This is a genomic window from Micromonospora sp. NPDC005163, from assembly GCF_053599835.1.
Genome location: NZ_JBSFYP010000001.1, coordinates 1 through 113,246, shown reverse-complemented (window position 1 = coordinate 113,246; position 113,246 = coordinate 1). Strand labels below are relative to the sequence as shown.

The 113,246-nt window shown below is 72.3% G+C and carries 102 protein-coding genes, 2 tRNA genes and 1 pseudogene (1 of these 105 running past the window's edge); 43 read left to right on the top strand and 62 right to left on the bottom strand.

The window, feature by feature from the left end:
* The 3 genes from ACWD6N_RS00525 to ACWD6N_RS00515 all read right to left on the bottom strand — a co-directional run.
* Positions 1-459: the 5' portion of an ABC transporter permease gene (locus ACWD6N_RS00525; protein WP_354962655.1), read on the bottom strand. The gene continues 297 nt to the left of window position 1, outside the view; the window shows 459 of its 756 coding nt (coding positions 1-459); its start codon is at positions 457-459; its stop codon lies beyond the left edge, outside the window.
* Positions 460-476: 17 nt separating this feature from the next.
* Positions 477-1,436 carry an ATP-binding cassette domain-containing protein gene (locus ACWD6N_RS00520; RefSeq protein ID WP_354962654.1) on the bottom strand — a complete coding sequence of 320 codons (960 nt, stop codon included), beginning with the start codon at positions 1,434-1,436 and terminating at the stop codon, positions 477-479.
* Between the two features lie 121 nt (positions 1,437-1,557).
* Entirely contained in the window at positions 1,558-2,169 is a 612-nt protein-coding gene (locus ACWD6N_RS00515) for a PadR family transcriptional regulator (protein WP_449937052.1), read from the bottom strand.
* Positions 2,170-2,317: 148 nt separating this feature from the next.
* Between ACWD6N_RS00515 and ACWD6N_RS00510 the strand changes: the two genes are divergently transcribed.
* Together ACWD6N_RS00510 and ACWD6N_RS00505 are read left to right on the top strand one after the other, a co-directional pair.
* Positions 2,318-4,066 carry an acetyl/propionyl/methylcrotonyl-CoA carboxylase subunit alpha gene (locus ACWD6N_RS00510; RefSeq protein ID WP_450004267.1) on the top strand — a complete coding sequence of 583 codons (1,749 nt, stop codon included), beginning with the start codon at positions 2,318-2,320 and terminating at the stop codon, positions 4,064-4,066.
* A gap of 136 nt (positions 4,067-4,202) precedes the next feature.
* Positions 4,203-5,642: a GuaB1 family IMP dehydrogenase-related protein gene (locus tag ACWD6N_RS00505; protein WP_450004266.1), complete on the top strand. Its 1,440-nt coding sequence runs from the start codon at positions 4,203-4,205 to the stop codon at positions 5,640-5,642.
* A gap of 112 nt (positions 5,643-5,754) precedes the next feature.
* On the opposite strand, the gene ACWD6N_RS00500 is transcribed toward ACWD6N_RS00505, so the two are convergent.
* On the bottom strand, positions 5,755-6,315 hold the full coding sequence (locus ACWD6N_RS00500) for a TetR/AcrR family transcriptional regulator (RefSeq protein ID WP_354962651.1): 561 nt from the start codon (positions 6,313-6,315) through the stop codon (positions 5,755-5,757).
* Positions 6,316-6,396: 81 nt separating this feature from the next.
* On the opposite strand from ACWD6N_RS00500, the gene ACWD6N_RS00495 reads away from it, so the two are divergent.
* Genes ACWD6N_RS00495 through ACWD6N_RS00480 form a run of 4 tightly spaced genes read left to right on the top strand, consistent with a single transcriptional unit; the run spans position 6,397 to position 11,129 of the window.
* On the top strand, positions 6,397-6,843 hold the full coding sequence (locus ACWD6N_RS00495) for a DoxX family protein (protein WP_354962650.1): 447 nt from the start codon (positions 6,397-6,399) through the stop codon (positions 6,841-6,843).
* Between the two features lie 25 nt (positions 6,844-6,868).
* Positions 6,869-7,351 (top strand): MarR family winged helix-turn-helix transcriptional regulator, encoded by a 483-nt coding sequence (locus tag ACWD6N_RS00490; protein ID WP_354962649.1) that lies wholly within the window; start codon positions 6,869-6,871, stop codon positions 7,349-7,351.
* Positions 7,345-9,078 carry an ABC transporter ATP-binding protein gene (locus tag ACWD6N_RS00485; RefSeq protein ID WP_450004265.1) on the top strand — a complete coding sequence of 578 codons (1,734 nt, stop codon included), beginning with the start codon at positions 7,345-7,347 and terminating at the stop codon, positions 9,076-9,078. Before ACWD6N_RS00490 ends, ACWD6N_RS00485 begins: the two co-directional genes overlap by 7 nt.
* On the top strand, positions 9,075-11,129 hold the full coding sequence (locus tag ACWD6N_RS00480; RefSeq protein WP_450004264.1) for an ABC transporter ATP-binding protein: 2,055 nt from the start codon (positions 9,075-9,077) through the stop codon (positions 11,127-11,129). The genes ACWD6N_RS00485 and ACWD6N_RS00480 overlap by 4 nt, the downstream gene beginning before the upstream one ends.
* 59 nt (positions 11,130-11,188) lie before the next feature.
* Here ACWD6N_RS00480 and thrS read toward each other — a convergent pair whose 3' ends face one another.
* Positions 11,189-12,406 (bottom strand): threonine--tRNA ligase, encoded by a 1,218-nt coding sequence (gene thrS / locus ACWD6N_RS00475; RefSeq protein WP_450004263.1) that lies wholly within the window; start codon positions 12,404-12,406, stop codon positions 11,189-11,191.
* Positions 12,407-12,923: 517 nt separating this feature from the next.
* Here thrS and ACWD6N_RS00470 point away from each other — a divergent pair.
* Both ACWD6N_RS00470 and ACWD6N_RS00465 read left to right on the top strand, forming a co-directional pair.
* Positions 12,924-13,544 (top strand): DedA family protein, encoded by a 621-nt coding sequence (locus tag ACWD6N_RS00470; protein WP_354962645.1) that lies wholly within the window; start codon positions 12,924-12,926, stop codon positions 13,542-13,544.
* Between the two features lie 104 nt (positions 13,545-13,648).
* Positions 13,649-14,329 carry a DUF998 domain-containing protein gene (locus ACWD6N_RS00465; protein ID WP_354962644.1) on the top strand — a complete coding sequence of 227 codons (681 nt, stop codon included), beginning with the start codon at positions 13,649-13,651 and terminating at the stop codon, positions 14,327-14,329.
* On the opposite strand, the gene ACWD6N_RS00460 is transcribed toward ACWD6N_RS00465, so the two are convergent.
* Positions 14,286-15,689 carry an NAD(P)H-quinone dehydrogenase gene (locus tag ACWD6N_RS00460; RefSeq protein WP_354962643.1) on the bottom strand — a complete coding sequence of 468 codons (1,404 nt, stop codon included), beginning with the start codon at positions 15,687-15,689 and terminating at the stop codon, positions 14,286-14,288. The genes ACWD6N_RS00465 and ACWD6N_RS00460 overlap by 44 nt on opposite strands.
* A 106-nt stretch (positions 15,690-15,795) precedes the next feature.
* Between ACWD6N_RS00460 and ACWD6N_RS00455 the strand changes: the two genes are divergently transcribed.
* Positions 15,796-16,251: a gamma-glutamylcyclotransferase gene (locus ACWD6N_RS00455; RefSeq protein WP_354962642.1), complete on the top strand. Its 456-nt coding sequence runs from the start codon at positions 15,796-15,798 to the stop codon at positions 16,249-16,251.
* 93 nt (positions 16,252-16,344) lie between these two features.
* Here ACWD6N_RS00455 and ACWD6N_RS00450 read toward each other — a convergent pair whose 3' ends face one another.
* The 4 genes from ACWD6N_RS00450 to ACWD6N_RS00435 all read right to left on the bottom strand — a co-directional run bounded on the left by ACWD6N_RS00450 (position 16,345) and on the right by ACWD6N_RS00435 (position 19,803).
* Complete coding sequence (locus ACWD6N_RS00450) at positions 16,345-17,304, bottom strand: GNAT family N-acetyltransferase (RefSeq protein WP_354962641.1); 960 nt, start codon at positions 17,302-17,304, stop codon at positions 16,345-16,347.
* 45 nt (positions 17,305-17,349) lie between these two features.
* Positions 17,350-18,090, bottom strand: coding sequence for an SCO6745 family protein (locus ACWD6N_RS00445; protein ID WP_354962640.1), 741 nt, complete (start codon positions 18,088-18,090; stop codon positions 17,350-17,352).
* Positions 18,091-18,194: 104 nt separating this feature from the next.
* Positions 18,195-19,169, bottom strand: a complete 975-nt coding sequence (locus tag ACWD6N_RS00440) for a hypothetical protein (protein ID WP_354962639.1) — start codon at positions 19,167-19,169, stop codon at positions 18,195-18,197.
* Positions 19,170-19,173: 4 nt separating this feature from the next.
* The gene (locus ACWD6N_RS00435; protein WP_354962638.1) at positions 19,174-19,803 is read right to left on the bottom strand and encodes an MBL fold metallo-hydrolase; all 630 of its coding nucleotides are present in this window, start codon (positions 19,801-19,803) and stop codon (positions 19,174-19,176) included.
* 93 nt (positions 19,804-19,896) lie between these two features.
* On the opposite strand from ACWD6N_RS00435, the gene ACWD6N_RS00430 reads away from it, so the two are divergent.
* The gene (locus ACWD6N_RS00430; protein ID WP_354962938.1) at positions 19,897-20,859 is read left to right on the top strand and encodes a DUF4349 domain-containing protein; all 963 of its coding nucleotides are present in this window, start codon (positions 19,897-19,899) and stop codon (positions 20,857-20,859) included.
* Here ACWD6N_RS00430 and ACWD6N_RS00425 read toward each other — a convergent pair.
* Together ACWD6N_RS00425 and ACWD6N_RS00420 are read right to left on the bottom strand one after the other, a co-directional pair.
* Positions 20,816-22,075: an amidohydrolase gene (locus ACWD6N_RS00425; RefSeq protein ID WP_354962637.1), complete on the bottom strand. Its 1,260-nt coding sequence runs from the start codon at positions 22,073-22,075 to the stop codon at positions 20,816-20,818. The genes ACWD6N_RS00430 and ACWD6N_RS00425 overlap by 44 nt on opposite strands.
* A gap of 544 nt (positions 22,076-22,619) precedes the next feature.
* Positions 22,620-24,203: an acyl-CoA mutase large subunit family protein gene (locus ACWD6N_RS00420; protein ID WP_354962636.1), complete on the bottom strand. Its 1,584-nt coding sequence runs from the start codon at positions 24,201-24,203 to the stop codon at positions 22,620-22,622.
* A 206-nt stretch (positions 24,204-24,409) separates the two neighbouring features.
* Between ACWD6N_RS00420 and ACWD6N_RS00415 the strand changes: the two genes are divergently transcribed.
* Both ACWD6N_RS00415 and ACWD6N_RS00410 read left to right on the top strand, forming a co-directional pair.
* Positions 24,410-26,470 (top strand): serine/threonine-protein kinase, encoded by a 2,061-nt coding sequence (locus tag ACWD6N_RS00415; protein WP_354962635.1) that lies wholly within the window; start codon positions 24,410-24,412, stop codon positions 26,468-26,470.
* Positions 26,471-26,517: 47 nt separating this feature from the next.
* Positions 26,518-28,185 (top strand): phospho-sugar mutase, encoded by a 1,668-nt coding sequence (locus tag ACWD6N_RS00410; RefSeq protein ID WP_354962634.1) that lies wholly within the window; start codon positions 26,518-26,520, stop codon positions 28,183-28,185.
* A gap of 58 nt (positions 28,186-28,243) precedes the next feature.
* Here the strand turns inward: ACWD6N_RS00410 and ACWD6N_RS00405 are convergent, their stop codons facing one another.
* Both ACWD6N_RS00405 and upp read right to left on the bottom strand, forming a co-directional pair.
* A complete protein-coding gene (locus ACWD6N_RS00405; protein ID WP_354962633.1) occupies positions 28,244-28,921 on the bottom strand; it encodes a GOLPH3/VPS74 family protein in 678 nt (225 codons plus the stop codon).
* A 75-nt stretch (positions 28,922-28,996) separates the two neighbouring features.
* Positions 28,997-29,629, bottom strand: a complete 633-nt coding sequence (gene upp / locus ACWD6N_RS00400) for a uracil phosphoribosyltransferase (RefSeq protein ID WP_354962632.1) — start codon at positions 29,627-29,629, stop codon at positions 28,997-28,999.
* 136 nt (positions 29,630-29,765) lie between these two features.
* On the opposite strand from upp, the gene deoC reads away from it, so the two are divergent.
* From deoC to ACWD6N_RS00350, 10 genes are all read left to right on the top strand, one after another.
* Entirely contained in the window at positions 29,766-30,725 is a 960-nt protein-coding gene (gene deoC, locus ACWD6N_RS00395; RefSeq protein ID WP_387323247.1) for a deoxyribose-phosphate aldolase, read from the top strand.
* Positions 30,726-30,729: 4 nt separating this feature from the next.
* Entirely contained in the window at positions 30,730-32,160 is a 1,431-nt protein-coding gene (locus tag ACWD6N_RS00390; protein ID WP_354962630.1) for an aldehyde dehydrogenase family protein, read from the top strand.
* A complete protein-coding gene (locus ACWD6N_RS00385) occupies positions 32,153-32,977 on the top strand; it encodes an aldehyde dehydrogenase family protein (RefSeq protein WP_354962629.1) in 825 nt (274 codons plus the stop codon). Before ACWD6N_RS00390 ends, ACWD6N_RS00385 begins: the two co-directional genes overlap by 8 nt.
* A 250-nt stretch (positions 32,978-33,227) precedes the next feature.
* Positions 33,228-33,689 carry a BlaI/MecI/CopY family transcriptional regulator gene (locus ACWD6N_RS00380; RefSeq protein ID WP_354962628.1) on the top strand — a complete coding sequence of 154 codons (462 nt, stop codon included), beginning with the start codon at positions 33,228-33,230 and terminating at the stop codon, positions 33,687-33,689.
* 10 nt (positions 33,690-33,699) lie between these two features.
* Positions 33,700-34,605, top strand: a complete 906-nt coding sequence (locus ACWD6N_RS00375) for a M56 family metallopeptidase (protein ID WP_387323244.1) — start codon at positions 33,700-33,702, stop codon at positions 34,603-34,605.
* Positions 34,606-34,788: 183 nt separating this feature from the next.
* Positions 34,789-36,039 (top strand): cytochrome ubiquinol oxidase subunit I, encoded by a 1,251-nt coding sequence (locus ACWD6N_RS00370; RefSeq protein ID WP_354962626.1) that lies wholly within the window; start codon positions 34,789-34,791, stop codon positions 36,037-36,039.
* A 10-nt stretch (positions 36,040-36,049) separates the two neighbouring features.
* Positions 36,050-37,057: a cytochrome d ubiquinol oxidase subunit II gene (locus ACWD6N_RS00365; RefSeq protein WP_354962625.1), complete on the top strand. Its 1,008-nt coding sequence runs from the start codon at positions 36,050-36,052 to the stop codon at positions 37,055-37,057.
* A complete protein-coding gene (gene cydD / locus ACWD6N_RS00360; RefSeq protein ID WP_387323241.1) occupies positions 37,054-38,730 on the top strand; it encodes a thiol reductant ABC exporter subunit CydD in 1,677 nt (558 codons plus the stop codon). Before ACWD6N_RS00365 ends, cydD begins: the two co-directional genes overlap by 4 nt.
* Positions 38,727-40,565 carry a thiol reductant ABC exporter subunit CydC gene (gene cydC / locus ACWD6N_RS00355; protein WP_354962623.1) on the top strand — a complete coding sequence of 613 codons (1,839 nt, stop codon included), beginning with the start codon at positions 38,727-38,729 and terminating at the stop codon, positions 40,563-40,565. Before cydD ends, cydC begins: the two co-directional genes overlap by 4 nt.
* Before the next feature lie 68 nt (positions 40,566-40,633).
* On the top strand, positions 40,634-41,308 hold the full coding sequence (locus tag ACWD6N_RS00350) for a permease prefix domain 1-containing protein (RefSeq protein ID WP_450004262.1): 675 nt from the start codon (positions 40,634-40,636) through the stop codon (positions 41,306-41,308).
* A gap of 5 nt (positions 41,309-41,313) precedes the next feature.
* Here ACWD6N_RS00350 and ACWD6N_RS00345 read toward each other — a convergent pair whose 3' ends face one another.
* Positions 41,314-41,655 (bottom strand): PadR family transcriptional regulator, encoded by a 342-nt coding sequence (locus ACWD6N_RS00345; RefSeq protein ID WP_354962621.1) that lies wholly within the window; start codon positions 41,653-41,655, stop codon positions 41,314-41,316.
* 171 nt (positions 41,656-41,826) lie between these two features.
* Here ACWD6N_RS00345 and ACWD6N_RS00340 point away from each other — a divergent pair, with 171 nt between their 5' ends.
* Together ACWD6N_RS00340 and ACWD6N_RS00335 are read left to right on the top strand one after the other, a co-directional pair.
* Positions 41,827-42,789 carry a DNA primase gene (locus ACWD6N_RS00340; protein ID WP_354962620.1) on the top strand — a complete coding sequence of 321 codons (963 nt, stop codon included), beginning with the start codon at positions 41,827-41,829 and terminating at the stop codon, positions 42,787-42,789.
* A gap of 39 nt (positions 42,790-42,828) precedes the next feature.
* Positions 42,829-45,225, top strand: coding sequence for a transposase (locus ACWD6N_RS00335; RefSeq protein WP_354962937.1), 2,397 nt, complete (start codon positions 42,829-42,831; stop codon positions 45,223-45,225).
* Between the two features lie 268 nt (positions 45,226-45,493).
* Here the strand turns inward: ACWD6N_RS00335 and ACWD6N_RS00330 are convergent, their stop codons facing one another.
* The 4 genes from ACWD6N_RS00330 to ACWD6N_RS00315 form a co-directional block, all read right to left on the bottom strand.
* A complete protein-coding gene (locus ACWD6N_RS00330; protein WP_007455465.1) occupies positions 45,494-46,087 on the bottom strand; it encodes a GTP-binding protein in 594 nt (197 codons plus the stop codon).
* A gap of 1 nt (position 46,088) precedes the next feature.
* Entirely contained in the window at positions 46,089-46,460 is a 372-nt protein-coding gene (locus ACWD6N_RS00325) for a DUF742 domain-containing protein (protein ID WP_354962936.1), read from the bottom strand.
* A 98-nt stretch (positions 46,461-46,558) separates the two neighbouring features.
* Positions 46,559-46,963 (bottom strand): roadblock/LC7 domain-containing protein, encoded by a 405-nt coding sequence (locus ACWD6N_RS00320; RefSeq protein ID WP_354962619.1) that lies wholly within the window; start codon positions 46,961-46,963, stop codon positions 46,559-46,561.
* Positions 46,960-50,604: a nitrate- and nitrite sensing domain-containing protein gene (locus ACWD6N_RS00315; protein WP_450004261.1), complete on the bottom strand. Its 3,645-nt coding sequence runs from the start codon at positions 50,602-50,604 to the stop codon at positions 46,960-46,962. The genes ACWD6N_RS00320 and ACWD6N_RS00315 overlap by 4 nt, the downstream gene beginning before the upstream one ends.
* A gap of 503 nt (positions 50,605-51,107) precedes the next feature.
* On the opposite strand from ACWD6N_RS00315, the gene ACWD6N_RS00310 reads away from it, so the two are divergent.
* Positions 51,108-51,401 carry a hypothetical protein gene (locus ACWD6N_RS00310; protein WP_354962617.1) on the top strand — a complete coding sequence of 98 codons (294 nt, stop codon included), beginning with the start codon at positions 51,108-51,110 and terminating at the stop codon, positions 51,399-51,401.
* Positions 51,402-51,405: 4 nt separating this feature from the next.
* Here ACWD6N_RS00310 and ACWD6N_RS00305 read toward each other — a convergent pair whose 3' ends face one another.
* Genes ACWD6N_RS00305 through ACWD6N_RS00295 form a run of 3 tightly spaced genes read right to left on the bottom strand, consistent with a single transcriptional unit; the run spans position 51,406 to position 53,550 of the window.
* Positions 51,406-52,485 (bottom strand): adenosine deaminase, encoded by a 1,080-nt coding sequence (locus ACWD6N_RS00305; RefSeq protein WP_387323237.1) that lies wholly within the window; start codon positions 52,483-52,485, stop codon positions 51,406-51,408.
* Between the two features lie 52 nt (positions 52,486-52,537).
* Entirely contained in the window at positions 52,538-52,951 is a 414-nt protein-coding gene (locus ACWD6N_RS00300; RefSeq protein WP_354962615.1) for a PPOX class F420-dependent oxidoreductase, read from the bottom strand.
* Positions 52,948-53,550: an NADPH-dependent FMN reductase gene (locus ACWD6N_RS00295; protein WP_354962614.1), complete on the bottom strand. Its 603-nt coding sequence runs from the start codon at positions 53,548-53,550 to the stop codon at positions 52,948-52,950. Before ACWD6N_RS00295 ends, ACWD6N_RS00300 begins: the two co-directional genes overlap by 4 nt.
* Before the next feature lie 57 nt (positions 53,551-53,607).
* On the opposite strand from ACWD6N_RS00295, the gene ACWD6N_RS00290 reads away from it, so the two are divergent.
* Together ACWD6N_RS00290 and ACWD6N_RS00285 are read left to right on the top strand one after the other, a co-directional pair.
* Positions 53,608-54,105, top strand: coding sequence for a MarR family winged helix-turn-helix transcriptional regulator (locus ACWD6N_RS00290; protein ID WP_354962613.1), 498 nt, complete (start codon positions 53,608-53,610; stop codon positions 54,103-54,105).
* 1 nt (position 54,106) lies between these two features.
* A complete protein-coding gene (locus ACWD6N_RS00285; RefSeq protein ID WP_354962612.1) occupies positions 54,107-55,117 on the top strand; it encodes a putative RNA methyltransferase in 1,011 nt (336 codons plus the stop codon).
* A 2-nt stretch (positions 55,118-55,119) separates the two neighbouring features.
* Here ACWD6N_RS00285 and ACWD6N_RS00280 read toward each other — a convergent pair whose 3' ends face one another.
* The 12 genes from ACWD6N_RS00280 to ACWD6N_RS00225 form a co-directional block, all read right to left on the bottom strand.
* Positions 55,120-55,800 (bottom strand): DUF4272 domain-containing protein, encoded by a 681-nt coding sequence (locus ACWD6N_RS00280; protein WP_354962611.1) that lies wholly within the window; start codon positions 55,798-55,800, stop codon positions 55,120-55,122.
* 111 nt (positions 55,801-55,911) lie between these two features.
* Positions 55,912-57,195, bottom strand: coding sequence for a thymidine phosphorylase (locus tag ACWD6N_RS00275; RefSeq protein ID WP_387323233.1), 1,284 nt, complete (start codon positions 57,193-57,195; stop codon positions 55,912-55,914).
* A gap of 137 nt (positions 57,196-57,332) precedes the next feature.
* Entirely contained in the window at positions 57,333-58,067 is a 735-nt protein-coding gene (locus ACWD6N_RS00270; protein ID WP_387323231.1) for a cytidine deaminase, read from the bottom strand.
* Positions 58,068-58,116: 49 nt separating this feature from the next.
* Positions 58,117-59,397: an ABC transporter permease gene (locus ACWD6N_RS00265; RefSeq protein ID WP_354962608.1), complete on the bottom strand. Its 1,281-nt coding sequence runs from the start codon at positions 59,395-59,397 to the stop codon at positions 58,117-58,119.
* 3 nt (positions 59,398-59,400) lie between these two features.
* The gene (locus tag ACWD6N_RS00260; RefSeq protein WP_387323229.1) at positions 59,401-60,756 is read right to left on the bottom strand and encodes an ABC transporter permease; all 1,356 of its coding nucleotides are present in this window, start codon (positions 60,754-60,756) and stop codon (positions 59,401-59,403) included.
* Positions 60,753-62,300: an ABC transporter ATP-binding protein gene (locus ACWD6N_RS00255; RefSeq protein ID WP_354962935.1), complete on the bottom strand. Its 1,548-nt coding sequence runs from the start codon at positions 62,298-62,300 to the stop codon at positions 60,753-60,755. The genes ACWD6N_RS00260 and ACWD6N_RS00255 overlap by 4 nt, the downstream gene beginning before the upstream one ends.
* Positions 62,301-62,552: 252 nt before the next feature.
* Positions 62,553-63,620, bottom strand: coding sequence for a BMP family lipoprotein (locus ACWD6N_RS00250; RefSeq protein WP_354962934.1), 1,068 nt, complete (start codon positions 63,618-63,620; stop codon positions 62,553-62,555).
* Between the two features lie 277 nt (positions 63,621-63,897).
* Positions 63,898-64,239: a hypothetical protein gene (locus tag ACWD6N_RS00245; RefSeq protein ID WP_354962606.1), complete on the bottom strand. Its 342-nt coding sequence runs from the start codon at positions 64,237-64,239 to the stop codon at positions 63,898-63,900.
* Positions 64,240-64,318: 79 nt separating this feature from the next.
* Positions 64,319-66,124 carry a glycoside hydrolase family 13 protein gene (locus ACWD6N_RS00240; protein WP_450004260.1) on the bottom strand — a complete coding sequence of 602 codons (1,806 nt, stop codon included), beginning with the start codon at positions 66,122-66,124 and terminating at the stop codon, positions 64,319-64,321.
* A 221-nt stretch (positions 66,125-66,345) separates the two neighbouring features.
* Complete coding sequence (locus ACWD6N_RS00235) at positions 66,346-67,260, bottom strand: sugar ABC transporter permease (protein WP_387323602.1); 915 nt, start codon at positions 67,258-67,260, stop codon at positions 66,346-66,348.
* A 17-nt stretch (positions 67,261-67,277) separates the two neighbouring features.
* Positions 67,278-68,915 (bottom strand): ABC transporter permease subunit, encoded by a 1,638-nt coding sequence (locus tag ACWD6N_RS00230; RefSeq protein ID WP_449938229.1) that lies wholly within the window; start codon positions 68,913-68,915, stop codon positions 67,278-67,280.
* Positions 68,915-70,162: a sugar ABC transporter substrate-binding protein gene (locus ACWD6N_RS00225; protein WP_450004259.1), complete on the bottom strand. Its 1,248-nt coding sequence runs from the start codon at positions 70,160-70,162 to the stop codon at positions 68,915-68,917. Before ACWD6N_RS00225 ends, ACWD6N_RS00230 begins: the two co-directional genes overlap by 1 nt.
* A gap of 199 nt (positions 70,163-70,361) precedes the next feature.
* Between ACWD6N_RS00225 and ACWD6N_RS00220 the strand changes: the two genes are divergently transcribed.
* The 3 genes from ACWD6N_RS00220 to ACWD6N_RS00210 all read left to right on the top strand — a co-directional run bounded on the left by ACWD6N_RS00220 (position 70,362) and on the right by ACWD6N_RS00210 (position 73,838).
* Positions 70,362-71,441: a LacI family DNA-binding transcriptional regulator gene (locus tag ACWD6N_RS00220; RefSeq protein WP_449938222.1), complete on the top strand. Its 1,080-nt coding sequence runs from the start codon at positions 70,362-70,364 to the stop codon at positions 71,439-71,441.
* Positions 71,442-71,644: 203 nt separating this feature from the next.
* Positions 71,645-73,285 (top strand): glycoside hydrolase family 13 protein, encoded by a 1,641-nt coding sequence (locus ACWD6N_RS00215; RefSeq protein ID WP_449938220.1) that lies wholly within the window; start codon positions 71,645-71,647, stop codon positions 73,283-73,285.
* Between the two features lie 181 nt (positions 73,286-73,466).
* The gene (locus ACWD6N_RS00210; protein ID WP_449938217.1) at positions 73,467-73,838 is read left to right on the top strand and encodes a VOC family protein; all 372 of its coding nucleotides are present in this window, start codon (positions 73,467-73,469) and stop codon (positions 73,836-73,838) included.
* Between the two features lie 25 nt (positions 73,839-73,863).
* Here ACWD6N_RS00210 and ACWD6N_RS00205 read toward each other — a convergent pair whose 3' ends face one another.
* The 6 genes from ACWD6N_RS00205 to ACWD6N_RS00180 form a co-directional block, all read right to left on the bottom strand.
* Positions 73,864-74,301 carry a hypothetical protein gene (locus tag ACWD6N_RS00205; RefSeq protein WP_089017805.1) on the bottom strand — a complete coding sequence of 146 codons (438 nt, stop codon included), beginning with the start codon at positions 74,299-74,301 and terminating at the stop codon, positions 73,864-73,866.
* A gap of 81 nt (positions 74,302-74,382) precedes the next feature.
* Positions 74,383-74,751, bottom strand: a complete 369-nt coding sequence (locus ACWD6N_RS00200) for a GntR family transcriptional regulator (RefSeq protein WP_387323219.1) — start codon at positions 74,749-74,751, stop codon at positions 74,383-74,385.
* A gap of 17 nt (positions 74,752-74,768) precedes the next feature.
* The gene (locus ACWD6N_RS00195) at positions 74,769-75,692 is read right to left on the bottom strand and encodes a YhjD/YihY/BrkB family envelope integrity protein (RefSeq protein ID WP_449938213.1); all 924 of its coding nucleotides are present in this window, start codon (positions 75,690-75,692) and stop codon (positions 74,769-74,771) included.
* A gap of 80 nt (positions 75,693-75,772) precedes the next feature.
* Positions 75,773-76,354, bottom strand: a complete 582-nt coding sequence (locus ACWD6N_RS00190; RefSeq protein ID WP_387323217.1) for a 2'-5' RNA ligase family protein — start codon at positions 76,352-76,354, stop codon at positions 75,773-75,775.
* A 13-nt stretch (positions 76,355-76,367) separates the two neighbouring features.
* On the bottom strand, positions 76,368-77,393 hold the full coding sequence (trpS, locus tag ACWD6N_RS00185) for a tryptophan--tRNA ligase (RefSeq protein ID WP_074316652.1): 1,026 nt from the start codon (positions 77,391-77,393) through the stop codon (positions 76,368-76,370).
* Positions 77,394-77,426: 33 nt separating this feature from the next.
* Complete coding sequence (locus ACWD6N_RS00180; protein ID WP_387323213.1) at positions 77,427-78,572, bottom strand: hemolysin family protein; 1,146 nt, start codon at positions 78,570-78,572, stop codon at positions 77,427-77,429.
* 246 nt (positions 78,573-78,818) lie between these two features.
* Here ACWD6N_RS00180 and galE point away from each other — a divergent pair, with 246 nt between their 5' ends.
* Positions 78,819-79,748 carry a UDP-glucose 4-epimerase GalE gene (gene galE / locus ACWD6N_RS00175; RefSeq protein ID WP_354962932.1) on the top strand — a complete coding sequence of 310 codons (930 nt, stop codon included), beginning with the start codon at positions 78,819-78,821 and terminating at the stop codon, positions 79,746-79,748.
* Positions 79,745-80,914: a galactokinase gene (galK, locus tag ACWD6N_RS00170; protein ID WP_449938209.1), complete on the top strand. Its 1,170-nt coding sequence runs from the start codon at positions 79,745-79,747 to the stop codon at positions 80,912-80,914. Before galE ends, galK begins: the two co-directional genes overlap by 4 nt.
* 134 nt (positions 80,915-81,048) lie before the next feature.
* On the opposite strand, the gene ACWD6N_RS00165 is transcribed toward galK, so the two are convergent.
* The 8 genes from ACWD6N_RS00165 to ACWD6N_RS00130 all read right to left on the bottom strand — a co-directional run bounded on the left by ACWD6N_RS00165 (position 81,049) and on the right by ACWD6N_RS00130 (position 88,751).
* Positions 81,049-82,344 carry a sulfate adenylyltransferase subunit 1 gene (locus ACWD6N_RS00165; RefSeq protein ID WP_450004258.1) on the bottom strand — a complete coding sequence of 432 codons (1,296 nt, stop codon included), beginning with the start codon at positions 82,342-82,344 and terminating at the stop codon, positions 81,049-81,051.
* Positions 82,344-83,255: a sulfate adenylyltransferase subunit CysD gene (gene cysD / locus ACWD6N_RS00160; protein WP_354964619.1), complete on the bottom strand. Its 912-nt coding sequence runs from the start codon at positions 83,253-83,255 to the stop codon at positions 82,344-82,346. Before cysD ends, ACWD6N_RS00165 begins: the two co-directional genes overlap by 1 nt.
* 73 nt (positions 83,256-83,328) lie before the next feature.
* On the bottom strand, positions 83,329-84,159 hold the full coding sequence (locus ACWD6N_RS00155) for an inositol monophosphatase family protein (RefSeq protein WP_450004257.1): 831 nt from the start codon (positions 84,157-84,159) through the stop codon (positions 83,329-83,331).
* 134 nt (positions 84,160-84,293) lie between these two features.
* On the bottom strand, positions 84,294-84,884 hold the full coding sequence (gene pth / locus ACWD6N_RS00150) for an aminoacyl-tRNA hydrolase (RefSeq protein WP_354964617.1): 591 nt from the start codon (positions 84,882-84,884) through the stop codon (positions 84,294-84,296).
* A 94-nt stretch (positions 84,885-84,978) separates the two neighbouring features.
* Positions 84,979-85,677 (bottom strand): 50S ribosomal protein L25/general stress protein Ctc, encoded by a 699-nt coding sequence (locus ACWD6N_RS00145; protein WP_354964616.1) that lies wholly within the window; start codon positions 85,675-85,677, stop codon positions 84,979-84,981.
* A gap of 320 nt (positions 85,678-85,997) precedes the next feature.
* Positions 85,998-86,978, bottom strand: coding sequence for a ribose-phosphate diphosphokinase (locus ACWD6N_RS00140; protein WP_354964615.1), 981 nt, complete (start codon positions 86,976-86,978; stop codon positions 85,998-86,000).
* A gap of 57 nt (positions 86,979-87,035) precedes the next feature.
* Entirely contained in the window at positions 87,036-88,574 is a 1,539-nt protein-coding gene (gene glmU, locus ACWD6N_RS00135) for a bifunctional UDP-N-acetylglucosamine diphosphorylase/glucosamine-1-phosphate N-acetyltransferase GlmU (RefSeq protein WP_449938233.1), read from the bottom strand.
* Positions 88,575-88,679: 105 nt separating this feature from the next.
* A tRNA-Gln gene (locus ACWD6N_RS00130) sits at positions 88,680-88,751 on the bottom strand.
* A 382-nt stretch (positions 88,752-89,133) separates the two neighbouring features.
* Here ACWD6N_RS00130 and ACWD6N_RS00125 point away from each other — a divergent pair.
* Together ACWD6N_RS00125 and ACWD6N_RS00120 are read left to right on the top strand one after the other, a co-directional pair.
* On the top strand, positions 89,134-90,099 hold the full coding sequence (locus ACWD6N_RS00125; RefSeq protein WP_354964614.1) for an acyl-CoA desaturase: 966 nt from the start codon (positions 89,134-89,136) through the stop codon (positions 90,097-90,099).
* A 224-nt stretch (positions 90,100-90,323) separates the two neighbouring features.
* Positions 90,324-91,004: a TetR family transcriptional regulator gene (locus ACWD6N_RS00120; protein ID WP_387323209.1), complete on the top strand. Its 681-nt coding sequence runs from the start codon at positions 90,324-90,326 to the stop codon at positions 91,002-91,004.
* Positions 91,005-91,010: 6 nt separating this feature from the next.
* Here ACWD6N_RS00120 and ACWD6N_RS00115 read toward each other — a convergent pair whose 3' ends face one another.
* The 6 genes from ACWD6N_RS00115 to ACWD6N_RS00090 all read right to left on the bottom strand — a co-directional run bounded on the left by ACWD6N_RS00115 (position 91,011) and on the right by ACWD6N_RS00090 (position 97,137).
* On the bottom strand, positions 91,011-91,490 hold the full coding sequence (locus ACWD6N_RS00115; protein WP_354964613.1) for a DUF4383 domain-containing protein: 480 nt from the start codon (positions 91,488-91,490) through the stop codon (positions 91,011-91,013).
* A gap of 211 nt (positions 91,491-91,701) precedes the next feature.
* On the bottom strand, positions 91,702-92,157 hold the full coding sequence (locus ACWD6N_RS00110) for a DUF4383 domain-containing protein (protein WP_354964612.1): 456 nt from the start codon (positions 92,155-92,157) through the stop codon (positions 91,702-91,704).
* 100 nt (positions 92,158-92,257) lie between these two features.
* The gene (locus ACWD6N_RS00105) at positions 92,258-94,075 is read right to left on the bottom strand and encodes an ABC-F family ATP-binding cassette domain-containing protein (RefSeq protein WP_354964611.1); all 1,818 of its coding nucleotides are present in this window, start codon (positions 94,073-94,075) and stop codon (positions 92,258-92,260) included.
* Positions 94,076-94,195: 120 nt separating this feature from the next.
* On the bottom strand, positions 94,196-95,146 hold the full coding sequence (locus tag ACWD6N_RS00100; RefSeq protein WP_354964610.1) for a 4-(cytidine 5'-diphospho)-2-C-methyl-D-erythritol kinase: 951 nt from the start codon (positions 95,144-95,146) through the stop codon (positions 94,196-94,198).
* Between the two features lie 109 nt (positions 95,147-95,255).
* A complete protein-coding gene (gene rsmA, locus ACWD6N_RS00095) occupies positions 95,256-96,125 on the bottom strand; it encodes a 16S rRNA (adenine(1518)-N(6)/adenine(1519)-N(6))-dimethyltransferase RsmA (RefSeq protein WP_354964609.1) in 870 nt (289 codons plus the stop codon).
* Positions 96,126-96,237: 112 nt separating this feature from the next.
* A complete protein-coding gene (locus ACWD6N_RS00090) occupies positions 96,238-97,137 on the bottom strand; it encodes a TatD family hydrolase (RefSeq protein ID WP_387323206.1) in 900 nt (299 codons plus the stop codon).
* Positions 97,138-97,291: 154 nt separating this feature from the next.
* Here ACWD6N_RS00090 and ACWD6N_RS00085 point away from each other — a divergent pair, with 154 nt between their 5' ends.
* On the top strand, positions 97,292-98,539 hold the full coding sequence (locus tag ACWD6N_RS00085) for a hypothetical protein (RefSeq protein ID WP_449938199.1): 1,248 nt from the start codon (positions 97,292-97,294) through the stop codon (positions 98,537-98,539).
* Positions 98,540-98,600: 61 nt separating this feature from the next.
* On the opposite strand, the gene metG is transcribed toward ACWD6N_RS00085, so the two are convergent.
* Complete coding sequence (gene metG, locus ACWD6N_RS00080) at positions 98,601-100,403, bottom strand: methionine--tRNA ligase (protein ID WP_354964606.1); 1,803 nt, start codon at positions 100,401-100,403, stop codon at positions 98,601-98,603.
* Between the two features lie 157 nt (positions 100,404-100,560).
* Between metG and ACWD6N_RS00075 the strand changes: the two genes are divergently transcribed.
* Entirely contained in the window at positions 100,561-101,652 is a 1,092-nt protein-coding gene (locus ACWD6N_RS00075; RefSeq protein WP_449938196.1) for a hypothetical protein, read from the top strand.
* Between the two features lie 75 nt (positions 101,653-101,727).
* On the opposite strand, the gene rsmI is transcribed toward ACWD6N_RS00075, so the two are convergent.
* Positions 101,728-102,567: a 16S rRNA (cytidine(1402)-2'-O)-methyltransferase gene (gene rsmI, locus ACWD6N_RS00070; protein ID WP_387323201.1), complete on the bottom strand. Its 840-nt coding sequence runs from the start codon at positions 102,565-102,567 to the stop codon at positions 101,728-101,730.
* A 141-nt stretch (positions 102,568-102,708) separates the two neighbouring features.
* Here rsmI and ACWD6N_RS00065 point away from each other — a divergent pair, with 141 nt between their 5' ends.
* From ACWD6N_RS00065 to ACWD6N_RS00055, 3 genes are all read left to right on the top strand, one after another.
* Positions 102,709-104,370 (top strand): dolichyl-phosphate-mannose--protein mannosyltransferase, encoded by a 1,662-nt coding sequence (locus tag ACWD6N_RS00065; protein WP_450004371.1) that lies wholly within the window; start codon positions 102,709-102,711, stop codon positions 104,368-104,370.
* 391 nt (positions 104,371-104,761) lie between these two features.
* Positions 104,762-106,045 (top strand): VWA domain-containing protein, encoded by a 1,284-nt coding sequence (locus tag ACWD6N_RS00060; protein WP_387323199.1) that lies wholly within the window; start codon positions 104,762-104,764, stop codon positions 106,043-106,045.
* Complete coding sequence (locus ACWD6N_RS00055; RefSeq protein ID WP_387323197.1) at positions 106,045-106,827, top strand: peptidase; 783 nt, start codon at positions 106,045-106,047, stop codon at positions 106,825-106,827. The genes ACWD6N_RS00060 and ACWD6N_RS00055 overlap by 1 nt, the downstream gene beginning before the upstream one ends.
* Positions 106,828-106,877: 50 nt before the next feature.
* Here the strand turns inward: ACWD6N_RS00055 and ACWD6N_RS00050 are convergent, their stop codons facing one another.
* On the bottom strand, positions 106,878-107,147 hold the full coding sequence (locus ACWD6N_RS00050) for a hypothetical protein (RefSeq protein WP_354964600.1): 270 nt from the start codon (positions 107,145-107,147) through the stop codon (positions 106,878-106,880).
* A 210-nt stretch (positions 107,148-107,357) separates the two neighbouring features.
* Between ACWD6N_RS00050 and ACWD6N_RS00045 the strand changes: the two genes are divergently transcribed.
* The 3 genes from ACWD6N_RS00045 to ACWD6N_RS00035 all read left to right on the top strand — a co-directional run bounded on the left by ACWD6N_RS00045 (position 107,358) and on the right by ACWD6N_RS00035 (position 109,362).
* Positions 107,358-108,014, top strand: a complete 657-nt coding sequence (locus ACWD6N_RS00045) for a 4'-phosphopantetheinyl transferase family protein (protein ID WP_449937302.1) — start codon at positions 107,358-107,360, stop codon at positions 108,012-108,014.
* A gap of 139 nt (positions 108,015-108,153) precedes the next feature.
* The gene (locus tag ACWD6N_RS00040) at positions 108,154-109,101 is read left to right on the top strand and encodes a DUF4352 domain-containing protein (protein ID WP_387323191.1); all 948 of its coding nucleotides are present in this window, start codon (positions 108,154-108,156) and stop codon (positions 109,099-109,101) included.
* 69 nt (positions 109,102-109,170) lie between these two features.
* Positions 109,171-109,362, top strand: coding sequence for a general stress protein CsbD (locus ACWD6N_RS00035; RefSeq protein WP_387323189.1), 192 nt, complete (start codon positions 109,171-109,173; stop codon positions 109,360-109,362).
* A gap of 106 nt (positions 109,363-109,468) precedes the next feature.
* On the opposite strand, the gene ACWD6N_RS00030 is transcribed toward ACWD6N_RS00035, so the two are convergent.
* Together ACWD6N_RS00030 and ACWD6N_RS00025 are read right to left on the bottom strand one after the other, a co-directional pair.
* The gene (locus ACWD6N_RS00030) at positions 109,469-109,927 is read right to left on the bottom strand and encodes an Rv0361 family membrane protein (protein WP_449937304.1); all 459 of its coding nucleotides are present in this window, start codon (positions 109,925-109,927) and stop codon (positions 109,469-109,471) included.
* A gap of 69 nt (positions 109,928-109,996) precedes the next feature.
* The gene (locus tag ACWD6N_RS00025; RefSeq protein ID WP_450004256.1) at positions 109,997-111,082 is read right to left on the bottom strand and encodes a Gfo/Idh/MocA family protein; all 1,086 of its coding nucleotides are present in this window, start codon (positions 111,080-111,082) and stop codon (positions 109,997-109,999) included.
* Between the two features lie 83 nt (positions 111,083-111,165).
* Between ACWD6N_RS00025 and ACWD6N_RS00020 the strand changes: the two genes are divergently transcribed.
* Positions 111,166-111,852: a hypothetical protein gene (locus ACWD6N_RS00020; protein WP_449937309.1), complete on the top strand. Its 687-nt coding sequence runs from the start codon at positions 111,166-111,168 to the stop codon at positions 111,850-111,852.
* A 52-nt stretch (positions 111,853-111,904) separates the two neighbouring features.
* Here ACWD6N_RS00020 and ACWD6N_RS00015 read toward each other — a convergent pair whose 3' ends face one another.
* From ACWD6N_RS00015 to ACWD6N_RS00005, 3 genes and pseudogenes are all read right to left on the bottom strand, one after another.
* Positions 111,905-112,519 (bottom strand): TetR/AcrR family transcriptional regulator, encoded by a 615-nt coding sequence (locus ACWD6N_RS00015; RefSeq protein WP_387323181.1) that lies wholly within the window; start codon positions 112,517-112,519, stop codon positions 111,905-111,907.
* A gap of 160 nt (positions 112,520-112,679) precedes the next feature.
* A tRNA-Ala gene (locus tag ACWD6N_RS00010) sits at positions 112,680-112,753 on the bottom strand.
* A 287-nt stretch (positions 112,754-113,040) separates the two neighbouring features.
* Positions 113,041-113,246, bottom strand: a pseudogene (locus ACWD6N_RS00005) (hypothetical protein); the annotation flags it as partial.

Genomic DNA, 113,246 nt, shown 5'->3' with positions numbered 1-113,246 from the left:
GACGGCCGAGGTCATCAGCGCGATCAGGGCGAGCATCAGGTACGCGAGCAGCAGGTCCCCGATGAACACCCGCAGGTCGAACAGGAGCGCCAGCAGGGTGATGATGACCGCCTGCACGAGCAGCGAGACCACGTCGCGCAGCGAGCGGCCGAGCAGCAGAGCGAGCCGGCTGATCGGGGTGACCCGGGAGCGTTCGATGACCCCGGCGCGCAGCTCGGCGATCAGGCCGAAGCCCTGGAACAGGCCACCGAAGATGGCCAGCAGCACCAGCAGACCGGGTACGAAGATCTTGTAGGCGGCGGCCTGGGTGGGCGCGTTCAGCGCCGGCTTGAGCAGTGGGGCGAAGAGCAGCAGGTACATCACCGGCTGGAAGACGCCGACGAAGACCCAGACCGGGTTACGCAGCAGGAGTTGGATCTGCCGCTGGAAGATCAGCCACGTGTCACGGGCGAATTTCATGAGTCGTCTCCGGGTGGTCAGGACTCGCGCAGCGAGCGGCCGGTCTTGGTCAGGAAGACGTCGTCCAGGCTGGGCCGGTGCAGCTCGATCGAGCGCAGCTCCAGCCCGGCGTTGTCGAGTCGGCGCAGCACCTGCGGGATGGCGGTGGCGCCCTCGTCGACGTAGAGGCGCAGGCCGCCCTCGTCGGCGGTTTCCAGCTTGTTGACGTACGGCTCGCCGTCGAGCGCCTGGGCGGCCTGCGGGGTGGCGGCCAGGTCGAGGCCGACCAGCACCACGTCGCCGGAGATCTCCCGCTTGAGCTCGGCCGGGGTGCCCTCGGCCACCACCTCGCCGTTGTCCATGATCGCGATCCGGTCGCAGAGCGCGTCGGCCTCGTCGAGGTAGTGGGTGGTGATGAAGACGGTCATCCCGTCCCGGCGCAGCCGCCGGATCTCGTCCCACATGTGCGCGCGGCTCTGCGGGTCGAGGCCGGTGGTCGGCTCGTCCAGGAAGACGATCTTCGGCTCGTGGATGATGCCGAGCGCGATCTCCACCCGCCGGCGCTGGCCGCCGGAGTAGGTCTTGCACTTGCGGTCGGCGTACTCGGTGAGCTGAAAGGCGTCCAGCGCGCGGGCTGCGCGGCGCTGCGCGTCGGCCTTGCCGATGCCGTACATCCGGGCGTGCAGCACCAGCTCCTCGCGGGCGGTGGACTCGTCCCAGGTGCTACCGCCCTGCGGGACGTAGCCGATCCGGCGGCGCACCTCGGCCGGGTCCTTGCGCAGGTCCGCGCCAGCGATGGTGGCCTCGCCGCCGTCCGGCTCGATCAGCGTGGCGAGCATCCGCAGCGTGGTGGTCTTGCCGGCGCCGTTCGGGCCGAGGAAGCCGAAGATCTCGCCCTCGGCGACCTCGAGGTTGACACCCCGCACGGCGTCCACCGTCTTCGTCTCTCGACCCGCGCGGGAGCGGAACGACTTCCGCAGCCCCCTGGTCTCGATCATTTCTGCTCCTGGTCGTCCGGGCCGGTCGCGCCGGCCGTCGAAGGGGACGACGCCGGACGGCGCACTCCCCCGCTGTGCCGTCAGCAGGCTAACGCGATATAGCTCTTATGGTCAACGTTGATTATTCCGCGTTGGGAGCGGCCGGCTCGGTCCCGTCCGTCCACTGCGGCCAACCCTCGGCGCTCTCCAGCTCAGCAGGTAGGTACGACACTCCGGAATCGATTTTCTCGGCGATCCGCTCGCACCAGGCCATCTCGGCCTCGGCCCGCGCCGACCACAGCTCGAACATCCAACCGACGTGGACCGGCTTGGTGTTGCGCACCCAGTCCGACTCAAGCGAGGCGCGCATCGACTCGATGCCGGCGCGCAGCAGGTTGGCCCGGTTGCGCAGAGCCGCCGCCGCCTCGGGCCGCGGCATCGCGGGGAGGAAGGAGAAGGCCGCCGCGAACGGGTCCACCGGCTCGGAGAAGTTCCACCAGAGGCCCCGCAGCAACGTCTCGAACTCGTCCTCACCCTTGGGAGTCACCTCGTACGTGGTCCGCGCCGGACGGGCACCGACCTGCTCGGTCGCGACGGCGCGGAGCAGCCCTTCCTCGGTGAGCTTTCGCAGCGCGTGGTAGATCGAGCCGGGCTGCACGTTGGCCCACTTGTCGGCGCTCCAGCTCAGCAGCTCGCGGCGCACGTCATAGCCGTGCACGGGCTGCATCCACCGCACCAGACCGAGAATCATCATCCGAGTCGCAGACACCGGACAAGCGTAATAGGCAAGTTTGACTAGAGCGCGGCACGCACAGTGCGGCATCCCACACTGAGCGATCGTTAGGGCCACCAGGGCGGCCGATACACTCCCCGTCAGTAACCTGCCGGGAGGAGCCACGAAGGTGCGCAAGGTACTCATCGCCAACCGCGGCGAGATCGCCGTCCGGGTGATCCGCGCCTGCCGCGACGCTGGAATCGGCAGCGTCGCCGTGTACGCGGACTCCGACCGCGACGCCCTGCACGCCACGCTCGCGGACGAGGCGTACGCGCTCGGCGGGGACAGCGCGACCGACACGTACCTGCGCATCGACAAGCTGCTCGACGTGGCCGCCCGGGCCGGCGCCGACGCCGTGCACCCCGGCTACGGCTTCCTGTCCGAGAACGCCGACTTCGCCCAGGCGGTCATCGACGCCGGGCTGACCTGGATCGGCCCCACCCCGCAGGCGATCCGCGACCTGGGTGACAAGGTCACCGCCCGGCACATCGCCCAGCGCGCCGGCGCGCCGCTGGTCCCCGGCACCCCCGACCCGGTCGCCAGCCCGGACGAGGTGATGGCGTTCGCCATCGACCACGGCCTGCCGGTCGCCATCAAGGCCGCCTTCGGTGGTGGCGGGCGCGGGCTCAAGGTGGCCCGGACCATGGAGGAGATCCCCCAGCTGTTCGAGTCGGCCACCCGGGAGGCCGTCGCGGCGTTCGGCCGGGGCGAGTGCTTCGTCGAGCGCTACCTGGACCAGCCGCGGCACGTCGAGGCGCAGGTCCTCGCCGACCAGCACGGCAACGTGATCGTGGTCGGCACCCGGGACTGCTCGTTGCAGCGGCGACACCAGAAGCTGGTTGAGGAGGCCCCCGCGCCGTTCCTCAGCGACGCCCAGCGGGCCCAGATTCACGAGAGCGCCAAGGCAATCTGCCGCGAGGCCGGCTACCACGGCGCCGGCACGGTGGAATACCTGGTCGGCGTGGACGGCACCATCTCCTTCCTGGAGGTCAACACCCGGCTCCAGGTCGAGCACCCGGTGACCGAGGAGACCGCCGGCATCGACCTGGTCCGCGAGCAGTTCCGGATCGCCGACGGCGAGAAGCTGCGCATCACGGAGGACCCGACGCCGCGCGGGCACTCGATCGAGTTCCGGATCAACGGCGAGGACCCGGGCCGCAACTTCCTGCCCGCCCCCGGCACCGTCACCGCCCTGCGGCTGCCCACCGGCCCCGGTGTCCGGGTGGACACCGGCATCTCGGCCGGCGACGTGATCGGCGGCAACTTCGACTCCCTGCTGGCCAAGGTGATCATCACCGGCGAGACGCGCACCGAGGCGCTGGAGCGGGCCCGCCGCGCGCTGGACGAGATGGTGCTCGAGGGGATGGCCACCGCGCTGCCGTTCCACCGGCTGGTGGTGCGGGACGAGGCGTTCACCGCCGAGCCGTTCACCGTGCACACCCGGTGGATCGAGACGGAGTTCCACAACACCGTGCCGCCGTTCGCCGCCGCCGCCAGCGCCGCCGAGGCGCCGGTCGAGCGCGAGACCGTGGTGGTCGAGGTGGGCGGCAAGCGGTTGGAGGTCAGCCTCCCCGCAGGCTTCGGCGGGGGTACGACCACCGCCGCACCGGCCGCGCGCAAGTCGACCCGGCGCGGCGGCGCCAAGGCCGGTGCCCCGGTCGGCGGCGACACCCTCGCCTCGCCGATGCAGGGCACCATCGTCAAGATCGCAGTGGCGGACGGCGACACCGTCGCCGAGGGCGACCTGGTGGTGGTGCTGGAGGCGATGAAGATGGAGCAGCCGCTGCACGCCCACAAGGCCGGCACGGTCAGCGGACTCTCCGCCGAGGTCGGCGCCGTGATCACCGCCGGCGCCGCGATCTGCACCATCGCCTGAAGGAAGGGCACCTTATTAACGCCTGGTGCATAAGAAGGGGCCCTTCCTAACACTTTGTCCGTGGTGGCGCTCGGCGCGGGGGTGGTTTGCGGCACCGACGTGGGCGCGGACGGTCGGGGGCAGGAATGATGGCCAGGTGCAGTTCCTTCACGGCGCGGCCCCCGCGCACGACCTGACCTACACCGACGTCTTCATGGCGCCGGCCCGCTCCGACCTGGGCTCCCGGCTCGATGTCGACCTGTCCACGGGCGACGGCACGGGCACCACCATTCCGCTGGTGGTGTCGAACATGACCGCCGTCGCCGGTCGGCGGATGGCCGAGACGGTGGCCCGGCGGGGCGCGATCGCCGTGATTCCGCAGGACATCCCGATCGAGGTGGTGGCGAACGTCGTCGCCTGGGTGAAGCAACGGCACCTGGTCTACGACACGCCGATCACGCTCGGTCCGACCGAGACCGTGGGTGACGCCATCCACCTGCTGCCGAAGCGCTCACACGGCGCGGTGATCGTGGTCGACGAGGCCGGCCGGCCAATGGGCGTGGTCACCGAGGCGGACACCATGGGCGTGGACCGGTTCGCCCAGTTGCGGCACGTGATGTCCACCGAGCTGCACACCGTCCCGGCGGACGCGGACCCGCGTACCGGCTTCGACCTGCTCTCCGCGGGGCGACGCCGGCTCGCCCCGGTGGTGGACGCCGACGGCCGACTGGTCGGGGTGTTGACCCGCCAGGGCGCGTTGCGGGCCACGCTCTACACGCCGGCGGTGGACGACCGGGGTCGGCTGCGCATCGCGGCCGCGGTCGGGATCAACGGGGACGTCACCGGCAAGGCCGCCGCGCTGCTGGAGGCGGGGGTGGACACGCTGGTCGTGGACACCGCTCACGGCCACCAGGCGCGGATGATGTCGGCGCTGCGGGCGGTCCGCAAGCTGAACCCGGGGGTGCCGGTGGCGGCCGGCAACGTGGTGACCGCCGAGGGGGTACGTGACCTGGTCGAGGCGGGCGCCGACATCATCAAGGTCGGCGTCGGCCCGGGGGCGATGTGCACCACCCGGATGATGACCGGCGTGGGCCGACCCCAGTTCTCCGCCGTGCTCGACTGCTCGGTGGCGGCCCGCGAGCTCGGCCGGCACGTCTGGGCCGACGGCGGCGTGCGGCACCCCCGTGACGTGGCGCTCGCGCTCGCCGCCGGCGCCTCGAACGTGATGATCGGTTCGTGGTTCGCCGGCACCTACGAGTCCCCCGGCGATCTGTACACCGACGCCGACGGTCGGCGGTACAAGGAGAGCTTCGGGATGGCTTCGGCGCGGGCGGTCAGCGCCCGTACCGCCGACGACAGCCCCTACGACCGCGCCCGTAAGGCGGTGTTCGAGGAGGGCATCTCCTCGGCCCGGATGCACCTGGACCCGGCCCGGCCCGGCGTCGAGGACCTGATCGACGAGATCATCGCCGGGGTCCGCAGCGCCTTCACCTATGCCGGCGCGCGGGACCTGGCGCAGTTCCACGAGCGGGCGGTCGTCGGTGTGCAGAGCGCCGCCGGCTTCACCGAGGGGATGCCGCTGCCCACGAGCTGGTGATCCCGCATCCCACGGACGTGTCGATCATGAAGTTGTGGTGCCTCACACAAGGGGCACCAATGGGCGAGCCCCCACCACAACTCCATGATCGACGCCGTGGAGGGGTGGGTGGTTACCGGGTCAGGCGCTTGAGGACTTCGCGGGCTGCGTCGCTGGGGTTGTCGCCGACCCGGTCCGGCAGTGCGCCGGCCAGCCAGAGGGTCGCGAAGCCGTGCGCGATCGACCAGGCGGCGAGCGCGTCGCTGTCGGCGTCGACGGGCGCGCCACGGGCGGGCAGTGCGGCCACCCCCGACCGGAGCGCGGCACCGGCGCGCTCCTGTGCGGCGACCAGTTCGGCGTCGTCGGCCCGGTAGAGCTCGGTCCGGAACATCACCTCGAAGTGCGCGCGGTGCCGGACGGCGAAGTCGACGTACGCGACACCGGCGTCCAACAGGTCGTCGGCCGTCGCGGTCAGCGCCTGCGCCAACAGGTCGAAGCCCTGGGCGGCCAGCGCGGTGAGCAGCCCGGCCTTGTCGCCGAAGTGGTGGGCGGGCGCGGCGTGCGAGACGCCGGCCCGGCGGGCCAGGTCGCGCAGGCTCAGCGCGACGGGCCCCACCTCCTCGATCGCTTCGACCGCGGCGGCGAGCAGGGCACGGCGCAGATCGCCGTGGTGGTAGGCGCGCGTTCCGGTCATACCCGAATCCTATCTTGCCATTGACAAGATGCCACTCGCCCAGGCAATCTTGTCACTGACAAGTTCACGAGGAGGATTCCAATGGCACCCCTGATCGCCCTGCTGGTCGGCACCGCACTGGCCCGGTTGACCGGCTTCGCCGGCGTCGACGCGGTGGACGGCTGGCACCCCGCACTACGGGTCGGACTGGCCCTGATGTTCACGCTGACCGCCGTGGCGCACTTCGCCGGCCAGCGCCGCACCGACCTGATCGCAATGGTCCCGCCCGGCATGCCCCGCCCTGGGCTGCTGGTCACCGTCACCGGCGTGTTGGAGCTGGTCGGCGCGGTCGGCCTGCTGATTCCGGCAACCGCCCGCCTGGCCGCCGCCGGGCTCGGCCTCTTGATGCTCGCGATGTTCCCGGCCAACGTCTCGGCCGCCCGCCGGGGGCTGACCCTGGCCGGGCAACCGGTCACCCCGCTCGGCCAGCGCACCGTTCTGCAGATCATGTTCGTAGCCACCGCGGCGGCTATTTCGTTTGGCCCCTGACTATCAGGGGACTAACCTGCTTGCCGTGGACATCGTCACTCTCCAGGACGTGCCGCTCGGCCGGCTGCTGGTCGTGGCCGGGCACCTCGTCGGGCAGCGGTGGAACCGCTACCTCGCCGAGGAGCACGGTCTCACCCAGGCCGGCATGGTGACCCTGATGACGCTCGCCCGGCACGGCGAGCTGCCCCACCGCCAGGTCGCCGAGAAGGGCTTCGTGCGCCCGGCGACCCTGACCGGCATCGTGGACACGCTGGCCCGCGAGGGGCTGGTCGAGCGGCAGCGCGACGACAGCGACCGACGCAGCGTCCGGCTCGCCATCACCCCCGCCGGCCGGGAGCGGGTGGCGGCCCTCACCACCCTGATGCACTCCGGAAGTCCGCTCACCTCGGTCGACGCCGACCCGGCGAAGGCGCAGGTGATCCGGGACTTCCTGCTCGAGGTCATCGGCAGCGGGGACGACCCGCGGATGACCGGACGCCCCACCGACGCGAAGGACCCGGCGTGCTGATCCGACTGTTGCGCAACCAGTTGCGCACCTACCAGCGACCGTTGACGGCAGTGGTGCTGCTCCAGTTCGTGGGCACCATGGCGTCGCTCTACCTGCCCAGCCTCAACGCCGACATCATCGACCGGGGCGTGGCCCGGGGCGACACCGACTACATCGTGCGCATCGGCGGCTGGATGCTGCTGGTCAGCCTGATCCAGATCATCTGTTCGATCGCCGCGGTCTACCTGGGCGCACGGATCGCGATGGGCTTCGGCCGGGACGTCCGGGCGACCCTGTTCGGGCACGTCAACCGCTTCTCCGCCCGCGAGGTGGCCCGGTTCGGCGCACCGTCGCTGATCACCCGCAACACGAACGACGTGCAGCAGGTGCAGATGCTCGTGCTGATGAGCTGCACCATGCTGGTCGCCGCACCGATCATGAGCGTTGGCGGTGTGGTGATGGCGCTCCGGGAGGATCTCGGGCTCTCCTGGCTGATGCTGGTCAGCGTGCCGGTCCTGGCCGTCGCGCTCAGCATGATCATCCGTCGGATGGTGCCAGGCTTCCGGCTGATGCAGACCCGGATCGACACCGTCAACCGGGTGCTGCGCGAGCAGATCACCGGCATCCGGGTGGTCCGCGCCTTCGTCCGCGAGCCGTACGAGACGGACCGCTTCGCCGTCGCCAACACCGACCTGACCGCCACCGCGCTGCGTACCGGCCGACTGCTGGCACTGATCTTCCCGGTGGTCATGCTGGTGCTGAACGTCTCCAGCGTGGCGGTGCTCTGGTTCGGCGCCCAGCGGGTCGACTCCGGCGCGATCCAGGTCGGCGCGCTCACCGCCTTCCTCCAGTACCTGATGCAGATCCTGATGGCCGTCATGATGGCCACCTTCATGCTGATGATGGTGCCCCGGGCCGCGGTCTGCGCCGAGCGGATCGTCGAGGTGCTGGACACCGACTCCTCGGTGGTTCCCGCCGCCGAGCCCATCGCTGAGCCGCCCACCAGGGCCGAGCTGGAGCTGCGCGGGGTGCGCTTCCAGTACCCGGGCGCGGTCGAGCCGGTGTTGCGGGACATCTCCTTCCGAGCGACCCCCGGCACCACCACAGCGATCATCGGCAGCACCGGCGCGGGCAAGACCACCCTGCTGTCACTCATTCCCCGCCTGGTCGACGTCAGCGCCGGCGCGGTGCTGGTCGACGGCGTGGACGTGCGGGAGCTGGCGCCCGACGAGCTGTGGCGGCGCATCGGCCTGGTGCCGCAGCGGCCGTACCTGTTCACCGGCACGGTCGCCAGCAACCTGCGCTACGGAAACCCGGACGCCACCGACGACGAGCTGTGGCGGGCCCTGGAGCTCGCCCAGGCCCGGGACTTCGTGGCCCAGATGCCCGGCGGGCTGGATGCTCCGATCGCCCAGGGTGGCAGCACCGTCTCCGGCGGGCAGCGCCAACGCCTGGCCATCGCCCGGGCCCTGGTCAAACAGCCGGAGATCTACCTTTTCGACGACTCGTTCTCCGCGCTCGACCTCGGCACCGACGCGCGGCTGCGGGCGGCGCTACGTCCGGTCACCGCGCAGTCCGCGGTGGTGATCGTGGCCCAGCGGGTCTCCACGATCGTCGACGCCGATCAGATCATCGTGCTTGAGGACGGGGGGGTCGTCGGAGTGGGACGACACGAGGAGTTGCTGGAGAGCTGCCCGACGTACGCCGAGATCGTGGCCTCCCAGCAGACGGCGGAGGTGCCGGCATGAGCGAGCCCGACGAGCCGCGGACCGCGGCCGTACCCACGCAGAAGCCGGCCGGCGACGGGCCGACGCCGAAGCGGCTGCCCCCCGGCCGGCAGGGCGGTGGGCCGCCGTGGGCGGGCGCGGGGATGCCCGCCGAGAAGTCGATGAACTTCGGGCCGTCCGCCCGGCGGCTGCTCGGCCGGCTGCGCCCGCACCGGCTGCACCTGGCCGCCATCATCACCCTGGCCGTGGTGAGCGTCGGGTTCAGCGTGGCCGGACCGAAGATCCTCGGCCACGCCACGGACCTGATCTTCAACGGGGTGATCGGTCGGCAACTGTCGGCGGGCACCAGCACCGAGCAGGCCGTCGCGGCGGCCCGGGCCGGCGGCAACGACAGCTTCGCCGACATGCTGGGCCGAATGGACGTGGTGCCCGGCGTGGGCATCGACTTCAGCGCCCTGAGCCGGGTGCTGCTGCTGGCGCTCGGGCTCTACCTCGCCGCGAGCGTGCTGTCCTGGTGGCAGGGCTGGCTGCTCAACGGGGTGGTCCAGCGCACCGTGCTGCGGCTGCGCGCCGAGGTGGAGGAGAAGCTCAACCGGCTGCCGCTGCCGTACTTCGACCGGCAACCCCGCGGCGAGCTGCTCAGCCGGGTCACCAACGACATCGACAACATCTCGACCAGCCTCCAGCAGACGCTCAGCCAGCTGCTCACCTCGCTGCTGACCGTGGTCGGCGTGCTGGCCGTGATGTTCTGGATCTCGCCGCTGCTGGCCCTGGTGGCCCTGGTCGCGGTGCCGCTGTCGGTGCTGGTCACCCAGCGCATCGCCAAGCGCTCCCAGCAGCAGTTCATCGCGCAGTGGAAGCACACCGGCGAGCTGAACGGCCAGATCGAGGAGGCCTACACCGGTCACGAGCTGGTGAAGGTCTTCGGCCGGCAACGCGAGGTGGAGGCCGCGTTCAACGCCAAGAACGAGGAGCTGTTCCGGGCCAGCTTCGGCGCCCAGTTCATCTCCGGGATCATCATGCCGTCGATGATGTTCATCGGAAACCTCAGCTACGTGGCGATCGCGGTGGTCGGTGGGCTGCGGGTGGCGTCCGGGACGATGAGCCTCGGCGATGTGCAGGCGTTCATCCAGTACTCCCGCCAGTTCACCCAGCCGCTCACCCAGCTCGCCTCGATGGCCAACCTGCTCCAGTCCGGAGTGGCCTCGGCCGAGCGGGTCTTCGCGGTCCTCGACGCCGACGAGCAGAGCCCCGACCCGGTTCAGCCCGCCCGGGTCACCGACCCGCACGGTCGCGTCGAGTTCGAGCACGTCTCGTTCCGGTACGAGCCGGACAAGCCGCTGATCGACGACCTGTCGCTGGTCGCCGAGCCAGGCCACACGGTGGCCATCGTCGGCCCGACCGGCGCCGGCAAGACCACCCTGGTCAACCTGGTCATGCGGTTCTACGAGCTGGACGCCGGCCGGATCACCCTGGACGGGGTGGACATCACCACCATGCGCCGCGACGACCTGCGGGGTCGGATCGGCATGGTGCTCCAGGACACCTGGCTCTTCGGCGGCACCATCCGCGACAACATCGCGTACGGCCGGCCGGACGCCACCGAGGAGGAGATCCTCGCCGCGGCCCGGGCCACCTTCGTCGACCGGTTCGTGCGCAGCCTGCCGGACGGCTACGACACGGTCATCGACGAGGAGGGCAGCAACGTCAGCGCCGGCGAGAAGCAGCTCATCACCATCGCCCGGGCGTTCCTCGCCGAGCCGTCCCTGCTGATCCTGGACGAGGCGACCAGCTCGGTGGACACCCGCACCGAGGTGCTGCTCCAGCGCGCGATGGCCGCGCTGCGCTCGGATCGGACCAGCTTCGTCATCGCGCACCGGCTCTCCACCATTCGCGACGCCGACCTGATCCTGATGATGGAGAACGGCCGCATCGTCGAGCAGGGCACCCACGAACAGCTGCTGGCCGCCCACGGCCCCTACCACCAGCTCTACCGCTCCCAGTTCACCGCCGCCGTGGTCGAGGAAGACCCCGCCGCACCCGCCAAGTCCCCCCAGCCCGCGTCGATCTAGGGCGGATCATCATGAACGGAGATCCACTCACAACGACCCACCCCGGATCGACGGGTGGGTCAGTCGGGGGGCACAAGGTCGGCCGAGCGGGCGGCGACCTGGCGGGTGATCAGGGTCAGTGCGGCCGCGGCGGGCATCGGATCCAGGGTGCGGCCGTCGCGGAGGCGCAGCGCGAGGTGCCCGTCAGCCTCCTCCCGGGAGCCCAGCACCCCGAGGTACGGGACACGGCGGCGGGTCGCGTCCCGGATCCGGGCGCCCAACGAGCCGGAGGCGGCGACCTCGACCCGCAGCCCGGCAGCGAGGGCCCGCCGCGCCAGCTCGGCCGCCGCCTCGGCCTGCCCGTCGTCCACCGGCAGCAGCACCAGCTGGACCGGGGCGTACCAGGCCGGAAAAGCGCCCTGGTGCACCTCGATGAGGTACGCGAACAACCGCTCCATGCTGCCGACCAGGCTGCGGTGCACCATCACCGGCCGGCGCCGGCCGCCGTCGGAGTCGGTGTACGACAGGTCGAACCGTTCCGGCTTGTCGAAGTCCAGCTGGATGGTGGAGATGGTCGACTCCCGACCGGCAGCGTCGACGATCTGAATGTCGATCTTCGGACCGTAGAACGCGGCCTCCCCCGGCGCCTCGACATACGCCACCCCGGCCAGCGCACCCCGGAGCAGTTCCTCGGCGCGGGCCCACTGCGCGTCGTCGCCGACGTACTTCTCGCCCAGCCCGCGCAGCGACAGCCGGAAACCGGCCGGGCGGACGCCGAGCGCGGCGTGCGCGGCACGGATCAGCCCGAGGATCTCCGCGACCTCCGCGCCCACCTGGTCCGGCGCGCAGAAGGTGTGCGCGTCGTTGAGCGAGATAGCTCGCACCCGGGACAGCCCGCCGAGCACCCCGGAGCGCTCCGAGCGGTACATCCCACCCAGCTCCGCGATCCGCAGCGGCAACTCCCGGTAGGAGCGGCCCCGGGCTCGGAAGACCAGCGCGTGGTGCGGGCAGAGCGCCGGCCGGAGCACGAACTCGTCGTCGGCGCTCAGCCGCATCGGCGGGAACATGTCGTCGGCGAAGTAGCCGAGGTGCCCGGAGAGTTCGAAGAGTTCGCGCTTGCCCAGCGGCGGCGAGTAGACGTGCTGGTGGCCGGACCGGCGCTCCAGCTCACGGACGTACTCCTCGACGGCGTGCCGGGCGGCGGCGCCGGCCGGCAGCCAGATCGGCAGGCCGGCGCCGGCCAACGGGTCGGAGACGAAGAGGTCCAGCTCCCGGCCGAGCTTGCGGTGGTCGATCATGTCGCGCTCCTGGATCGGGTACGACCCGGAGGCGACCCGGACTCCGAACGCCGCGCGGCCCTCGGGGCGGATCGCCCCGAGGCCTGGTCGACGGTGGTTACGTCAGAGCGGCACGCCGGGGACACCCGGCGTCGTGGTCACCACTACCGCGCTGCGCATGCGGCGACCGTACCCGTCGGGCGATCGGGAACGCACCCGGATTTGGCGTGGCGGAGGGGAGGGCGGGCCGCCGGCGCGGGACCCGCCGGCGGCCCTGGGCGACCCGGATCGTCAGGAACGGGGGACCCGACGGTGCTGGGGCCGCGCGGACAACGGTACGCCGACGAACGCCGATCCGCCGACCGGCGCGGGGCGGGCGGACGGCCACCGGACCGTCACCCGAGGACGGCTCGCCTCGTTGTACCTGGGTGGCCCAGTCGTGTCGACGGTCACGGCGGGGTGGGGCTGTCCACGGTGACGCCGGACACGCCGTCAGGCTCGAGACACCCAATCGGCCGCATCCGGCGAGGTGGCACGCGTGCCCGAACTACTGACTGACGTCGCATCGCCGACCTGGGCGTACCTCGTGCTGCTCAGCCTGCTGATCGCGGACGCCTTCGTCCCGGTGATTCCCACCCAGATCGTCATGATCACCAGCGGTGCGCTCACCGTCTACGGCGGGCTCAGCCTGCCGGTCACCATCATCGTCGGCGCGCTCGGCGTCTTCGCCGGTGACCTGGCCTGCTACCTGCTCGGTCGCGGCGCACCGGACCGGCGGGCACCCCGGCACGCCGAGCCGAGCCGGGCACGACGGGTCGCCAGCCGGGTCACCCAGGGGTTGCGACAGCCCGGGCCGCTGGTCATCCTGCTCTGCCGGTTCGTGCCCGGCGGGCGAATGGCGGCCTGCTTCTCAGCCGGCCGCAGCCGTTACCCGTACCGGCTGTTCGTGCTCTACGAGACGGTGGCGGCGCTGGGCTGGGCCACCTACGGTGCGCTGGTCGGGCACCTCGGCGGCACCGCGCTGACCGAGTCGGCCTGGCGGCTGGCCATCATCGCCACCGCCGCAGCGGCCGGCTTCGCCGCCGCCGGGTGGGCCATGACCCTGGTCAGCGCACGGCACGCCCGGGCCGCAGCGGCAGCCGACATCCCCATCGACTGAGTGTCGGGCGCGGCACACCCGGGTGCCTCTAGGGGTAGTCCCCCGGGACGATTTCGGTGGCCGTCCCGGATCCGGCTCGGGCCTCCGGAGCGACAGGCTGAGGCATGCCTGGAACCCGGAGCACCGGCCTGTTCGCCCTCGGCGGGATCGCCCTGGCGGCGCTGCTGACCGTGATCGGCCACCTCGAAGTCAACGACGACCTCAACCCGTGGGCGCTGACCATCAGCGACTTCGCGGTCTCCGACCGCGGCGGCGTCATCGACATCGCGATGGTGGTTCTCGCGCTCGCCACCGTGGCGCTGCTGTACGGGCTGCGCCGCGCCGGCCCACCCCAACCGGCCCCGGGTCGGCCGGCCGAGCTGCTGCTCGGCGCGTGGGCGGCCGGGCTGCTGCTGGCCGCGGTGGTGCCGACGAACGAGCCGGGCACCGCCATGACCACCGCCGCCTACCTGCACCGGTACGCCTCGGTGGTCGCCTTCCTGGCGCTGCCGGCCGCCGGCTGGCTGCTCGCCCGCCGGCCCGACCTGGCGCCCACCGCCCGGACGCTGCGCACCCTCGTCGTGCTCAGCCTGGCCCTGGCCGCGGCGATGATCTGGTCCGCCTACCCCGGCGACCGTGTGCTGATCGGCCTGGCCGAGCGCCTGCTCATCCTCACCGAGGTCGCCGTACTCGGCACCGTCGCGGTGGCCCTGACCCGGACGTCCGTCGCCCGCCCGCTAACCGCGACGCGGAGGGTGGGTCCTACTCCAACTCGTGGAGCATTAGTTGGCGGGCCGCCTCGGTGATCGAGCCGGAGAGGCTCGGGTAGATGGTGATGGTCTGCGCCAACTCGTTGACGGTCAGGTTGTTCTCCACCGCCATCGTGATCGGCAGGATCAGCTCGCTGGCCTTCGGCGCGACCACCACCCCGCCGACGACCTGGCCGCTCGCCGGCCGGCAGAACAGCTTCACGAAGCCGTCGGAGAGGTCGTCCATCTTGGCCCGGGCGTTGCCCGACAGCGGCAGCATCACCTGCCGGGCCGGCACCTTGCCGGCGTCCACCTCGTCCTGGGAGACGCCCACGGTGGCCAGCTCCGGGTCGGTGAAGACGTTCGCCGCGACGGTCCGCAGCCGCAGCGGGCGGACCGCCTCGCCGAGGGCGTGCCACATGGCGATCCGGCCCTGCATGGCGGCGACGCTGGCCAGCAGCAGGACGCCGGTGCAGTCACCAGCGGCGTAGATGCCGGGCACGTTGGTCCGGGACACCCGGTCGACCGTGACGTAGCCGCCCCGGCCCAGCTCCACGCCGTACTCGGTCAGGCCCAGGTTGGCGGTGTTCGGGATCGAACCGACCGCGATCAGGGCGTGCGAGCCGGAGACCTTACGGCCGTCGGAGAGCTCCACCTCGACGCCGTCGGCCGTACGCCGGACCGCGTCGGCGCGGGAGTTGTTGAGGATGCTCATGCCCCGGTTGCGGAACACCCGCTCGATGGCCGACGCCGCGTCGGCGTCCTCGTGCGGCATCACCCGGTCGCGGCTGGAGACCAGGGTGACCTGGACCCCCATCGCCAGGTACGCGCTGGCGAACTCGGCGCCGGTCACGCCGGAGCCGACCACGATCAGATGCTCGGGCAGCTCCGGCAGGTCGTACACCTGGCGCCAGGTCAGGATCCGCTCACCGTCCGGTACGGCGGTGGGCAGTTGGCGGGGCGTCGAGCCGGTGGCCACCAGCACGGTGGACGCGGCGATCGAGTATTCCTCGCCACCGTCGGCGGGGGTGACGATGACCCGGTGGGTGTGGCCCAGCGTGTCCTCACCCAGCCGGGCGGTGCCGGCCACGAAGGCGACCCCCGCCTTGAGCAGCTTGGCGTGGATGTCGGCGGACTGCGCCAGCGCCAGCCGCTTGACCCGCTCGTGCACCGCCCGCGCGTCGACGGTCACCGCCTCCAGGCCGTCCGAGTGCACCCCGAACTCTTCCGTGTCCCGATAGCCGGTGACCACCTCCGAGCTGGCGATGAAGGTCTTCGACGGAACGCAGTCGGAGAGCACGCACGCCCCGCCCGCGCCGTCGGCCTCCACCACGGTGACATCGGCGTCCAGCTGGGCGGCGACCAGCGCCGCCTCGTACCCGGCCGGCCCCCCACCGATGATCACGATCCGGCTCACAGCGTCTGCCCTTCGTCGATGCTCACAGTGACTTTCTTCTCCCGAACGCACCCGACACGCACAGTCGTATTCTCCCCCACCCGCCTGTCCGGCTATCGTCATCGCCGTGGGTCTTCACGCCGCCTACGGCTCAAACCTGGATCCCGCCCGGATGCGCGCCTACTGCCCGCATTCGCCGATGGTGGGCGTCGGCTGGCTGGAGGGGTGGCGGCTGACCTTCGCCGGGGCGGACGTGATCGGCTGGGAGGGCGCGGTGAGCACCCTGGTCGAGTCCCCCGGTGACCGGGTCTTCGTGGCGCTCTACGACATCCACCCGTACGACGCGGCCCAGCTCGACGAGCTTGAGGGGGTCGCCGCCGGCACGTACCGCAAGCTGCACGTTCGGGTCTCCACCCTCGACGGCGACGTGACCGCGTGGATCTACGTCTTCGACGGGTACGAGGGCGGCCTGCCGACGTCGTGGTATCTCTCCGAGATCGCGAACGCCGCCGAGAAGGCGGGCGCGCCGGACGACTACGTCACCGAGCTGCGGGCCCGCCCCACCGGCACCGCGTCGGCCTAGGGGCTGTCGCAGTCGGCCTGGAGGCTGTCGCACGCTGCCAGTCTGCTACCGACGCCGGCCGGACCGTCCGTCGGGCTCGACCGGCGTCGTCAATCACACACCGGCAACCGGGACGAGCAGCTGGTACATGTCCGTCCACCGGGTCTCCCGCAGGCCCACGGTCCGGTAGAGCGACAGCGGGGCGGTCGGGTTTGTGAGGTCCACCCCCAGGCCGGCCGCCTGCCGGCCCTTCTCGGCGTAGCGGGCGAAGGCGCGGCGCAACAGCGCGGCGCCCACCCCCCGCCGGCGGTACGCGGGCAGCACCGCCAGGCTCCGCACGAAGCCCTCCTGCTGGTCGAGCGCCTGATCCGAGGACTGCAACGCGCCCGCCACCGCCCCGTCGACCTCGGCGACGAACCATTCGTCCCAGGCGGTCATGTCACCGATCCGGGCCCGCCACCGCTCGTACGACAGCGGCTCGTGGTCCGGGGTGTCGCGGAAGGCGGCGTCCTGGATGCGGTGGAACTCCCGGAGTTCGGCCTCGTCGTCGGAGCGGACCGGCCGCACCGTCATCCCGGGCGGCGGGGGCGGTTCGGCGGGCAGGTCGGCCAGCGGGCGGCGCATCCGGACGTATCTCTTGGCCAGGGTGAAGCCGACCGTCCGCAGGTCGCGTTCCCAGTCACGTTCCGGCGCGAAGACCGCGCAGCGGACGGTGAGTGCGGGCAGCCCCCGCTCGGCCGCCCGCTCGGCGACCCGGTCCAGTTGCCGGGCCAGCAGCGGCGCCCGGACCGCAGCGCCCCGCTCCGGATCGACGTAGACCTCGACGAACTCCCTGCCCACCCCGGTCGGGTTGTCGACGGTCGCCCAGCCCACCACGGTGTCGTCCGGGTCCAGTGCCAGCCAGGAGTCACGAGCCGGGTCGAAGAACGGGCCGGTCAGCGACTCGGCAACGTCCTCGGCGTCGAAGTCGGGATGACCGATGGCGAAGGTGTCGGCGGCGTGCACCACCGCGAGGATCGCCGGCACGTCGTCGAGGGTGGGCCGGCGCACGGTCCAGCCAGCAGGAAGGGTCACGGCAGGTGATCCTGACAGCCGAGGCCCGCGAGCGCCGCCGATTTTTCACCGGGCGGCGAGGTCGGCCCGGGTCTGGTGCAGCAGTTCCACCAGCTCGATGCCGTCGGCGGGGCCGAGCGCCGCGAACGCCGGTGCGGCCAGCCGGTCGGTGACGGCCTCCGCCCAGAGCCGCCGGCGCACCAGCGGCCCGACCGGCGGGTACGGCGGCGACCAGCCACAGGCGACCGCACCGGCCTCCCCCTCCGGCCCGGCCAGCACGGCCTCCAGCGGGGTCATCCCGGCGGCGCGTACCGCCAACAGGTAGGCGCCGGCGAAGTGTTCGCGGAGCAGCCGCAGCCCGGCGGCGCTCCGGGCGCCCGGGGAGAGATCCGGCAGTGGCATGGCCCGCCACGCGGCGAAGAGTGGCATGCCGCTGGCGTCCGCCGCCGCCACCGCCCGCTCGACCAGCCCGGCCAGGCGCTCGACGGTGGGCAGGGCGCCCAACCGCTGCGCCCCCCACCGGCAGCACTCGGCGAGGCTCGCGGCGGCGACCTCGGCCGGCCGGAGGACCCGGGCCGCCGCGTCCCAGCCGTCGGCGACCGCGTCCGGGGCGACGAAGCCGAGTGCCGCGGCCGCCGTCTCGGCCCGTACGTCGCCGAGAGCACCGGCCCGCCCGCTGATGTAGAAGGCCCAGCCGGAGATGCCGAGCAGCCGTGCCCGGCGCAGTGTGGTCGGGCACCGGCTGTATCGGTCGCCCAGGTCGAGCGCGACGGGCTTGCTGGCGGCGGCGACCTGCTCCGGTGTCATCCGGACGCCAACGTCGGGTGCCTCGACCCGCCGGCCACGGCGGCTTCCGGATCCGGGATCGCCGGCCCGGGACGGTCCGGCCACTCGTCGTCGTCCATCGATGGTCAGTCTGCCGGGCCACCGCCCGAGTCCGCATCCCCCTCTTCGGCCGCCAGCGCCTCGACCGCCGCCTCCACCTCGCCGGCGCGCCGCCGGGCCACGGTGACGGCCCGCTCGGCCGCACGCCGGGCCAGCTTGGCCCGGCTGAGGTCCTGCTCCGCCACCGCCCGCCGCCGCTCCAGCTCGGCCAGCTCGGTCTCTATCCCGTCGAGCACGGCGACGCCGTCCCGTTCCTGCCCGGTCGCCTCGGTCAACTCGGCCTCGGCCCGCTCCTGATCGGTCCGGGCCCTGGCCAGTTCCCGGTCCAGCGCCCGGCGCTGCCGCGCCCGCTCGGCCTGGGCCGCCCGCTGCGCCGCCCGCTCGGCGCGTTCCGCGGCCCGGTCGGTACGGGGGGCCGCCTCGGGACCCGTCCGCTGGGTGCCGGGTCGGCGGGCCGGGCGTTCCTCGGCCCGATCCTCCTCATCGCCGGTGACCAGCCGCAGCTGCGGGCGGGGCACCTCGCCGAAGCCGGCGTAGCTGGCCGATCGCAGCAGACGCCCGGACCGGACCTGCTCGGCGACCTCGGCGTCGGAGAGCGCCGCGTTCAGGGTCGCCTCCACCTCGGCCAACGGCAGCTTGCCGGCCGACGGCGCGTCCGGCTCCGCCGCGGCGAGCTTGCGGACCTCGGCGACCAGCGCGCCGACCACCGCCCGGCGTTGCGCGGACAGCTCCCGGAGCCGCGGCCCACGCAGCTCCCGCTGGGCGGCCCGCAGCGCGTCGGCGAGCTGGACCAGGTCGGCGACCAGCTCGGGACGGTCGATGGCGAGCAGGTTCACCAGCCAGGCGGCCACCGTGGGGCGGCGCAACCGGGCCAACTGCCGGGCCGTGGTCGGGTCGCCGGCGCGGCGGGCCTCGGCCACGGCGGCGTCCCGGGCGGCCACGAACCGCTCCGGTGGGGTGCGGTAGAGCTGCTGCACCAGCTCCGGGGAGGGGCCGGGCATGGCCTCAGACGTCCACCCGGCTACCGGGCTCCAGGCGCTGGTACTCGGTGCCGGACAGCGCCGAGTACTGACGGTCGAGCACGCCCAGCCCGGTGTCGTTGAGCAACCCGTCGTGCAACGCGTACGCGCGGCGCGGGGCGACCGCCCGGATGAAGTCGACCACCTCGGAGAACTTCGACCAGGGGGCGTGGATCGGCGCGAAGAGCGTGTCGACCGGCGTCTCCTCCGGCACCACCAGGGCGTCGCCCGGGTGGTAGACCACGTCGTTGATCAGGAACCCGAGGTTGTCCACCACCGGGATGTCCGGATGGATCACCGCGTGTCTCCCGCCGTAGGCGCGGACGGCCACCCCGGCGGCGGTGAAGGACTCACCGGCCGCGACCGGATGCAACGCCTCGGCCGTGTCGCCCAGGGTGCCGGCGAGCGAGGCGGGCCCGTGGATCGGAAACGGTCGCCGGTCGAGTTGCAGGCGCACCGCCGCCAGATCGAGGTGGTCGGGGTGTTCGTGGGTGATCAGCACCGCGTCCGCACCGTCCAACGCCGCAGGGTCGCTGAACACCCCGGGGTCGACGACGAGCACTCCCCCGTCGTGTTCCACCCGGATACAGGAGTGGGCGTACTTGGTGAGCCGCATCGTGACTCCTCGATTATCGAATCGTGACGTCCTCAGCGCAGTCTGCCGGAACCAGCCGACGAGCGCGCCGCGTCCGAGGTATCGCCACACCGGCTGACGACGATGGGAGCGGGGATGGACGGACGGGCGGGACGACGCCGCGGCGCACTGCTGGCGGCGACGGCGCTGGCGGCGGTGCTCGGGTTGACCGGGTGCGGTGCCGGCGACAGCGGTGCACGGGACACGGCGGGCGCGGCGGCCGAGGCACCGGCGGCGAACGGCGGCGCGGCGGACAAGGACAGCGCCGCCGGGGCGCCGGGGGCTGCCGGAGCCGGCGCTCCGGACCTGCGGGTGGACCAGCGGGCGATCATCTACACCGGAGCCATGCGGGTCCAGGTGGACGATGTGGACGGCGCCGCCCGCGAGGTCGCCGCCGCGGTCACCCGAGCGGGTGGCTTCATCGGCGGTGACCAGCGGCGCAGCGCCGAGGCCGACGCGGTCGCGGAGTTGCAGCTGCGGGTGCCGGCGGCGAAGTTCGCCGGCGTGGTGGAGGAGATCGCGCAGCTCGGCAAGCAGCAGAGCCGGGAGATCAGCACCCAGGACGTCACCGAGGAGACCGTCGACCTGGACGCCCGGATCACCAGTCAACGGGCCCGGGTCGACAGCGCACGCCGGCTCCTCGGCCGAGCCACCTCGATCACCGACCTGGTGTCGCTGGAGAACGAGCTGGGTCGCCGCGAGGCCGACCTGGCGTCGCTGGAGGCCAAGAAGCGGCGGCTGTCCGACCTGACCGCCCTCTCCACGATCACCGTGTCGCTGGCCGGGCCGGCTGCCAAGACCCCCGAGGAGAAGACCGAGACCGGCTTCCTGGTCGGGCTGAAGGGCGGCTGGAAGGCGTTCGTCGCCTCGCTGACCGTCCTGCTCACCGTGCTGGGCGCGCTGCTGCCCTGGCTGGTGGCGCTCGGCGTACCGCTGGCGGTGCTGCTGCTGGTGCTGCGCCGGCGGAAGAAGGAGCCGGCCCTGGTCGCTCCGGTCAGCGCACCGCCGCCAGTGCCCGCAGCGCGGTCTGCACCATGACGCGTACGCCGGCCGGGATGGCCCCCTCGTCGACGTCGAAGGACGCGCGGTGCAGGTCGACGTTGGGGCCGGAGCGGCCCACGCCGAGCCGGGCGAGGGCGCCGGGGACGTACTCCAGGTACCAGGAGAAGTCCTCGCCGCCCATGCTCTGCGGCGTCTCGGCGATGCCGTCCGGGCCGAGCGCGGCGGCGGTGGCGGCGGTCAGCACCTGGATCGCCCGCGCGTCGTTGCACACCGGTGGCCGGCCGCGCAGGTATTCCAGATCGACGGTCGCACCGGTCGGCGCGATCACGTCCCGGACGACCTGAGCCACGATCTTGGGAGCCTGTTCCCAGGTGTCGCGGTCCATCACCCGCAGGGTGCCGGAGGCGGACGCCTCGGAGGGGATGACGTTGTAGCGGGTGCCGGCCGAGGCGTGGCCGAAGACCAGCAGCAGCCCGCTGTTGGCCGGCACCCGGCGGCTGACCAGGGCGGGCACCTCGGTGATCAGCCGGCCGAGCGCGTCCACCAGGTCGACGGTCAGGTGCGGGCGGGCGGTGTGCCCGCCCGGGCCGCTGAGCCGGACGGTGACGTTGTCGGCGGCCGCGGTGATCGGACCGACCCGCAGGCCGACCTGACCCACCGGCAGGTTCGGGTCGCAGTGCAGCGCGAAGATCTGCGCCACGTCGTCCAGGCCGCCGGCCTCGATGACCTCCAGCGAGCCGCAGGGCAGGATCTCCTCGGCCGGCTGGAAGATGAGCCGGACCCGGCCGTCCAGCTCGCCGAGGTCGGCGAGCTGGGCCAGCAGCATGCCGACGCCGAGCAGGATCGTGGTGTGCACGTCGTGCCCGCAGGCGTGGCAGACGCCCTGCACCGTGGACCGGTAGGGCACGTCCTTGGGGTCGTCCAGCGGCAGTGCGTCGATGTCGGCGCGCAGCGCGATGACCGGGCCGTCCGGGCGGCCGTTGACGTCGCAGATCACGCCGTTGCCCTTGGGCAGCAGTCGCGGCTTCAACCCGGCCAGTGAGAGCTCCCTGGCGATCAGTGCGGCCGTCTCGAACTCGGTGCCGGAGAGCTCTGGGTGCGAGTGGATGTGACGGCGGGTAGCGATCAGCCCGGGTACCCGGAGCGCGAGGAGGTGGTCCAGGTCGCGGGGCAGGGGCTGGGACCCGGGCGGCAGCTCCGGCCAGGACGACGCCAGCTGGCTGCCGGTGGGCAGCGTCAACGCACTCGTCACGTCGAATTCTCGATCACTAGAGATGGATGGATCATCGGGAACAGCAGACAGCCTAGACCTCCGGCGGTGACGCTGCGCAACCTCGTTACGGTGATGATCAGACCGCACAGCGTCACGTATGCCCTGCTGAGGGCGCTCGGAGATGCGCGGGACAGCAGGTAGATCGCGGTCGAACGCCGTCATCTCCCCCTCACCTCCTACAACGCGTAACCGATGTCGGCGGTCACGAATCCGGCGCCACTCGCGGGCCCACGTTGCGAATTGTCGCATTAGTCGGGGTGATGAACTGACACTCCGACAATAAGCCGACCACGCTCCGCAGCGAGCCGGAAAAGACGCTCACACGCGCCGGCCCGCCATGACCGCACACGGTGTGCGTCCCCGATCACCCGGTCGGGGTACCCCCAAACCTGATGGACACACCCCGGACGCCGTCGGGGGCCACGCCGCCCTCGGCCCGGCCGGTGGAGGATCCGCTTCCGACTGTAGCTCTGCCAGGACCGAATAAACCCGCCCTGACCTGCGAGAACGGCCGGTCAGCCGATCAGAACCGATCGGTGGGCCGGTACAGACCCCACGCCTCGCGCAGCGTCCCGCAGACCTCACCCACCGTGGCGCGGGCCCGCAGCGCCTCCCTCATCGGGTACAGCACGTTCTCCGTGCCGTCGGCGGCGGCCCGCAGCTCGGCCAGGGCCCGCGCCACCGCGTCGGAGTCCCGCTCGGCGCGCAGCCGGGCCAGCCGGTCAGCTTGGGCCGCCTCGATCGTCGGGTCGACCCGCAGCGGCTCGTACGGCTCCTCCTCGTCGACCGCGAACCGGTTGAGACCCACCACCACCCGGTCACCCGAGTCGATCTCCTGGGCGATCCGGTACGCGGACTGCTCGATCTCGCGCTTCTGGAACCCGGCCTCAATCGCGTCCACCGCCGAGCCGTGGTCGGCCACCCGCTCCATCAGCTCGACGGCCGCGGCCTCGATCTCGTCGGTCATCGCCTCCACCACGTACGAGCCGGCGAACGGGTCGACGGTAGCGGTCAGGTCGGTCTCGTACGCCAACACCTGCTGGGTACGCAGCGCCAGCCGGGCGGCCTTCTCGGTGGGCAGCGCGATCGCCTCGTCGAAGCTGTTGGTGTGCAGCGACTGGGTGCCGCCGAGCACCGCACCGAGCCCCTGCACCGCGACCCGGACCAGGTTCACCTCCGGCTGCTGGGCGGTGAGCTGCACGCCGGCGGTCTGGGTGTGGAAGCGCAGCATCATCGACTTCGGGTCCTTGGCGCCGAATTCGTCACGCATCAGCCGGGCCCAGATCTTGCGGGCCGCGCGGAACTTCGCCACCTCCTCCAGCAGCGTCGTGCGGGCCACGAAGAAGAACGACAGCCGGGGCGCGAAGTCGTCCACCGCGAGCCCGGCGGCCAGCGCCGCCCGGACGTACTCCACACCGTTGGCCAGGGTGAACGCGATCTCCTGCGCGGGCGTCGCACCAGCCTCGGCCATGTGGTAGCCGGAGATGGAGATGGTGTTCCACTTCGGCACCTCCTTGCGGCAGTACGCGAACGTGTCGGCCACCAGGCGCAGCGAGGGCTTGGGCGGGAAGATGTACGTCCCCCGGGCGATGTACTCCTTGAGGATGTCGTTCTGGATGGTGCCGTTGAGCGCCGAGCCGGGCACCCCGTTCTCCTCGGCGACGAGCTGGTAGAGCAGCAGCAGCACGGATCCGGGAGCGTTGATGGTCATCGACGTGGACACCTTGTCCAGCGGGATGTCGGCGAAGAGCAGCCGCATGTCCTCGATGGAGTCGATGGCCACGCCCACCTTGCCGACCTCGCCGTGCGCGATCGGCTCGTCCGAGTCGTAGCCCATCTGGGTCGGCAGGTCGAAGGCGACGGAGAGGCCCATCGTGCCGGCCCGCAACAGTTGGTGGTATCGCGCGTTGGACTCGGTGGCGGTGCCGAAGCCGGCGTACTGGCGCATGGTCCACGGACGGGAGGTGTACATCGTGGGGTAGACCCCCCGGGTGTACGGGAACTCGCCCGGGGCGCCCTGCCGGGAGTCGAGGTCCTCCGGAAGGTCGGCCGCCGTGTAGACGCCCTTGATCGGGAAACCGGACTCGCTTGACCGCCGTTCACTCATCCCCGGATGGTAGGACGCCCGCGCGTGTCGTCGGGTGAGGGATACCGCACAGTGCGTCCCGACCCGTCGACAGGAGGTGAACGACAGGGCACGTTCCGTCGACTTCGATAAACGCCCGACGCGTCGGCTTTCGCATCGGGCGTCGGAACCAGCAAGATAGGGGGGTTGTGTCCCAGCCCCCCTCGATTTCCCCCGGTGGCTTTTCTGTGACTCAGATCCCGACGTGGAGCGGCGGACAGCTAAGTCCCGCCAACGGACGAGCAGCGCCCGGCACCACCATTGGTGGCCGGTACTCGCTGCGGTCCTCGGTGGGCAACGGCGGCATGGGTACGGTGTGGCGCGCCACAGACACACTGCTGCGCCGCGACGTGGCGGTGAAGGAGGTCGTCCTGCCCCCGGGGCTGGCCCCCAGCGACCGCGACGCCATGTACGAGCGCACGCTGCGCGAGGCCCGCGCCGCCGCCGCCATCCAGCACCCCGCGGTGGTGCAGGTGTACGACGTGGTCACCGAGGCCGGCCGGCCCTGGATCGTGATGGAGCTGCTGGACGCCCGCAGCCTCGCCGACATGGTGATCGAGGACGGGCCGGTCGCGCCCCGCGCGGTCGCCAAGATCGGCATCGCGCTGCTCGGCGCGCTGGAGGTCGCGCACGCGATCGGCGTACTGCACCGCGACGTCAAACCGGCCAACGTGCTCATCTGCACCGACGGGCGCTGCGTGCTGACCGACTTCGGGGTCGCCCGGATGCCCACCGACGTGCAGCTCACCACCCCCGGCATGGTGCTCGGCTCGCCGCACTTCATTTCGCCCGAGCGGGCCATGGGTCAGGAGTTCGGCCCGCCGAGCGACCTGTTCTCGCTGGGCGTGACGCTCTACACGGCCGTCGAGGGGCGGCCTCCGTTCGACAAGGGTGACCCGATCGAGACCATGCACGCCGTGGTCGAGGACCCACCCGCCCCACCGCAGCGCAGTGGCCCCCTGACCCGGGTGCTGATGGGCCTGCTGGAGAAGGACCCGGCCCGGCGGCTGGACGTGCACACGTCCCGGGCCATGCTGCGCGAGCTGCTCGCCGGCCCGCTGGGCAGCACCGCCACCGCCGTGCACTCGGTGACCGACCCGTACGCCGTGGTCCCGGTGCAGCAGCGCCCGGCGCCCGTCGCCCCGCCGGCCCGGCCCGAGCCGAAGCCGGACAACCAGATCGGCGGCCGGGCGATGCTCGCCCCGGACGAGTCCCTGACCGACCGCCTGGCGTCGCTGCGCCGGGGCGAACGCCCGCAGCCCGGCGACGCGGGCGGCACCACGGGGCTCGACGAGACCAGCGCCGACGCGCTGGCCGGCCCACTGCACACGCCCACCGGCGCGATGTCCGTCTCCGGCCGACCCACCACCGGGCGCACCTACGGCGGCGCCGCGGACGCCACCCAGCGGGTGGACGCCGGCGGGCACCCGGACGCCACCCAGCGGGTCAGCTACGGCAACCGGCCCGACGCCACCCAGCAGGTCGGCTACGGCGGTGCGCCGGAGGCCACCCAACACATCGGCGGCACCTACGGTGGCGGCAACCAGTGGTCGGTGCCGGGCACCGGGCAGCCCTGGGCCACGCCTGCGACGGCGGGCGGCGGCGCTCTGGGCAAGATCCGCGCCACCGGTGGTCAGCTGGTCACCACGGTCAAGGGCTGGCCGCGCAAGGTGCAGCTCGCCGCGGCCGGCGGGCTGGCCGTGGTGCTGCTGCTCAGCATCGTGGCGCTGTCCAGTGGCGGCGACGAGACCCCGCCGAGCACCCCGCAGGCACAGCCCACCGCGTCCGCCCCGACCGGTGCCGGGGTGGAGATGCAGGAGCACTCCGCCCGGGGCATCCAGGTGTTGGTCCCGAAGGGCTGGAAGAAGGCCACCGGCGGCTCGTACACCGACTACATCGACCCGGAGGACAGCGGCCGCAAGGTCCGCATCATCACCGAGAAGTGGTCGAGCAGCTCCACCCGGTGGGCGGAGACGGCCGAGAACGGCCTCAAGACCAGGAGCAAGTCCTGCGTCAAGCCGTACAGCCAGGTCGCCTCGCAAGAGACCGAGCTGGCCAGCCAGCCGGCCGCCGAGTTCGAGTACACCTGCGGTGAGGGCGACGCCAAACGGCACGGCATCTGGCGTGGCGTGGCGCAGGACGGCAAGGCGTTCTCGTTCTACCTCACCTCGACGGACGTCAAGTTCGCCGAGAGCAAGGCGATCTTCGACGAGATGGTGCGGACGTTCCAGCTCACCGGGGACAGCTGAGCGGGAGGGAACCGACAGCGGTGATCGCCGCCGTGCTATCAAGAGGCATGGCGGCGGACACCACTGACATCGACGACATTCGCGAGCAAGCCCGGCGCTGGCTCGCCGACGACCCCGACCCGGCCAGCCGGGACGAGCTGACGGCGGTGCTGGACAGGCTGCCGACGAGCGCCCCCGAGCTGGCGGACCGGTTCGCCGGGCCGTTGACCTTCGGCACCGCGGGCCTGCGCGGCCCGCTGCGCGCCGGCCCGAACGGCATGAACCTCGCCGTCGTCACCCAGGCCGCCGCCGGTCTGGTCGGCTGGCTCGCCGCCCAGGGCGGCACCGGCCCCCTGGTGATCGGGTACGACGCCCGGCACGGCTCCCGCCAGTTCGCCGAGCGGACCGCCCAGGTGGCCACCGGGGCCGGTCGGCCGGCGTTGCTGCTGCCCCGCCCGCTGCCCACCCCGGTGCTGGCCTACGCGGTGCGTCGGCTCGGCGCGGTGGCCGGAGTGATGGTCACGGCCAGCCACAACCCGCCGCAGGACAACGGCTACAAGGTCTACCTCGGTGCGGAGCTGGGCGGGGAGCTCGGCGCCGGAGCGCAGATCGTGCCACCGGCCGACGCCGGCATCGAGGCCGCCATCCGGGCGGTCGGCCCGCTGACCGAGGTGCCGCTGGGCCGCCCCGGTGAGGTGCTGGGTGACGACCTGGTCGCCTCGTACGTCGAGCGGGCCACCGCGGTGATCGCGCCGGACGGGTCGCGGGACCTGACGGTGGCGTACACGCCGCTGCACGGGGTGGGTGCCGCGGTGCTCACCGCCGCCTTCGCCCGGGCCGGCTTCCCGGTGCCCGGGGTAGTACCCGGGCAGGCCGAGCCGGACCCGGAGTTCCCGACCGTGTCGTTCCCCAACCCAGAGGAGCCGGGGGCGGTGGACCTGCTGATCGCGCTGGCCGACTCCACCGGCGCGGACCTCGCCATCGCCAACGACCCGGACGCGGACCGCTGCGCGGTGGTGGTCCGCGACGGCGACACGGGCTGGCGGATGCTGCGCGGCGACGAGGTGGGCGCGCTGCTCGCCGACCACCTGATGCGCCGCGGGGTGACCGGGCTCTACGCCACCACCATCGTCTCGTCGTCACTGCTACGGGCGATGTGCGCGGCCCGGGGCCTGCCCTACGACGAGACGCTGACCGGCTTCAAGTGGATCGTCCGGGCGGGCGGCGGGAGCGCGCCGCTGGTCTACGGCTACGAGGAGGCGCTCGGCTACTGCGTCGCCCCGGACCACGTCCGGGACAAGGACGGCATCACCGCCGCGCTGACCGTCGCCGAGCTGGCCGCCGGCCTCAAGGCGCAGGGCCGCACGCTGACCGACCGGCTGGACGAGCTGGCCGCCGAGTTCGGCGTGCACCACACCGACCAGCTCTCCGTCCGGGTGGACGACCTGCGGGAGATCGCCGACGCGATGGCCCGGATCCGGGCGGCCACCCCGACCACGCTGCTCGGGCACCCGGTCGACAGCACCCGGGATCTGCTCCCCGAGGCGGACGTGGTGATCCTGCGCACCGGGGCCGCCCGGGTGGTGATCCGCCCGTCCGGGACCGAGCCGAAGCTCAAGGCGTACCTGGAGGTGGTGGAGCTGGTGCCCGACGGCGACGTCGGAGCCGCCCGCGCCCGCGCCGCCGCAGCGATCGCGCAGCTCCGCACGGAAATCGCCACCGCCCTCGGCGTGTAGTGCAAGGAAGGGCCCCTTATTACCGCCTCGTGTAGAGGAAGGGGCCCTTCCTAACAGGTCAGTGGCGTTTGCCGAGGGCCTGGTCGACGGCCTTCGCCAGCGCGGCGACGACCAGGCCGACCGAGGGGCGGACCACCGAGTCGTCGATGCTCACCTCTCCGGAGAACCCGGCGCCGGTGGCGATCTCCTCCAGCCGGCGGCGGGCGTCGGCGGCAGTCTCGCCGCTCACCCCGAGCGCGGATTCCATCCGCAGCACCACGACGAGGGTGGCCAGCGCTGCGGTCCGCTCGTCCGGCGCTGCCGTGCCGGTCAGCGCCTCGGCCAGCCGCTGCCGGGTGTCCGCCTCCACCGAGGTGTCCACCACCGGGTAGCGGTGCACGTGGATGAAGCCCAGTTCGGTCTCGTCGATGTCCCGGACCACACCCTGCTGGCACAGGTCACCGAGGATCCGGTCGCGCAGGCCGTGCCGCAGGCGCTGCACCCACGACGCCGGGGTGTGCGGGGTGTCGGCGGCGATCCGGCCGAGCACCTCGTCGGCGACCGGCTCGCCGGTGGGCGTCGGGTCGACCACCGTCAGGGAACCGTCCGCGTACGCGATCCGGCCGGCCAGGGCCAGCTCGACCAGCACCGCGGCGGCCATGCCCAGGTCCAGGCTGATCCGCGGCATGGTCGCCTTGCCGGTCGTGTCGTCGTAGGCGAGGAGCAGCAGTTCCTCGGCGAGCGCAACACCAGTCATGGCCGGAGACGGTAGCGGGTCCGCGCACCACCGCGCGCGGACCCGCCGGACCCGGGCACCGACCGGGGTGACGACTCAGAACCGGGGCATGCCGCCGAACTGGCGGTCGCCGGCGTCGCCGAGGCCGGGAACGATGAACATCCGCTCGTTGAGGCCCTCGTCGATCGAGGCGGTGACCAGGCGCAACGGCAGGCCGGAGCGCTCCAGGCGCTCGATGCCGGCCGGTGCGGCGAGCACGCAGAGCACGGTGATGTCGGTGCAGCCCCGGTCGGCCAGCAGCCGGCAGCCGTGTTCCAGCGAACCACCGGTGGCCAGCATCGGGTCGAGCACCAGCACCGGCAGGCCGGCCAGTTCCCGAGGCAGCGACTCCATGTACGCGCGCGGCTCGTACGTCTCCTCGTCCCGGGCCAGGCCGACGAAGCCCATCGAGGACTCGGGCAGCAGGCCGAGTGCGGCGTCCGCCATGCCCAGGCCGGCCCGCAGCACCGGCACCAGCAGCGGCGGGTTGGCCAGCCGGGTGCCTTCGGTGCCGGTGATCGGCGTCTGCACCGGGTACCGCTCGACGGGGAAGGAGCGTGCCGCCTCGTACACCAGCATGGTGGTCAGTTCGTGCAGCGCCGCCCGGAACGTCGAGGAATCGGTGCGCGCGTCCCGCATGGCGGTCAGCCGTGACTGTGCCAGCGGGTGGTCAATGACGTGTACATCCACGATCGCTCAACCTACCGGTCCGTCGCGTGGGACGGTGCGGGTGCGGTCGGACCAGCGACGCCGCTCACGCCGGACCGGTCACAGCGGGACCGCGTGAGCAAGATCACACAGCGGTCCGGTGCGTAGACTTCGGGGCATGACGGCGACAACGACGTCGGCCCGGTCGGAGCTCTCCGAGCTGGGACGATCCGAGACCGCTCTGCGGACCTTCCTGCACGGCCTTCCCGGCGTGGACCAGGTCGGCGCGGAGCAGCGGGCGGCGCAGCTCGGCACCCGCTCCATCAAGACCACCGCCAAGGCACAGGCGATCGACCTGGCGATCCGGATGGTGGACCTGACCACCCTCGAAGGGGCGGACACCCCGGGCAAGGTGCGCGCGCTGGCCGCGAAGGCCGTTCGCCCGGACCCGGCCGACCCGTCCTGCCCGCACGTCGGCGCCGTCTGCGTCTACCCCGCGATGGTCCCGTACGTGGCGGAGGTGCTGCGCGGCAGCGGCGTGCACCTGGCCAGCGTGGCGACCGCCTTCCCGTCGGGCCAGGTGGCGCTGGAGATCAAGCTCGCCGACACCCGGGCCGCCGTCGCGGCCGGCGCCGACGAGATCGACATGGTGATCAACCGGAGCGCGTTCCTGGCCGGCCGCTACAAGGAGGTCTACGACGAGATCGTGGCCACCAAGGAAGCCTCCGGGGACGCCCACCTCAAGGTGATCCTGGAGACCGGCGAGCTGGCCACCTACGACAACGTGCGCCGGGCCTCCTGGCTGGCGATGTTGGCCGGCGGCGACTTCATCAAGACCTCCACCGGCAAGGTCCCGGTCGCCGCGACGCTGCCGGTGAGCCTGGTGATGCTGGAGGCGGTCCGCGACTTCCGGGCCGCCACCGGGCGGCAGGTCGGCGTGAAGCCGGCCGGCGGCATCAAGACCACCAAGGACGCGATCAAGTACCTGGTGATGGTCAACGAGACCGTCGGCGCGGACTGGCTCGACCCGGACTGGTTCCGCTTCGGCGCGTCCAGCCTGCTCAACGACCTGCTGATGCAGCGCACCAAGCTGACGACCGGCACCTACTCCGGTCCCGACTACTTCACCCTGGACTGAGCCGATGTTCGAGTACGCACCCGCCCCCGAGTCCCGCTCGGTGGTGGACCTCAAACCCACCTACGGGCTGTTCATCGACGGCACGTTCGTCGACCCGACCGATGGCGGCAGCTTCAAGTCGATCAACCCCGCCTCGGAGGAGGTGCTGGCCGAGATCGCTGAGGCCGGCGCGCAGGACGTGGAGCGCGCGGTGCGCGCCGCCCGGAAGGCGTACGAGAAGGTCTGGGGTCCGATGCCGGGCCGGGACCGGGCCAAGTACCTGTTCCGGATCGCCCGGCTCATCCAGGAGCGGTCCCGCGAGCTGGCCGTGCTGGAGTCGCTGGACAACGGCAAGCCGATCAAGGAGGCGCGCGACGTCGACCTGCCGCTGGTCGCCGCGCACTTCTTCTACTACGCGGGCTGGGCCGACAAGCTGGAGCACGCGGGCTTCGGCGCCGACCCGAAGCCCATCGGGGTCGCCGCGCAGGTCATCCCGTGGAACTTCCCGCTGCTGATGCTGGCCTGGAAGATCGCCCCCGCCCTCGCGGCGGGCAACACGGTGGTGCTGAAGCCGGCCGAGACCACCCCGCTGACCGCGCTGCTCTTCGCCGAGATCTGCCAGCAGGCCGAGCTGCCGGCCGGCGTGGTCAACATCATCACCGGGGCCGGCGACACCGGCCGGGCACTGGTCGAGCACCCCGGCGTGGACAAGGTCGCCTTCACCGGCTCCACCGACGTCGGACGGGCCATCGCCCGGTCCGTCGCCGGCACCCGCAAGAAGCTCACGCTGGAGCTCGGCGGCAAGGCCGCCAACATCGTCTTCGACGACGCACCGATCGACCAGGCGGTCGAGGGGATCGTCAACGGCATCTTCTTCAACCAGGGGCACGTCTGCTGCGCCGGCTCCCGCCTGCTGGTCCAGGAGAACGTGGCCGACCGGGTGCTGGAGTCCCTGAAGCGGCGGATGGCCCAGCTTCGGGTCGGCGACCCGCTGGACAAGAACACCGACATCGGCGCGATCAACTCCGCCGCCCAGTTGGAGCGGATCCGCGAGCTGTCCGACGCCGGCTCGGCCGAGGGCGCCGAACGCTGGTCGCCACCGTGCGAACTGCCCGACCGCGGCTTCTGGTTCGCGCCGACCATCTTCACCGGCGTCACCCAGGCGCACCGCATCGCCCGCGAGGAGATCTTCGGCCCGGTGCTGTCGGTGCTCACCTTCCGCACCCCGGCCGAGGCCGTGGAGAAGGCCAACAACACGCCGTACGGGCTCTCGGCGGGAATCTGGACCGACAAGGGTTCCCGGATCCTATGGACGGCCGACCGGCTGCGCGCCGGGGTCGTCTGGGCCAACACGTTCAACAAGTTCGACCCCACCTCGCCGTTCGGCGGCTACAAGGAGTCGGGCTACGGTCGCGAGGGCGGCCGGCACGGGCTGGAGGGGTACCTCAATGTCTGAGCGGGTCGCGGTACGCAAGACGTACAAGCTCTTCATCGGCGGGAAGTTCCCGCGCAGCGAGTCGGGACGGTCGTATCTCGTGCAGTCCTCGAATGTGTCACTGGCCTCCCGCAAGGACGCCCGGGACGCGGTGGTCGCCGCCCGCGCCGCCGTGAAGGGCTGGGCCGGAGCGACCGCGTACAACCGGGGTCAGATCCTCTACCGGGCCGCCGAGATGCTGGAGGGCCGCCGCGAGCAGTTCGTCGCCCTCGGCGTGCCGGGCGACGAGGTGGACGCCGCGGTGGACCGCTGGGTCTGGTACGCGGGCTGGGCCGACAAGCTCGCCCAGGTGCACGGCGGGGCAAACCCGGTCGCCGGGCCGTACTTCAACATCTCCGCGCCCGAGCCGACCGGCGTGGTCGCGGTCGTCGCACCGGAGCGCCCGGCGCTGCTCGGCCTGGTCAGCGTGATCGCCCCGGCGATCGTCACCGGCAACACGGTGGTGGTGGCGGCCTCCCCGACCGAGCCGCTGGCGGCGGTGACGCTGGCCGAGGTGCTGGCCACCTCCGACCTGCCCGGCGGGGTGGTGAACATCCTCACCGGCCGGATCACCGAGACCGCGCCGACGCTGGCCGCGCACATGGACGTCAACGCGATCGACCTCAGCGGGGTGACCGACGCCGATCTGGCGGCCGACCTGGAGGTCAAGGCGGCGGAGAACCTGAAGCGGGTGCTCCGTCCGGCCCCGGCCGACCACGACTGGTCCGCCGACCCCGGCGTCGCGCGGATGACCAACCTGTTGGAGACGAAGACGGTGTGGCACCCCAAGGGGGTGTGATTGTTCGGGTCCCGGCCGTGGGGTTTCGGGGGGAGCCCACCCGCTCCGGGCGGTCAGGCTTGATCCCTCCGCGGGCGGGCTCCCCCCGAAACCCTGACGTGGGCCGGGTCCGCCCGGGTGTCTCGTCTTGCCGGCCGGCGCCCTGGGTTGGGTCACCGGCCAGCGACTCGCCGGCGGGATGGGGGCGGGGGTGAGGGCCGTCGGGTGGGCTTGTGGGGTGGGGGTCTACTACCGGGGGTAGGATTGGGGCGTGACTCGGTTGGGCGATCTTGAGCGTGCGGTTATGGACGTGCTGTGGGACGTGGTCCCGGGCACGTCGGATGGGGTGACCGTGCGCGAGGTGGCCGACGCGCTCGACGGCCGCGAGCTGGCGTACACCACGGTGATGACCGTGCTGGACCGGCTCGCCGGCAAGGGGATGGTGCAGCGGGAGCGAGAGGGCCGGGCCTGGCGCTACCGGCCGGCGGCCAGCCGTGAGGCGCACATCGCCCAGCTCATGCTCGACGCGCTCGACCTCGGCGGCAGCCGCGACGCCGCGCTGGTGCGCTTCGCCCGCTCGGTGACCGGCACCGAGGCCGAGGTGCTGCGCGCGGCCCTGGGCAGCGAGGCCGGGCTGACCGGGCCGGGCACGGCCGAGGCCGGCGCCGAGTTGACCGACCGCGTGGACGGGCCGGCGGGCCGACGGCCGGCCGGCGAGGCAGCGGAGCGGTAGGGCGCGCGCCATGGCCTACGCCGCGCACTTCGCCGCCACCATGCTGGCCTGCTATCTGACCGCTCAGGTGCTGGCCAGCTCCACCTGGACGTGGCGCAGCCCTCGGGTGGCGATCGTGTGCTGGCAGGCGGTCGGGTTGGCGCTGGGCCTCTCGGCGATGGGCCTGCCGATGGCGCTCGGGGTGACCGCCTACGACCTGCCGACCGGGAGCGCACTGTTCGCCCTGGCCACCGACCTCGCCCACGGCACGCTGCCGGTCGGGGTGACCGCCTTCCACCTGGCCGGTGTGGGGGTTGGCTTCGGCATCGGCGCGGTGCTGGTCACCACGACCGTGCGCAGCATCCACGGCACGTTGCGCGCCCAGCGTCGGCACCGGGACCTGCTCACCCTGGTCGCCCGGAACGACCCGGCCGCGCCCGGCGCGCTTGTGCTGGACCATCCGAGCGCGGCCGCGTACTGCCTGCCGGGGGTGAAGCCGCAGGTGGTGGTCAGCGCGGGCACGCTGAGCCTGCTGGACCGGGCCGAGCTCGCCGCGGTGCTCAGCCACGAGCGCGCGCACGCCAACGAGCGGCACGACCTGGTGCTGTTGCCCTTCACCGCGCTCTGCCGCGCGTTGCCGTGGTTCCGTTGGGTCCGGGACGCGCACGAGCGGGTCGCCCTGCTGGTCGAGATGCGAGCCGACGACAAGGCGCGCGAGCTGCACGCCGAGGCGCCGCTGGCGGGCGCGCTGCGTCGGTTCGCCGCCGCGGGTCACCGGATCACCCCGGCCGGCGCGCTGGGCATGGGCGACCGCGACCTGGACGTACGCGTACAGCGGTTGCTGGTCAGCGACCGGCCGCCGCGGGTGCTGGGCGCCACCGCTCTCGCGGTCGCCACCATGCTGGTCGCCCTCCCGATCACCCTCTTCCTGAGCTGACCCGCGCTGGCCCGCCGAGTTCGGCGCGCGCTCCTGATCCCACGTCCAGGCTGAGGAGCAGGCTCCCCACAATTACTACGTCTTGTCGTAGAATTGTCTACGACAAGACGTAGTAATCAACGTGTAGCCAAGCTACGTGTAGGGTGGCTACGACAAGGCAGCCAACGCTTTGGAGAGCCGGTCATGGACACCCTGCTCCTCGCCCGTCTGCAGTTCGCCACCACCACGTCGATCCACTTCCTGTTCGTGGTCGTCACGCTCGGGCTGGTCACCCTGCTGGTCGGGATGCAGACCGCGTGGGTGCTCACGGGCAACCCGAAGTGGGAGCGGCTCACCCGATACTGGGGCCAGCTCTACGTGATCAACTACGTGCTCGGCATCGCCACCGGCATCGTGATGGAGTTCCAGTTCGGGCTGAACTGGAGCGGCCTGTCGCGCTACGTCGGCAACGTCTTCGGCGCGCCGCTGGCCATCGAGACGCTGGTGGCGTTCTTCCTGGAGTCCACGTTCCTCGGGATGTGGATCTTCGGCTGGCACCGGCTCCGCAAGGGCGTCCACCTCGCGCTGCTGTGGGGCGTGGCGCTCACCGCGTACGCCTCGGCGTTCTGGATCATGGTGGCGAACTCCTGGCTGCAGCACCCCGTCGGGTACGAGGTGCGCGACGGCATCGCCCACCTCACCGACTTCGGCGCGCTGCTCACCAATCCCAGCCTCGGCATGGCGTTCGGGCACGTGGTCTCGGCCGCGCTGCTGGTCGGCGGGATGCTGATGGCGGCCGTCAGCGCCTGGCACCTGATCCGGCGTACCCCCGACTTCGCGATCTTCCGCACCTCGCTGCGGATCGGCCTGGTCACCTCGGCGCTGGCGATCACGCTGGTGCAGGGCTTCGGTTTCGCCCAGTTCGGCCCGGTGGGCGCGGTGCAGCCGACCAAGTTCGGCCAGGGCCCGGAAGCCCAGGCGCTGATCACCGAGTGGACGGCGCGGTTCGGCCCCGGCGACTACACCCCGCCCGTGCTGGCCAACGTCGGGCTGGGCTTCATGATCCTGATCGGCTTCACGCTCGGCTGCGTCTGGCTGCTGCTCCCCCTGCTCTTCCGGGACTGGATCATCCGGCTGCGCTTCCCGCTCTGGCTGGTCCTGCTGGCCCTGCCGCTGCCGTTCGTGGCGGTGATCCTCGGCTGGATCGCCCGGGAGGTCGGCCGCCAGCCCTGGGTGGCGTACGGCCTGCTCCCCACCGAGCAGGCGGTCTCCCCCGTCGGCGCACCGGTGATGCTCGCCTCGCTGATCGGGTTCAGCCTGCTGCTGGGCACCCTCGCCGTCACCAACTGGGTGCTGCTCGCCCGGCACGCGGCGCGCGGCGCGGGTGACCCGCCGCTCGGCCGCCCGCCGGCACCGGCGAACGAACCGGCTCACCCCGAACCCGCCCTGGCCTGAGGAGATCACCGTGGACCTCGCCTGGTACGCCCTGCTCGGCCTCTTCTTCGGCGCCTACCTGGTGCTCGCCGGCTACGACTACGGCGTCGGGCTGCTGCTCGCGCGCCGCGGTGGCCCGGCCGGACGACGGGCCGCGCTCACCGCGCTCGGCCCGTTCTTCCTCGGCAACGAGGTCTGGCTGGTGGCCGCCGTGGGCATCCTCTTCGGAGCCTTTCCGGTGCTGGAGGGCGAGCTGCTCTCCGGGTGCTACCCGGCGGTCGCCGGCGCGCTGGCCGGTGTGGTCCTGGTGACCGCCGGAGTGCAACTGCGCAGCCGGCCGACCGACGAGCGGATCCGGGCCCGCTGGGACCGGGTGGTGGTGGTCGGCAGCGTGCTCGCCGCCCTGGGCTGGGGCGTGCTGCTGGCCGCGCTGCTGCAGGGCGTGCCCCGCGCGGCCGACGGGCACGTCGTCGGGGTGTCGCATCTGGCCACCCCGTTCGCGGCCGCCGCCGGGCTGGCCATGGTCGCCCTGGTCGCGGTGCACGGTGCGACCTTCCTCACCCTGCGGCTGCCGGCCGCCGACGCCGACGCGGTCGGCCGGTCGGCCCGCCGGCTGGTGCCGGTGGCGCTCACCGCGGTCGCCCTGGCCACCGTCCTGGGGCTGCTCTCCACCCGGGTACACGACGCCGTCCAGCGGCCGGCGGTGGCCGTACTGCTGCCGCTGCTGCTGGCGGCGGCGCTGCTGCTGGCCCGCGCGGCGCTGGCCCGACGGCGGCCGGGATGGGCCCTGGTCGCCACCGGCGCGGCTCTGGCACTGCCGGTGGCGCTGGTCGGTGCGGCCCTCTGGCCCTACGTGCTGGTGTCCTCGGCGGACCCGGGCACCTCGCTGACGGTGGCCGACGCCGCCGCCAGCGCGCCGACGCTGCGGCTACTCGGCTGGGTGGCGCTGCCGCTGCTGCCGGCCCTACTAGGCTTCCAGGCGATGTGTTGGTGGGTTTTCCGGGGACGGACCGACGGCAGGGCACCGGTGTACTGGTGAACCGCCGTCCCTTCGACCCGCGTCTGCTGCGCCGGGTCCCCGCGGCCCGGCGCGATCTCGCCGTGCTCGTTCTGCTCGGCGTGCTCGCCGCCGGGTTGATCGTGGCGCAGGCCACCGCGCTGGCAGCGGTGCTGGCCACCGCCGTCGACGGCCGCCTGGACCGGCCCGCGCTGGCCGCCTTCGCGGTGGCGGTCGCCGCCCGTTCGGCGCTGGTCTGGGCGCAGGGCACGGTCTCAGCGCGGGTCGCCGCCACCGTCAAGGCCGCACTGCGGGCCGACCTGCTCGGCGCTGTGGGCCGGCACGGGCCGGGTTGGGTTGCCGGGCAACGGGCCGGCCAGCTCGCCACGCTGACCGGGCGCGGGCTGGACGCGCTGGACGCGTACTTCACCGGGTACCTGCCCCAGCTGGTGCTCAGCGTGACGGTGCCGGTGGCGGTGCTGGCCCGGGTCGTCTTCGCCGACTGGGGCTCCGCGGTGATCATCGCACTGACCCTGCCGCTGATCCCGGTCTTCGGCGCGCTGCTAGGCTGGCAGGCGCAGGCCGCCACGGAGCGGCAGTGGCGCCGGCTCTCCCTGCTGGGCGGGCACTTCCTGGACATGGTCGCCGGGCTGCCCACGCTTCGCGCGTTCGGCCGGGCCCGGGCGCAGACCGAGGTGGTCCGCCGGATGGCCGACGGGCATCGGGTCGCCACCATGAAGACACTGCGGATCGCGTTCCTCTCCGCGCTGGTGCTGGAGCTGGTCGCCACCCTCTCCGTGGCCCTGGTCGCGGTGCCGGTCGGCATCCGGCTGCTCGGCGGCGGGCTGGCCCTGCAGACCGCGCTGCTGGTGCTGCTGCTCACCCCGGAGGCGTACCTGCCGCTGCGGGCCGCCGGCAGCCGCTTCCACGCCAGCATGGAGGGGCTAACCGCGCTGGACGAGGCGCTCACCATCTCCGCCGCGCCCGCCGCACCCCGGGCCGCCGAGGGCGCGGCCACCCCGGACGGGCGGGGCGAGATCCGCTTCGAGTCGGTGACCGTGGCGTACGAGCGGACCACCGCGCTGCGCGACGTGACGCTGACCGTCCGACCCGGTCAGCGGATCGCCATCATCGGGCCCAGCGGCGCCGGCAAGAGCACCCTGCTCGGTCTGCTGCTCGGCTTCGTGACCCCGACCAGCGGCCGGGTCACCGTGGACGGGGTCGACCTCGCCGACGCCGACCCGGACGCCTGGCGCCGCCAGCTCGCCTGGGTGCCGCAGCGCGCCCACCTCTTCGCCGCCTCGCTGGCCGACAACATCCGGCTCGGCGCACCGGACACCCCGCCCGACGCGCTCGCCACCGCGGTGCACGACGCGGCCCTGGACGACGTGGTGGCCGGCCTGCCGGAGGGGCTGGAGACGCTGCTCGGCGAGCGCGGGCACGGCCTCTCCAGCGGGCAGCGGCAACGGGTGGCCCTGGCCCGCGCGTTCCTCAGGGACGCCCCGGTGGTGGTGCTCGACGAGCCCACCGCCCGACTCGACACCGCGGCCGAGGCGGTGGTGCTCGACGCCACCCGCCGGCTGGTCGCCGGGCGGACCGCGCTGCTGGTCGCGCATCGGCCGGCACTGCTGGCCGACGCCGACCGGATCCTGCGGATCGAGGATGGCCGGGTCACCGAGCTGACGCCCGAGCCGACCGGGAAGGTGGCCCGATGAACGCGGCACCCGAGCCGCTGGCCGGCGGGCCGGGCCCACTGGAAGCGGCGGTCGACGCCGCCCCGACCGGGCGGTCGACCGCCGAGCGGACGGTCCTGCGCCTGGCCCGGCCGTACCTGGGCCGGCTGGTGGGCGCGGGCCTGCTCGCCGCGGCCACCGAGTTCGCCGGGCTCGCCCTGATGGCGACCGCCACCTGGCTGTTGATGAGCGCCGCCGGCCGGCCACCGCTGGACCGGCTCACCGTGGCGATCGTGGCGGTCCGGGCGCTGGCGATCAGCCGGGGCGTGTTCCGCTACACCGAACGGCTCGCCGGGCACGACGCGGTCCTCCGCATGATCACCGACGTCCGGGCCCGGGTCTTCGCCACCCTCGCCGCCCGCCGCACCGCCGCGCACCGCTCGGGGGACGTGCTGAGCCGGCTGGTCTCCGACGTCGAGGCGGTGCAGGACCTTCTGCTGCGGGTGCTGGTGCCGGGATCGGCGGCGGCACTGGTCGGGCTGCTGGCGGTGGCCGGGGCGGCGCTGATCTCGCCGCCGGCCGCCGGTGTGCTCGCCGCCGGGCTGCTCATCGCCGGGGTGGCGTTGCCCGCACTGGCCACCGCGGTCACCCGGCGCAACGCGGCGGAGGTGGCCCCGCTGCGCGGCGCGCTGGCCACCGACGCGATCGACCTCACCCACGGTGCCGCCGACCTGGCCGCGTTCGGCGCGACCGGCGCTGCCCTGCACGCCGCCGAGCAGCGGGCCGGCCGACTGGCCCGGCTGGAACGCCGCCTGGCCGCCACCGGGTTCGCCGTCGACGCGGCCGGGGTGCTGGTCGCCGGGCTGACCGCCGCCGCGGTGGTGCTGGCCGCGCTGGCCGCGGACGTGCCGGGGGTGCTGGTCGGCGTACTGGCCGTCGGCACCCTGGCGGCCGTCGAGGTGGCGCTGGCCCTGGTCTCGGCGGCCCGGCAGTGGACCCAGCTGCGGCCCGGCCTGACCCGGGTGGCCGCCCTGCTCGACGCGGACCTGCCGACTCCCCGGCACGCCGCCGTGGAGCCCAGCGCGAATGGCATCGGCGGCCCGGACCGAGGCGGCGCGCACGAGCTGCGCTTCGCCGAGGTGACCGTGCGGTACCGGGCCGGTGCCGCGCCCGCGCTCGACCGGGTGAGCCTGGACCTGCCCGCCGGGCGGCGGATCGCGGTGGTCGGCCCGAGCGGAGCCGGCAAGAGCACCCTGGCCGCCGTGCTGACCGGCGCGGTCCGGCCCACGTCCGGCCGGGTCACGCTGGACGGTCGCGACGTCTCGACGTACGCCGAGGAGGAGCTGCCCCGCGCGGTCGGTGGGCTGCTCGCCGAGGCGTACGTCTTCCACGCCACGGTGCGGGAGAACCTGCTGCTCGGCCGTGCCGGGGCCAGCGACGACGAGTTGGTGGCGGCGACCGCCGCCGCCGGCCTGCTGGAGTGGGTGCACGCCCAGCCGGCGGGATGGGACACCCTGGTCGGCGAGGAGGGCGGTCAGCTCTCCGGCGGCCAGCGGCAACGGCTCGCGCTCGCCCGGGCCCTGCTCGCCGCGCCGCCGGTGCTGGTGCTCGACGAGCCCACCGAGGGGCTGGACCCGACCGCCGCGGACGCCGTGCTCGCCTCCGCCCTCGCCGCCACCCCCGCCGGGCACTCGGTACTCCTGATCAGTCACCGGCTCAGCGGGCTGGCCGAGCTGGACGAGATCGTCGTCCTCGATGGCGGCCGGGTGATCCAGCGCGGTCGGCACGCCGAGTTGGTCACCGCCCCCGGCTGGTACCGGGACCAGTGGCTGCTCCAGGCGGCGGCCGAACGCGGGTACCTGGCTCTCACCCCCTGACCGGGCTCGGGGACGGACCAGGGTTCTCCCGGACGTCGGCGCGCCGGCGTCCGTGGCAGGGTGGTGCCATGCCGCGCTGTGAGGACGTGTTGGTGGAGGAGCACCTGCGGGAGCTTGCTGCCCGGTTGCAGGGGCCGGCCCGACTGAAGTCCGACCTGCTCACCGAGGCCCGGCACGGTCTGCTGGACGCCGTCGAGGCGTACCGCGAGGACGGCGTGCCGCCCACGGAGGCGCAGCGGCGTGCGGTGGCCGAGTTCGGCTCACCGGCGCAGCTGCTTCCCTCCTGGCAGGCCGAGCTGGCGGTCGGCGCGCTGCGCGGGCTCTCCCTGCGGATGCTGACGGTGGCCGGAGTGTCGGTGGTGGCCGGCGACCTGACGTGGCGCGGGGCGAGCTGGAGCGACGGTCCGCACCCGCCGGCCGTCTACCGGTTGCTCGCCGCCTCGGTCGACTGGATCTGGATCGGCTCGCTGCTGCTCGCGGTGGCTGGCCTGCTGGTGGTGGTGGCGAGCGCCCGGTCCGCCCGGCCGGGCCTGGCCGTCGCGCAGCGCGCGGTGGGCGCCGGCCTGACCGGCACCCTGGTCCTCGGCATGCTGGCCGTCACCGCCCTCTTCGCATGGTCGATCGGGCTCTGGGACGCGGCGCTGAGCTGGCCACCGATGTTCATCGGGGCGGTGCTGGTCGGCGGAGCCTACTTCTCGCTCGTCCGCGCGGCGCGCGGCTGGCTGCTCGCCACCACCCGCTGAGCGGCTCAGGCCGGGGTGCCGGGTGGGCTGCCGGGGTCGAGGAATCGTCCGACCGTCACGCGGAACTCGTGCCAACCAGCGCGCTCACCGGCCAGCGCCCGCCGACCGGAGTCGGTGAGCTGGTACGTCCGTCGCTCCCGACCGTTGACCGTGCTCCAGGTGCTCGCGACGTGCCCGGCGCGCTCCAGCCGGCGCAGCGCGGGATAGATGGTGCCGGTGGGCAGGTCGAGGCTGCCGTCGCTGCGCGCCCGCAGCGCCTCGATGATGGCGTACCCGTGCAGCGCGCCCTGTTCGAGCACGGCGAGCAGCAGTGCGTCGAGGTGGCCGTGCAACTCCTGGGCCTTCATACGTAGCTACGCTACTTGTCGAATCGCCGGTACGCCACCGGTGGCCACCCGCGATGACCCGCGGGCCCGAACCGGTGCGCCAGCCGGTCATCGGGGTGCGGGCACCGGCCGCCCAGGACCGCCGACTAGGGTATGTGCCCAGAGTCACTCGCCGGTCGAAGACGTCGGCGGGTGGGCAACCCGAAGCACACGGAGGTCAGCGTGGCCCGCCAGTCGCCCCAACGGCCCGACGCCGACGAGCCCGAGCTCGACGACACCACCGGCCCGGCCGAGCCAGATCAGGCCGACGAGGCCGAGGAGATTGGCCTCGCGTCGACGTCGGACGACCGGTCGCTCTGGGACGAGCTGCGGATCGACCCGGTCGAGATCGCCCTGCCCGCCGGCTCCGGTTTCACGCTGCGGGCCTACCGGCCGGCGGGGGCGCTGACCCCCACCGACGTGACCGAGCGCGACCAGGACGACCCGTTCCTCGCCCGCCGTCAGGTGATCGAGGAGGACGAGGACGACGAGACCGTCGTCATCCTCGACGAGGAGTTGGCCGAGGAGTTGGCCGAGAGCGACGAGGACGAGGCGTCGCGCCGTCGCCGTGACGCCGACACGGACGCCGACGAGGCCGACGACGAGAACGCCACGGACGAGGCGGACGACGAGGAGGTGCCGGTCTTCCTCAGCCACCGGGGCAAGCTGCTGCTGTTCAAGACCCCCGAGTCGTTGGTCAGTTTCATCCGGTCCGGCGCGCCAAATGATCTGTCCCAACTGGACAGCTGGAATGAATTGTCCGAACGGGTGGAGCCGGCCGACATCGCGTCGCTCGACGAGGACAGCTACGAGCTCGACCTCGTCGTGGAGAACCTGCGCGGCGGGCACGACGCCTGGGATTCGGCCCTGCTGATCAAGGCCGGCGAGGTCGCACGTGACCTGTCGTACGCGTTGCGGCTGCCTGCGGTGCTGGACATGCTCTCCGCCGCCTCCAGCCTCGACGACCTGGACGAGGCGCTGCGGGCGACCGCCAACGGCGGGATCGGCGGTTTCATGGGCCGACGGCGGTTGAAGAAAATCGGGGCACAAACCGCAAGTTTGGGTTGGCGCACCATTGTCGGCAAGATCTCTGCGGTCGTGGACTGGCGCGACTGACCCGTACCGGGGAGCATCAGTTGCTGGCAGAGGAAAGACCTGTCCCGGGAGGAGGACGACGCCGTGGCGCTCGTGCGCGTGTACTGCGGTCTGGCCTCAGCGGATCCTGCTGACCGACCGGCCTCGGCCGGTTCGACGCTGACGTCCGCTGTGGTCGACGACGCAGGCCGTCTGCTGCATGTCTGCGAGATCGGCGACGACGCGGCTGGCTACGCCCAGCTCGTCGCGCTGCTCGTGGAGCGGTCGGGCGGGCCGAGCGGTGCGGCCATCGCCGCCGACAGCGACGACCACACGGTCACCTCGCTGCTGAGCGCGGCGGGTCGGCCGCTGGCGATCGCGGACGACGACTCGGTGGACGACTTCGCCGAGCGGTTCGCCGACGACGACTCCCTGGAGGAGATGCAGTCGCCGCCAGCCGAACGACGCGCCGTCGGCCTGGCCCGCGCGTTGCAGGCGGGCGCGCTGTCCGCGGTCACTCTGCCGGCACCCCGGGATCTCGCCGGCTACAAGCAGGTGCTCTCCGCGCACGCCGCGCTTGCCAGCGGTCGGCACTCGGCCGCCGTGGCGCTGCGCGAGGTGCTGCGCGAGCTCTACCCGGCGGCGCTGCGCGCGTATCCGGACCCGGCCGAGCCGGTCTCGCTGGCCGTGCTGGACGCCCTGCCCGAGCCGGGCATGCTGGGCGGCACCGTGGCCCGGGGCCGCGAGGTCTCGGTGGCGGCGGACGCCATCGCCGCGCACCTCGCCGCGGACGGGGTGGCCGACGCCGAGGAAATCAACGAGGCGGTCACCGCACTGCGGGTCGCCATCTCCGAGACGCCCCGCCGCGCCGCGGTGAACCGGGCGCTCACCTCCGCGGTGGCCGAGACCGTCCGGCAGGCGGTCGCCTCGGTACGGGCCTGCGACGCCGGTTGCGAGGCGCTGGTCAGCGCGCTCAGCGCACGGGCCAGCACGCCCGCGCCGGCGCCCGGTCGCCGCGCCGCCGCCCGCCGTGGCGAGTCGGTCGGCGAGCTGGCCGGCATGTCCAACACCGGCACCGGGCTGCGCGCGGTCCGGCCGACCCCGGTCGCCGCCGAGCCCGCCCCCACCGGGGGCCGACGCAGCCGCCCCGAACCGATCCCGGGTGGCGCCCCGCTGGCGTCGCCGCGCCCGCTCGGGCCACCGCCGGTCGCCCCGGCTCCGATCACCCCGCCGCCGGTCGCACCCGCTCCGGTTGCCCCGGCGGCGGCCGCCGGCCCGGCGGTGTCCGCCCTGCCGGGGCGTGGCGAACCCCTCCCGAGCCGCATCGACGGTCCGACCAACCGGCCAGTCTCCTCGCCACCGCCCCCGCCGCCCGGGATCACCCCGATCGCGCCGGCGCAGCGCGGCGCGGTGCCGCCGGCCGAGGCGGGCGAGCCGTTCCGGCCGACGTTGACGACCGCGGCGATCAACAACGCGCGGGCCGAGCGGCAACGCACGGTCATCCCGCCCCGCCCCAAGACCAACGGCGAGCCCCGGCCCAGCCATCTGCAACGCCCGGTCGACGAGGCTCCCACCGGCGGTTTCAGCGCCACCGACCTCAGCATCCCGGTGCCCACTCCCCGTCCGGGCCAGGAGTCGGCACCGCCGGGCTCCCGGGCCAACTGGCCGCTGGTCAACAACCCGGAGGACCCGGCCGACAGCTCGCCGAACAACCCGGCCGCCTACTCGTACGGCGGCGGCCGTGGCATCGACGCCCCCACCGACCCGGGCCGGGCCGACGGCCGCGTCACCCCGCCCTGGCTGGCGGACGACCTGCCGCAGGAGCCACCCATGCTGCGGCTCGTGGAGCCGCCACCGCTGGCCGACCGGGCGCTGCGCGAGGCAAGCCTCAACCCGCCCACCGACCCGCGCCTCGAGACGCCGCCGCTGCGGCTGGTCGATCGGGAGCAGGCCGCCCGCAACGGCCGCCCCGCGCCCCGCATGGAACGACCCGTCGAGCACCGGCCGTCACCCCCGGTCGAGCACCGTCCGCCACCGGTGGCGGACGAGGGCGACGGGGACCTGCTGATCTTCGCGCAGGCCAAGTCGGCCTGGTTCGTCGGGCAGACCGAGGAGTCCGACCTGGACTGGTCGACCACGGCCGACACCGGGTGGCAGGCAGCCGAGCAGGCGGCCCGTCCCGCGGTGGGCGCCGAGACGACGGCCGGTCTACCGAAGCGCGTGCCGCAGGCCAACCTGGTCCCGGGTTCCCCGTTGCGCGAGGAGCGTCCGCTGCGGATAGTGCGTGATGCGGCGAGTCTCGCGGAGAACACCACCGGCTACTTCCGTGGCTGGCGTCGGGGGCAGGAGATCGGTGGGTTCGCGGTGGGCGGCCGGCCGGGTCGCGAGGCCGCCGGCGGCTGGGACTTCAGTCGTGACCACGGTGACCGCGACGACGACCGCGAATACGAGTACCGGTCCGCCGGCTACCAGTCCTGACCCCCGGTCACCATCACCCACGCGTCTGTCCCGCCCTCAGTCAGCTGACTGGGGGCGGGAGCGCGTTCAGGCCACAGCGTTAGCCCGGCACGACCAACGCCGCCTCGTGAAGGTCCTGGACCAATCCGCCCCTGAAGGGGCCGACTGCGTCCAAGAGCCTGGAAAGGCGGCGTCTTGAAAAGAGGTGCGGGGCTGCCCGGCGAGGTGCCTCCGGACAGCACTCAGCGCCCGGTGGCGGCCGAAGCCACCACCGGGCGCGATCGCCCGGTCAGGCCGGCGCGACGGCGCGTGTACGCCGCATGGTGAGCACGTACTCGACCAGCGAGATCAGCACGTGCTTCGTCGACTCCCGGTTGCGGGCGTCGCAGGCCACCACCGGCACGTCGCTCGAGATCGCCAGCGCGTCCCGAACGTCCTGCGGGTCGTGGTACTGCATCCCGTCGAAGCAGTTGATGGCCACCAGGTACGGCAGCCGCCGGTGCTCGAAGAAGTCGATCGCCGCGAAGCAGTCGGCCAGCCGGCGAGTGTCCACCAGCACGACCGCACCGATGGCGCCCCGAACCAGTTCGTCCCACATGAACCAGAATCGAGTCTGACCCGGCGTACCGAACAGGTACAGGATCAGGTCACGGTCGATCGAGATCCGGCCGAAGTCCATGGCCACCGTGGTCGTCGTCTTGCCCGGCACCTGCCGGGTGTCGTCGACGCCCACGCCAGCGGAGGTCATGATGGCCTCGGTGGTCAGCGGCGTGATCTCCGAGACCGAGCCGACCAGCGTCGTCTTACCGACGCCGAATCCACCGGCGATAACGATCTTCGCCGACGTCACGCGCCCACTCGGGTTCGGCGGGCGGTGCGACATGTCAGAGCCTGCGAAGTCCACTCAGCACCCTCTCCAGCAGTTCAGTGCCCATCGCGTCGTCGGAGTCGTCCAAAATGGTCGGCTCGTGGACTGCGACCAGGCCGTCCGTCGCCATGTCGGCGATGAGCACCCGGGCCACACCGAGCGGGAGCTGCATCCGCGCCGCGATCTCGGCGAGCGATTGCACGCGTCCGTCACACAGCGCGGCGATGTACTGGTGTTCGCGGCCACCGTTGCCATTGGCAGCGGCCCGGCCACGCACCGTCGTCTCGACGAGCGCCTCCAGCGCGATGTCGAGCCGGGGACGGGTACGACCGCGGGTCACGGCGTATGGACGGACCAACGCTCCGGTCGGTTCGTCACGATCGGCCATGTCGCCGCTCACCTCCTTCGTACCCGGCACCGGCTCCCACCGGTGAAACCCGTCGTTGTCGTTGTTGCAGTAGCGCCGACCTCACGATCGGCGAGGCGTCAGCTCAGCATCCCCGCGGCCGCACGCGGCTGCGGGGTCAGCGCGTCGCCCACCCGGTCGACCAGCAACGCCATCTCGTAGCCGACCTGCCCGACGTCCGAGCTGCGGGCGGCCAGCACTGCGAAGGAAGAGCCGTCCGAGATGGACATCAGGAACAGGAAGCCATTGTCCATCTCCACGACGGTCTGCAGCACAGCGCCTCCCTCGAAGCAGCGGGCCGCTCCCTGGGTGAGGCTGACCAGACCGGACGCGATCGCGGCGAGCTGATCGGCCCGGTCCCGCGGCAGATCCCGTGACGACGCGAGAAGCAGGCCATCCGCCGAGACGGCGACCGCATGCGCGACACCGGGCACCCGGTCAGCGAAGTTGGCCAGCAGCCAACCAAGATCCTGCGTAGTTGTCATCCTTCTTGCTCCTTCTGCCCGCTCCCGGCCGCTGGGCCTGAGCCAGACTGCGAGGATTGCTGCCCTCCCGGAGTCGCCTCCGGGCTGGTCGGGTTGTCCGAGGTGCTACGCCCTCGCTGCACGCCCCGGTGGTAGGCGGAGAGCAGGCCACGGACCGCCTCCGGGGAACGCCGCTGGACCGAGGTGGTGGGCTTCTCCACCGCGCCGGGGACCAGCTGCGCCATCGGCTTGCGCTTCGGCAGACCGGTCGTGGTGGTCTCGCTCACCGGGACCGCGCTGGCCGCTGCCGAGGCGGCACGCCAGCCGTCGTCGGCGGCGGTCTGCCAGCCGTTGGTCTGTGGCGGTTGGGGCCGGCGGTTCGGCAGGCTCTCGGCGAGGCTGGGGCGGGTGCCCCCGTTCGCTGTCGACCCGTTGTCCCGCGGCGCTCCTCCGGCCGTCGGAGTGTCTGCCATCGGTGTGTTACCTGTCGTCCCGGGTGGTGTCTTGTGGACTGCCCGGCCGCTGGCCTCGACCGTCGCGAACTGCTGGGTCGCGGTGCCGCCATTGGCCGCCGGCTGGGCGGCCGGTGCGGCTGCCTGAGCCGCTGCCGCCTCCTCCGGACCCGGCCGACGGGTACGGAACCAGGCCGACTCGAGCTCCCGGAAGATCGGCAGCTCCATGGTCTCGTCCGCGTACCGCTGCCGATTCTGGGCCTGCGGCTGCTGCGGCGCCGGCCGGCTCTGCGCCGGTGCCGCCGAGGTCGGTGCCGTCGGCTGAGCCGTGGCGGCCGGCTGCTCGGCGGGTCGCTGCACCCGCGGCAGCTCCGTCGTCATGTCCAGGGCGGCGGCGAACCGCTCGGGCACCGGCGGGGTGGCCGCGTCCCGGTCGCCACCGGGCACCGGCGGCCAGGCCGGCGGCGCGGGGGCGTTGGGCGCCTGGGCGGGCGGGGCCGATCGGGGCGCGAAGCCGCTGAACGACTGGAACGACTGGGCGGACGCCGGCGGCGCCGAGTACGGCTGACTCGATGCCGGCGGGGCCGAATAGGGCTGACCGGCTGGCGGCGCCGAGTACGGCTGACCGGCCGGCGGGGCCGAATAGGGCTGACCGGCCGGCGGGGCCGAGTACGGCTGACCCGAGGCCGGGGCGGCCGACACCGGCGGACCGGCGTACGGCGCACCCGAGTAGGGCTGCGCGGAGTACGGCTGGCCGGAGGCCGGCGAGGCGGAGACCGGTGCGCCGGAGTAGGGCTGCGCGGAGACCGGCGGCGGCGAGTACGGGTGCGCCTCGGGGCTGCTGGGCAGCTGCCGTGGAATGGCCGGCTGCTGGCCCGCGTCCGGAGAGTCGTCGCCGGCGCGGCGCTGCGGCAGCGGGTCGATCGGCTGTCCGTTGGCCGTCCGCGGGGTGAACCCGTCCCCGCCGTTCGTGCCGGCCGCACCGGTCAGGTCCGACCAGGCCGGCATCGAGCGGTACGCACCGGCGTTGGCGGGGGTGCCGGCGCCGTTGCGCGAGGCTGGGTCGAACGGGCGACCACCCAGGGTGACCTGGTTGCCGGACTCGCTCGGGCGAGGGCCGTTGGCCAGCGCGGGCAGCGCGCCGAAGGCCGGAACCGGGCCACCGCCCTGCGGGCCACCGGCCGCGGGCAGCGCCGGCGGCTGCTGCATCCGGCCGGAGAGCGCCCGGGGCACCAGCACCGAGGTCGGCAGGGTCACGTCGGCGACCGTGCCACGGTCACCACCGGGACGCAGCTCGACCCGGACCCCGTGCCGGGACGCCAGCCGGGCGACCACGACCAGGCCCATCATGCGGGACACGGCCACGTCCACCTGCGGCGGCGTCGCGAGACGCTCGTTGAGCTCGTTCAGCTGGTCGTTGCTGATGCCGATGCCGCGGTCCTCGACGTAGAGCGAGGTGCGGTCGCCGACCCGGCGGGCCTCGACCATCACCTGCGAGTCCGGCGGCGAGAACGCGGTCGCGTTGTCGAACAGCTCGGCGACGAGGTGCACCAGGTCGTTGACCGCGTGCGCGGCGACCTCGATGTCCCGGTCGATGACCCCGAACTCGATCCGGGTGTAGTGCTCGACCTCGGACTGCGCGGCGCGCAGCACGTCGATGAGCGCCGCCGGCTCGCGCTGCACGCGGGTGGAGTCGGCGCCGGCGAGCACGAGCAGGTTCTCGTCGTTGCGGCGCATCCGGGTGGCCAGGTGGTCGAGCTGGAACAGCTCGGCCAGCCGGTCCGGGTCCTCCTCGCCGCGCTCCAGCCGGTCGAGGTGCCCGATGAGGCGGTCGACCAGGATCTGCGAACGGCGGGCCAGGTTGACGAACATGGTCGCGACGGAGGCGCGCAGCGCCGCCTGCTCGGCGGCGGTTCGGACGGCTTCCAGGTGGACGGCGTTGAACGCCTCGGTCACCTGGCCGAACTCGTCCTTGCTGCGGACCGGGAGCGGCTCGGCGATCTGGTTGGCCAGCTGCACCGGGGAGAGCTGCCCGACGACCTGCGGGTCACGCAGTCGGGCCACCGCCTGCGGCAGGCCGTACTGGGCGACGGAGAGAGCGCCCTGCCGCAGCTCACGCAGCGAGCGGGCCATCGAGCGGGCGACCAGGTACGCGAAGAGGATGGCCAGCAGCAGCATGCTGAGCAGCAGGCCGGTCTCCAGGAACACCTGACGCTGGACGTCCGAGCGCAGGTTGTCGGCCTCGGCGACCACGTCGCCGTCGAGCTTCGTCTCGACGGTGCGGATCAGCTTGGCGTTGGCCGTCATGGCCGAGTCCCACTGGTCCGGGCCGAACGGCGCACCGTGCATGTCGCCGGTGGTGTTGCCGTCGATCCAGCCGGTGTAGTTCTGCGCCTCCCGACGGTCACCGCCGGCGACCGTCTGGTCGTGGAACTTCGCCTCGTCGGGGCTGGCGACGGCTTTGAAGCTCTGCAGGGCCTGCTGCTGACCGGTGCCGCTGGCGATGTAGTCGGTGCGCAGCACCGGGGTCATCCGCCGCTGCTCCGAGCCGAGGGCGCGGTGCACGACGACCCGGCGGACGGAGAGGAACTCCTTCTCCCGGGCGACCGCCGCGGCGGCCCGCATCCGGTCGCTCAGGTCGCTGTTGCCGGCGAGCTGGGTGGCGGAGTCACGGATGGCGAGCAGGTCGTTGATCAGGCCCTCGTACGCCTGAATGGTCTCGGTGAGCTTGAGTTTGCCGTTGAACACCTGGCTGCGGACGCCTGGCAGGTCCTTCAGGGTCTGGTCGATCCCGTTGAGCAGGCCCTCCAGGCTGCTCGGCAGGTCCTCGATCTCGGCCCGCTGCTGCAGGTAGGGGCCCTTCGCCTGGTCTACCCGGGAGTTCACCCGGTTGTAGGCCTCCTGGTACTGCGCCGTCGGCTGCGTCCCCTTGGCCCCCAGCAGCAGCACGGCGGTGGTCCGCTCGTCCTGAAGCGTGTCGACCAGGTCACCCGAGTAGCTCGACAGGTTGGCCAGGTCGCCGGCCCGGTTGGCATTGTTGAGCGTCTCCAGGTGGTCGACGAGACCACTGGTGCCCACCACGACCGTGGCGATGGTCGGCACGATCATGATGAGACCGAGCTTGGACCAGATCGGCATGTCCCGGAGCCGGCTGGCCGGTCGGCGCAGCCGCGACAGGAAGGAGCCCGCCGTCTTTGGCCGTTTGCTCACGTCACCGCCCTCGCGATTACAGCTTGAACGCGTTGCCCCCGCGCAACGCCCAGCGTCCGACCCGGCGGGTCGGACCCCCGAGATTCCATCACGCCGCCCGGCAAGAAGAAAGCCCAGGTTGTCACCCGCCGAAGGTGTGATGAGATGTTGATGCGATTTGATAGCAGTCCGTCTGGCCGGAGTAACTGAAGGTAATGAAACATCCGCACCGCGTTGTCCTGCTCGCTGGCCCTTCTGGCTCTGGAAAGTCGTACATAGCGCAGCAAACCGGCCTACCGGTGCTCTGCCTGGACGACTTTTACAAAGATGGCGATGACCCTACGTTGCCGCGCCGAAACGGCCAGGTGGACTGGGAATCACCCGAGTCGTGGGACGCCCTCACGGCGGTCGAAACGATTGCCCGACTGGCTCGCGAGGGTCGCGCCGATGTGCCGGTTTATGCGATCGGCGCGGATCGACGGGTAGCCACACGGCCATTTAACGTCGCCGGATCGCCACTTTTCGTGGCCGAAGGGATCTTCGCCGCCGAGATCGTCGATGAGTGCCGCCGTCGTGGCCTGCTCGCCGGTGCGTACGCGCTGCGCCGCCCGCGCGGGGCGACCTTCCTCCGCCGGCTGGCCCGCGACCTGTCCGAGCAGCGCAAGGCGCCACAGGTGCTGGTCCGGCGCGGGGTGGCACTGCTGCGCGCCGAGCCCGCGGTGCTGCGCCGGCAGACCGGGCTGGGCGCGGAGGCGGCCCGGGCCCGGGAGGTGCTGCGCAGGGTGGCCGGCCTGCTCGCCGGCCACCCGCACGGCTGACCACTCAGGCCAGCAGCTTCGCGTACGCCGGCTTGATCACCTCATCGATGATCCGCAGCCGCTCGTCGAACGGGATGAAGGCGCTCTTCATCGCGTTGATGGTGAACCACTGCAACTCCCGCCAGCCGTAGCCGAACGTCTCCACCAGCAGGGCCATCTCCCGCGACATCGACGTGCCGCTCATCAGCCGGTTGTCGGTGTTGACGGTGACCCGGAACCGCAGGTCCCGCAGCAGGCCGATCGGGTGGTCCGCGATCGAGTCCACCGCTCCGGTCTGCACGTTCGACGACGGGCACAGCTCCAGCGGGATCCGCTTGTCCCGGACGTACGCGGCCAGCCGGCCGAGCACCGGCGCCGCGCCGGGGGTGATGTCGTCCACGATCCGCACCCCGTGGCCGAGCCGGTCCGCGCCGCACCACTGGATCGCCTGCCAGATCGACGGCAGGCCGAACGCCTCGCCGGCGTGGATGGTGAAGTGGAAGTTCTCCCGCTGGAGGTACTCGAAGGCGTCCAGGTGCCGGGTGGGCGGGAAGCCCGCCTCGGCGCCGGCGATGTCGAAGCCGACCACCCCGGAGTCCCGGTGCCGCACGGCCAGCTCGGCGATCTCCTGCGAACGGGCCGCGTGCCGCATGGCGGTGAGCAGCGTGCCCACCCGGATGTTCAACCCCGCCTCGACGGCCTGGGCGGTGCCCTCGGCGAAACCGGCCAGCACCGCCTCGACCACCTCGTCCAGGCTCAGGTCCTGTTCCAGGTGCTGCTCCGGAGCGAACCGCACCTCGGCGTAGACCACGCCGTCGGCGGCCAGGTCCAGCGCGCACTCGCGGGCCACCCGGCGCAGCGCCGGCGCGGTCTGCATGACCGCCACGGTGTGCGCGAACGTCTCCAGGTAGCGCTCCAGCGAGCCGGAGTCGGCCGCGTCGACGAACCAGCGCCCCAGCGCCTCGGGGTCGGTGGTGGGCAGCTCGTGGCCCACCTCCGCGGCCAGCTCGACGATCGTCGCCGGCCGCAGCCCGCCGTCGAGGTGGTCGTGCAGCAGCGCCTTCGGGACCTTGACGATGTCCTCGTACCGGATAGTTGCGACCATGCTCAGACCCTAGTCAGCGACCCTGGCGGACCGGGACGGGACCGGCCGGCAGTCACGGCTGCCAGCCGTACACCCGGTGCACTTCGAGGCGGATCACGAGCCGCCCGTCGGCGACCATGGCGGCACGGTAGTCCGCCCAGTCCGGGTGCTCGCCGCGGATCCGCCGGTAGACCTCGACCAGCTCGTCGACCGTCGCGTCGGCGGTGGCCGCGGCCGGCTCGGTGAGGGTAACGGTGCCCTCGGCGACCGCGTACGCGCCGCCGTCCGGCGTGGTCACGTGAAAGCTGGCCCGGGGGTCGCGGCGCAGGTTGCGCACCTTCGCCCGGTCCCCGGTGGTGGAGCAGCGGATCAGCCCCGGCTCGGCCAGGTAGTCGAGGTTGGACAGCTGGGGTCGGCCGTCCCGGCGCAGGGTGACCAGCACCCCGCGCCCCCGCGTGCCGAACAGCCCCCACAGCCGGTCGCTCATGCCGGCACCCGCAGCGGCGCAAGCGCGGCGGCCAGCCGGCCGAGCTGGTGGAGCATCGCCTCGGCGGCGGCGTCCCGCCCCGGATCCGGCACCAGCCGGCCGGCGCCGTCCAGCGCCTGTCGCAAGAAGATGGTCACCGCGTCGTTGACCGGGACCATGTTGAGCGTGGTCACCACCTGCTTGATCATCTGAACGGCACGCAGGCCGCCGGAGCTCATGCCGTAACTGACGAAGCCCACCGGCTTGTGCTGCCACTCGTGGTAGAGGTAGTCGATCGCGTTCTTGAGCGGGGCGCTGAAGCCGTAGTTGTACTCGGGCATCACGAAGACGAACGCGTCCGCGGCCGCGGTCGTCGCGCTCCACCGCTGGGTGTGCCGGTAGAGGTAGCGACCCTCGGACGGGTGATGCGGCTCGTCATGGAACGGCAGCCCGACCTCGGCGAGGTCGACCAGTCGGACGTCGTCGAAGCCACCGTGGCGGCCGGCGGCGTCTGTGAACCAGTCGCCGATCATCCGACCCACCCGGCCGGGGCGCGTGCTCGCGACGATCACGTTGAGGCGGCGGGTGGTCGGGTCGCGCTCGAGTGAATTTGTTGACATGTCATCAACCTAGCAGGCGAATCGGTGACATGTCAACCAAACCGCTAGACTCCACGTATGGACACACCGCGGTGGCTGGACGAACGGGAGGCCCGCGCCTGGCGCGGCTACCGCCGGATGCGTCGACTGCTCGATCTGGAGCTGGCCCGGGAGCTGACCCAGGACGCCGGCCTCTCCGAGCCGGACTACGACGTGCTCTCCGACCTCTCCGAGACCCAGCAGGGGCGGCTGCGCCTCAGCGAGCTGGCCGCCAGGATGCTGTGGTCGCGCAGCCGGCTCTCGCACCACCTGAGCCGGATGCAGCAACGCGGCCTGGTGACCCGCGAGGAGTGCGCCGACGACGCCCGCGGCTCCATCGTCGTGCTCACCCCGGCGGGTCGGCAGGCCATCGAGTCCGCTGCCCCCGGCCACGTGGCCGCCGTCCGGCGGCACCTGATCGACCTGCTCACCCCCGCTGAGGTCGACGCGCTCGGCGCGCTCACCCACCGGGTGGTCGACCACCTCGCCGGCCCCGAGCCCCGGGCCACCCGCCCGCAGCCCGAACCGGCGGCCTGACGTGGACCCGCGCATCCTCGACCGGCTGCGCTGCCCGGTCTGCGGCGAGCCGCTGTCCGAGTCGACCGCCGGCACCGCCAGGGCGCTGCGCTGCCCGCGCCGGCACAGCTTCGACATCGCCCGGCAGGGGTACGTCAACCTGCTGGCCGGGCGCGCCCCGCACGCCGGCGACAGCGCCGAGATGGTGGCCGCCCGGGCGGACTTCCTCGCCGCCGGGCACTACGACGTCATCTCGGCCGCCCTCGCCGCTGCCGCCACGGACGCCGTCGGCCGGCTCCGCGCGCCGGCCGCCACGCACCCGGGGCCTACCCCGTCCGCCCTTTGCTCTGCTTCAACCGACGCAACGGTTTCCGGACAGAACCGTTGCGCGGAGGCAAGCAGAGCAAAGGACACAACCGCAGAGGTACGGGTTGAGCCGCCGACGCCCGACTTCGAGGCGTACCCCCTGGTGGTGGACGCCGGCGCCGGCACCGGCCGGTACCTCGGCGCGGTGCTGGCGGCGCTGCCGGACGCGGTGGGTCTGGCCCTGGACGTGTCCAAGCCGGCGCTCCGCCGCGCGGCACGGGCGCATCCCCGGGCGGCCGCGGCGCTCGCCGACACCTGGCAGCGGCTGCCGCTCGCCGACGCGTCGACCTCCGTGCTGCTGAACGTCTTCGCCCCGCGCAACGGCGCGGAGTTCCACCGGGTGCTCGACCCGAACGGCACGTTGCTGGTGGTCACCCCCGCCGCCGACCACCTCGCCGAACTGGTGGACGCTCTCGGCCTGCTGCGAGTGGACCCGGACAAGGCCGACCGGGTGGCCGGCAGCCTGGGCGGGCACTTCACCGGGGTCAACTCGGCCGTACACCGGGCGGAGCTGACGCTGACCCGGCCGGAGGTCGCCACCCTGGTCGGGATGGGCCCCAGCGCATGGCACACCGACCCGGCCGCTCTCGCCGCCCGGCTGGTCGCGCTGCCCGAACCGGTCCGGGTCACCGTGGCGGTCCGGCTCGACGTCCAGCGGCCCCGCTGAGGTCAGGTGGAGAGGTCGACCTCTTCCCAGCCGGGCGGTTCATCGTGGTACGGCCCACGCAGGATCACCGCCCACTCCAGCGCCCAGCGCCGCTGACCGATCGCGTTCGCGTCGACCAGCCCAGGCAGCGACCGCCCGACCCGCTCAGTCTCCAGGTAAGCCCAGTCCAGGCAGTAGTGCAGATCGAGCAGGGCGGCCGCGTCGGCGGGATGCTGCGGCGCGGTGAGGATCCGGGACCGCCAGCGCGGGAACGTCTCCCCCTCGGCGATGTGCGGCAGCCGCTCGACCAGCCGCTCGTCCACGGCGAGGGTCGGGTCGAGCTGCTTGCTCAGCCCGAGCACCCAGGCCAGGGCGAAGAGCGCGTCGTGGTGCAGCACGAACGACCGGTGGTCGCCCTTGCCGCCGGTCACGAACTGCCACTCCGGCGGGGTCACCATCTCCATCAGGTGCGAGCCGAGCAGCCAGCTCATCGCCGCCTGCGGGGGCATCCCGAAGCAGCGGGCCAGGATCAGGTGCAGCACGGCGATCCGCGCCTCGATCTCCGCTGTGGGGCGCAACTCGATCTGGTCACCCGGCTCCCAGACGAGCGGGAACTGGGGAGGCGGCAACGGCAGGCGGAGCCGGGACAACTCGTCCAGGCTCGCCTCGCGTACCTCTCGTGGGTCGGGGGCAGGTACGGTCACGGCGCGTTTTCCTGTCTGCTCGCGACGGCTCAAGGCCGGCTATCCCCCCTTGGCCTGCGAGAATAGCGCTCCCTGGTGACCGGCACCACGCCGCCCCGACCCCGGGTCAGGTCAGCCGATCCGCTCGATGACCAGCGGCGTCGGCACCGGCGCGGTCGGCGCGACCCGCACCGCGCGGGCCGCCTCCGCGAGCGCCGCCGGGATCCGCGCCGGGTCCTCGGCGCGCAGCTCGTAGAGGGCGTCACCGGCCCGCACCGCATCGCCGGGTCGCTTGTGCAGGACCACCCCGGCCGGAACGCTCACCGGGTCCTCCTTGCGGGCCCGGCCCGCGCCGAGCCGCCAGGCCGCCACCCCCATGGCGTACGCGTCGACGGCCGCCACGTGCCCGTCCTGCTCCGCGCGCACCACCTCGACCTCCGGGGCAGCCGGCATCGGCGCGTCCGGGTCGCCGCCCTGCGCCCGGATCATCGCCCGCCAGGAGTCCATCGCCCGGCCGTCCCGCAGCGCCGCCGCCGGATCGGCGTCCGGCAGGCCGGCGGCGTCGAGCATCTCCCGCGCCAGGGCCAGCGTCAGCTCCACCACGTCGGCCGGTCCACCTCCGGCCAGCACCTCGACCGACTCGGTCACCTCGACCGCGTTGCCAATCGCCAGGCCGAGCGGTGTGGACATGTCGGTGAGCAGGGCGACCGTCCGCACGCCGTGCGCACCGCCCAGCTCGACCATGGTGCGGGCCAGCTCACGGGCCTGGTCGACGGACTTCATGAAGGCGCCCGAGCCGACCTTGACGTCGAGGACCAGTGCGCCGGTGCCCTCGGCGATCTTCTTGCTCATGATCGAGCTGGCGATCAGAGGGATCGCCTCCACCGTGCCGGTCACGTCGCGCAGCGCGTACAGCTTCCGATCGGCGGGAGCCAGGCCGGCGCCGGCCGCGCAGATCACCGCGCCGACGTCGCCGAGCTGGCTGATGAACTCGTCGTTGCTCAGCGCGGCCCGCCAGCCCGGGACGGACTCCAACTTGTCCAGCGTGCCGCCGGTGTGCCCGAGACCGCGCCCACTGAGCTGCGGCACGGCCGCGCCGCACGCCGCGACCAGCGGGGTGAGCGGCAGGGTGATCTTGTCGCCGACGCCGCCGGTGGAGTGCTTGTCGACCGTCGGGCGTCGTACCGCCGAGAGGTCCAGCCGCTCACCGCTGGCGATCATCGCGGCGGTCCACCGGGCGATCTCCGGGCCGGTCATGCCGTTGAGCAGGATCGCCATGGCCAGCGCGGCCATCTGCTCGTCGGCGACCACCCCGCGGGTGTACGCGTCCATCACCCAGTCGATCTGCGCGTCCGACAGCACACCCCCGTCCCGCTTCACCCGAATGACATCAACAGCAGCAAAACCACTACTCATCAGAAAAGATCTTTCCTAGTCGTATGCAGATCCCGACCCACGGACCGTGAACACCGAGGGATTGGGCCGACCGTGCCCGGCGGAGGGATCAAGCCTGACCGCCCGGAGCCGGGCGCGGTCGGCCCAATCCCCAGAGCTCAACCAGCAGCCCAGCGAACGGGAATCTCCAAAGGCGGCTCGCCCTCACCGGCCCAGAAGATGGTCCCGGTCGCGTCGACCACCACCACCCGAGGCGTCCGGGCCATCCCCCAGGTGATCGCCTCCGCCGGGTCGTCCCAGCTCGGGGCCTCCTCCAGCACGCCGGTCTCGGCGCCCGCGTCGTCCCCGGCCGACCGCTCCCAGTACGCCGTCCAGACCTGCTGCCCGGCGGACATGTCCGGGTGCACGAAGACGGTGCCGCGCCCGCGCCAGGCAGCCAGCCGCTCCGGGACCACCGGCACCGGCGTCTCACCGGTCACCGCCTCCAGGTCCTCCACACCGAAGGCGTGCGGCAGCAGCTCTGCCATCCGCAGCGGGCGACCCTTGGTCTCGATCAGGCACTCCGGCCCACCGTGCTCCCAGAGCAGCTGCCGGCACCGGCCGCACGGCATCAACGGCTCACCGGTGGCGTCGACGCAGGAGAGCGCGACGAGACGGCCACCCCCGGTGGCGTGCAGGCTGGACACCACCCCGCACTCGGCGCAGAGGGTCACCCCGTACGCGGCGTTCTCCACGTTGCAGCCGACCACCACGCGGCCGTCGTCGACCAGCGCGGCCGCGCCGACCGGGAACGTCGAGTACGGCGCGTACGCGTGCCGCATCGCGTCCGAGGCGGCGGCGCGCAATCGCGCCCAGTCGATCTCAGTCATCCCATCATTCTGCCGCACCGTCATCGCTGCCTGCGGCGGGACCACCTCGGCCCCGCCGCGTCGACGCCGGGCGTCAGCCCTTGATGTACGGCTTGCCGTCCGCAGCCGGTGCCCGGACCCGGCCGACCAACCCGGCGACCGCCAGGATCGTCGCCAGATAGGGCAGCATGGCCAGGAACTGGCTGGGGATCACGCTGTTGATCGCGCCCAGATAGGTGGCGAGCTGGTCGGCGAAGCCGAAGAAGAGCGCGGCGAGCAGCGCGCCGGTCGGGTTCCACCGGCCGAAGATCAGCGCGGCCAGTGCGATGAAGCCCTTGCCGCCGATCATGTTCTTGGTGAACGAGTAGAGCGCCAGCGTGTAGGACGCGCCGCCGATTCCGGCGACCACGCCGGCCAGCAGCACGTTGCGGTAACGCACCCGCAGCACCTTGACGCCGAGCGTGTCGGCGGCGGTCGGGTGCTCGCCGACCGAGCGGGTACGCAGCCCCCACCGGGTCCGGAACAGCCCGATGTGGATCACCAGCACCAGGAGCAGGCCGAGGTAGAGGAAGATGTTGCCGCGGAACAGCGCCGGGCCGAGCACCGGGATGTCCTCGAGCAGCGGGATGTTCCAGTTGCTGAAGCGTGGCGCGCTGTTGTATTTCGTCGCGTCGGTCTGCATCAGCCGCTCGTAGAGGAAGCCGGTGACACCGACCGCCAGCAGGTTCAGCACGATGCCCATGACGACCTGGTCGACCAGGTAGCGGATGGCGAAGACGGCCAGCAGCAGCGAGATGAACGCGCCACCGAGGGCGGCGGCGACCAGACCCACCCAGACGCTGCCGGAGAGGCTGCCGAACAACGCGCCGCTGAACGCGCCCATCAGCAACTGACCCTCGATGGCCACGTTGACCACGCCGGACCGTTCGCAGAGCACCCCGGCGAGCGCGCCGAAGATCAGCGGCAGCGCGAGGATGAACGTGCCCCGGATGATGTTGACCAGCGGCATGAAGTTCTGCCCGGCCGGCGCGGCGGAGACCTGCCAGCAGAGGAAGGAGAGCACGAAGCCGACCAGCCCGACGCCGAGCACGGGAAGGAACCAGCGCTTCGGCACCCCGGCGAGCAGCGCCGCGCCAGCGGCGATCGCGATGATCCCGAACAGGATCGCCCCGATCGTGCCGTTGATCTCCAGTGCGGCGCCGGCCGCGTCGTCGCTGAGCGTGAACCGGGCCTGCTGGTCGGTGGCGAGCGCGCCGAAGAGCACCGCCGACAGCAGACCGAGCGCCAGCAGCGTCAGACCGACCTTGCGGCTACGGGTCCAGAAGCCCTCGTCGACCGGGGCGACCGCGATGTCGGGGACAGCCATGGTGGACATGAGTTACCAGCCCTTCGCCAGGCTCGTCTGCAACCGGGCGGCGCGCGCGGCCCGGAGCTGGAAGATCGCCTTCACCAGGGCCGGCGCGGCGATGAAGATGACGATCAGCGCCTGGAGCACGGTCACCAGCTCCAGCGAGATCCCCGAGTACGACTGCATCCGGTTACCGCCGGCCTGGAGCGCCCCGAACAGCAGCCCTGCCAGCAGCACCCCCCACGGCTTCACCCGGCCGAGCAGCGCCACCAGGATGCCGTCGAAGCCGATCTGCGCGACCACCAGCGGGGTCAGGGCGCTGGCGGTGGAGCCCAACACCATGTTCGAGCCGCCGAGGCCGGCCAGGATTCCGGAGAAGACCATGATTAGGATGTACGTCCGGGTGACGCTGATTCCGGCGGTCCGGGCGGCGTCCGGGTTGGCACCGACCGCGCGCAGCTCGAAGCCGAGCGTCGAGCGGTTCAGCAGCCAGGCGACCGCCCAGGTGGCCAGCACGGCGAGCAGGATGCCGGCGTGCACCCGCAGGTTGTCACCGAGCAGCCGGGGCAGCTGGGCGGAGGTGTCCACCGCCCTGCTGATCGCGTCGGGACGGGTCGGGTCCTGCACGCCGTTCTGCACGATCAACCAGGTGAGGAAGTACGTGGCGACGTAGTTGAGCATGATCGTGTTGATCACCTCGTGGGCCCCGGCGCGGGCCTTGAGGATGCCCGGGATGAAACCCCAGATCGCCCCGCCCAGGGCCCCGGCCAGCACCGCCACCAGCAGGTGCAGACCGGGCGGCAGCGGCAGCAGGAAGCCGGCCAGCGCCGCCAGGACCACGCCGACGGTGGCCTGGCCCTGGGCACCGATGTTGAACAGGCCGCCGCGGAAGGCCAGCGCCACCGCCAGGCCGGTGAAGACCAGCGGCGCCGTGTAGGTGAGCGTCTCGGAGATCGGCGCGAGCACGGCCTGCCAGCCGTTGCTGCCGTTCAGCCAGCCGGAGAACGCCTCCGGGTCGAAGATCGACCCCTTGAACAGGTTCGCGTACGCCTCGCTGACCAGCGTCCAGCTGGCGCTGAACGCGTCCGCCGGGCGGGCGGTGATGTAGGAGTAGGTGGAGAGCACGGCCGGATCAGAAATGATCATCAGCACCGCGCCGACCACGATCGCCAGCACCAACGACAGCAGGGTCACCGTGAAGGTGTTGGCCGCCCAGAGGTTGTCCAGGAACAGCCGGCCCAGGCTGGGCTTGGGCTCCGGTGCCGACGGGTCCGGCTTGGTCGCCGGCTCGGCCCGTTCGGTGTTGCTGAGCGCGTTCTGCGCGGCCTGCGCCTCGCTCGCCGGCTCCTTGTCCGGCGAGCCGGACTGCGGGATGGGGTCGCTCATGCCTCGTCCTCGTTCGCGGAGCCTGCGTCGCTCGCCGGGCTCCCGTCGGTAGCCGCGCCGTCGGTGGGCACGGCGTCCGTACCCTGCTCGTGGGCCGCGTCCGGGCTGATACCGGCCATCAGCAGGCCGATCTCCTCGCGCGGGGTGTCCGGGCCGACGATGCCGATGATCCGACCCCGGTACATCACCGCGATCCGGTCGGCCAGCCCGATCACCTCGTCGAGTTCGCTGGAAACCACCATGACGGCGGTGCCGATGTCCCGCTCGCGGATGATCCGGCTGTGGATGAACTCGATGGACCCGACGTCGACGCCGCGGGTCGGCTGGGCGGCGATGAAGAGCTTCAGCGGCCGGGACAGCTCCCGGGCCACGATCACCTTCTGCTGGTTACCGCCGGAGAGGGTGCCCACGGGCGCGTCGGCCGATGAGGTGCGGACGTCGAACTGCTCGATCCGCTCCTTCGCCGAGGTCGCGATCGCGTCCGGTTTGAGCGCGAGCCCCGCACCGAACGGCGGCCGGTCGTAGATGTCCAGCACCAGGTTCTCCGCGACGCTGAACTCCTTGACCAGGCCGTCCACGCTGCGGTCCTCCGGCACGTAGCCGACGCCGGCGCGGAGCACCTTCTTGGTCGTCCAGCCGTCGATCCGGTCGCCGGCCAGGCTGACCGTGCCGGCGAGCACCGGGCGCAAGCCCATGATCGCCTCGATCAGCTCGGTCTGACCGTTGCCCTGCACACCCGCCACGCCGAGCACCTCGCCCGCGCGTACGGTCAGGTCCACCCCGTCGACCGCGCGGATCTGCCGGTCGTCGTCGACGACCAGCCCGGCCACCTCCAGCATCGGCTCGCCCGGTGTCGCATTGCCCTTGTCCACGGTGAGCCGGACGCTGCGCCCCACCATCAGCGCGGCCAGTTCGTCACGGCTGGCCTCCGGCGAGGCGGTGCCGACGGTCTTTCCGCGTCGGATCACGGTGATACGGTCGGCGATGGCCTTGACCTCGCCGAGCTTGTGGGTGATGAAGACGATCGACTTGCCGGCCGCCTTCAGCGACCGCATGACCGTCAGCAGTTCTTCGGTCTCCTGCGGCGTGAGCACCGCGGTCGGCTCGTCCAGGATGAGCAGGTCGACGTCGCGGGTGAGCGCCTTGACGATCTCGACGCGCTGCTGGATGCCGACCGGCAGGTCCTCGATCACCGCGTCCGGGTCGACCTGCAGGTTGTAGCGCTCGGACACCTCGGCGACCTCGCGCCGGGCACGCCGCCGGTCCAGGAAGCCGGCGATGCCGCCCCGGACCTGCTCGGCTCCGAGCATGATGTTCTCGGTGACCGTGAAGACCGGCACCAGCATGAAGTGCTGGTGCACCATGCCGATCCCGGCCGCGATCGCGTCGGACGGGCCCTTCAGCTTCAGCGGCTTGCCGTCGACCAGGATCTCGCCCTCGTCGGGCTGGTAGAGCCCGTAGAGCACGTTCATCAGGGTCGACTTGCCCGCGCCGTTCTCGCCGAGCAGGGCGTGAATCTCTCCAGGCTCCACCGTCAGATCGATGTGGTCGTTGGCGACCAGATCACCGAACCGCTTGGTGATGCCGCGCAGTTCGAGTCTCAGCGCAACCTCCTGGAGTGCGAGCGATGGTGCAGCGTAGCTGCCGTCGACCCGGCCCGGCTGGCCCGGTCATCGTGGCGCGCGATCGGCCGCTCCGGCCCCACGGGTGGTCACCCGCGGCGCCGGAGCGGCCGGATCGGTCGTACCTGTCCCCGCCGACCCTCCGATGATCTCACCGGAGGGACCGGCCGGTCGTCACTTGGTCGGCTGGGCCTTTGAGGTGACGGTGATGGTGCCGGCGGCGATGTCCGCCTTGATCTTGTCGATCTCGGCCTTCAGCTCGGCCGGAACCTTGCTGTCGAAGTCGTGGTACGGGGCGAGCGAGACACCGTTGTTGGCCAGGGTGCCGACGAAGCCCGGCTTGGCCGGCAGCTTGTCGCCGGCGGCGGCCTTGACCACGGCCTCCTTGACGGCGTCCGGGATGTTCTTGACCACGGTGGTGATGATCGCCGCGCAGTCCGGGGTGCTCTCGCAGCCGTCGACGTCCACCCAGATGGTGTTGTACTTGCCGCTCGAGGCCTTGGCCGCGGAGGTCGTGCCGAGGCCGGAGCCACCGGCGACGGGCATGATGATGTCCGCGCCCTGGGCGACCAGCGTGTCGGAGACCTTCTTGCCCTCGTCCTGCTTGGCGAAGTCGTTGGTGAAGGAACCCTTCTGGGTCGCCTTGTCCCAGCCGAGCGCCTGGACGTTCTTCTTCTTGGTGGTGTTGTAGTACGCCACGCCGTCGACGAAGCCGTCCATGAAGATGGTCACCGGCGGGATCGGCAGGGCGCCGTAGGTGGCCACCTTGCCGGTCTTGGTCAGCCCGGCGGCCAGGTAGCCCGCCTGAAAGGCGGCCTGCGCGGTGTCGAACTGCATCGGGTAGACGTTGGCGTCACCCGGGTTGGCGTCGACGATGCCGAACTCCTGGTTCGGGTTCGCCTTGGCGATCTTCGAGGTGGCGTTCGACATCAGGCCACCGACGGCCAGGATGAAGTTGCACTTCTGGTTGACGTACTGCGTCAGGTTCGGCTCGTAGTCGGCCTCGGCCTTCGACGCGACGTACTTGATGTCGATGTTGTCGTTGGCGGCCTTGGCCTCCTGCAGGCCCTTCCAGGCCGAAGCGTTGAACGACTTGTCGTCGATGCCGCCGACGTCGGTCACCATGCAGGCGCTGAACTTCTTGGCGCCACTGCCCGCGTTGTTGTCATCCTTGGGGGCCTCGCCACACGCGGCGGCGGTGAGCGCGAGCCCACCCACCGCGAAGATCGAGGCGATCCGCATCCCACGCACCGAGCGCAAGACGTCTCCTTCCCATTGCACACCGCGCCTAGTGCGGTGGCAGCCCATCAGCCGACCTGCGGTGTGCCGCCGGCTGTCCCACGTTACGGACGGGAGCGTACGCCCGCGCCCACCCACCAGCCGACAATCGTGCACGACTGTTGAGTGCCTGTTACCCGGGTGTAATCCTCGCGTGGGGCAAGTCACTCTTCGTGCTGGTAGGCGAGCAGTCCAGGCGTCACGAACGTCCGTTTTTCAGGGGCGGCCCCCTCCTCGGACGCTACCGCCAAAAGACCGCGACCGCCGCGTTGACCAGCGTCAGGCCGACGATCGCGAGGAAGTGACCGCGATTGACCACGTCCCGCTTCCGCGAGAAGAAGACCATGACGAAGATCAGCAGCGCGATCACCAGCTTCGTCACGAGTTTCGCCGGGGCCGGCTCGTCACCGTCGCGCAGCGGGGCGGAGAGGCCGAGCCCGGTCAGCAACTGGATCACCGCCCCCCACAGCATGGCCGGGTTGATCCGCAGCCGGCCGCTGATGTATTGGGCGATCGAGCCGCCGAGCAGCAGGGCGAAACCGATCAGATGGACATAGAGGAGAGTCAGTCGCAGAGCTTCCACGCCGCCCATCCTCCCCTATCAACGACAGTTTGTAGTAGGGGGTCCTGCGGATCGGCGCGTCGAGGCTGACCGACCGCGTTCAGCACAGCCGCCAGACCTGGAAGGTGGGGCCGTCACCGGGCAGGGTCATCGAGCCGTCCGGGCCGGGTCGGAGCGCTGGCGCACCCCCGTACAGGTTCTCGGCCGCCGGCAGCCCGGCCAGCCGCACCGGGCCGCCGGGTGCCCGGCGGGCCAGCACCAGCACCGCCCCGGTCGGCGCCTCGCGCAGGAAGACGAGCGTGTCCGGGTCGTGGTGCAGCCGCCGCAGGCCGCCGTGGCGTAGCGCCGGCTCACCCCGCCGCAGCGCGATCAGCGCCTGGTACGCGGCGAACGTGCCGGCGTCCCAGCTCCGAGGGCGGTGCCACGGCATCGGGGTACGAGACGACTCGCCGTTCGTGCCGGTCAGGCCCAGCTCATCCCCCGCGAAGATCATCGGGATGCCGGGCATGGTGGCGAGCAGCCCGGCGGCGACCTCCTGTCGGGCCGCGTCGCCGACCACCGTCCGGATCCGAGCGGAGTCGTGCGAGCCGAGCAGTTGCCACGAGTGCACGTACGAACGCCAGGACACCAGCGACCGGTAGGCGTCCATGGTGGCCAGCACCGCGTCCGCGTCCCGGTGGGGCACCCCGCCCGGCGTGCCGAGGAAGTTCGGCACCGGCTGGTCGCCGTGGCGGAGCCAGGACCAGACCGGGTCGGTGAAGCCGACGTAGTTCATGGTGCCGTGCCAGCCGTCGCGGTCCAGGTCACCGGTGTGGTCGTGGCCGTGCTCGCCCATCAGCAGGCCGTCCGGGCGGTCCTGGGCCACCACCGAGCGCAGCAGCGCCGCCACCTCGTGGGTGTACGCGTCGGCGCCACGCCGGCCGGTCATGTTCGCCACGTCCACCCGCCACCCGTCCAGCCCGTACGGGGGGCGCAGCCAGCGGCGCAGCACCGCGTCCTCGGCGGTGGCGAAGCGGCGGCGCAGCTCGGCGCTTCGCCAGTTCAGCTTCGGCAGCGACTTGACCCCGTTCCAGGACTCGTAGTCCCCGGTGCTCCCGTCGAAGTAGTACAGCTCCCGTTCCGGAGCGCGGACGTCGGAGGACGCGGCGGTGAACCAGTCGTGCGCGTCGCCGGTGTGGTTGCTGGTGATGTCGCCGAGCAGCCGCCAGCCCCGGGCCCGTACCGCGTCGGCGAGCCGGGCCAGCGCGGCGTCCCCGCCGAGCAACGGGTCGACCCGGTCGAAGCTGGCCGCGTCGTAGCGGTGGTTGGATCGGGCCGGAAAGACCAGGGTCAGGTAGACGGTGTTCACCCCGAGCCGGTCCAGGTGGTCCAGCCGCTCGGCGATCCCGTCCAGGTCGCCGCCGTAGAGCTGGTGCGGCGTCTCCGGGCCGCGCCCGATCACCGGGGTGTCCCAGTCGCACGGGATCGCCCAGTCCGGCAGCGGCCGGGTGCCGGCCGCCGCGGAGCGGGCGAACCGGTCCGGAAAGATCTGGTAGATCACGGCGTCGCGCGCCCAGGCCGGCGGCGGCGCGTGGGTGACCAGCTTGAAGTCACCGTGGTCGGGCACGTCGTGGTCGACCAGCCCGGCGGCAGTCAGCCACCGGGTACGCCGTCGCCCGGAGAGCAGGAAGCGGTAGTTGCTCACCGGGTTGCGCGCCTCGATCTCGGCCCGCCACCAGACCACCTCACCGTCGACGCGGTCCACAGTGGCCTCGCGGAAACGCGGCTCGCCATCGCCAGTCGTGCGCACATATACCTGTTGGATGTCGCCCCCGGCCGGCGCCCGGACGAAGACGTCGATTGTCTCCCCCAGCGTGGGCTCCTGCTGCGGGACGTAACTGGCGGATCCGTCGTGGTGCGGCTGCACGATGTTCCTTTCGTCCGGGGCGCGGGGGTACGACGGTGAGCCGGGCCAGCTGCCTCTGCTGGCCGCCTTTGCTCTGCTTACACCCGCGCAACGGGCACTGTCCGGATAGCGGACACCGGCTGTTGCGCGGGTTGAAGCAGAGCAAAGGCAGCAGGGCAGGGTGTCCCGGCCCGCGCCCAAGCCCGCGCCCGTGTCACGACCCACACCCAGCCCCAGGCCGACTACCCCTTCACCGCGCCGGCGGTCAGCCCGGACACGATGTAGCGCTGGAGCAGTTGGAAGACCAGCACGGTGGGGATCGCGGTGAGCAGGGTCCCGGCGGCGAAGATGCCGAAGTTGTTGTTGCGCTCGTTGCCCTGCAACATGCCGTACATGCCGACCGCCAGGGTCTTCGAGTCGGTGCCGGTGAGGAACACGTTGGCCATCAGGAACTCGTTGATGGTGCCGATGAACGCCAGCAGCCCGGTCACCGCCAGGATCGGCGCCACCAGCGGCAGCATGATCCGGAAGAAGACCTGGGCGTGCGACGCCCCGTCCATGGTCGCCGACTCGTCCAGTTCCCGGGGCAGGGTGTCGAAGAAGCCCTTCATCAGCCAGGTGTTCACCCCGAGCGCGCCACCCATGTAGAGCAGCAACAGCCCCCAGGGGGTGTTGAAGCCGATCGACGGCCACAGGTCGGTGATCGTGCCGAAGATCAGGTAGATCGCCACGATCGCCAGGAACTGCGGGAACATCTGGATCAACAGCAGGGCGAGCAGCCCCACCCGGCGGCCGCGGAACCGCATCCGCGAGAAGGCGTACGCGGCCAGCGCGGAGAGGAGCACCGACGCGAACGAGGCCACCCCGGCGATCAGCAGCGAGTTGAGGAACCACCGCCCGAAGGCGGTCCGTTCGAACAACCCGCCGAAGTTGCCGAGCGACACCCCGTCGGTCGGCACCAGGTCGGTGGTGGAGAGCGTGCCGAGCGGGTTGAGCGCGGCGGAGAGCACGAACACGATCGGGAAGAGACTGAACAGCACGCCGAGCACGGCGACCAGGTGCCGCCAGCCGACCTGGGCGAACCAGCGGTTGCGCCGCCGGCCGGTGACGTTGCGGTTGACCGCCGGCGGCGGACCTGCCGTGTCGCCGGTAGGCATGGGCCCGGTGAGCGTGGTCACGAGTACACCTCCTCCTGCTTACGGGTCCGGCGGAAGCTGACCGCCGAGACCACCGCGACGATGGCGAAGATGAACAGTGAGATCGCGGCCGCGAAGCCGAACTCCGCGCCCTGCCCGCCGAAGGCGAGCCGGTAGGTGTACGTGATGAGCAGGTCCGTCGCGCCGTTGGTCGGGTTGTCGGCCGGGAACGGCGCGCCCTCGGTGGTCAGGTAGATCGCGTTGAAGTTGTTGAAGTTGTACGCGAACGACGAGATCAACAGCGGGGAGAGCGCGATCAGCAGCAGGGGCAGGGTGACCGCCCGGAAGGACTGCCAGGGCGATGCCCCGTCGACCGAGGTCGCCTCGGTCAACTCCCGCGGGATGGCCTGCAACGCACCGGTGGCCACCAGGAACATGTACGGGTAGCCGAGCCAGAGCTGCACCAGGATGACCGCGAGGCGCGCCGTCCACGCGTGGCCGAACCAGTCCACGTCCAGGCCGAACAGGTTGTTGATCAGGCCGAAGTCGGCGTTGAACATGTCCCGCCAGGCCAGCAGCATCGCGAACGACGGCATGGCGTACGGCAGGACCAGCAGCACGCGGTAGAGGTTGGTGCCGCGCATCCGGGGCGAGTGCAGCACGAGCGCGATCAGCACGCCGAGCAGGAACGTCCCGCCGGTGGAAGCCACAGCGAAGGCGAAGTTCCAGATCAGGGTGCCGAGGAACGGGCCGGAGATGTTCTTGTCGGTGAGCACCCGGGTGAAGTTGCTCAGCCCGACGCTGACCTTCCAGCCCTGGGCGAGCCGCTCGCCGTCGGCGGCGACGAAGGCGCCCACCTCCTCGTCGGCGGTCCAGGTCTGCCCGGTCTCGGTGTCCCGGACGCAGTCGCAGCCGGCCTCGTACGCCCGCACCGCCTTGCCCTCGTACGCGCGGGACAGGCCGCTGGAGCGCAGCGCGCCGCCGGCGGTGGGCACCACCAGGTCGGTGATCTCCTTGCTGCGGGCGCTGGCCTGGCCGAAGTTCAGCACGGTGTAGCCGTCGGCGGCGGTGACCTTGCCGGCCGGGGTGACCGTGACGTCGGCGGCGTCGAGCTGGCGTAGCCCGCCGGTGTCGCCGGCGGAGACCGTGCCGGTGGCGGGGTTGGTGACCAGGAAGACCAGCGGTCCGGTGGCCGGGTCGCCCTTGGTGGCGATCGACAGGGCGTACTCGGCGGAGCCGGGCACCTGGGTGACCGAGGAGGTCTGGATCGCGACGATCGCGTCGTCCTTGCTGCCCCGGTGCCCGTCGCCGAAGTTGGTGAAGGCGGTGCTGGCCGTGTAGAGCACCGGGAAGACCTGGAAGGCGATCAGGAACAGGGTGCCTGGGACCAGGTACTTGGCCGGGATGTGCCGGCGGGTGAGGTACAGGTAGAACAGTCCGGCGGTGGTCGCCGCCAGCAGGGCCAGACCGACCCACTTCCCTGCGTCGATGAGCGGGAAGGCCGCCCAGACCGCGATACCGGCGGTCAGGCCGAGCAGGAGCACCTTGCCGGCCAGGCCGGTCAGGGTGATCGGCGCGTGGTCACGCGCGGCACGGGAGCGTGGGGGCCGGGAGCCGACGGGCCCCCGGCCCGGGGCCTGCGTGGCAGACCCCGGGCCGGACAGCGGCGTGCTCATTACTTGATCTGGCCGGAGATGGTCTTGCCGGCCGCGGTGATGGTGCTGGTCGCGTCGGCGCCACCGATGACGGCGGCCTCGGCCTTGCCGAACGGGTCCCAGATCGCGGCCATCGCAGGGATGGCCGGGAGCACCTGGCCGTTCCGGCCGGCCTCCTGGAACTTGGCCAGGTCCGGGTCGCTGCCCTTGACCTGGTCGAGGGCGGCGGTCAGCGCCGGCGGCCGGGGCTCGGCGTTGTAGAGCGCGACGGCCAGCTCAGGGGTGGTGGTGTAGTTGGCCACGAACTCCTGGGCCAGCGCCTTGTTCTTGCCCTTGGTGGCGACGTAGAACGCCTGCACGCCAACGAACGGCTGGGCCTCCTTGCCACCGGCGAAGCCGGGGATGGCGGAGATGTCGTACTTGATGTTGGCCTTCTTGACGTCGGCCACCGCCCACGGACCGGAGACCAGGAACGCGCACTTCTTGCTGGTGAAGGTGGCGATCGAGTTGGTGTCCGCGATGGAGCGCTTGAGTACGCCCGCGCCCTTCTCGCCGAGCGCGCCGATCTTCTTGAACGCCTCGATCGACGCGGGCTTGCCCACGCCCAGGTCCTTCGGGTCGTAGTCGCCGTTGGCGCCGGTGCCGAAGAGGTAGCCGCCAGCCGAGGTGTACAGCGGGTAGATGTGGTACGCGTCGCCGTTCTGGCCGACCTGGAGGCAGAGCGTCTCGGTGGCCTTCTTCGCCGTCTTGAGCTGCTTGCCCGTGGCGACCAGGTCCTCGATCGTCTTCGGCGCCTCGGGGGCCAGCTCGGTGTTGCGGATCAGCGCCAGGTTCTCCTGCGCGTACGGCACGCCGTAGAGCTGACCGTTGAAGGTGACCGCCTTGATGGCGGTCTCGTTGAACGCGCTCTTCTGCTCCGCGGCGAGCTGCACGGGGTCGATGGCGCCGTTCTGCACCAGGTTACCGATCCAGTCGTGCGCGCCGACCACCACGTCGGGGCCGCTGCCCTGCTGGGAAGCGGTGACGAAGTTGGTCTGCAGGTCCTTGCTGACGGCCTCGACCTCGACGGTGACGCCGTTCTCCTGACCGAACTTCTCGGCGAACGGCTTGAGGGCGGCGGTCCGCTTGTCGTCCGCCCAGATCACCAGTTTGCCGCCGGCGGCCTTGGGGGATTCCTTCGCGGCCGGCTCGTCGCTGTCGCCACCACAGCCGGAGGCGGCGAGCGCCAGGGCGAAGAGGGCGACCACACCCGCGGTACGGATGCGCATCGGTACTCCTGTCGTCATGGCGGGTCCGCCGGGGGAAGGGCAGCCCGCCAGTGGGAAGCTCTGGAAGTTCTTGCCAACCGGCGCATCGATGTCGCGCCGCTGCTCTCGCATGTTGCCGGGACGTTAGCAAGAGGTTGCAGATAATGGAAGAGCTTGCAGAGAGTCCCGCAAGAACTTGCCGGTGAGCTAAAGTGCCGCCATGCGCGCTCGACTGTCCGACATCGCCCAGCAGGCCGAAGTCAGCGAGGCCACGGTGTCGCGGGTGCTCAACGACCGCCCCGGCGTGGCCCCGGAGACCCGGCAGGCCGTCCTCACCGCCCTCGACGTGCTCGGCTACGAGCGGCCGGCCCGGCTGCGCAAGCGCAGCGCCGGGCTGGTCGGCCTGGTGGTCCCGGAGCTGGACAACCCGATCTTCCCCGCCTTCGCCCAGGTCATCGAGTCGACGCTGGCGCAGAGCGGGTTCACCCCGGTGCTCTGCACCCAGACCGCCGGCGGCGTCACCGAGGACGAGTACGTCGAGATGCTGCTGGACCGGCAGGTCTCCGGGATCGTCTTCGTCTCCGGCCTGCACGCCGACACCGCCGCCAACCACGACCGCTACCGGGCGTTGATCGCCCGGCCGTTGCCGGTCGTGATGATCAACGGGTACGTGCCCGGCATCGGCGCCCCCTTCGTTTCCTGCGACGACGGGGAGGCCGCCGAGCTGGCGGTGGCCCACCTGGTCGCACTCGGGCACCGCCGGATCGGCCTGATCACCGGCCCCGACCGATTCGTCCCGGTGCGGCGTAAGGTGGCCGGCTGGCGCTCCGCGATGACCCGGCTGGCCGGCGTCGCCGAGGCTGACCTGGGCTCCCTGGCCGAGCTGTCGCTGTTCGGTGTGGAGGGCGGCGAGGCCGCGGCCGGCAGGCTGCTGGACCGCGGCGTGACCGGTGTGGTGTGCGGCTCCGACCTGATGGCGCTCGGCGCGATCCGGGCGGCCCGCCAGCGCGGCCTGACCGTCCCCGGCGACCTCTCCGTGGTCGGCTACGACGACTCGCCGCTGATGGCCTTCACCGACCCGCCGTTGACCACGATGCGGCAGCCGGTCATCGCGATGGCGGTGGCCGCGGTACGGGCCCTGGTAGACGAGATCAACGGGCATGGCGCTCCGCACTCGGAGTACCTGTTCCGCCCGGAGCTGGTGGTACGCGGCTCCACCGCTGTCGTCCCGGCCCGCCCCGGCGCCGCCGGCTCCAACCGGCACCGGGGCGGCTCTTCGGCGCTGGCCGTCCCCGCCTGATCGGCCCCGCACGGTCCCGGCTGATCGACGCCACACGGTCCCGGCTGCCAACTGCCGCAGCAACTGCGGTGTTGCCTTGCGCAAGAACTGCTTGACTCTTGCAGCGCTCGGCCGGCATATTGCTCAGACACCCGGCGGGCCATCGGCCACACCCCGCCGGGTGCCACCGCACCCGGCCAGAGACAGACGGGGAACGCCAACCGATGACCGCCAGCACCGCCACCCCGCCCCGCACCGCCGCCGACGACGACTGGTGGCGTTCCGCGGTCGTCTACCAGGTCTACGTCCGCAGCTTCGCCGACAGCGACGGCGACGGCACCGGTGACCTCCAGGGCATCCGGCAGCGCCTGCCGTACCTGCGCGACCTCGGGGTGGACGCGCTCTGGCTGACCCCCTTCTACACCTCCCCGATGGTCGACGGCGGGTACGACGTCGCCGACTACCGGGACGTCGACCCGATGTTCGGCACCCTCACCGACTTCGACGCGATGATCACCGACGCGCACGCCCTCGGCCTGCGGATCATCGTCGACCTGGTCCCCAACCACACCTCCAGCGCACACCGCTGGTTCACCGCCGCCCTCGCCGCCGGCCCCGGCTCGCCGGAGCGGGCCCGCTACCTCTTCGCCGAGGGCCGGGGCGCGCACGGCGAGCTGCCGCCGAACGACTGGGAGAGCATCTTCGGCGGCCCCGCCTGGACCCGGGTCCCGGACGGCGAGTGGTACCTGCACCTGTTCGACCCGGCCCAGCCGGACCTGAACTGGCGCCACCCCGAGGTCCGCGCCGAGTTCGAGGACGTGCTGCGGTTCTGGCTGGACCGGGGCGTGGACGGCTTCCGGATCGACGTGGCACACGGCATGATCAAGGCCGAGGGTCTGCCGGACGTCGGCTTCAGCACGCTGACCACCGGCCAGCGCCAGGTCGAGCTGCTCGGCAAGGGCCGGCTGCCCTACTTCGACCAGGACGAGGTGCACGAGATCTACCGCGCCTGGCGGCCCATCCTGGACAGCTACCCCGGAGGCCGGATGGCCGTCGCCGAGGCGTGGGCCGAGACCCCGCAGCGGCTGGCCCGCTACATCGGCGCGGACGAGCTGCACCAGGCGTTCAACTTCGACTTCCTCGACGCGACCTGGTCGGCGGACTCGTTCCGCAAGGTGATCGACACCGCGCTGGCCGAGTCGACCGTGGTCGGCGCGCCCACCACCTGGGTGCTGTCCAACCACGACAAGCAGCGACACGTCACCCGCTACGGCGACGGCGTCGAAGGGCTGCGCCGTGCCCGCGCGGCCAGCCTGCTGATGCTCGCCCTGCCCGGCTGCGCCTACCTCTACCAGGGCGAGGAGCTGGGCCTGCCCGAGGTGCTCGACCTCCCCGACGAACTGCGCCAGGACCCGGCGTTCCTGCGAACCGGCGAGAGCCGGGACGGCTGCCGGGTGCCCATCCCGTGGAGCGGTGAGCTGGCCCCGTACGGCTTCGGGCCGGCCGGCAGCGAGCTGAGCTGGCTGCCCACGCCGGCGACCTGGGCGGCCCTCTCGGTCACCGCGCAGACCGGCGTGCCCGGCTCGACGCTGGAGCTCTACCGGGCGGCGCTGCGGATCCGGCACGAGCACCCGGCGCTGGCCGTCGACGCCGGCGGGGTGACCTGGCTGGAGAGCGGGCCGGGCGTGCTGGCGTTCTCCCGCGCCGCCGGCGCGACCGTGCTGACCTGCGTGGTCAACCTCAGCGGCGCACCGGTCCCCATCGACGGGTACGGCGAACCGCTCGTCGCCAGCGAGGCGCTCACCGGGCAGGGCTCCGGCCACCTGCTGCCGGTCGACGCGGCCGCCTGGTTGGAACGACGCTGAGCGGGTAACCCGTCATCGACCTGGTCGTCCGTCGTGCCCCGCGCCGACGGGCGACTGGGCTACCGGCCCCTTGTGGTGGGGGGTGAGGTGGCGCCGGCGCCACGCGGAGTCCGCTCCGCGCGGCGCCGGTGTCCGTCTGCGCGGGGTGTGCGTCGTCGCCGCCGGGGGTACCACACGGAGCATGGTGGTACGGATAGCGCAGTGCACACTCGACGTCGAGGACCTGGACCTCATGGTGGCGTTCTGGTCGGCGGCCCTCGGCCACGATGTCCAGGAGGGCGACGACGGCAGCGCCAAACTCTGGCCGCCGGGGCAGCCCTCCGCCGCGATGCCCAGCGTCTGGTTGCAGGGCTCCGGCACGACCAAGCGGGGCAAGAACCGGCTCCACCTCGACCTGGTCGCCGACGGTGACCCGCAGACCGAGGTACGGCGGCTGACCGGGCTCGGCGCGCGGCACGTGGACGTCGGGCAGAGCGGCAGCGAGCAGTTCACGGTGCTCGCCGATCCCGAGGGCAACGAGTTCTGCGTGCTGGACAGCGCACCGACCCGCTAACCGGGCCGTCACCGGTGGGAGTCGCTCACTTCGCGGTGAGCAGCGCCGCGATCCGGGTGAAGCCCGCGCGCACCTCGGCCTCGTCCGGCGGCTCGGCGGGTTCGCCATGGCCCGCCTCGTCGGCGGCGGCGTCCAACTCCTCGTCGATCACATCCTCGAAGTCGCCGTACAGGTCGGCCCCCTCGACCTGCCGGGCCTCATCCTCGGCGGCGACCTGCGCGGCGGCGATCTCGCTGCGGATCTCGTCGGCGGACAGCGCCGGCAGCAGTGGCTCCACAACCGCCATCAGCTGCTCCTCAGCCACCACCGCCTCGGCCAGCGCCAACGCGTGCGGCCGCTCGTACGGCCCGCAGACCACCGGCTCCCACTCATCGAGGTCACCGAGCGGGCCGAAGGTGATGATCCAGGGCAGGCCGAGCATCGGCGAGTCGGCCGGCAGGTCCAGTGTCATGAGTGCGCCCACCGGCTCATCATGGTCGGCCAACGCGAGCCGTGACGCCGTTCGCCTCAGTTTTCGCCCGTCCGGCGCCCGATCAGGCTCCGATCAGCCGGGGCGGGTGGCGTCCAGGGCCGCACGGACCAGGGCGAGCGCGGTGGCCGGCGGCACGCCGAGCCGGACCGCCTCGGCCGCGTAACCGGCCGCCGCCCGATGCAGCCGGTCGACGGCGTCGTCCCGGCCCGGGGCCACGAAGGTGCCGTTACGCCCCCGGGTCTCCAGCAGCCCGGCCGCCTCCAGCTCCCGGTAAGCCCTGGCCACCGTGTTCGCCGCCAGCCGCAGGTCCGCGGCGAGCTGTCGGACGGTCGGCAGTCTGGTGCCCACCGGCAACCGGCCGTCGCCGATCAGCTCGGCGAGTTGTCCGCGCACCTGCTCGTACGGCGCCACCGACGAGTCCGGATCGACCGAGATCAGCACCTGCACACCTTCCGTCATCAACCCGCGCCGCCCGGCGTACCCGGATCGGTGTCCTCGTCGAGATTCGCCGGCGGGGCGCCCTCCGCCAGGTCGACCACCCGCCCGCGCATGCTGGTCGCGAGGAGCGCCGCCCCGAACAGCACCAGCTGGTTGAGCAGATAGAGGTAGAGCAGCAGGCCGACGGCACCGGCCACCACCGTGTACGCCGGGTTCCGCTCGGTGCGCACCACGTAGTACCGCCCGACGGTGTTCAGCAGCGTGATGCCGACCGCGACCAGCAGCACCACCGGGCGCAGCCGGGACCGGCTCATCCGCAGCCGGGGCACCGCGAGCAGCAGCGCGGTGGCGAGCACGGCGTTGATCAGCACACTGAGCACGGCGCTGATCGTGGTCAGGCCGACCGAGCCGGTGCTGCGCAGCAGGAAGCGCAGCAGCGACTCCAACGCATCCACCGCCGCCACCGAGACGCCGAGCAGCACGAAGACGCCGATCATCACGCCCAGGTCGACCAGCCGCCGGATCACCAGGTTGCCGGGCTGCTGGTTGAGCCGGTACATCAACCGCTGCGAGGAGCGGATCGCCTCCACCCAGCCGATCCCGGTGAAGACCAGGATGACGAGGCCGACCACACCGACCGTTCCGCTGGAGTTGGCGATCTGCTGCGCGTCCAGGAACGGCAGGTTGTCCTTCAGGAAATCGGCTGCCGCCGCGCTGACCTCGTCGTTGTCCTCCAGGATCGCGCCGAAGATGGAGTACGCGACCAGCGCGAGGGCAAACACCGCGAAGAAGCCGTAGTAGGCGATCGCCGCCGCCAGCCGCCCGGCCAGCACCTCGGCGTACAGGGCGCCGGCTCGCCACACGTGGTCGAAGAGCCCCGACCGGCAGCGCGCGGCGTTCACCCAGCGGTCGATGCCCGCCTCGATCCGGCCGATCACGTTCACGCGGTCATCCTCGCCGATCTCCCGCCGCCGTGGTGGCAACCGGCTGCCCGCGCTCGCCCGGCGGCGCGTCGCCGGCTGGTTCAGCCGCCGAGGCGGAAGTCCCGGCGCGGCCGCCATCGGGCCTGCCCACTGTGCGAGAACAGGGTGAACGCCTCGACCTCGAACATCGCGGAGAAGTCGGCCAGGTCCTCGTACGCCTTGTCCAGCGCCTCCGGCGCCACGTCCTGCGCCACGGTGACGTGCGGGTGGTAAGGGAACCGGGTCTGGCGGTGCAGGCCCGGCGTCGCAGCGATGGCGGAGGCGAGCAGCTCGCACTCGCTGATCCCGGCGGCCACCGCCACGAACACCACCTGGGTCACCGGGCGGAACGTGCCGGTGCCCCGCAGGTGCAGCGTGAACGGCAGGTGCGCGGCGGCGACGCTGGCGAGGTGCCGCTCGACGGTCGGCAGGTTGGCCGTCGGGATCTCGGTGGGCCCGAGCAGCGTCACGTGCGCGGGTACGGCCAGCGGGTCACCGGCCTCGACCCGCCGCCGGGTGAGCTGGGCCCCCCACGGCTCCGGGATGTCCACCGCGATGCCGATCTGGATGGTGTCGCCGGTCGGCGGCACCCCACCACTGCGATCCACGCTTCGCGTCGCCCCTTCGGCCACCGACCCGCCCACCTGTCCCGCGGCGCTATTCGCCGCGCACCGGCGGGAAGAACCCGACCCGCTCGTACGCCGACCGCAGGGTGGCACCGGCCACCGCCCGGGCCTTCTCCGCGCCGGCGGCGAGCAGCTTGTCCAGTTGCGCCGGGTCGTCGAGGTACGTGCTGGTGCGCTGCTGGATCGGGCGGACGAACTCCGCCACCACCTCGGCCAGGTCCTTCTTCAGGTCGCCGTAGCCGCGACCGGCGTACGCGGCCACCAGCTCGTCGATGTCGCGCCCGCTGAGCGCCGAGTGGATGGTCAGCAGATTGGACACGCCCGGCTTGGTCTCGGCGTCGAAGACGATCTCCCGGCCGGTGTCGGTGACCGCCGAGCGGATCTTCTTCGCCGACCGGGCCGGGTCCTCCAGCAGGTCGATGATGCCGGCCGGCGAGGACGACGACTTGGACATCTTCGCGGTCGGGTCCTGCAGGTCGGTGATCTTCGCGGTGTCCTTGACGATGTGCGGCGCGGGCACGGTGAACGTCGGGCCGAACAGCGAGTTGAACCGCTGGGCCAGGTCCCGGGAGAGCTCCAGGTGCTGGCGCTGGTCCTCGCCGACCGGCACCGCATTGGCCTGGTAGAGCAAGATGTCGGCGGCCTGCAGGATCGGGTAGGTGAACAGGCCGACGCTGGCCCGCTCGTTGCCCTGCTTCTGCGACTTGTCCTTGAACTGGGTCATCCGGCTGGCCTCGCCGAAGCCGGTGATGCAGCCGAGCACCCAGGCCAGCTGCGGGTGCTCGGGCACCTGCGACTGCACGAACAGGGTGCTGCGTTCCGGGTCCAGACCGACCGCGAAGAGCTGGGCGGCGGCCACCCTGGTCCGCTGGCGCAGCAGCGCCGGGTCGTGCCCCGCCGTGATGGCGTGCAGGTCCACCACGCAGTAGAAGGCGTCGTGGGTCTCCTGCAGGGCCACCCAGTGCCGCACCGCGCCGAGGTAGTTGCCGAGGTGGAACGAGTCGGCCGTCGGCTGGATGCCGGAGAAGACGCGGGGGCGGGCGGGAACGTCGGACATGCCGATAATTCTGTCAGCAAGCAGCGGGGTCCGTCATGACGGGCCGGCGGGTCGGCCGCGGCCCGCCGGTGTCGGGGCGTTCACCTCGCACGCTTCCCTCGCGCCGACCCGGCGGACGGGCGCGACACCGGCCTCGATCTGCTGCTCCGGCAGCGCCTCCCACGCCTGCTCCGCCCCGGCGTCCCGCGCCAACCCGGCGCTAAACTCACGGCGTTGCTCCGGCACCCGCACGGCGGAGACGGCGACCCGGGTCACCCGGCGTCCGTCGAGGGCCAGCACCCGCAGCAGCCAACCGCCCAGGGGGTCGGCCGGGTCGGGTCCGCCGGCTTCGGCCGGCTCAACGGGTACGGGCACCTCGTCGCCGGTGACCGGTAGTCGGCCCAGCGCGGCCATCACGAACCCGCCGACCGTCTCGTACGGCCCGGCGGGCAGCGCGACGCCCGTCCGCTCGGCGAAGTCGGCCAGGTTGAGCCGACCATCCACCACGGCGGGCAGGCCGGCGTGCACCGGGTCCGGCGCGACGTCGTACTCGTCGCGGATCTCGCCGATCAGCTCCTCGATCAGGTCCTCCAGGGTGACGATCCCGGCGGTGCCGCCGTACTCGTCGACGACCACCGCGAGGTGCTGACCCTCCCGGCGCATCTCGGTCAGCGCGGGCAGCACCCGCTTGCTGCCGGGCAGGCGCTTCACCTCCCGGGTGAGCTCGCCGACGGTGGCGCACGCGTCGGCGTCCGGGCGCAGCAGCACGTCTCGGAGGTGCACGAAGCCGACCACGTCGTCGTGGGTGCCGTCGGTGACCGGGTAGCGGGTGTGCGTCTCGGCGCGTACCAGCCGGGCGGCCTCGGCGATGGTCAGCCGGGCGGGCAGGAAGACCACCTCGGTGCGGGGCATCATCACCTCACGGACCAGGCTGGCTCCGGCCACCAGAACCTCGTCGATGATCCGCCGCTCATCCGGGTCGAGCAGCGTGTTCGCCGCGACCAGGTCCCGCAGTTCGGCTTCGGAGATGCGCTCCCGGCCGGCTGCCGGGCCGGCCCCCAGCAGGTCGGTGACGAGACGGGTGGCGCCGTCGGCGGCGCGGACCACGACCCGGGCGACGACCCGGGCGAGCGGGCCAGGGTCGCGGCGGGGCCTCCCCCGCGCGCCTCGCCGGAGCCCGGTACGGGCCGCTTCCCGCATGACAGAGATGGTAGACACCGACGGCCCGTCGCACCGGGGTTCGCACGGTGCGGATCAAATGTTCGGGTCTGTTTAATCGTGAGAGATTATGATGGAATGGCGATGGTGACGGGATCGGCCGGGGGCCACCCGCCGCCGTAGGGTGATTCACCGAGGCCACGTCCCGGGCGGGCCAGGCAGGGAGGCAACGACGTGAAACTGCTCGTCACCGGGGGCGCCGGCTTCATCGGCAGCGTAGTGACCCGGATGCTGCTCGACGCGGGTCACCGGGTGGTGGTCCTGGACGACCTGCGCACCGGCCACCGCGAGGCGCTCGCTCCGGATGCGACCCACGTCGAGGCGTCCATCCACGACGCCGCCCGGATCGTCACTCCCGACGCCGGCTTCGACGGGGTGCTGCACTTCGCCGCTCTGATCGCCGCCGGCGAGTCGATGGTCAGGCCGGAGCTGTACTGGCAGACCAACACGGTCGGCACGCTCGCCCTGATCGACGCGGTCCGGGCCGCCGGGGTGCCCCGGATGGTCTTTTCCTCCACCGCCGCCGTCTACGGCAACCCCACCGAGCTGCCCATCCCGGAGAGCGCGGTCAAGGCGCCCACCAACACGTACGGCGCCACCAAGCTCGCCGTCGACATGGCGCTCACCTCCGAGACGATCGCCCACGGGCTGGCCGCCGTGTCGCTGCGCTACTTCAACGTGGCCGGCGCGCACCTCGCCGGTGACGTCGCGCTCGGCGAGCGGCACGACCCGGAGACGCACCTGATCCCGATCGCGCTGGAGGTCGCCGCCGGCCGGCGGGAGAAGCTCCAACTCTTCGGCGACGACTACCCCACCGTCGACGGCACCTGCGTCCGCGACTACATCCACGTCGCCGACCTGGCCCGGGCCCACCTGCTGGCGCTGGACGCGGCGACGGCCGGCCAGCACCGGATCTACAACCTGGGCAACGGCAACGGCTTCACCAACCGGCAGGTGGTCGACGTCGTCCGCGAGGTCACCGGGCACGCGCTGCCGGTCGAGGTGGCGCCCCGCCGCGAGGGCGACCCGGCCGAGCTGGTCGCCTCCTCCGCGCTGGCCCGTGACGAGCTGGGCTGGACGCCGCAGAAGCCGACCCTGCACGACATGGTCGGGGACGCCTGGGCCTTCTACCGCACGCACATCCTGGAGCAGTCATGACCCACCCGACCGGTGACGTCGCCGAGCGGGCCGCCGCCGGCTTCACCGCCCAGTACGGCGGCCGGGCCGCCGGCCGCTGGGCGGCTCCCGGGCGGGTCAATCTGATCGGCGAGCACACCGACTACAACGACGGGTTCGTGCTGCCCTTCGCACTGCCACTGCGGACGGTCGTCGCCGCCGACCGGCAGGACGGCGAGCGGTGGACGGTCTGGTCCGAGCTCTCCGACGAGACGATCACCTTCGGCGCGGACGACGTCGCCGAGCCGGGCCGGGTCACCGGCTGGGGCGCGTACGTGGCCGGTGTGGTCTGGGCGCTGCGCGAGGCCGGCCACCAGGTGCCCGGCGCCCGGCTGGCGATCGCCTCCGACGTGCCGCTGGGCTCCGGGCTCTCCTCCTCGGCCGCGCTGGAGTCGGCCGTGCTCGCCGCGCTACTCGACCTCGGAGGGCTGGAGCTGCCCGCCGAGCGGCAGCCCCGGCTGGCGCAGCGGGCGGAGAACCTCTACGTCGGCGCGCCGACCGGGATCATGGACCAGTCCGCCGTGATCCGCTGCCGTGCCGGGCACGCCCTCTTCCTCGACTGCCGTGACGAGTCCGTCGAACACATTCCGTTCGACCTGGACGCCGCCGGGCTGGCCGTGCTGGTGATCGACAGCCGGGCGCCGCACCGGCACGCCGACGGCGAGTACGCCGCCCGCCGTCGGTCCTGTGAGACGGCGGCCAAGGCGCTCGGCGTCTCCGCGCTGCGCGACGTGGCCGTCGACCAGCTCAACGCCGCGCTCGCCCGGCTCGATGACGAGGAGACCCGGCGGCGGGTCCGGCACGTGGTCACCGAGGACCAGCGGGTGCTGGACACGGTGGCGCTGCTGCGCGCCGGCCGGGTCCGGGACATCGGCCCGCTGCTCACCGCCTCGCACGTCTCGATGCGCGACGACTTCGAGATCACGGTGCCCGAGATCGACACCGCGGTCGAGGCGGCGCTTGCCGCTGGCGCCCTGGGCGCCCGGATGACCGGCGGCGGCTTCGGGGGGTGCGTCCTCGCCCTGGTCGACACGGGCCGGGCCGACGCGGTCGCCGCAACCGTGACCGCCGCCTACGCCGAGCGCGGCTTCACCGCACCGGGCACCATCACGGTCCTCCCCGCCCCCGGCGCCACCCGCCTCGACTGACCCCACCGGGCGGCGACCCCCGGCGGCGAGATCGTGCTCGTTCGTGGAAGTAGTGGCCTCGCCCATCGGGCGAGGCCACTAGTCCCTGGTTGGAGCGTGATCTTGCGGGCGACCTGGCCGGGCCGAGCCCAGGATCAGCTGGCTTCGACGATCATGCCGGCGCCGACGGTGCGGTTGGTGGCCTCGTCGATGATGACGAAACCGCCGGTGGTCCGGTTACGCCGGTACTCGTCGGCCAGCAGCGGCACCGTGGTGCGCAGTCGCACACGGCCGATCTCGTTGAGCCGCAGCGCGTCGGCCGTCTCGTCGCGGTGCAGCGAGTTGATGTCCAGCCGGTAGTGCAGCCCGCGCACGATCGCCCGCGCCGACCGGGTGGTGTGCTTGATCGCGTACCGGCCGCCGACCTGCAACGGGAGGGTCTCGTCCATCCAGCAGACCATCGCCTCGATGTCCTGTGCCACCGCCGGCGCGTTGTTCGGCCGGCAGATCAGGTCACCCCGGGAGATGTCGATCTCGTCGGCCAGCCGTACCGTCACCGACATCGGTGGGAACGCCTCCGCGACCGGCCCGTCGGCGGTCTCCACCGCGGCGATCCGGCTGGTGAAGCCGGAGGGCAGCACCATCACCTCGTCGCCCGGCTTCAGCACGCCGGAGGCGACCTGGCCGGCGTAGCCGCGGTAGTCGGTGACCGTGGTGGACTGCGGCCGGATCACGTACTGCACCGGGAACCGCACGTCGACCAGGTTGCGGTCGCTGGCGATGTGCACCCGCTCCAGGTGGTGCAGCAACGACGGGCCCTCATACCAAGGCATGTTCTCCGACCGGGTGACGATGTTGTCGCCGCGCAGCGCGGAGACGGGCACCACGGTCAGGTCCGGCACGTCGAGCTTCGCGGCGAACGCGGTGAACTCGTCGGCGATCCGCTCGTAGACCTCCTGCGACCAGTCCACCAGGTCCATCTTGTTGACGCAGAGGACCAGGTGCGGCACCCGCAGCAGGGAGCAGAGGAACGCGTGCCGGCGGGACTGCTCGACCAGGCCCTTGCGCGCGTCCACCAGGATCAGCGCCAGGTCGGCGGTGGACGCCCCGGTGACCATGTTGCGGGTGTACTGGATGTGCCCGGGGGTGTCCGCGATGATGAACTTGCGTCGCGGCGTGGCGAAGTACCGGTACGCCACGTCGATGGTGATGCCCTGCTCGCGCTCGGCCCGCAGGCCGTCGGTGAGCAGAGCCAGGTTGGTGTACTCGTCCCCACGCGCCGCGCTGACCGCCTCCACCGCGGCCAACTGGTCGGTGAAGAGCGACTTGGTGTCGTAGAGCAGCCGGCCGATCAGGGTCGACTTGCCGTCGTCCACGCTGCCGGCGGTGGCGAACCGCAGCAGGTCCATCGGCCGGGCTTCGGGAGCCGGGGCCACGATCTCGGTGGTCATCAGAAGTAGCCCTCCCGCTTGCGGTCCTCCATGGCGGCCTCGCTGACCCGGTCGTCACCGCGGGTCGCGCCGCGCTCGGTGATCCGGGTGGCCGCCACCTCCTCGATGACCTTCTCCACGGTGTCCGCGTCCGAGCGGACCGCCGCGGTGCAGGAGGCGTCGCCCACGGTGCGATAGCGCACCTGCGCTTTGAAGCGCTCCTCACCCGCCCGGGGACGGAAGAACTCGTTGACCGCGTAGAACATCCCGTCCCGCTCGATCACCTCACGCTCGTGCGCGTAGTAGATCGACGGCAGCGGGATCCGCTCCCGGGCGACGTAGTGCCACACGTCCAGCTCGGTCCAGTTGGACAGCGGAAAGACCCGGATCGATTCGCCCGGATGGTGCCGGCCGTTGTAGAGCGACCACAGCTCCGGCCGCTGGTTCTTCGGGTCCCACTGGCCGAACTCGTCGCGGAAGCTGAACATTCGCTCCTTGGCCCGGGCCTTCTCCTCGTCCCGGCGGGCACCACCGAACAGCGCGTCGAAGCGGTGCTTCTCCACCGCGTCCAGCAGCACCGGCGTCTGGATCCGGTTGCGCATGCCGTCGCCGGACTCCCGGACCAGCCCGCTGGTCAGCGCCTCCGGCACGCTCGCCACGACGAGCTGCAACCCCAGCTCGGCGACCCGCTGGTCGCGGTATTCGAGAACCTCGGGGAAGTTGTGCCCGGTGTCCACGTGCATGACCGGGAAGGGGATGTTGGCCGGGGCGAACGCCTTCTGCGCGAGCCGCAGCATGACGATCGAGTCCTTGCCGCCGGAGAAGAGCAGCACCGGGCGCTCCATCTCGGCGACCACCTCGCGCATCACGAAGATGCTCTCCGCCTCCAGCGCGTCCAGATGGGAGACCCGGTAGGCCGCGGGGGTGGTCATGACACCGGCTCGATTCGCTCGCTCATCCGATTTCCAGACCTTTCCGGTCGGGCATGTCAAGAAGTGCCTCAGGCTACCCGGAATGCCTCTGCAGCGCTGCAAGCAACCGGGGGGCGAGATCCCTGCGGCAGACCAGCAGGTCCGGCAGGCGCGGATCCGCCTCGTTGTATCTCAGCGCAGAACCGTCGATCCGGGAAGCGTGCAGTCCGGTGGCCGTCGCCACAGCCACCGGCGCCGCCGAGTCCCACTCGTACTGCCCGCCGGCGTGAATGTAGGCGTCCACCTCACCGTTGATCACCGCGGCGATCTTCGCCCCGGCCGACCCCATCGGCACCAGTTTCGCCGCCACTTCCTCGGCCAGGTCGGTGAGGAACACCGGCGGCCGGCTCCGGCTCCCCGCCAACCGGATCACCCGCGTGCCGGCCGTCGCGGCCTCCACCGTCATCGGTGGGTACGCCGGCGGATAGTCCGTGCCCAGCACCCGGTGCTGCGCCGGCAGTCCCACCGCGCCGGCGACGAGCCCGTGCGGGCTCGGCGCGCTGCGGGCCCAGAGCGCCACGTGCACCGCCCAGTCAGAGCGGCCCTCCTCGGCGAACTCCCGGGTGCCGTCCAACGGATCGATGATCCACACCCGGTCGGCGGCCAACCGGGACACCGCCTCGGCGTTCACCTCGGCCGCCCAGGCCAGCCGCGACCCCTCGTCCTCCTCGGAGAGCACCGCGTCGCCCGGCCGCCACTTCGCCAGCTCCGTACGGATCAGGTCGTGCGACACCTTGTCCCCGGCCGACTTCAGCGCGCCGGCGTCCGCGAAGCCCAGCTCCGCCCGCAGGTCGAGCAGCGCCTGACCGGCCCGGGCGGCCAACCACCGGGCGAACGCGCCGTCGATCATCGGAGGACTGCTCATTGCCCGCTCCCGTCGCCTCGCCGCGACCCCTGCCCACCCGGATCGCCGCGCCGCGACCCGCGTCGCCGATCGCGGCACGCCGAAAGGCGCAGACTACCGGCCCGCCAACCCGGTGCGGGACTTCCCCGACAGTCTCAACCGCCGTGGTAGAGGTTCTGCGTCGGCTCCACACCCTTGACGATCACCGACTCCACCACGTCGGCAGCCCGGTCCACCAGGAAATCCAACTCCTTGCGCTCCGCCGCGCCGAAATCCGACAGCACGTAATCCGCCGGGTCCTGCCGCCCCGGCGGCCGGCCGACGCCGAACCGCACCCGGATGTACTCCTTGGTGCCCAGCGACTTCGACATCGAGCGCAGGCCGTTGTGCCCACCCTCGCCGCCACCGCACTTGACCCGCACCTGGCCGTACCCGATGTCCAGCTCGTCGTGCGTCGCGATCACCTGCGCCGGCGGCACCTTGTAGAACTGCGCCAGCGCCACCACCGGCCCGCCGGACAGATTCATGTACGTCAGTGGCTTGACCAGCACCAGCTTCGGCCCGCCGAAACCCAGTCGCCCCTCGGCCACCTCGGCAACCGCCCGCTTGTGCCGGCCGAACCGCGCGCCGATCCGCCCGGCCAGCAGGTCCGCCACCATGAACCCGACGTTGTGCCGGTTCCCGGCGTACTCCCGGCCCGGGTTTCCCAGGCCGACCACCAGCCACGGCCCCGCCTCGTCCGTCACGACCCGCCCCTCCCGATGTCCGTCCCACCGACTCCCGATACGACAACAGGCGCCCCCGAACGCTCGGGGACGCCTGCCGCACAGTACGAACCGATCAGGCCTCGGTGCGCGCCTCGGTGTTCTCCCCGCCCTCGGCGGTCGGGGCGGCGTCCGCGCCCTCGGAGCCCTCGGTGCCCTCGCCGACCTCGGCCTCGGCCTCCTCGGTGGCCTCCTCGACCTCCGGCAGCGTCGCCTCGAGCTGCTCGGCGGTCGGCGCGGCGGTCACCGCGGCGACCGTCAGCTCCGGGTCGACGGCCAGCTCGACACCGGCCGGCAACTGCACGTCAGCGGCGGTCACCTGGGAGCCCGCCTCCAGGCCCTCGATCGACGCCTCGAGGTGGTCCGGCACCTTGGTGGCGTCGGCGGTCACCGAGAGGGTGTCGTGGTCGTGCACGATCAGGGTGTCCCGTGCGGCCTCACCGGTCAGCTGGATCGGGACCTCGACGGTGACCTTCTCGCCCCGGCGGACCAGGATGAGGTCGACGTGCTCGAAGGTGTCGCGAATCGGGTCACGCTGGATCGCCTTCGGCAGCGCCAGCACCTGGGTGCCGTCGGTGATGTCGATCGCGAAGAGCTGGTTGGCGCCACCCTTGCGGATCGCCGCGGCGAACTCCCGGGACGGCAGCGCGATGTGCTTGGGCTTCTCGCCGTGGCCGTACAGCACGGCGGGCACCTTGCCGGCCCGGCGGGTACGACGGGCACCACCCTTGCCGAACTCGGTACGGGGCTCGGCGCTGATCTTTACCTCGGACACGGGGAAACTCCTGATGCTTTCGCTGCGGCGGCTTGTCGTCTTGCGGTGCTGGGGCGAGGGGCTCGCTGGGGCTCATGCGTCATGAACGACTGCCCGGAGCACCGCGTCGATGACGGTGCCTCCGTGCGGCGCTATTCAGCGGCCCGCCGGGCACCCTCGCCGTGGCAACCGCACCAGTCTACCCGAGCTGATTCCGAGGTTTCCGGCAGTCCCCAGGTCACCACTCACAAACGGGCGCCGGACGCGCGCCCGACGCCGCTGAGGGCCGTTCCCGCCGGCTGGGACGCCGGCGGGAACGGGCCCTCACCGCAGCGCGACGCTCAGCTCAGGCCACCGAAGAGGGTGGTCACCGAGCCGTCGTCGAAGACCTCCCGGATCGCCCGCGCCAGCAGCGGCGCGATCGACAGCACGGTCAGCTTGTCCAGCTGCTTCTCCGGTGGCAACGGCAGCGTGTTGGTCACCACGACCTCGCTGATCGAGCTGTTCTTCAGCCGCTCGGTGGCCGGGTCCGACAGCAGCGCGTGGGTGGACGCGACGACGATCTCCGCCGCGCCCGACTCCTTGAGGATGTCCGCCGCGCCGGTGATCGTGCCCCCGGTGTCGATCATGTCGTCGACGATCAGGCAGACCCGACCCTCGACCTCGCCGACCACCCGGTTGGCCACCACCTGGTTCGGCTTCATCGGGTCGCGGGTCTTGTGGATGAACGCCAGCGGGCAACCGCCCAGCCGGTCGGTCCACCGCTCGGCCACCCGCACCCGACCCGAATCCGGTGCCACCACGGTCATCGGCCGGCCGGCGTACTTGCGCTCCACGTACTCGGCCAGGATGTCCATCGCGAAGAGGTGGTCGACCGGGCCGTCGAAGAAGCCCTGGATCTGCGCGGTGTGCAGGTCGACGGTGAGGATCCGGTTCGCGCCGGCCGTCTTCAGCAGGTCCGCCACCAGCCGGGCCGAGATCGGCTCCCGACCCCGGTGCTTCTTGTCCTGCCGCGCGTACGGGTAGAACGGCAGCACCACGGTGATCCGCTTGGCCGACCCCCGCTTCAGCGCGTCCACCATGATCAGGGTCTCCATGACCCAGGTGTTCACCCCGTGCGTCACGGACTGCACCACGAAGGCGTCCGAACCACGGACCGAGTCCTTGAACCGTACGAAGATCTCGCCGTTGGCGAACTCGTACGCGTCGGCCGGCGTCGGCGCGACGCCGAGCACCTCGCCGATCTCCTTGGCCAGCTCCGGAAAACCACGTCCGGAGAAGAGCATCAGGCTTTTGCGGTTTTCGGCGACGATGCTGCCCATGGGCCCGTCTGCTCCCGTTTGTCGGTGGTACCCGGCCCGGTGGTGGTGGGTCGGGGACTATTCGGTTGCAGTATCTCCCGTGCCGGAGGTGCCGCCCACCGTCTCGGTCTGCCCGTGCATTGCCTCACTGTCGCTTGCGGTACCGGCCACACCCGACGCACCCTCAGCAGCCCGCAGCGCACGCTCGGCCGCCGCCGCGGAGACCGTTCCGGGGCGCTTGCGCGCCACCCAGCCCTCGATGTTGCGCTGCGGCGCGCGGGTCACCCCGAGCGCGCCCGGCGGCACATCCTGAGCGATCGCGCTACCCGCCGCCACGTACGCCCCGGCGCCCACCTCGACCGGTGCGATCAGGCTCGTGTCGCAGCCGACGAACGCGCCCTCGCCCACGACCGTCCGGTTCTTGTGCACCCCATCGTAGTTGACGAAGATCGTCGCCGCGCCGATGTTCGCCTTCGCGCCGATCGTCGCGTCACCCACGTACGACAGGTGCGGCACCTTCGCACCCGGGCCGACCTCGGAGTTCTTCACCTCGACGAACGTGCCGACCTTGGCCTTCTCCGCCAACCGCGCGTCCGGGCGCAGGTACGCGTACGGCCCGACGCTGGCCCCCGGCCCGATCTCGGCGCCCACCGCGTGGCTGCGCAGAACGGTCGCGCCCGCGCCGACCACCGTGTCGATCAGCGTGACGTCCGGGCCGATCTGCGCGCCCGCCCCGACCACGGTGCCGCCGCGCAGCTGGGTGTTCTGGTCGATCACCGCGTCGCGGTCCAAGGCCACCGTCACGTCGATCCAGGTGGTCACCGGGTCGAGCAGGCTCACGCCGGTGCGCATCCACGCCTCGTTGACCCGGTCGCGCAGCAGCCGGCGCAGCGTCGCCAGCTCCACCCGGTCGTTGCAGCCCAACGTCTCGACGTGGTCCACGGCCACGTGCACCGCGACCGGCTCGCCGGCCGAGCGGAGCAGGCCGAAGACGTCGGTCAGGTACTCCTCACCCTGATCGTTGTCGGTGGAGAGCTTGCCCAGCGCGTCGCGCAGCCGCACCGCGTCGAACGCGTAGATACCGGCGTTGATCTCCCGGATCGCGCGCTGCGCAGCGTCGGCGTCGCGCTCCTCGACGATCTGCTCCAGCCGACCGTCGTCGTCCCGGACGATCCGCCCGAGCCCGGTCGGGTCGGGCACCTCGGCGGCCAGCACGGTGGCCGCCGCGCCGGCCTCCTCGTGTGCGGACACCAGCGCGCCCACCGTCTCCGGCCGCAACAGCGGCACGTCCCCGTTGATCACCACGACCGTGCCGGCGCCCTCGGGCACGGCGTCCAGCGCGATGCGGACGGCGTGCCCGGTGCCGAGCTGCTCGGCCTGGAGCACCGGCGTGGCCTCCGGGGCGACCTCGGTCAGGTGGCCCCGGACCTGGTCGGCGCCGTGCCCCACCACCACGACGGTGCGGTCGGCGGCCAGCGGCGCGGCCGCGCTCAGCACGTGACCGAGCAGGGTCCGGCCGAGCAGGGGGTGCAGCACCTTGGGCAGTGTCGACTTCATCCGCTTGCCCTCACCGGCGGCGAGCACGACGACGGTACGAAGGTGGGGCTGGGGCACGATGTGGCTCCCGTCGGGACGGCGGACACTCTCGCGGTCATGCTAACCGCGCCGCCGGGAACGTCTCCGCCTTACCCCACTGGAACCTAAACCAGACTTAGGGGGCAGCTCGGCCGCCAGGGTTCGAACCTGAAATACGGGTACCAAAGACCCGGGTGTTGCCAATTACACCACGGCCGATCAGCAACGCGAGCGCGTCACATCCGGGGATGGGGATCCCGCCGCTACACCTTAGCGCCCCGCCCGCCGGACGCCATCGCTCATTCCGCCACGCCCAGGCGGCGGCGGCCCGGACGGGCGGATCCGGACGAAGGGGGATCACCTCGGGGGCGTCGTCGACAACGCCGAACCTCGATGCCTCCCGACCGCACATCGCGACCCGCAGCGCCGCCCCGGCCCTGCCGGGATGGGGCCGACGGCACCACTGCCCGCAGCCCTGATCAGGGCTCTGACCTGGCCCTCAGCACGACTTCGGAAAGTTCCCCGTGCGATCTACGGTGCCGTAAGTTACGGTGACGTAGGCGTAGCTTCGTGATCGTTTCCGTCCCCTCTGCGAGGTCCCATGTCGACCGCTCTGCTCGAACCCAACACCGCCGGGCCCGGCCCGAAACCCCTCACCGACGGCAGCCAGTCCCCCGGCATCCTGGTCGCCCTCTGGGCCTTCGTCGTGATCCCCTTCGTCGCCCTGCTGGTCGCCGTGCCGGTGGCGTGGGGCGGCTGGCTGGGCTGGACCGACATCGCCATCGGCCTGGTCTGGTACGTGGTCTCCGGGCTCGGCATCACGGTCGGCTTCCACCGCTACTTCACGCACGGCTCGTTCAAGGCCAAGCGGTGGCTGCGGGTGACGTTGGCGGTCGCGGGTTCGTTGGCGGTGCAGGGCGAGATCATCCAGTGGGTGGCCGACCACCGACGGCACCACGCCTTCTCCGACCTGGAGGGCGACCCGCACTCGCCGTGGCGCTTCGGCACCAGCCTCTGGGCACTGACCCGGGGCCTGTTCCACGCCCACGTCGGCTGGTTGTTCCGGCGCGAGCTGTCCAATCGTGAGCGGTTCGCCCCCGACCTGCTGGCCGACCATGACATCCGCCGGGTGGACCGACTCTTCCCGCTGCTGGTCGCCATCTCGCTGCTCGGCCCGGCGCTGATCGGCGGCCTGGTGACCTGGTCCTGGCAGGGCGCGCTCACCGCGTTCTTCTGGGCCGGGCTGGTCCGGATCGGCCTGCTGCACCACGTCACCTGGGCGATCAACTCGGTCTGCCACGTCTACGGCGAGCGTCCGTTCGCCATGCGCCAGGGCGACCGGGCGTCGAACTTCTGGCCGCTGGCGATCCTGTCGTTCGGCGAGAGCTGGCACAACCTGCACCACGCCGACCCGACCAGCGCCCGACACGGCGTGCTGCGTGGTCAGGTGGACATCTCCGCCCGGGTGATCTGGCTGTTCGAGAAGGTCGGCGCCGCGTCGCAGGTGCGCTGGCCGAAGCCGGAGCGTCTCGCGGCGAAGCTGGTGAAGCCGGTCGCACCCCGCTAAAAGCGGGCGGTGCTCCGGGAGGCCGCCTGGCAGGATGGCCGGGTGACCGAGCGACGCGGGGGGACCGGACGGCTCGGCGGCCGGGGAGCCGGGCCCGATCCGGGTACGGTCGGACGGCGCGGCTGGGCGGTCGGACCGCCCGCCAGTGAGGCGACGACGTGAACGGGCACAGCGGAGGCACCATCCCACGGCAGGGCGTGACCGAGCGCCAGCGAGGCGGCGACATGCCTGAGCTCAAAGACGGAGCGGGGGGCCGGCGTGCGACGCCGGCTCCACCCGCCAAACCCACCTCCCGGGTCCGCATGTCAGCGGCCCAGCGGCGGGAGCAGTTGATCGCGACCGGCCGGCAACTCTTCGCCGAGCGCGGTTTCGACGCCACCTCCATCGAGGAGGTGGCGGCCCGCGCCAAGGTCTCCAAGCCGGTGGTGTACGAGCACTTCGGCGGCAAGGAAGGGCTCTACGCGGTGGTGGTGGACCGGGAGGTCCGGGCACTGCTCGACCGGATCACCACGGCCTTGACCGCCGGGCACCCGAGGGAGTTGCTCGAGCAGGCGGCGATGGCCCTGCTGGGCTACATCGAGGAGGAGACCAGCGGGTTCCGGGTGCTGGTCCGCGAATCGCCGGTGATGTCCGCGACGGGCAACTTCATCAGCGTGATGAACGACGTGGCACACCAGGTCGAGCACATCCTGGGCGCCGAGTTCAAGAGCCGCGGGTACGACCCGAAGCTGGCGGAGCTGTACTCGCAGTCGCTGGTGGGCATGGTGGCGCTGACCGGCCGCTGGTGGCTGGAGGTGCGCAAGCCGCGCAAGGAGACGGTGGCGGCACACCTGGTCAACCTGGCGTGGAACGGGTTGTCCCACCTGGAGGCGAAGCCGACGCTGATCACCGCCCGCCGACGCTGACCACGGTCAGCGGCGGGTGTGCACCTCGGCCACCGGGTGACTGCGGTTGCGACGTTCCGCCTCGGCGTGGTCCTCGGGGCCGACCTTGTCGTACAGGCCGGTGCCGAGAAGGATCAGGCCGAACAGCATCGACACGACCACGGTCGACATCGAGAAGTTGAGGAAGTTCGCGTCGGTCTGCAGCACGGACATCATCAGGATGCTGGTCACCAGGAACACCACGCCGGCCGTGAGGTTCATGTAGTGGCCGAGGTTGGTGCGCCGGGACGCCCCGATGATCAGAACGACTCCGAAGACCACTGAGGCGAGCGAGAAGGCCAGGTTGGTGCGCAGCCCGAGCACCCAGTGGCTGCCCCGGTTGAAGAGCGGATCTCCGAGCGTCTGGGCGACGCCCCAGACGCCGAAGACCAGGATGTAGACGCCGATCAGGCCGGCGAGGACCCGGTAGAGCGGCCGTGCCGGATGGTTCACCGGAAAGTGCGCCATGCCCTGATCCCCATCCACCCGAGAAAGACCATTTCAGGAGGATTGTCACCTGAGGCAGAGGGGGCTGTCCGGAGAACCACAAAGGCGGTAGGTCCGCCGCAGGCCGGACCGAGTCAGGTTTTCGCCGGAGCCCGAGCTGCGCACGGATCAAGCCTGACCGCCGGAGCAGCTCGGGCTCCGGCGAAAACCCACCACCGCAACCAGCAAGAACTCAGAGCACCAGGCGAGCCTTCTGGAACGCCTCCGCCTCGTCGTCCGTGCCGACCTTGCCGTACATGCCGACCATCAGCAGCACCAGGGCCGCCGCCATCACCACGACCACGGTGGTGATGCTGAAGTTGAGGAAGTTGGCGTCGGTCCGGATGAACGCGAGGCCGCCCAGGCTGATCACCATCAGGGCGTACGCCAGCCACTGGTTGATCGCCACGTCGATGTTGCGGCCGAGTGCGGTGCCAGCCAGCACGAGGAGCCCGAGCAGCACGCTGAGCAGCGAGAAGCCGATGTTGGTGCCCTGGCCGAGGACCTTGGTGTCGTCCTGCGCGAAAATCTCGTTGCCGGCGCTCGCGATGATGCCGAGCACACCGAAGACCACCAGGTAAAGACCGGTCAGCCCGCCGATCGCCCGGTAGATCGGCCGCGCGGGGTGGTTGACGGGGGTGTGGGCCATCTGAGTCTCCAACGCCGTGGGGTGAGGTGTCGTGGACGATTGTCCCGCACGCGGAGATGTGACGCCGCACACGGCCCCCGGGCGGCGCGCCCCGCCCGGATCAGGTCTCGGGCAGGTCCTCGGCGAGCGTCATCCAGGTCTCCTCGATCCGCTCCCGCTCGGCGCGCAGATCCTTGAGCTGGGTGTCCAATTCGGCGACCCGGGCGTAGTCCGTGGCGTCGGCGGCGAGCTGGCCGAGCAGCGTGGCCTCGCGCTGGTCGAGCTTGCCGAGCTGGCGTTCCAGCCGGGTCAACTCCTTGCGGGCCTGTCGGACCTCGGCGGCGGACATTCCCGTCGCGCCGGTGCCGGTCGGCACGGCGGCCGGGCCGGCGCCCGGGGTGGCGCCAGCCCGGGAGGGCCCGGCTCGCTCGGCGGTCCGGGCGAGGTACTCGTCGACGCCTCCGGGCAGGTGCACCAGCCGGCCGTCACCGAACATCCCGTACGCCGTGTCGGTGACCCGTTCGATGAGGTAGCGGTCGTGGCTGGCCACGATGATCGTGCCGGGCCAGGAGTCGAGCAGGTCCTCCAGGGCAGCGAGGGTGTCGGTGTCCAGGTCGTTGGTGGGCTCGTCGAAGAGCAGCACGTTGGGCTCCCCGGCGAGCAGCCGCAGCATCTGCAGCCGGCGGCGTTCCCCGCCCGAGAGGTCGCTGACCGGGGTCCAGAGCCGTCGGTCGTCGAAGCCGAAGACCTCGGCGAGCTGGGCGGCGGAGACCTCCCGGTCGCCGAGCTGGACCCGGCGGGCGACCTCCTCGACGGCTTCGAGCACGCGCAGGTGCCCGGGCAGCTCGGCGAGCTCCTGGGAGAGAAAAGCCGGCCGCACGGTGGTACCGGTGCCGAGCCGGCCACCGTCGGGGCGGGTGATGCCGGCGAGCATCCGCAGCAGCGTGGTCTTGCCGGCGCCGTTGGCGCCGAGGATCGCGATCCGGTCGCCGGGCCCGACCAGCCAGGTGACGTCCCGCAGGATCTCCTTGGGGCCGGCGTGCAGCTCGACGTTCTCCAGGTCGTAGACCTGCTTGCCGAGCCGGGAGGTGGCCATCCGCTGCAGCGACATGGTGTCGCGCGCCGGCGGCACGTCGGCGATCAGGGCGTTCGCGGCGTCGATGCGGAACTGGGGCTTCGAGGTACGCGCCGGCGGGCCGCGGCGCAGCCAGGCGATCTCCTTGCGAAGCAGGTTCTGGCGGCGGGCCTCGGTGGCGGCGGCGACGCGCTCGCGCTCGGCGCGGGCCAGGATCCAGGCGGCGAAGCCGCCCTCGTAGGCGCGGACGGTCTGGTCGGCGACCTCCCACGTGGTGGTGCAGACCGCGTCCAGGAACCACCGGTCGTGGGTGACCACGACCAGGGCACCCTTGCGACCGACCAGGTGCCGGGCCAGCCAGTCGACACCGCCCACGTCGAGGTGGTTCGTGGGCTCGTCGAGGATCAGCAGGTCGGAGTCGCGCACGAGCAGCGCGGCGAGCGCCACCCGGCGCCGTTCGCCGCCGGACATCGGGCCGACCGGCTGGTCGAGGCCGAGGTGCGGCATGCCGAGGCCATCGAGGATGGCGCGCACCCCGGCGTCACCGGCCCACTCGTGCTCGGCGCCCATGCCCTCGGCGAGCCAGGCGGTGCCGAGCACGACGTCCCGGACGGTGGCCTCGGGGGCGAGGGTGAGCTGCTGCGGCAGCCAGAGCACCCGCAGGTCGCGGCGGTGGGTGACCCGGCCGTCGTCGGGATCCTCCTGCTTGGTGAGCAGCCGCAGCAGGGTGGACTTGCCGGCGCCGTTGAGGCCGACCACGCCGATCCGGTCGGCGTCGTCCAGACCGAGCGAGACGTCCGTGAGCAGCCGCCCCGCGGCGCCGTACCCCTTGGACACCCGGTCCAGATTGACGATGTTCGCCACGTTCCACCCTTCATGATCAAGGCGTCCCGGTGCCGGCGGGCACCTGGACGCCTGCCACAAGGGTACGCGGACGCCCCAGCCTCCCGCGCCGCGCGCCCGCAGCGCGGGAGGGACGGGACGTCAGCCGACGCGGGCTCCGGCGACCGGGCCGTGCGCGACCCGCGCCTCCCGGCACACGCCCACGGCGGTCAGCTCGGCGGCGATCCGCTCAGCGGCGGCCGCGTCGGCGGCGAGGAAGACACAGGTCGGGCCGGAGCCGGAGACAAGGCCGGCGAGCGCACCGGCCGCCTCGCCGGCCTTGAGGGTGTCGGCCAGCGCCGGGCGCATGGCCAGCGCCGCGTCCTGGAGATCGTTGCCGAGGGTGCGGGCGAGCACCCGGGGGTCACGCTGGCGCAGCGCGCCCAGCAGCGCGTCGGTGCTGCCCAGCGGGGCACCGGCGGTGCGGGCGTCGCGGAGCCGGTCCAACTCGCGGTAGGCGGCCGGGGTGGACAGGCCGCCGTCGGCGATCGCCACCACCCAGTGCCAGGAGGTGGGGCGTACCAGCACGGGGCTGACCGCCTCACCCCGGCCGGTCCCCAGCGCGGTGCCACCGTAGATCAGGAACGGCACGTCGGAGCCGAGGTCGGCGGCGATCCCGGCCAGCTCGTCACGGGACAGCCCGGTGCCCCAGAGCGCGTCGCAGGCCACCAGCGCGGCGGCGGCGTCGGCGCTGCCGCCGGCCAGCCCGCCGGCGAGCGGGATCTGCTTGCGCAGGTGCAGCCGGGCGTGCGGCAGCACCCCGGCGTACCCGGCCAGGGCGTGCGCGGCGCGGATCACCAGGTTGGTGTCGTCCAGCGCCAGTTCGCCGGTGCCTTCGCCCTCCATCGTCAGGGCGAGCGTGTCGCCCCGACGGGCGGTCAGCTCGTCGTAGATGGAGATCGCGTGGTAGACGGTGTTCAGCTCGTGGTAGCCGTCGCGGCGCAGCGGGCCCACCCCGAGGTGCAGGTTGACCTTGGCCGGCACCCGGACCTTGACCGGTCCGATGGCTCCGCGGCGCTCGTCGTCCTCGTCCGGTCGCCAGGCCTCGGTCACGGGGCGATGTCCCGAACGGCCAGGCGGATGTCGAACGACTTGATCACGATCAGCTCCTCGGCGTGGTCGGCATTCACCCGTACGCCTCCTCGGCGGGCACGGCGTCAGCCTACTTCGCGGCCGGCGTACCGACCGGAGCCGACGCGGCGATGGCGGCGAACTGCTCGACGGTCAGCGACTCCCCCCGGGCGCCGGGGTCGACGCCGGCCGCCGTGAGCGTGGCGGCCGCCCGGTCGGCGCCGCCGGCCCAGCCGGCCAACGCGGCGCGCAGGGTCTTTCGGCGCTGCGCGAACGCGGCGTCCACAACGGCGAAGACCCGTTCCCGGGGTACGTCGGCTCGGGGTGGCTCGCGGCGGGTGAAGGCGACCAGGCCGGAGTCGACGTTGGGCACCGGCCAGAAGACGTTCGGCGGCACCCGGCCGGCGCCTCGCGCCTGGGCGTACCAGGCGAGCTTCACCGACGGGATGCCGTACACCTTGGAACCGGGGCCGGCGACCAGCCGGTCGGCGACCTCCTTCTGCACCATCACCAGGCCCTTGCGCAGGCTGGGCAGCTCGGCGAGCAGGTGCAGCACCACGGGCACGGCCACGTTGTAGGGCAGGTTGGCCACCAGCGCGGTCGGCGGCGGGTCGGCCAGCTCGGCGGCGTCGACGCGCAGCGCGTCGGCGCGGTGCACGGTGAGCCGGCCGGCGTCCGCGCCGGCGTGCCGGGTGGCGGTCTCCGGCAGCGCGCCGGCGAGCACCGGGTCGATCTCCACGGCGTGCACGTGCCCGGCGACCGGCAGCAGCCCGAGGGTGAGCGAGCCGAGCCCTGGGCCGACCTCCAGGGCCACGTCGTCGGGGGTCAGGCCGGCGGCGGTGACGATCCGGCGCACGGTGTTCGGGTCGTGCACGAAGTTCTGGCCCAGCTTCTTGGTGGGCGCGACGCCCAGCCGGGCGGCGAGTTCCCGGATCTCCGCCGGGCCGAGGAGTCCGGTCATGGCTGGCAGCGTATGCGCCCGCACCCCGCCGTTAGGAAGGGCCCCTTGTACAACACCAGGCGATTGCAAGGTGCCGCCCTTCCTAACGTCCGGGCGTGCGATGGGGCCGGGCTCACCACGGGCCGAAGACGCGGTCGCCGGTGGCGGAGATGGCCGCGCACAGCTCGTCCAGGTCGGCGCCGGTGGTCGCGGCGAGCGAGCGGACGGTGAGCGGGATCAGGTACGAGGCGTTCGGCCGGCCGCGGTACGGCGTCGGGGTGAGGTAGGGAGCGTCGGTCTCCACCAGGATCTGGTCCACGGGGGTGAGCGCGGCGGCCTCGCGGAGCGCGGCGGCGCTGCCGAAGGTGACGGTGCCGGCGAAGCTGAGCACGTACCCGCGGCGGACGCACTCGCGGGCGAAGTCGGCGTCACCGGAGAAGCAGTGCAGCACCACGGTGTCCGGAGCGCCCTCGTCGTCGAGGATCCGCAGCACGTCGGCGTGCGCGTCCCGATCGTGGATCACCAACGCCCGGCCGTACCGCTTGGCGATCGCGATGTGCGCCCGGAAGCTCTCCTCCTGCGCGGCACGCCCCTCGTCGCCGGTGCGGAAGAAGTCCATCCCGGTCTCGCCGATGCCCCGGACCCGGTCGCGGGCGGCGAGTGAATCGATCTCCCGCAGCGCCTCGTCGAGGTCGGCCAGCCGGGGCGCCTCGTTGGGGTGCAGGGCCACCGTGGCCAGCACGGCGGGATGCCGGTCGGCGATTTCCACGCCCCACCGGGAGGAGACCACGTCCACCCCCACCTGGACCAGCCGGTCCACGCCGACCTTCGCGGCCAGCGAGATCGCCACGGCGACTGGGTCGTCGGCCGGCCCGCCGCCGGGTACGCCGGCCTCGCTGACGGTGATGTCCAGGTGGGTGTGGCTGTCCAGCACCGGCCGGGGCAGCGGCTCGGGGGCGGGCGGGAACTCTCCGGCCCGCCGTGCGGCACGCTCTCGGCGGGTTTCAGCAGGCTCGCTCATCAGCGACAGCATCACACACCGGGGCTGTCCATCCACCCGCCACCCGACGTTCACCTCGCCTACGCCGCGCGACTCTACCGTCGCCGCGTGGGCGGACTGAGTGCGTCACCGGGCCGACGCGACAGCGTGACGGCCCGCATCTCACCGAGTGGAGGGAGGTGACGGCATGAGCGTCACTCCCCAGGCCAGCGACGCCGCCAGCGAACGTACCGGGCTGCGCGTGGCGTTCGGCGGCGGCGTCTACCCGGCCGAGGAGATCGCCCGCGGCGCCGCGTACGAGCTGTTCAGCGCCGACGAGGTGCCCGGTTTCGAGTGGGCTCCCCGACCCGGCAGCGCCCTGCCGTGGCACCGGTTCGTGCACGTCACCGAGGTGACGGCGGTGCACGGGGCGGTGGAGCCGGCCGAGGAGCCGGACACGCCGCTGATGCTGCCGGCACACCGGGAGCGGGGGTGGGCGCAGCTGCACCAGCTCAGCCAGCAGCCGGCCGCGGCGGGTGACCCGATGGTGGCAGCGGCACGCGCGTCGGCGGTGGTCCGGCGGGGCACCCGGATGGTGAAGGTGCTCTCCCCCCGACAGCTCGCCGGGTACGTGCGGGGGTGGTTGCCGCACGGCTTCTGCTACCGGGAGCACGACGTGGCACACCTGCGTACGCCGGCGGCGACCACGGTGCTGCGCACCGACGGCGAGGTCGGCCGGGACGGCCTGGATGTGGCGTACGCCCTGCGCTGGCGGGCTGCCGACCCGGGTGACTACGACGTGCCGGTCGGCGAGGCGCACCACGGTCTGACCGCGCTGGCGCCCCGGGACCGGCTGGGCCCGCCGGTGCTGGGTACCGGGTTCGTGCCGAGCAACGCCCAGCTCATTCCGGAGTTCATCACCCGGGACTTCGCCGACCTGCCGATGCCCGCGAACGCCGCCCTGCTCGCCTACCCTGCGGAGGGGGTGGAGGTGGTGCTCTACACCTATCAGGCCGAGCAGCGCGGGTGGCTGCGGATGGTGGGCCCGCAGTGGCGGCACCTGCTGGCCGCGGTGCCGGGTCTCTCCCCGGACCAGGAGTACGTGCCGACCGGGGACGCGCCGCGCTCCACCCAGCTGGTCGGCGTGCACGGCGACGGCGAGTACGAGGCGGTGGCGGACCTGCCCGGCGGGTTCCGGGTGCTGGCGATGACCCGGGCGGCCCGCTACCCGGTGGACGCGGTGGCCCGCCGGATCCGGTTCGCCCGGTGGCGGGGCGTGCCCTGCCTGGTGCTGCGGGAGGAGGCCGGTTGGCTGCGGCTGCGGCTGCGCCAGCCGGATCCGGACACGGTGCTCACGACCGGGGCGCAGTGCCACGATCGTGGCGTCTACGAGACCTGGGCGCCGGTCGCCGAGGTGACCGACGATCAGGTGATGGACACCCGGTACGCGCTGTGAAGCCCAGCGGCGGCACGGCGCCCGGGTGGGCGCCGTGCCGCCGCACGGCGACGTCCTGCGCTCAGCCGGCCAGCCGGGCCAGCTCCTCGTCGACGATCGACGGGTCGAGCTTGCGGAACACGGGCTTCGGCGCGGCCAGCGGACGGCCGGCCTCCAGCGGCACCGACTCCCAGCGCGCGCCGACCGTGTAGTCCCCGGTCAGCACCGGGTACGCCGGCCCGCCGTCCAGGTCGTCGACCTGCTCGATGACGGGCATCGGCGCGTGCACGCCGGTGCGGCCGAGCAGCTCGTGCACCTGCTGCGCGGAGTGCGGCAGGAACGGGGTGAGCAGCGTGTTGGCGTCGCTGATCACCTGGAGGGCGACGTGCAGGATGGTGCCCATGCGGGGCTTGTCCGCCTCGGCCTTGAGCTTCCACGGCGCCTGCTCGGACAGGTACTTGTTGGCTTCGGCGACCACCTTCATGGCCTCACCGATCGCCTGCTTCTGCCGGTGCCGGCCGATCAGGTCGCCGACCGTGGTGAAGCCGGCACGGGCCACCGCGAGCAGTGCCTCGTCGGCCTCGGTGAGGCCGGCCGGGTCGACCGGCGGGATGGCGCCGAAGTTCTTCGCCGCCATCGAGACGCACCGGTTGACCAGGTTTCCCCAGCCGGCGACCAGCTCGTCGTTGTTGCGGCGAAGGAACTCCGCCCAGGTGAAGTCGGTGTCGTTGCTCTCCGGGCCGGCGGCGGCGATGAAGTAGCGCAGCGCGTCGGCGTCGTAGCGCTCCAGGAAGTCCCGGACGTAGATGACCACCTTGCGGGACGAGGAGAACTTGCGCCCCTCCATGGTCAGGTACTCGCTGGAGACCACCTCGGTGGGCAGGTTGAGCTGGCCCAGCTCGCCCGGCTCACCGTCGCGGGAGCCCTCGCCGGAGTATCCGGAGAGCAGCGCCGGCCAGATCACCGAGTGGAAGACGATGTTGTCCTTGCCCATGAAGTAGTAGGACCGGGCGTCCTTGCCCTCCCCGTCGGCGGACCACCACTTCCGCCACGCCTCGGGATCGCCGGTGCGGCGGGCCCACTCGATCGAGGCGGACAGGTAGCCGATCACCGCGTCGAACCAGACGTAGATCCGCTTGTCCGGCCGGTCCCGCCAGCCGTCCAACGGGATCGGTACGCCCCACTCCAGGTCCCGGGTGATCGCCCGCGGCTGGAGGTCGTCGAGCAGGTTGCGGGAGAACCGCAGCACGTTGGGCCGCCACCCCTCCCGGGTGTCCAGCCACTGCCGCAGGACGTCGGCCAGCGCGGGCAGGTCCAGGAAGAAGTGCTCGGTCTCGACGAACTTCGGAGTTTCCCCGTTGATCCGCGACTTCGGGTCGATCAGGTCGATCGGGTCGAGCTGGTTGCCGCAGTTGTCGCACTGGTCACCGCGGGCGCTGTCGTACCCGCAGATCGGGCAGGTGCCCTCGATGTACCGGTCGGGCAGGGTGCGCCCGGTGGACGGGGAGATCGCGCCCATGGTGGTCTTCGGCACGATGTAGCCGTTGCGGTACATCCCCTCGAACAGCTCCTGCACCACCGCGTAGTGGTTGCGGGTGGTGGTGCGGGTGAACAGGTCGTAGGAGAGGCCCAGGCCGTGCAGGTCCTCGACGATCACCCTGTTGTACCGGTCGGCCAGCTCGCGCGGGGTGACCCCGTCGGCGTCGGCCTGCACCTGGATGGGGGTGCCGTGTTCGTCGGTGCCCGAGACCATGAGCACGTCGTGGCCGGCCATCCGCATGTACCGGGCGAAGACGTCGGAGGGAACGCCGAAACCGGAAACGTGGCCGATGTGGCGTGGGCCGTTGGCGTACGGCCAGGCCACTGCCGCGAGAACGTGACTCATGAGCAGCAAGCCTAGTGACCTCTCCGGGACGCCCGCGAACCAATGGGGGGTGCGGGGTCGGCGGACCGGTCCGGGCACCCCGCCCATTGGTCCGATTTGTGTCGACACGCGCTCAGCCTGCCCGATCCGACTCCGGCACCGGTGTGCAATGAACGTCGTGACTGGCAGACGAGCGGCCCGGGACCACGATGACCGTCCCACCGGGCCGACGGTCGGCGGCGACCCCAGCCCCGAGCCCGGCGGGGCGCGTGGTGGAACGGTCGCGCCCCAGCCCCGGCTGGTGCCCGGCGCCACCGCTTCACCGGCCCCCGCCGGCCGGCCCGGCAGGCAGCGGCCCACGCCGGCGGGGCGGACAGCCACGCCGAAGCCGGACGGCACGGCGGGGACCGCCGCGGCTCCGGGCCGTCCCACGCCGGCCGCGCGGGCACCCACCTCGGCTCGTCCCACGCCGGCGGGCCGGTCGGGCGGCAGGGCACCGGCCGGCGGCGAGCCCGCGGCGGCCGTCGAGCTGCAGCCGACCACCGGGGCGCCGGTGGACGCGGTGCCGCGCCGGGTGCCGGTCCGGCAGCACAGCCGCTGGCACCGGGGCGCCCGCCGGACCGACGGCGACACGCCGCCGGATGGTGACGACGGCACCTACTGGGCGCCGATCGAGCAGGTGCACTGGGACGGCACCCCGGTCCGGGACGATCCCGCACCGGAGCGGGACCGGGGCTCCGGCGCGGCCCGGCGCCGGGCACCGACCCGCACCACTCCACCCCCCGAGCCGCTGCCCGGGCTCGCGGTGCTGGTGCTGCTGAGCCTGGTCGCGGCCTTCTTCGCCTGGGTCAGCGCCGGCCCGTTCTGGCTCGCGGTCGGGCATGCCCGGGTCGGCACGGTGGTGATCGACGACTGCACCGGCGGCGGGCTCACCCAGCGCTGCCGGGGAATCTTCACGGCGGACGACGGGCGGTTCCTGGCACACGGGGTACGGGTCGGCGGCGTACCCGCCGGTCGGGACGTCCCCGGGACGGCGCTGCCGGCGCGGATGGCCGGCCCCGACGGCGGCACCGCGTACGTCGACACCGGCGTGGCCCGGCACCTCCGCTGGCTGCCCGGCCTGCTGGTGGTGCTCGGCTGCGCCGCCGGTATCGCCCGGTGGACCGGAGCGACGCGGCTGCCGGGCCGACGGAACCGCCGCTGGGCGGTCGCGGTCGCCGTCGCCGGCCCGGTGCTGATCACTCTCGGTTTCCTCGCCGCCGCGTGGTGACCCGTCCGCCCGGTGCGCTCCCGCCTGCGGGACCGACCACCCGGTGAACCCGGTCCGACGCGCCGCGAACGTGGGTCAGCTGTGCACGATGGTGTAGACGTCGCGGCGGCGCAGGGCGTACTCGGTGGCGACGTCGGTGATGGCGTCGCGGCGTGACCGGCCGGCCGCCTCCCGCTCGGCGACCGCCGCGCGCAGGGTGTCGTCGTCGGGGCGTTCCGCGGCGGTCACCGGCGCCCCGGCCACCACCAGGGTGATCTCCCCGCGCGGATCTCCCTCGGCGGCCCACCGGGCCAGCTCGCCGAGCGGGCGGCGCAGGACCTCCTCGTAGGTCTTGGTGAGCTCCCGGCAGAGCGCCGCCGGCCGGTCCGCCCCGAACGTCTCGGCCAGGTCGGCGAGCGCCGCTCCGATCCGGTGCGGCGCCTCGAAGAAGACGAGGGTGCGCTCCTCGGCGGCGAGGGCGCGCAGCCGGGATCGGCGGGCGCCGGGAGTACGGGGAAGGAAGCCCTCGAAGCAGAACCGGTCGCAGGGCAGCCCGGAGACGGCCAACGCGGTGGTCACCGCACTCGGCCCGGGCGCGACGCTGACCGGCGCCCCGACGTCCAGTGCGGCCCGGACCAGCCGGTAGCCGGGGTCGGAGACGCTCGGCATCCCGCCGTCGGTCACCAGCGCCACCACGTACCCGCCGAGGATGACTTCGACCAGCTCGGGGGTACGTCGCTCCTCGTTGCCCTCGAAGTAGGAGACGATCCGGCCGCCGACGGTGATGTCGAGGTCGCGGGCCAGCCGGGTGAGCCGGCGAGTGTCCTCGGCGGCCACCACGTCGGCGCTGCTCAGGACCTCCCGGAACCGGGCCGAGGCGTCGGCGGGGTTGCCGAGCGGGGCGCCGAGCAGGATCAGGCGCCCAGCTTCGGACATTTCACCCACAGGATCGTCTCCTTCGTTGACAGCGGATACCGGTATCAGGGACGACGGACGCCACCGGACACGTTGGCAGCCTACGATCGCCGGGTGACGAGTGCGTCGACAGCGCAGAGCCCGAGCGCCGACCCGGCAAAGATGGTCGACGTGACGAGCGACCAGAGCCCCGACCAGGAGTCCGCGTCGCCCCCCGCCGGCGGTGGCGCGGTGTCCGGCGGGGTCCGCCGACGGTTCACCACCGTCGACACCCGGCTGGACCGCTTCTCGTGGCTGGCCACCGCCGTCGTGGTGGCCATCGCGGCGATCCTGCGCTTCGTCGGCCTGTCCAGCCCGAAGGGCAAGATCTTCGACGAGACGTACTACGCCAAGGACGCCTACGGGCTGATCAGCCGCGGCGTCGAGTGGAACTACAAGGACAACGCCCCGTCGTACGTGGTGCACCCCCCGCTGGGCAAGTGGCTGATCGGCCTCGGCGAGTGGGCCTTCGGCTATCAGGACGTCGAGTCGAAGGTCTCCGTCCCCGGGCACCTGATGACGACCGCCCCGGAGTTCGGCTGGCGGTTCTCGGCGGCCGTGGTCGGCACGCTGTCGGTGCTGCTGCTGGTCCGCATCGGGCGGCGGATGTTCCGCTCGACGGTGCTGGGCTGCGCGGCCGGCCTGCTGCTCGCTCTGGACGGCTTCCACCTGGTGCTGTCCCGCGCGGCGCTGCTCGACATCTTCCTGCTCTTCTTCGTGCTGGCCGCGTTCGGCGCGCTGGTGCTCGACCGCGACGCCCGCCGCCGGCGCTGGGCGCGGGCGCTCGACGACGGGTTCGACCCGTCCCTGCCCGGCCGCGCCGGCCGGCCGCCGACCGGCTGGCGCACCTGGCCGTGGTGGCGGCTCGCCGCCGGGGTGCTGCTCGGCTGCGCCTGCGCGGTGAAGTGGAGCGCGCTCTACTTCGTGCCGGCCTTCGCGCTGCTGGTGCTCCTCTGGGAGGTCGGCGTCCGCCGCTCGGCCGGGGTCCGCCGGCCCTGGCGGGACACCCTGCTCGACGAGCTGCCCTGGCTGGTGCTGGCCGGCGTGCTGATGGTGGGCACCTACCTGGCCACCTGGTCGGGCTGGCTGCTCAGCGACGACGGCTACTACCGGCTCGCGTCGTCCTATCCGAACGCCCCGCTCAGCGACACCCCGGTGATCGGTCCGCTGATCAACCTCTTCGAGTACCACCGGGCGGCATTCGGCTTCCACACCGGGCTGGACACCCCGCACAAATACCAGTCGTGGCCCTGGCAGTGGCTTCTGCTCGGCCGTCCGGTGGCGTTCCACTGGTCCGGCGATGGCGCCTGTGGCGCGCCGTCCTGCGCCTCGGAGATCTTGCTGCTCGGCACCCCGCTGCTCTGGTGGTCGTTCCTGCCCGCCCTGGTGGCGCTGGTCTGGCTGGGTGTGGCTCGCCGCGACTGGCGGGCCGGAGCGCTCCTGCTCAGCGTGGCGGCCGGGCTGCTGCCCTGGTTCGTGTTCGCCCTCGACGGCCGGACGATGTTCTCGTTCTACGCCGCACCCGCGCTGCCCTTCCTGGTGCTGGCCGTCGTCTACGTGCTGGGTGCGCTGATCGCCCCGGCCGGGGGTGACGTCGGCGAGGTGGCGCCACTGGTGCCCGGCGACCCGGGCTATGAACGCCGGTTGGTGGGCAGCATCGCGGCCGGCGCGTACGTGCTGCTGGTGGCGCTCTGCTTCGCGTACTTCTATCCGATCTTCGTGGGTCGGCTGATCCCGTACTCGGACTGGCTGTCCCGCATGTGGCTGGACGGGCGCTGGATATAAGCATCGGCAGGCGACGCGCCGCTCAGCGCGACGGAAACGGGCCCGCACGCTTCGGCGTGCGGGCCCGTTCTACACAGATGCGCGCCCCGATCGCCTGCCACGGGGGAAGCGGGCGATTGGGGCGCGCATGAGCAGCTTAACCACCGCGCACCACCGGCACAACGGGTCGACTTGGGTCAGATTTCCGACGGATGCGGGCCGGGCCGACGCCTCCCCTCCGGCCGTTGACCGAGGGTGACCCGGCGTGGACTCAGCGCCCCGAACGAGCAGGCCCGAGGCCGCGCGACCCCGCTCGCCGCGCCCACGTCCGGCGCCCGCCGGACCGGTGCCCGGCGGTCACCAACCACCACCCAAATGATCATCCAAAGTGGATCTAACTACACTGCGGGCCGTGATCAACTTCAGACGATCGGCGGCCGTCCTTCTCGGACTGCTGGCGACCACCGCGCTGACCGGGCCGGTCCCGGCGGCGGCCGACGAGGAGCCGGTGGCCGAGCCGCCCCGGGTCGAGCTGGTGCTCGACGTCAGCGGCTCGATGCGGGCCGCGGACATCGACGGGCATAGCCGAATCTCAGTCGCCCAGCAGGCGTTCAACGAGGTCGTGGACGCACTGCCCGCCGAGACACAGCTCGGCATCCGGGTGCTCGGCGCGACCTACCGGGGCAAGGACAAGAAGGCCGGCTGCCAGGACACCCAGCAGATCGTGCCCGTCGGGCCGGTGGACCGTGCGCGCGCCAAGGCGGCGGTGGCGACGCTACGACCGACCGGGTTCACGCCGGTCGGCCTCGCGCTGCGCTCCGCCGCGCAGGACCTGGGCACCGGCGCCACCACCCGACGGATCGTGCTGATCACCGACGGCGAGGACACCTGCGCCCCGCCGGACCCGTGCGAGGTGGCCCGCGAGCTGGCCGCCCAGGGCACCAGTTTGGTGGTCGACACGCTCGGCCTGGCCCCCGACGAGAAAGTCCGTCGGCAGCTGCTCTGCATCGCCGGCGCGACCGGCGGCACCTACACCGCGGCGCAGAGCGCCGAGGAGCTGACCGACCGGATCAAGCAACTCGTCGAGCGTGCCGGTGACACGCACACCCGGGCCCCGACCGTGGTCGGCGGCGCGAACGCCTGCGACTCGGCGCCACTGCTGGCCCCCGGCGTCTACGCCGACCGGGAGGCGTTCTCCGAGCACCGTTACTACCGGGTGCCGGTGCGCCCCGGGCAGGAGCTGCGCGCGTCGGTGAGCATGGCTCTGGACCGGCCGGTGAACCGGGACTACGGGGTGCTGCTGCGGGCCACCGCGGCGGACGGCCGGGAACTGGTCCGTGGCGCGGACGCCGGCAGCGGGCGCGCCGACGTGCTCTCCGCCGGGCTGCGCTGGTCGGCCAGCGCCGACGACGAGGACGCCGTCGAGGCCGAGGAGACCGCGGCAGCGGCCATCGAGCCCACCACCGTCTGCCTGGTGGTGAGCAACTCCTTCGCCCCGCGCCCAGGCACCGCGGCGACGCCCGGCATGCCGGTCGAGCTGACCGTCGACGTGGTCGCCGCCGCGCCCGCGCCGGACGGGCCCGACCTCGGCCGGGGCTGGGCGCTGCTCGCCCTGCTCACCGTGGCCGGCCTGCTCACCGGACTACTCGCCGGCCTGCTCACCCGCTGGTGGGTCGCCACCTGGAGGGAGAACTGATGCGTACCGCACTGTTCCGGTCGCTGGCGGCGGTCCTCGCCGCCGGCGGGTCCGCGCTGCTGCCCGCGGCGGCCGTCGCCGCCCCCACCCCCTCGCCGGGCGCCACGCCGGTGACCCGGGCCGGCACGTCGTTCCTGACCGCCACGCCGATCACCGCCGGGCAACCGGTGCGGGTGGACGCCTCGGTCGGCGACCACCTCTACTGGTCCTTCCCGGCAACGGCCGGGCAGGTGCAGGAGATCAGCGCCACCGTCACCTTGCCGAAGGCACGCGGCGGTGATTCCACCTGGACCGTCGACGTCTTCGACGGGTTGCGCCGGCGGCAGGCGTGCACCGCCGGGGCGCAGACCCCGACGGTGGACGCGCGGGCGTCGAGCGTGGCGCTGGGCTGCACGCTGCGCGAGGTGCGGCCCTGGGCGGAGCCGTGGTCGGCCGATCCGCTGCCCGGCACGTACGTCATCCGGCTCTCCGTGGTGGACCTGCCGGAACCGGACCTGGGCGCGCCGATCGACGTCGACCTGCTGGTCGGCACCGTCGCCGACCGGGGCGCCTCGGCCGACGACGGTGAGTTGGCCGCGCCGCTGGTGCCGAACACCAAGGCGGGCACGGTGCTCACCGCCGTACCGGCGGCCGACGCGGAGGCCGACGACGAGGGTGACTCACTGGCGGACTGGCTGCCGGATCTCGGCTCGCGCTGGGTCTGGACCGGCATCGGCGGTGTGCTGGCCGCGGTAGCCGGCGTCGTCGGCTTCGCCCTGACCCGGCGACCCCGGCGCGGCTGAACGAGCCCGACCCCCGGTGGCCCCGCCCGGCGGCGGGGCCACCGGCGGGCTCAGGCGCGTCGCGAGCCGCGCGGCAGCCAGCCGATGAACCGATCCTGGAGGGACATCACCGGGGCGGCGCGCAGGTCCTCCGTGGCGGCGGCGAGACAGGAGCCCAGGTAGACGCTGAGCATCGCCCGGTCACCCCCGTATTCGGCCAGCAGCCGGCTGCGCTTCGTCGCGCACGGCCACTCTTCGCCGCAGGAGCCGCAGCTCCAGCCGGGGGTTGTCGGGGCGTGATCGTCAGCCCGTCCTCCCGGCCGTTCCGCACCATCGGTCATCGCACGTCCTCTCCAGATGTCCGCAGGACTGGCGGTTGCCGAGCCCCGGTCAGCGGCTGATGGTGGCCCCCCGGTGTCATCAGTGCGAGCGCTGCGCGTCCCTCCGGTGTTACATCCTTCCGGTACGTTCTCCCCTCGTGGCAGTCGGAAAGTTGACGGTCGACCCGAAGTCGGCGCAGCGCGTCCCTATCTACCGACCGGTAGCCGGCAATGCGTGACCTGCTGCCCGCGACGGTGGCGGTGGCCGTCGCCGGCCCGGACGACTGGGTCGGGGAACTGCTCGCCGCGGAGCAGGCCTGCCTGGGCGAGCGGGCGGTTCAGACCCGCCGGCGGGACTTCACCGCCGGGCGGGTCTGCGCCCGCCGGGCGATGGCCGGCCTCGGCCTGCCACCGGCCGCCGTTCCGGCCGCCGCCGACCGCGCGCCGGTCTGGCCGGCCGGGGTGGTCGGCAGCATCACCCACACCACCGGCTACTGCGCCGCCGCGGCGGCGCGCAGCACCGACCTCCGGTCCGTCGGAATGGACGCCGAGCAGCACCGCGAGATAAATGAGGGAGTACGCCGACTCGTGCTGCTGCCCGAGGAGGAGGAGGCCTGCGCGCGGCTGCCCCGCGGCGTCTCCTGGCCGGTCGTGCTGTTCAGCGCCAAGGAGACCGTCTACAAGGTCTGGTACCCGGTCGTCGGGAGTTGGCTGGACTTCCACGACGCCCGGCTCGATCTCGACCCGGACGCCGGCACGTTCACCGCCCGGATCGCACCGGCCCGGGTGGACGCGGCGGCGGTCACCGACCCGCCGGCCACGGTCAGCGGCCGGTTCGTGGTCGCCGACGGGCTGGTCCGCACCGCCGCCGTTCTCCCGCTGCGCTGACACCCAGCGTCCGGCACCGGACCGTCCACCGTGGTGGTCCGGCGTGGGACGGGATCTGGCGCGGCGACCGGTCGGTCAATGACGCACGGTAGCGTCGGCGGGTTCGCGAACCGCACGTACCGAGGCGTCAAGGAGTACGGTGACCCACCCCCAGCCCCCCGTCGGGCCGCAGGACCCCCAACAGCCGAACCCGGAGCCGCCGACCCAACCGTTCCCGGCGACACCGCAGCAGTCCGCCGCCGAGCCGACGGTCCCGCAGGCGCCCGTGCCGCCCAACCCGTGGTCGGCAGGGGGGAACGCGCCGCAGGCGCCGTACGCCAGCCCGCCGTACCCGACCGCGCCGGACCAGGCCTGGCCGCCGCCGCCGTTCTCGGGCGGCGCGTACCCGGGAGCGGGCGGCGGCGCGTACCCGCCACCCGGCGGGCCGGGCCACCCGCTCACCATGCCGCCGCCCGTACCCGCGAAGAACTCCAAGAAGACCGTGGTGGTCATCGCGGTCACCGCGGCCGTGCTCACCCTGCTGTGCTGCGCCGGCGGCATCGTGGCGGTGGTCATCGGGGCGAACCGGGCCGCCAACGACGTGACCGAAGCCCTGCCGGCCCCGGGCGTGACCCGGGGCGTCGGGCAGCCGCCGATCGGCGCCCCCTCGTCGGCCCCGCGCTCGTCGGCCCCGCCCTCGACGGACGACGACACCCGGAACATGTCGCCCGGGGACACCCTGGTCATCGACGGCGACGACGGCACCGTCGAGATCACGGTGACGAAGTTCAGCACCTCCACCAAGCCCTGCAAGTCGTACGGCCTCAAGCCGGACGAGGGCATGTACGTGATCGCGGACGTGACGGTCGCAGTCACCAAGGGCACCGGTTCGACGAACCCGCTCTTCTTCCAATGGGTCGCCGCCGACGGCACCGAGACCAACGCGATCGGTGGGGCCTTCTCGGGCTGCGGCAAGCCCATGCCCGCCGGCAACGACCTGACCGCCGGCACCAAGCGCACCGGCAGCGTCGTGTTCGACGTGCCCGACACCAAGGGTGTGCTGGAGTACCAGCACGAGTTCGAGACCGCCGGCTCCTGGAAGCCCTGACGTTTTCCCCGACGGAGGGCGGGGACGCAAGTCAGGAGAGGCGTCCCGCCGCGACGAAAGGGAGGCGACATGAGCGTGGAGAGGGCGAACGACCAGGTTGAGCGCGTGGCCGGTCCGGCGAAGGCGCAGGTGGGCAACATGACCCGGAACGAGCGGTCACAGGCGGATCACGTGGCGCAGCGCGATGAGATCCGGGGCAACCAGCCCGGCGAGCACGTCCAGGAGGACGCCCGGGACGTTTCGGACGACTTCACCAGCTGACGCGCCACTGCGGTGGCGCCCCGTCTGGCGTGCCGGGGGCGCCACCGCACGGCTGGCAGCCGGTGCCCATCCCTGGCGGGTTCGTCGTGCGCGCGAAGGACGACGGTCAGCCGAAGGTGTCGCTGCAGACGCGCCAGCCCGGTTCGGTCTCGAGCCGGAGACTAACCGACGTCGTCGCACCGGAACCGCCGGTCAGTCGCACGGTCACGAACGCACTGCTGCCGGCTTCATTGCCGAATCCGGCCCGCCCGAGATCGTGGGAGACCGGGCGGCCCAGTCGCTCCACCGCCTCGGTGAACTCTTCGACGCTGATTCGGACCTTCACCTCCGAACACATCGAGCGGTAAGCGGTGTCGTCCTGGTTCTGCTCCAGGTGCTGCACGAACCGATCGGCTGCGGCTCGCGCCTCATCGATGTCCGGGCCGCCGTACATCCACACCAGAAAGCCGAGCACCGGAAGGAATGCCGCCGCCAGCAGCGCCACCACGCAGGCGGCGGCGACGGCCCACGGCCCCCAGCCTCGCTGGCCAACGGCCCCGGGCGGCGTGTGCATCGGTGGCGTCATACCCGGCACGCTAGCCACGGCGAGTCAGGTCCCGAACACGACCGGAGCACAGATCGATCTCGGCCGCGGTTACCGTGCCCACGCCTCCTTGGCGGTGACGACCGGACGGTCGGTGCGTACCGATTCCTCGATGGCGAGGCTGATGAGGTGGTCCTGGCACGCCTCCGCCAGGGGATACGGCGCCGGGCCTTCCTCCCGTGCCCAGGCGCCGGCGCGAGCCATGATGTCGGCCACGGCGATGTCGTCGTCGGACATTCCACTGCCGACGAACGGATTGCGGTAGACCACGGCGCCGTCGAAGCTGATGTGCTTCAGGTCGAGCCCTTCGAGGTTCAGGTCGACGCCGGTCTGCCGCCGCACCAGGGACGACTCCACCGGCGTGGCCGGATCGACCAGGCGGACCACCCGATCGTCCACCAGCTCGCCGAGCGACCCCCGCACCACCAACCGGCGGGTACGCAGGGGGTTCCACCACTGGTTGTCGGTGAAGTCGTACAGCCCCATCCGCCCGCCGAAGTCGATGGTGGCGAGGGTGGTGGAGAGTTGCTGCGGGGTGGCGTCACCGCTCCAGCCGGCGGGTGACAACGGGTTGGCCAGTGGCGCGACGAACGCCCGCGCGTTGACCTCGGCGACGTCGTACCCGACGCCGAGCAGACCACGGATCAGCGAGACCGCGTGGTACAGGTGCGTGGAGGAGACCTGGACGGAGGTCGGCTCACCGAGCACCTCGGCGCGGATCACCTCCAGCCGGGCCGCGTGCCCGGGCATCAGCAGGTACTGCTCGGCGACCTGCACCAGGTCACTGCCTCCGACGTCGGACCAGAGGGACCGCAGCCCCGCCAGGTCGGGCGCGGGCGGCGTCTCGGCGAGCACCGGCACCCCGGCCGCGACCAGGTCGCGGGTCGCCTCGGGCGTCACCGACCAGGGCACCGACACGATGACGAAGTCCGGCCGCTCGTGGGCGAGCAGTTCGGCCGTCGTGCGGAAGGTCCGCACGCCCCACTCGGCCGCCACCGCGGCACCGCGCGATTCGGTACGCGTGACCACCCCGGCCGCGCGGAACCGCTCCGGCAGCAGTCGAGCCAGGCGGAGGAAGAACTCGCCCCGCCAACCACTGCCAACGAGGCCGAACCTGGTCTGGACCGCCGATGTCATGTGGACTCCTCACGTCGAGTCCGGATGCTAGTCGGCCGATTCGCTAGGGTTGCCCGGGATCCGCGCCAGCAGAGAGGCGGAGGATGGTCACCAACCCGTCGCTGGACTACTACCTGATCCTGGCCGGTCATCCGGCCGGCGAGGTCGAGGGGATCGTCGTCGAGGAGTTCACCCGCCACCCCGACCATACGACCGCAGGCCTGGACAGCGCGGGCTGGACGCCCGCGGGTGCCGGCTGGTGGAGTTCCGCTTCGTTCAGCCGCCGCATGCGCTCCGACCCGGAGCTGCTGGCGAGGGTGCTCCCCACCTGCCGCAGCGGTGCGGAGAACGCCTGTCGCACACTCGGTGGCGGTCAACTTCCGGCCGAAGCGGTGCTGCGTACGTACTTCCACGACCACCAGCCGTTCCCGACCGTTCCGCCGCTGCGCTTCGGCCCCGCGCAGCCACCCGCCGGATTCCACGAGCGTCGCCTCTACCGTGTCCTCTTCGCCAAGGACCTCCGGGAGGAGCAGGTGGCGAGCTTGCGCACGGCCTGGCATTCGGCGGTCGACAGGTCGCCGGGGTCGGTTGCCGCCGGTCACCTGGAGCAGGGCGATGACCAGTTCACCTGGGACCTACGTCGAGTCGGGCACGGGCTCGCCTGGTGCCTGGACGTGACCGTCCTGGTGGGCAATGCCGACTCCGCGGCGGTGGCGGCCACCCTCTGCGACCTGACGAACGTTCTGCGTCAGCACGGCTTGATCCCGGTGACGACCGAGCGTTTCTCCTGATCCGTTCGGGTCTGTTCGGGACGCGCCAGTCGCCGATCGCCGTGGGAGGGGACTACTGATCGCCGCTGCCCGGAGTCTCCTCGTTGTTCCTGGCCAGCCCGCTGAGAAGCACATCGATCATGTGCCGCGCGCGGTAGTCGGGGAAGGTCTCGACGCCGATACACAGGTTGCCGATGGCGAGCATGAGGTCGTACGCCCGGGTGTCCGAATGCGTCTGGCCGGCGGCGGCTGATGCCTTGAGCAGCTGATCGAGCACGGGCAACAAGCGCTCGACGAACTCCGCGTGCAGACTTTCGAAGCCGGCCTGGTCCGAGCGCAACGCTTCAGCCAGACCGTGTTTGGTCACGAGGAAATCGGCGAAGCGAAGCACCCAGCGCCGGAGAGCATCGTACGGTGTCACACCAGGTTCGGCGACCGCCGTGTTGCCGGCGAGCGCGTCGAGTTGATGCCGAAACACCGCGACCACAAGGTCCGCCCGGGTCGGAAAGTGCCGGTAGACGGTGCCCATGCCGACACCCGCCTCGGCGGCGATGTTGCGCACGGGAGCGTCCACGCCGGAGCGCACGAAGACAACGCTGGCGGCCTCAAGAAGCGTGCGCTGGTTGCGCTGAGCGTCCGAACGCGGTCGCCGGCCGACGCGCGGAGGTGGTTCGGTAGTCGGTGGCATGGCGCACATCCCAACACTGGTTATATGGAGCGCTGCTCCGTATCGTAAGCGGAGCGACGCTCCGGAATCCGGCGTACAGGTCGACTCGTCCGTCGCCCTTCGCTGCTGTACAAGATCGAAAAAAGCCGTTTCCGACTCGCGGAAACGGCCTTGAACTGGGTGGAGCTGAGGGGATTTGAACCCCTGACCCCCTCGATGCGAACGAGGTGCGCTACCAGTCTGCGCCACAGCCCCTCCGCCGGCGAACCGGCTTCGGTCCCACCCGGCTTACACCGGGCGGGCCGGCAGCAAGGCTAACAGGTCGCCGGCCCCCACCGCGAATCCGCCCCCGGCGCGGCGCTCGCACCCACCCGAAGATCCACTCGACGTCCTGGAAACCGGGGCATGCGGGACGCCGCGACACCCCGACTTCCAGGAAACCGAGTCGATCAAGCGCCGCGGCGCGCGCCACTACCGGGCCGCCACTGCGGCCGTCGCACGCGCCGCAGCGGACTCGAGGCAAGCCGCCGCACTCAGGCCGTTCAGGCGCCGCGGCCGGCCTCGTAGGGGCGTCCGCGCAGGCCACCGGACCGCCGGTAGGAGACCGACGCACCGTTGACAGCCGCTGGCAGGTCGCCCGGCCGGTCCAGGCCCATGGCGGCGCGGCGTACCCCCTCGCGCTGGGCTGCCAGCCGACGCTGCGCCTCCCGACGGGCCGCGGCGCGGCGGGCCTGCTCGCGGCGCACCT

What these genes read in the sequence shown, in the direction of transcription:
- ACWD6N_RS00290 (WP_354962613.1), top strand. Translation starts at nt 53,608, where the DNA reads ATGGACACACCGCGGTGGCTGGACGAACGGGAGGCCCGCGCCTGGCGC.
- ACWD6N_RS00140 (WP_354964615.1), bottom strand. Translation starts at nt 86,978, where the DNA reads ATGGGCAGCATCGTCGCCGAAAACCGCAAAAGCCTGATGCTCTTCTCC.
- ACWD6N_RS00480 (WP_450004264.1), top strand. Translation starts at nt 9,075, where the DNA reads ATGAGCGAGCCCGACGAGCCGCGGACCGCGGCCGTACCCACGCAGAAG.
- ACWD6N_RS00440 (WP_354962639.1), bottom strand. Translation starts at nt 19,169, where the DNA reads ATGCCCGGCCCCTCCCCGGAGCTGGTGCAGCAGCTCTACCGCACCCCA.
- ACWD6N_RS00210 (WP_449938217.1), top strand. Translation starts at nt 73,467, where the DNA reads ATGGTGGTACGGATAGCGCAGTGCACACTCGACGTCGAGGACCTGGAC.
- ACWD6N_RS00495 (WP_354962650.1), top strand. Translation starts at nt 6,397, where the DNA reads ATGGCACCCCTGATCGCCCTGCTGGTCGGCACCGCACTGGCCCGGTTG.
- ACWD6N_RS00015 (WP_387323181.1), bottom strand. Translation starts at nt 112,519, where the DNA reads ATGCCACCGACTACCGAACCACCTCCGCGCGTCGGCCGGCGACCGCGT.
- ACWD6N_RS00085 (WP_449938199.1), top strand. Translation starts at nt 97,292, where the DNA reads ATGAGCGTCACTCCCCAGGCCAGCGACGCCGCCAGCGAACGTACCGGG.
- ACWD6N_RS00275 (WP_387323233.1), bottom strand. Translation starts at nt 57,195, where the DNA reads ATGAGTAGTGGTTTTGCTGCTGTTGATGTCATTCGGGTGAAGCGGGAC.
- ACWD6N_RS00330 (WP_007455465.1), bottom strand. Translation starts at nt 46,087, where the DNA reads ATGTCGCACCGCCCGCCGAACCCGAGTGGGCGCGTGACGTCGGCGAAG.
- ACWD6N_RS00125 (WP_354964614.1), top strand. Translation starts at nt 89,134, where the DNA reads ATGTCGACCGCTCTGCTCGAACCCAACACCGCCGGGCCCGGCCCGAAA.
- ACWD6N_RS00215 (WP_449938220.1), top strand. Translation starts at nt 71,645, where the DNA reads ATGACCGCCAGCACCGCCACCCCGCCCCGCACCGCCGCCGACGACGAC.
- ACWD6N_RS00375 (WP_387323244.1), top strand. Translation starts at nt 33,700, where the DNA reads ATGGCCTACGCCGCGCACTTCGCCGCCACCATGCTGGCCTGCTATCTG.
- ACWD6N_RS00120 (WP_387323209.1), top strand. Translation starts at nt 90,324, where the DNA reads ATGCCTGAGCTCAAAGACGGAGCGGGGGGCCGGCGTGCGACGCCGGCT.
- rsmI (WP_387323201.1), bottom strand. Translation starts at nt 102,567, where the DNA reads ATGTCCGAAGCTGGGCGCCTGATCCTGCTCGGCGCCCCGCTCGGCAAC.
- ACWD6N_RS00230 (WP_449938229.1), bottom strand. Translation starts at nt 68,915, where the DNA reads ATGAGCACGCCGCTGTCCGGCCCGGGGTCTGCCACGCAGGCCCCGGGC.
- ACWD6N_RS00065 (WP_450004371.1), top strand. Translation starts at nt 102,709, where the DNA reads ATGGTCGACGTGACGAGCGACCAGAGCCCCGACCAGGAGTCCGCGTCG.
- ACWD6N_RS00030 (WP_449937304.1), bottom strand. Translation starts at nt 109,927, where the DNA reads ATGACGCCACCGATGCACACGCCGCCCGGGGCCGTTGGCCAGCGAGGC.
- ACWD6N_RS00410 (WP_354962634.1), top strand. Translation starts at nt 26,518, where the DNA reads ATGGCGGCGGACACCACTGACATCGACGACATTCGCGAGCAAGCCCGG.
- ACWD6N_RS00225 (WP_450004259.1), bottom strand. Translation starts at nt 70,162, where the DNA reads ATGCGCATCCGTACCGCGGGTGTGGTCGCCCTCTTCGCCCTGGCGCTC.
- ACWD6N_RS00445 (WP_354962640.1), bottom strand. Translation starts at nt 18,090, where the DNA reads ATGACACCGGAGCAGGTCGCCGCCGCCAGCAAGCCCGTCGCGCTCGAC.
- ACWD6N_RS00265 (WP_354962608.1), bottom strand. Translation starts at nt 59,397, where the DNA reads ATGTCCACCATGGCTGTCCCCGACATCGCGGTCGCCCCGGTCGACGAG.
- deoC (WP_387323247.1), top strand. Translation starts at nt 29,766, where the DNA reads ATGACGGCGACAACGACGTCGGCCCGGTCGGAGCTCTCCGAGCTGGGA.
- ACWD6N_RS00295 (WP_354962614.1), bottom strand. Translation starts at nt 53,550, where the DNA reads ATGTCAACAAATTCACTCGAGCGCGACCCGACCACCCGCCGCCTCAAC.
- ACWD6N_RS00260 (WP_387323229.1), bottom strand. Translation starts at nt 60,756, where the DNA reads ATGAGCGACCCCATCCCGCAGTCCGGCTCGCCGGACAAGGAGCCGGCG.
- ACWD6N_RS00370 (WP_354962626.1), top strand. Translation starts at nt 34,789, where the DNA reads ATGGACACCCTGCTCCTCGCCCGTCTGCAGTTCGCCACCACCACGTCG.
- ACWD6N_RS00250 (WP_354962934.1), bottom strand. Translation starts at nt 63,620, where the DNA reads ATGCGGATCGCCTCGATCTTCGCGGTGGGTGGGCTCGCGCTCACCGCC.
- ACWD6N_RS00515 (WP_449937052.1), bottom strand. Translation starts at nt 2,169, where the DNA reads ATGATGATTCTCGGTCTGGTGCGGTGGATGCAGCCCGTGCACGGCTAT.
- ACWD6N_RS00520 (WP_354962654.1), bottom strand. Translation starts at nt 1,436, where the DNA reads ATGATCGAGACCAGGGGGCTGCGGAAGTCGTTCCGCTCCCGCGCGGGT.
- ACWD6N_RS00345 (WP_354962621.1), bottom strand. Translation starts at nt 41,655, where the DNA reads ATGAAGGCCCAGGAGTTGCACGGCCACCTCGACGCACTGCTGCTCGCC.
- ACWD6N_RS00025 (WP_450004256.1), bottom strand. Translation starts at nt 111,082, where the DNA reads ATGACATCGGCGGTCCAGACCAGGTTCGGCCTCGTTGGCAGTGGTTGG.
- cydC (WP_354962623.1), top strand. Translation starts at nt 38,727, where the DNA reads ATGAACGCGGCACCCGAGCCGCTGGCCGGCGGGCCGGGCCCACTGGAA.
- ACWD6N_RS00090 (WP_387323206.1), bottom strand. Translation starts at nt 97,137, where the DNA reads ATGCTGTCGCTGATGAGCGAGCCTGCTGAAACCCGCCGAGAGCGTGCC.
- ACWD6N_RS00320 (WP_354962619.1), bottom strand. Translation starts at nt 46,963, where the DNA reads ATGACAACTACGCAGGATCTTGGTTGGCTGCTGGCCAACTTCGCTGAC.
- galK (WP_449938209.1), top strand. Translation starts at nt 79,745, where the DNA reads ATGACCCACCCGACCGGTGACGTCGCCGAGCGGGCCGCCGCCGGCTTC.
- ACWD6N_RS00405 (WP_354962633.1), bottom strand. Translation starts at nt 28,921, where the DNA reads ATGACTGGTGTTGCGCTCGCCGAGGAACTGCTGCTCCTCGCCTACGAC.
- ACWD6N_RS00385 (WP_354962629.1), top strand. Translation starts at nt 32,153, where the DNA reads ATGTCTGAGCGGGTCGCGGTACGCAAGACGTACAAGCTCTTCATCGGC.
- ACWD6N_RS00300 (WP_354962615.1), bottom strand. Translation starts at nt 52,951, where the DNA reads ATGAGCGACCGGCTGTGGGGGCTGTTCGGCACGCGGGGGCGCGGGGTG.
- ACWD6N_RS00020 (WP_449937309.1), top strand. Translation starts at nt 111,166, where the DNA reads ATGGTCACCAACCCGTCGCTGGACTACTACCTGATCCTGGCCGGTCAT.
- ACWD6N_RS00110 (WP_354964612.1), bottom strand. Translation starts at nt 92,157, where the DNA reads ATGGCCCACACCCCCGTCAACCACCCCGCGCGGCCGATCTACCGGGCG.
- trpS (WP_074316652.1), bottom strand. Translation starts at nt 77,393, where the DNA reads ATGTCCGACGTTCCCGCCCGCCCCCGCGTCTTCTCCGGCATCCAGCCG.
- ACWD6N_RS00220 (WP_449938222.1), top strand. Translation starts at nt 70,362, where the DNA reads ATGCGCGCTCGACTGTCCGACATCGCCCAGCAGGCCGAAGTCAGCGAG.
- metG (WP_354964606.1), bottom strand. Translation starts at nt 100,403, where the DNA reads ATGAGTCACGTTCTCGCGGCAGTGGCCTGGCCGTACGCCAACGGCCCA.
- ACWD6N_RS00165 (WP_450004258.1), bottom strand. Translation starts at nt 82,344, where the DNA reads ATGACCACCGAGATCGTGGCCCCGGCTCCCGAAGCCCGGCCGATGGAC.
- ACWD6N_RS00325 (WP_354962936.1), bottom strand. Translation starts at nt 46,460, where the DNA reads ATGGCCGATCGTGACGAACCGACCGGAGCGTTGGTCCGTCCATACGCC.
- ACWD6N_RS00420 (WP_354962636.1), bottom strand. Translation starts at nt 24,203, where the DNA reads ATGAGTGAACGGCGGTCAAGCGAGTCCGGTTTCCCGATCAAGGGCGTC.
- ACWD6N_RS00155 (WP_450004257.1), bottom strand. Translation starts at nt 84,159, where the DNA reads ATGAGCAGTCCTCCGATGATCGACGGCGCGTTCGCCCGGTGGTTGGCC.
- ACWD6N_RS00350 (WP_450004262.1), top strand. Translation starts at nt 40,634, where the DNA reads ATGCCGCGCTGTGAGGACGTGTTGGTGGAGGAGCACCTGCGGGAGCTT.
- rsmA (WP_354964609.1), bottom strand. Translation starts at nt 96,125, where the DNA reads ATGACCGGACTCCTCGGCCCGGCGGAGATCCGGGAACTCGCCGCCCGG.
- ACWD6N_RS00235 (WP_387323602.1), bottom strand. Translation starts at nt 67,260, where the DNA reads ATGCCTACCGGCGACACGGCAGGTCCGCCGCCGGCGGTCAACCGCAAC.
- cysD (WP_354964619.1), bottom strand. Translation starts at nt 83,255, where the DNA reads ATGACCACCCCCGCGGCCTACCGGGTCTCCCATCTGGACGCGCTGGAG.
- ACWD6N_RS00045 (WP_449937302.1), top strand. Translation starts at nt 107,358, where the DNA reads ATGCGTGACCTGCTGCCCGCGACGGTGGCGGTGGCCGTCGCCGGCCCG.
- ACWD6N_RS00050 (WP_354964600.1), bottom strand. Translation starts at nt 107,147, where the DNA reads ATGACCGATGGTGCGGAACGGCCGGGAGGACGGGCTGACGATCACGCC.
- ACWD6N_RS00500 (WP_354962651.1), bottom strand. Translation starts at nt 6,315, where the DNA reads ATGACCGGAACGCGCGCCTACCACCACGGCGATCTGCGCCGTGCCCTG.
- ACWD6N_RS00180 (WP_387323213.1), bottom strand. Translation starts at nt 78,572, where the DNA reads ATGCGGGAAGCGGCCCGTACCGGGCTCCGGCGAGGCGCGCGGGGGAGG.
- ACWD6N_RS00035 (WP_387323189.1), top strand. Translation starts at nt 109,171, where the DNA reads ATGAGCGTGGAGAGGGCGAACGACCAGGTTGAGCGCGTGGCCGGTCCG.
- ACWD6N_RS00435 (WP_354962638.1), bottom strand. Translation starts at nt 19,803, where the DNA reads ATGCGGCTCACCAAGTACGCCCACTCCTGTATCCGGGTGGAACACGAC.
- ACWD6N_RS00390 (WP_354962630.1), top strand. Translation starts at nt 30,730, where the DNA reads ATGTTCGAGTACGCACCCGCCCCCGAGTCCCGCTCGGTGGTGGACCTC.
- ACWD6N_RS00115 (WP_354964613.1), bottom strand. Translation starts at nt 91,490, where the DNA reads ATGGCGCACTTTCCGGTGAACCATCCGGCACGGCCGCTCTACCGGGTC.
- ACWD6N_RS00055 (WP_387323197.1), top strand. Translation starts at nt 106,045, where the DNA reads ATGCGTACCGCACTGTTCCGGTCGCTGGCGGCGGTCCTCGCCGCCGGC.
- thrS (WP_450004263.1), bottom strand. Translation starts at nt 12,406, where the DNA reads ATGATCGACCACCGCAAGCTCGGCCGGGAGCTGGACCTCTTCGTCTCC.
- ACWD6N_RS00305 (WP_387323237.1), bottom strand. Translation starts at nt 52,485, where the DNA reads ATGGTCGCAACTATCCGGTACGAGGACATCGTCAAGGTCCCGAAGGCG.
- galE (WP_354962932.1), top strand. Translation starts at nt 78,819, where the DNA reads ATGCTGCTCGACGCGGGTCACCGGGTGGTGGTCCTGGACGACCTGCGC.
- ACWD6N_RS00270 (WP_387323231.1), bottom strand. Translation starts at nt 58,067, where the DNA reads ATGACGGTGCGGCAGAATGATGGGATGACTGAGATCGACTGGGCGCGA.
- ACWD6N_RS00465 (WP_354962644.1), top strand. Translation starts at nt 13,649, where the DNA reads ATGCCTGGAACCCGGAGCACCGGCCTGTTCGCCCTCGGCGGGATCGCC.